This window comes from Bradyrhizobium sp. 930_D9_N1_4 (genome assembly GCF_052076015.1).
Lineage (GTDB): Bacteria > Pseudomonadota > Alphaproteobacteria > Rhizobiales > Xanthobacteraceae > Bradyrhizobium.
Genome location: NZ_CP197236.1, coordinates 1,166,997 through 1,278,991 on the forward strand (window position 1 = coordinate 1,166,997; position 111,995 = coordinate 1,278,991).

Genomic DNA, 111,995 nt, shown 5'->3' on the forward strand with positions numbered 1-111,995 from the left:
TGGCGGTCTCCGCGATCTGGCGGCCCTGGTAGCGCGCGCCTTCGAGCTCGTTGGCGCTGGGCTGGCGGCTGCCGTCGCCGCCGGTGATGGTGGTGGCGCCGTAAGGCGAACCGCCGGTGACCTCGTCGAGCTTCATCTGGCCGGCGAAGCCGTAGTTCAAGCCGACGATGGTCATGCCGAAATGCAGGAGGTTGGTGATGATCGAGAACAGCGTCGTCTCCTGGCCGCCATGCTGGGTCGCGGTCGCGGTGAAGGCGCCGCCGACCTTGCCGTGCAGCGCGCCCTTGGCCCAGAGCCCGCCAGCCTGGTCGAGGAAGTTCGCCATCTGCGAGGCCATGCGGCCGAAGCGCGTCCCGGTGCCGACGATGATCGCGTCGTAATTGGCGAGCTCCTCGATTTTGGCGATCGGAGCAGCCTGATCGACCTTGTAATAGGACGCCTTGGCGACCTCGGCCGGCACCAGCTCGGGCACGCGCCTAATGTCGACGGTGGCGCCGGCTTCGCGCGCACCTTCAGCGACGGCATTGGCCATCGCTTCGATGTGGCCATAGGCGGAATAATACAGCACGAGAACTTTGGTCATGGTGGTCTCCGTTGAATGATGAGTTGAGTTGTTTGCCGTGAGCGGCGCTTACGCCGCGTCGACGAGCACGAGCTCGGTGTCTTCCAGGGCCGTGATTGTCAGCCGCTCCTCGTCGCGGATCGCGGCGCCGTCGCGGGCGTTGACGCGGACGCCGTTGATCTCGACTGAACCGGCTGCGGGCACGAGATAGAGATGCCGCAACCTCTCGGGCGCATACTCCGCGCGCTCGCCGGCCTTGAGCGTGGTGGCGAGCACCCGCGCGTCGGCGCGGATCGGCAGCGCATCCGTGTCGCCTGCGATCCCGCTGGCGATCGTCACCAGCTTGCCGGAACGGTCAGCCTTGGGGAACGGCTTCGAGCCCCAGGTCGGCTGTCCGCCGCGTGTCGTCGGCTCGATCCAGATCTGGAAGATCCGGGTCTGCGTCGGCTCGAGATTGTACTCGGAGTGACGGATGCCGCTGCCGGCGCTCATCACCTGCACGTCGCCCGCCTCGGTGCGGCCTTCGTTGCCGAGGCTGTCCTGATGGGTGATCGCGCCTTCGCGCACATAGGTGATGATCTCCATGTTGGCGTGGGGATGGGCTGGAAAGCCGGTGTTCGGCGCGATCTCGTCGTCGTTCCACACCCGCAAGCTTCCGTGACCCATGTTGTTCGGGTCATAATGGCTCGCGAAGGAGAAATGATGCCTGGCCTTGAGCCAGCCGTGATCGGCGCCGCCGAGCTTGTCGAAGGGTCTGAGTTCGATCATCTGCGTAGTCCTTGTTGGAGTGGTCGGCGTCTTGATCAGGCGCCGAACCCGCCGTCGACATTGAGCACGGTGCCGGTGACGAAGGAGGCTTCGGGGCTTGCGAGGAAGACCACGCCGGCGGCGACTTCCTCGGGCCGGCCGAAACGCTGCAGCGCGTGCTGCTTGCGCTGGGTCTCCGCGAACTCGCCGCCGTCCTTCGGATTCATGTCGGTATCGATCGAGCCGGGCTGCACCACGTTCACGGTGATGCCGCGCGGGCCGAGGTCGCGTGCCGCGCCCTTGGTGTAACCGACCACGGCCGCCTTGGTGGCGACGTAGTCGGCAAGACCCGGGAACGAAGCGCGGTCGGCCAACATCGAGCCGACAGTGACGATGCGGCCGCCTTCACCCATCAATTGCGAGGCGGCACGGATCGCCGCGATCACGCCATGCACGTTGACGGCATCCTGCCGCGCGAGCGCTTCGGTGTCCGCATTGGCATCGTCGATGGCACCGCCATTGGCGACGCCGGCATTGTTGACGAGGATGTCGAGATGGCCGAATTCCTTCGCAACGTCATTGACGAGCTGCGTCACGTCTTTCGCGGAAGCCTGATCCGCCCTGAAGGCGCGGGCCTTGACGCCGCGAGCCTTCAGCTCGGTGACGACTGCTTCCGCCTTTTCGGGCGAGGCGACGTAACTGATGGCGACATCTGCGCCTTGATCGGCGAGCGCGCGGGCCGAGGCCGCACCAATGCCGCGCGAACCGCCGGTGACGAGGGCAACCTTGCCTGAGAGCTTCTTGGTCATTGGATTTCTCCGGTCCTGAATTTCTGATGACCCTTGGATAAGCCTCTGCCTGTGGTATAGAAATAGAAACTGTTGAAACGCATTGTTTCCTTAATTACTCTGATTGGACTGGCGCCATGGCAAAGCTCCCCGATTTCGAGGCCCTCGCGATTTTCGCAAAAGTCGTGGAATTACGGTCGTTTGCGGGGGCCGCGAGCGAGCTTGCGATGTCGAAGGCGACGGTCTCCAAGGCCGTCACGCGGCTGGAGGAGCGGCTCGGCGCCCGGCTGTTCAACCGCACCTCGCGGCGGCTGGCGCTGACCGATGCCGGGCACAAGCTGTCCGAACGCGCGACGCGTCTGCTCGCGGACGGCGAGGCGGCGGAGAACGAGGCGCTGGCGCAATCGGTGGCGCCGCGCGGCCTGGTGCGGCTTGCCGTGCCCATGACATTCGGGATCAAGGCGGTGGCGCCGCTGCTGCCGGAGTTTTTCGAGACCTATCCGGAAGTCTCGGTCGATCTCCATCTGAGCGACGCGACCGTCGATCTGATCGGCGAGGGTTTTGACATGGCGGTGCGGATCGCACGGCTGCCGGATTCGTCGCTGATCGCGCGGCGGCTCTTCACCATGCCGCGCTTCACGGTCGCGGCGCCGTCCTATCTCAAGCGCGAGGGACGACCGACGCATCCGATGCATCTCGCCGAGCACAAATGCTTCAGCTACGCCTATCTCTCCACGCCGAACGTCTGGCACTACACCAACTCGGCCGGCGAGCAGGCCAGCGTGCGTCCGGGCGGCCAGCTCCGCGTCAACAATGGTGAAGCCGTCATGCCCGCGCTGATCGCGGGGCTCGGCATTGCCGAGCTGCCCGAGTTCATCGTCGGTGATGCGATTTCATCCGGCGAAGTCGAAGTCATCCTGAAAGACTGGAAGCAGGCCGAAGGCGCGGTGCATCTGGTAACGCCGCCCGGCGGCCCGCGCCCCGCCCGCGTCGAAGCCCTCGGCGATTTTCTCGCCGCAAAGCTGCCCGGCACCTGCAAGCGGCGGCCGAAGAAGGGAAGCAAAACCGCATAACTGCTTTTGGTGGGCACCGCGCTTCGCGCCTTTGCCCACCCTACGGCAGCTCGCTAGTCTATCGTTCGAGGCACTACCGTAGGGTGGGCAAAGCGAAGCGTGCCCACGTCTTTGCCTGAAGGGATCAAAAGTGTCTCGATATCGGCGAGCACAAGGCATCACGTTCTTCTTCACCGTTGTGCTCGAAGATCGGTCGAGCACGCTGCTCGTCGATCAAGCTGATCGCTTGCGCCGCATTTACCAAACCGTTCAGCAGCGCCGCCCGTTCGAGACCGTCGCTATTTGTATCCTGCCTGACCATCTCCATGCCATTTGGTCGCTTCCAGACCACGATGTCGACTTTTCATCGCGTTGGAATCTGATCAAGGGCGGATTTTCGCGAGGCTTGGAAGCGCGGGAGCGCTCGGCAAGCAAGTTACTCAAGCGCGAGAAAGGTATTTGGCAACGCCGCTACTGGGAGCACGCAATCCGAGACGACTCCGATCTGGAGCGTCACGTTGATTACATTCACTTCAATCCCGTCAAGCATGGTCTGGTGAATCGCGTACGCGATTGGTCGCTCAGCAGCTTCCATCGCTATGTGGAGCAGGGCGCCCTTCCCTTGGATTGGGGAGGGGATATGAGGGACATCGCGGGGCAATTCGGCGAGTGATGGTGGGCACGCTTCGCTTTGCCCACCCTACGGCATCTCGCTAGGACACCTTCACGCCATTGCGCACGACGATGCGCAAATTCGGCTTCAACGTCTCGTCGAGCTGCGACTTCAATTCATGAACGCGCGGATCGTTCGAGCGCGCAGCGCAGACGCCGTATTGATGGACGGATTGCGCCAGCGCGTGACGCGCTTCCGGGGTTCGCGTCATTTCGGGCTTTGACAGCCGCAGGACGATCGCGGCGAGATTCACCAGCATCTCGTCGAGGGCGACGTCGATGGTCGCGAGTTTTCCCATAACGCATTCCCTCCACTCACGCCCCGGGAGGCTAACGGGAGGTGCAGGGCGGCGTTCCGGACCGGGCTGAACATGGATAACGCTTCGTAAACGTCTTGTTCTTGCCGATTGCCGCGGTAGGCTGGTGCCGAAACAAGAAAAAACCGGGGAGGACCTGCCATGGATCGTCGCGATCTCCTGCGCGCCGTTGCCGCACTGCCGTTGTTGCCCACATTGTGGCCAAACACGGCCTTCGCCCAAGCCTATCCCGCGCGCAATATTACCCTGATCGTGCCGTTTCCGGCCGGCGGACAGGCCGACCTTGCTGCGCGCCCCGTGGCGATGGCGCTGGAGCGGATCCTCGGCAAGCCCGTCATCGTCGACAACCGCGCCGGCGGCGGCGGCGGATCGGTCGGCAATGCCGCCGCCGCGCGCGCCGAGCCCGATGGCTACACGCTGCTGATGACGCTGTCCTCGCTTGCGGTGCTCCCCGAAGCCGACCGGCTGTTCGAGCGGCCCGCCGCCTACGAGGTCTCGCAGTTCATGCCGATCGCGCGCGTGCTGGCCGATCCCACGCTGCTCGCTGTGCCGGCTTCGGCGCCATGGAAGACGGCGCAGGATTTCGTCGAGGATGCGAAGGCGCGCCCGGGCCAGATCACCTACGGCTCGTCCGGTCCCTATGGCACCCTGCACGTGGCGATGGAGATGTTCGCAAACAGCGCCGGCATCAAGCTGCTGCACGTTCCGTTCCGCGGCGCGGGTCCCGCATTGACCGCGCTGCTCAGCGGCACCGTGCAGGCCATCGCGGCTGCGCCCGGCACGCTGAAGCCGCAGGTCGACGACGGCAAGCTCCGCGTGCTCGGCAATTGCGGCGCGCAGCGCATCGCGAGCTTTCCCGACGTGCCGACCTTCCAGGAGCTCGGCTACAAGGATGTCGAGATGTACATCTGGGCCGGGCTGTTTGCGCAGCGCTCCCTTCCCGCACCGGTCGCGACCCGGCTGCGCGAAGCGATGGGACAGGTGATGGCGAGCCCCGATGTGCTCAGGGCTTTCGAGACCTCGGGCAGTCTCGTCGCCTATCAGGACGCGCCGGCCTTCTCGCAATTCGTCGCTGATGACAGCACGCGGCTGATCGCGGCGGTGAAGAAGATCGGCAAGGTGGAGTAGGGGCTTAGAACTCGCTGCGGACCAGGCCCCGCACGGTGTGCCGGTCATATCCCGGCGCGAATGCGCCCTCGTAAGATGCCTTGAACGACGTCGTGGCCGTGAAATCCCAGCGGATCTCCGCGCCGGTGAGCGCCACTGTGCGCGCCCGTTCGACGCCGGTGATCGCAAACGGAATGCCGGGCGCGCCTTCGAGCGCCGCAAGGGTGGTTGCCGCACCGCCGGTGAACTCATGGCGCACGGCAACGGTCGCGCCAATCTGCGCCGCGTGGCCGTTCGGCATGGTCATGCGGTGATGGGCGCGCAGGCCTGCCGTACCATACGCAACGTCGAAGCTGCCGCCGCGCACCAGCTGGTTGACGCCGGGCGCGCCGGTTTCGGACAGGCTGCCCTGGCGCGTCGCATACCAGTCGGCCTTCGCGAACGGCTCGGCGGTCAGGCCCCACACCATCGCGATGGGGCGCGCGATGCCGACCGAAGCGGCAAAGGTGTTCGCCCGCGAGGACGCGGTTGCCGTTTCGCCAAGGAACGAGATCGTGCGCGAGGATTCCAGCGCTGCGAAGGAATAGCTGATCGCGGAGGCGAGATTGAAGCCGCCCGCTTCGCCGCGTGCGTAGGCGCCGGCATGGCCTGTATTGGCGTCGATGCGGTCGGCGCGTCCCGCCATGCGCAGCTGGCCGGTCGATGCGCCGATCGCAACGCCCGCCGTGAATCCGGGCGTGCGCCAGAGATCGGCGCCGAGCGCCGCGCCGCCGACGGCGGTGCTCGTTCCGAACGCAATATTGCTCGCCGCCACCTTGTCCCAATTGCCGTAGCCGCCGAACCAGACGCTCTGCACCGGCGCAGCGCGGCGTCCTCGCAGCGCCTTGCCGATCGGATCCGCCGGCTCCTCGGCATAGGCCGATGCCGACATCCGGACGCTCTCGCCGCGCGACTGCGTGCCGGCGTTCCACATGAAGTTCTGGAACATGTCGGCCTGATCCGCCGTGAAGCGGCGGCCGTCGGCGTGGATTTGCCCGGCGAGATCGTCGAGACCGGCCTTGATGCCTGACGTGCCGAGCGCGGCGAGCGTGTTGATCGCGGTGCCCAGCGCTCCCGATGCGCCGCCGGACTGCGCCTGATCCAGCGCGCCGGCCACCGCAGCCTGGTTCGGCGTCAGGCCCGACAGCGTGCCGAATCCGCCGATCTGCTGCAGCAGGAAATAGACATTGTTGGTGTCGTAGCTGAGTTGCCCCGTAACCAGCGGGCTGCCCGAGGTCGTGAGCGTTGCGAACGTTCCGCTGACCCCGCCGGCCGCCGTGAGGATCGTATATTGGGTATTGGCGAGGAAGCCCGCGCCGAGCGGCACGATCTGCACGGTGCCGCCATTGAGCGTCGCCGTCCCGGTCGCTGCGATCTTGTCGGATTGACCGCCCGGGTTGATCTCGACCTGAAAGGTCGCGCCGGCGTTGAAGGTGACGTTGCCGTTGACGTTGAGGGTGCCGATCGAATTGCCGGGCGCGACCATGCCGCCATTGTTGACGACGATGCCGCCGACCGTGCCGGTGCCGCCGAGAGTGCCGCCATTGACGGTGACCACCGATGGCAGCGTGCCGTTCACGATCAGGCCGCCGGCATCCACCGTCGTCGGGCCGTTGAAAGCGGTGGCGCCGGTCAGCGTCCAGATCGAAGCGCCTGTCTTGGCCAGCTGCTCGAACTCGTCATATTGCAGGAAGGCCCCGAGCGTGCCGAGATCGAACGACGCGCTGCCGCTGCCGCCGAATTTCAGCGTGTCGGTGCCCGTCCCGCCGCGGACATACCCGGTGATCGTCGATCCCGGCGCGACGGTGAGGACGTCATCGCCGCCCAACAGATCAATCGCTCCACTGCCTCCGGTCGTGATGGTCCCGGAATTGACGATGGTGTCGCTGCCGGAGGACCCCTGGATTGCCAGGACGAAGCCGCCGAAAATCGTGCCGGCGTTGACCAGGGTGTTGCCGCCGGCAAGGATTTGTACGGCCGTATGGCCGCCGTCGATCACTCCGCCCTGATCGACAGTGACGATATTCCCGGCCGACGTGCCGCTGATCCGGAGCCCGTGCGTGTTTCCTCCGGTGCCGACGGCCGTCCCGCGAATATTGACGATATTGCCATTCGAATTGTCGATGACGATCGCTGCTTCCGCGATGCCGGTGGCCTCCGTGATCGCGCCGGCCGCGACCGTTACGGTGTTGTTGTTCGAGCCGTTCGACAGAAAGACGGCTCCGCTGTAGGTGGAGACGGTAGCCTGATTGTTGATCGTCACATTCGAATTCGACGTGCCGTCGTAGACGATCGCGGGAATCCCGGCGCCGGGCAGCAGCGACGTCACCGTACCGTCGCCGACGTTCACCGTGACGTTGGCGCCGCCCGTGGCGTTGATGTGGTTGGTGTTGCCGGGGCCGGTGCAGGTCGCCACATCGCCGGAATTGAGCGCGCCGATCGTGCCTGTGCCGGCCACGGTGCAGGCCGCGAGGGCCGCGCCGGGCATCAGCACGGGCAGGGCCGCGAGCACAAGCGGCGCCAGCGCCGTGGTGACGAGCAGCCTGTTACGCAGGATGGCAGCCAGTGAAACGTTGTGCGCACAGACTGGTATTGCGGTCAGCATCGACGGATTCCTCATTCCAGCACAATTGCTAGCGGGGAGGCCGCTGCGCTTCTTGGAGGGATGCGAAATGCCCTATGGCTAAAGGCGCAAGACGCCGGTTTGCTCGGGCGCTGTTGCGGCGGTGCCACGGACTGTTGCGCCAGCGTCGCGGCGTGTTGCCGCAGCGAATGGACTAATGCGCAAATTGATCGGGCCTGGCGCGCAATCGCGTCCGCGGCGCGTTGCGCACTGCAACCAACGCGCTATCAATGTCTCTGGAATGAGCGTGGAGATGCGCGTTGCGGGCGACCGACGGCCAATCGATCCCCGGCGTGCCGCGCATCGGCTATGCCGGCGACCCGCATGGGCCGGCCTATGAGATGTGGCGGGAGGAATTTTGCCGCCGCGTGATGGCCGCCGATCTCGCGCCGCTGTCCGACGGCTCTTTTCACTGCGACGTCAAGGCGTTGGTGCTGCCGCAGGCAACGATATCCTCTTGCAACGGCACGCCGATCAGATTCATGACGCTCGGTGCCAGCGACAATCTGGCTTTGCTGATCGCGCCGGATTCACCGTTGCACGCCGTCATGGGCCGTCGCGCGCTCGAAGTCGCGCCGCGGGGCATCAGCCTCATCGACGCCTCCATCAAGGGCGCTTACGTCTCGCAGCTCGGCGAGGGCGGCAACAAGGCCGCCTTGTTCGACCGCAAGACGCTGCTGTCTTATTGCCCCGATGCCGAAGACAGCGTTGCGCGGCCGCTCGATCATGACCCCGCGCTCACTGCGCTGCTACATCGATATTACGACTTCGCGGTTCTGCACGCCCAGGGGCTCGATGCGCTGGCGCAGCACGCCGTTTCGCAGCACCTGATGGATTTGATGGTGCTGGTGCTTGGCGGCAGGCGCGACGCCACCGAACAGGCGAAGGAGCGGGGCCTCGCAGCGGCGCGACTGGAAGTCATCAAGGCGGACATTCTGGCGCGGCTCGGTGACGGCAGCCTCACGCTCACCGATCTGGCGCGGCGCCATCGCGCCAGCCCGCGCACGGTTCAATTGCTGTTCGAGCGCAGTGGCGTTACCTATTCCGAATTCCTGCTGGAGCAGCGGCTGCTGCGGGCGGCACGGCTGCTGGGCGATCCGCTGCATCGGCTGAGCAAGATCAGCGATCTTGCCTATCTCGCTGGTTTCAACGACGTCTCGTATTTTCACCGGGCGTTTCGCCGGCGCTTCGGTATGACGCCGTCGGATGCCAAGGCGCGGCAGGCTGAAAGCTGAGCCAGGTTCCAGCTGCGCTTTCACATTTTTTTGTTGGGTGAGAACCTGACCGCGTCTCATTGATTGACGACAAATCAGGAGACTCGGGAAGGAAGCGAGAGATGCGAACAAAGCGAATTGCGCTGGGATTGGCGGTTGCGGTCGGCGGCATGGTTGCGCAAGGCGCGGCCTTTGCTCAGGAGCATCGCGGCACGTTGGAACAACAGATGGCCTGCACGCCCGATGTGTGGCGCCTGTGCAGCGACCAGATTCCCGACGAGAACCGCATTGTGGCCTGCCTGCAGCAGAACACGCCGCAGCTCTCGAGCGGGTGCCGTGCCGTATTCCAGTCCAATAACCAGATGCCGCCGCAGCAACAGGTTCCGCGCGGCAGGCCGGCGCCGTCACCGCGTTATAATGCTGCGCCGCCGCCTCCCGCGGCCCAGCCGCAGCCTTATGATGACGATGATTAGATGATGACGATGACTAGACTTGCCTAGGGCCTGATTTCGCAGACGTCGACCCATTCGGCCGCGACGAGTTCGGCCATCCGCTCAGGTGCGATGCGCACCGCGCTGTGGGTCGAGCCCGCGGCGGGAACGACGATGTCGAACGCCTTCAGCGAGACATCGCAATAGATCGGCAGCGGCGATTTCAGCCCGAACGGGCAGACGCCGCCGACCTCGTGGCCGGTGATGTCGGCGACCTCTTCCAGCCCCAGCATCTTCGGCTTGCCGCCGAACTGCGTCTTCACCTTCTTGTTGTCCATGCGCGACGTGCCGGCAGCGACGATCAGGATGACGCGCTCGCCGATCCGCAATGATAGCGTCTTGGCGATCATGCCGGGCTCGACGCCATAGGCTTCGGCGGCCAGCGGCACGGTGGCCGAGCTGATCGAGGATTCGATGACGGTGATGTCGGGGGCTTTCTCGGCGAAGAAGGCGCGAACGGATTCCAGGCTCATTCATGTCTCACGGGCGGGCGGCAATGCTTATGCGATCCCGGGAAGCTCGGAGAGCGAACGGACGCGGTGGTCCGGCGCAAAGCCAAGCTCGTCCATCTGGGTGCGGATCGCCTTGAACATCGTCAGCGGTGCCACGAGTTCGTTCTCGACGCAAGCCAGCGCCATCGCCTCCGGCGTCACCCGCTCGATCCATGCGACGTTCAAGCCGAACGACTTCGCGCCTGCGACGTCCCAGGGATTGGAGGAGACGAACAGCACCTCGTCCGGCCTGGTGCCGAGCACCTCGCCGATCAGCTCATAAGCCTGCGGGCTCGGCTTGAAGATCTTCCTGGCATCGACACTGATGGTGGCATCGAGCAGGCGGTCGAGACCGGAGTTGCGCACCAGCGCGTTCAGCATGTCCGGGCTGCCATTGGAGAGGATGGCAAGTTTTCGCGGCTTCAACGCCGCAAGCGCGTCGGTCGCATCCGGATAGAGATCGAGATGCAGATACTTTTCGATGACGCGCTCGAACGCGTCGTTTTCATAGGCAAGACCGAGCACACGCAGCGTATAGGCGAGCGAGTCGCGCGTGACGACGGCAAAATCCTGGTAGCGCCGCATCAGCGAGCGCAGCCAGGTGTATTCGAGCTGCTTGATCCGCCAGACCTGCGTGATGATCTCGCCATAGCCCGGAAACGCATCCTCGGTGATCTCCGCCACCGACTGGATGTCGTAGAGCGTTCCGTAGGCGTCGAAGACGACGGCTTTGATGGGCATTGGGTTTCCTTCCGGGCCGGCGAGGTCGCGTGCACTCCGATCGGGGAATGCACACCTTCGTCAGCTTATCAAAAGCACAGCGGAAGTCTGCTACTACAAGCGTGATCGGCGGCCTGTGATCCGTAGCTGACTCCATTCCTTGTAAGCGGCAGATGGAATGAACGCCGCCTTCTCAGCGTGCTACAGGCGTCTCGCGGACAATGCTGCCCTTGCGGTTGGTATAAACCAGTCTGTCGTCAACGAGGCGAATGGAGGATATCGGGGCAAAGGCCGACCCAGGGTCGCGCTGCGCCACGAAATCATCAGCCAGACGGAACGTCCCGCCCGCGAGCTTTTCGAGAACGAAATAGCGTTCCTTCGCGACTTGCGGGATTTCGATGGATCGGACGGAAAACTCTCGTCCGGCGGCGACAACGTCGTCGCCGCTTGCCATGCCGTAGCCCGGAAACTTGATATCGCTGACTTGATGCGCGGTGTCGCGCCAGTCCGCGAAATCCGGGCCAACCCGCGCATCTGTCATCAGCCTCTCAATGCGCGGAATCTCCGATGCTGCGAGGTTGGCCGGATCATTTTTGTAGTCGTCGTAATCGACGTATTTCTTTGACAGTCGGATCTTCTCGCCGCGGTAATCGATCTCATCGCTGCCAAACGCCTCAACATAGGCCCTGTGTCCGAGCACCACGGCGCCCGCCGACACCAGTAGGACAGCTAAAACGGCGATCAACTTTCTAAACCGCATCAAAGTGCAATTCTCCCGGCGGCCCTTGAAGCGAGGACCATATAACAACAATCCTGCCATCGCGCGGCGTCAATTCCTGTACCGCCGCTACGATCATGCGAAGGCCAATGGCGCGAGGCTAATCTACAATGTTGCCTCTTGGCCCGAGACAGATTCAGGGCGAATTCGGCCAACGTGCTGTCATCAGGGGCGGAGCAGAGCTGGACGAGAGTGGCGCAATCTAACCGGTCGGCTGACGTCCTCCCCGTGTCCAGGTCGCGCGCTCGGCGAAGACCTGGCTGACCTCCGCCATGTGCTCCGTGCCCCACGAGCACAGCGGCACCAGCGCTTGCGCCAGGCTGTGGCCCAGGGGCGTGAGCGCGTAGTCCACGCGCGGCGGCACCTCCTTATAGTCGGTCCGCTTCACGAGGCCGTCGGCCTCCAACTCCTTGAGCTGTTGGATCAGCACCTTGTCGCTGACATCGCGCACGGATCGTCGAAGCTCGCCGTAGCGGGTCGGCCCGCCTTGGGCGATGAAGTGGAGGATCAACGGCTTCCACTTGCCGGAGATGACACGCAAGGTCGCATCCAGGCCGCAGGTGAAGCCGGGTAGAGTCGGCGTGCAGCTCTGGACCGGTGTTGACGTCTGCGCAGGCGGAGAAATCGTGTCCGACATTTTTGGGCACTTACCAAAAGGTGCATACTTGTCGATAGGTGGGTACGCCGCCAGCTCAGTGCAACCTCAGTGAAGGAGCACATCATGAGCAGACTACAAGGCAAGACCGCAGTCGTGACCGGCGGCGGAACCGGCATCGGATTTGGCGCCGCGAAACGGTTCATCGACGAAGGCGCGTTCGTCTACCTCTTCGGGCGGCGGCAGGAGCCGCTCGACGCGGCCGTTGCGAAGCTGGGGTCTTCAGCGCGCGCCGTCAGGGGCTCGGTGACGGATCTGTCCGATCTCGACCGGCTGTACACGACGGTGAAAGCCGAACGCGGCGGGCTCGACATTCTGTTCGCCAATGCCGGCACCGGATTGTTCGCGCCGCTTGGCGAGATCACGGTCGAGCATTACGATCAGATCTTCGACGTCAATGTGAAGGGGCTGGTGTTCACGGTGCAGAAGGCGCTGCCGCTGATGAAGCAGGGGTCGTCGATCATCCTGACCGGTTCGAGCACAGGCGTAATGGGCACGCCGTAGTTCAGCATCTACAGCGCGACCAAGGCGGCGATCCGCAATCTCGCGCGCAGCTGGGCGCTGGACCTGCGCGGCACCGGCATTCGCGTCAACGTGCTGTCGCCGGGGCCGACCAAGACCGAGCTGGCGCTGGAGATCGTCGGCGAGGAAGCCTTCGATGCGCTCGGAAGCATGACGCCGATCGGGCGCGTGGGCGATCCGAGCGAGACGGGGGCTGTGGCCGCATTCCTGGCGTCATCAGACAGCAGCTTCATGACCGGCGGCGAGGTCTTCGTCGACGGAGGCCTGGCGCAAGTCTGACGTCGTGCGCTACGCGCCACGAGGACGGGGCACCCCCTCTCCCGCTTGCGGGGGAGGGTTGGGGTGGGGGTGTCTCCGCATCGGGAAAGCGATCGCGTGGAGAAAGCCCCGCCCGCTGCTTTAGGTCTTCGAATGGCTGATCAACCGGTGATAGAGTAGAAAGCGATCCGAGAAGCGGGTTTGAGACCGACCGATGCAGGATGATGTCATCAAGCAACCATTGCTGGTCGAGGTCGCCATCGAGACGGCGTCTCGGGTGGCGCATGAAAAGCTCCTGACGGTGCTCGCCGGGCTTGCCGCCGAGGATCACACGTTCATGGCGTCGCACGATCCCGAGTCTTGCCAGACCCTTCTGAAGGGGGTGAGCGAAAGTCATCTCGCAAGCAAGATCGATACACTCAAACGGACGTATGGAATCGCCGTCAATGTCGGCGCGTTGCAGCTCGCATTTCTGGAGCGTCCAACCACGCGGGCAGAGGCGACTTACACGCACAAGGAAATTTACGGTCCCAAAGGCGACTTTGCCGCCGTCAAGCTCGGCGTTGGACCTATCGCTTCCGGTAAGGGCTTTCACTTCGAGTCGAAGGTCGACGAGAGCGTACTACCGAGGGAGTATCTCCCCGGTGTCGAGAAAGGTCTGAAGGACGTGCTGGCTTGCGGCGTCGTTGCGGGCTTTCCGGTGATCGAAGTCGGGGTCGAACTGATCGACGCCAGATATCACGATGTCGATTCGTCGGTGCATGCCTTCGAGATCGCGACGCGTGCAGCCTTCCGTGAAGCCCTGAAAGCGGCGCAGTCGGTCCTGCTCGAACCGATCATGAAGGTCGAGGTGGTGACACCGCGAGCATTCGCAGTCTCGATCGCCGCCGATTTGAGATTGCGACGTGGGCAGGTTCGCGTCAGGAGCATCGAAGACGACACTGTCGCGATCGATGCGGTCGTACCGCTCATGACCATGCTCGGCTATGCGAACAGCCTAGACCCGATGAGCCAGGGGCAGGCGACCTCCACGATGCGCTTCGATCACTACGCTGCAATTCCATCGCCTAGCGGCGATCCGCCGTTTCGCCCGGCAATCGGGATGCGCGCTTGAGGCTCGCAGCGATCGCGGCGGAGTCGATGCAAGCGGCTCCGCCGATTTGTGAGGACGCCTAGATCCCCAGAATCTTCCTTGCGTTCGCCTTCAGCACCTTCGGCCGGATCTCGTCGCGGATCTCGATCTTGGCGAAGTCAGACAGCCAGCGGTCCGGCGTGATCACCGGCCAGTCCGAGCCGAACAGCATCTTGTCCTGGAGAATCGAGTTGATGTAGCGCACCAGGATCGGCGGAAAGTACTTCGGCGACCAGCCGGAGAGGTCGATATAGACGTTGGGCTTGTGGGTCGCGACCGACAGCGCTTCTTCCTGCCAGGGGAAGGAGGGATGCGCGAGGATGATCTTGAGGTCGGGGAAGTCGGCCGCGACGTCGTCCATGTACATCGGGTTGGAATATTTCAGCCGCATGCCCATGCCGCCGGGCATGCCCGAGCCGACGCCGGTCTGGCCGGTGTGGAACAGCGCGATGGCGCCGCCATTGTTGATCTCTTCGTAGAGCGGATACGCCATGCGGTCGTTGGCGTAGAAGCCCTGCATGGTCGGATGGAATTTGAAGCCGCGCACGCCGTATTCCTCGATCAGCTTGCGCGCCTCGCGCACGCCGAGCTTGCCCTTGTGCGGGTCGATCGAGACGAAGGGGATGAGGACGTCGAGATGGTCGGAGGCGATCTCCAGCATCTCCTCGTTCTTGTAGCGGCGGAAGCCGGTCTCGCGCTCGGCGTCGACCGGGAAGATCACGGCTGCGATGTTCTTGGAGCGGTAGTAGGCCGCGGTCTCCGGCACGGTCGGCGGATGCTTGTGCGGCGACTTGAAGTAGTCGGCCATCTGCGCCTGGAAATCGTCATAGCCGTCGTCGGGATGGGTGCCGCAGGGCTCCTCGGCATGGGTGTGGATGTCGATCGCGACGACTTTGTCGATATCAGGCAGCTTCATCTTCGGCATGGGTTTCCTCCCGACGGGTTGCCAAATTGATTATATGATATAACGAATTTGGCAAGCGCCGGTGGAGGCGAAAGCGCAGTCTGCAAAAGTCTTTGCGGCGCGTGGCCGCGAACGAACAGATCGGGCCGATCCGGCCGCTTCTACTGTGCATGGGGTTGTTTTCACGAATTTGCTCGCTGGGAACCGGGCAGTTAACATTGACATGACCTCCCGCCATGCCTTAAGAACCGCGCCATCCCGGGCGGTCGGTCCGCCAGCGGGAAAGATCTTATTTTGCCACATTCGCGCGTGCCGAAACGGTAGTGCCGAACACGGCCTTTCGAACGTTCAGGATTCTGCCATGAAGGTCCGTAACTCGTTGAAGTCGCTGCGCGGTCGCCATCGCGCCAACCGCCTGGTCCGCCGCAAGGGCCGGGTCTATGTGATCAACAAGGTGCAGCGCCGCTTCAAGGCTCGCCAGGGCTGATCTCTGCCCTGCCGGTCGCCGTCGCGCGCGCCCCGCAAGACCACGGTCTCACACGAGTTTGACGCCGCCTTTGCTTTGCAAGGGCGGCTTTGCGCGTTTAGACTTTGCGCATGGCAGTGAGATTCCCGGCAGTGAGATTCCCGTTCGCCCGCACCCTGTGTCTGGCCCTTGTGCTCGGAGGCGTCGGCTTGGCGCCAGCCTCGGCTCAGAAAGTTCTGCCGGCCCCTCCCGGCAAGGAGCAGAAGAAGCTCCCGGAAGCGCCGGCCAAGCTTCCCAAGGTCGATCGCGGCAAGAACCTCGATTTCCTGTTCGGCGCGCTGAAGGCCGCGCCCGACGAGGCCAGTGCAAAACATGTCGAGGCGCGGATCTGGGCGATCTGGATCCAGACCCCCAGTGACACGGCGTCCTTGCTGATGACGCGCGCCAAGACCGCGGTCGACGCCAAGAAGATCGACGTCGCGATCAAGCTGCTGGATGCGGTCATCAAGCTCCGGCCCGACTACATCGAGGCCTGGAACCGGCGCGCCACGCTCTACTACATGCAGAATGACTACGGCCGCTCGCTTGCCGACATCCGCGAGGTGCTGATCCGGGAGCCCCGCCATTTCGGCGCGCTCGCGGGCCTCGGGATGATCATGCAGGAGGTCGGCGACGAGAAGCGTGCGCTGGAGGCCTACCGCAAGGCGCTCGCCGTCAATCCGCATCTCGACAAGATCCCCGACCAGGTCAAGGCGCTGACCGAGAAGGTCGAGGGCCGCGATATTTAGCCTCGAACTCGATCATGTCTTGAATGAATGCGGCCGCTTCGGATTAACCAAGATCGGAAGCGCGGCATCTTGAGGACTATTGCGGACGCCGCCACAGGCCTACCTGCAGTGCAGGAGCGATAGCCATGAAGCGTTTGATCCTCGCAAGTGTACTGTTGTTGGCGTCCGGGACGATGAGCCTCGCCGACGGATTGTTCTGGGTGGTCGGCAACCGAGCCAGCGGCAAATGCAACATCGTGACCAGCAATCCCGTGATCATCGGCGATATCTGGTTCGGTGACGGCCCCTACAAATCCAGGGCGGACGCCAAGCTTGCCCGCTCGACCATCCGCGCCTGCCCCGCGCCGACCCCCGACGAGGAAAAGGCCGAGGACGGCACGAACTAGACCGGCGACCGCAGGTTAATGCAGGGCGTTGCCGCCGCGCTCGGCGAGGCCATGATCGGCGGCTGCGGCGTAAGCTCTTGCAAGCTCCGTCTCGAGGTGCTCGTTGATCAGGAGCAGCGCGCGCACGGCACCGCGCAGGTCGCCGTTGCAGCTCGCTACGATCTCGTCGATCGCAGTGTCCTTGGATGTGATGCTCATCGAAAGTCTCCGGTTCAAATCAGGACAAATCCTGCCGGTCTTTCCTCACGTCCCCTGAGGTTGCGAGGAGGATCGGCGCCCACCCGCCTCTAAGAGACGGAACCGACCGTGGCGATTATAAGGAAGCCGCGATGACGACTGCATGAAGCTGGTCCGAGGCTGATGCATCGCCATTCATCGCCATTGATTTCATTGAATATTTGGTTCAGCAATTATGCACATATCCACAGCCCCACCGTTTCCGGTGGAAATGCTAGAGCCGGCGGAGCGAAACTGTGCACCTGCCAAACCCGTAGCTGCGATGTGCCCTGGATTTCCCGGACTTTCTCCATGATCGTGATGTCAGTCGTGACGGCGCTGGTTCTGCTGGCGCTGGTCACGCAGGCCGGCGTCGTCGCCGTGCAACGCGCCTATCCGCCCCAGGGCAAGTTGATCGAGGTCGAAGGCGCGACGCTTCACGTCGTCGATATCGGCCCGCGCAATGCGGGGCTGCCGATCGTGATGTTGCATGGCGCGAGCTCCAATCTCGAAGCGATGCGGCGCCCGCTCGGCGATCTCCTCGCCAAAGACCATCGCGTCATCCTGATCGACCGCCCCGGCCATGGCTGGAGCACCCGCGCGCGACGGGAGGATTCGACGCCGCAGATCCAGGCGCGGATGATCGATGAGGCGCTTCAAAAGCTTGGGGTCGATCGCGCCGTCTTCGTCGTGCATTCCTGGAGCGGTGCGCTCGGCGCGCGGATTGCGCTCGATCACGCGAGCCGCGTCGCCGGCCTCGTCATGCTGGCGCCCGTCACCCATCCCTGGCGCGGCGGCGTCGGCCGCTACAACGAGATCATCGCAACGCCCGTGATCGGGCCGCTGCTCGCCTACACGGTCACGCTGCCGCTGGGGTATTTCGTTGCGGAGGCCGGTGCGCGCAGCGTCTTCCTGCCGCAAATCATGCCGGATGGTTTCGTGCGGGACTCCGCGACGCCGCTGCTGCTGCGCCCGCGCGAGTTCATCGCCAATGCCTATGATCTGGTGACGCTGAAGCAAGCAGTGACGGAGCAGGTCGCGCGCTATGGCGAGATCAAGGCACCGGTCACGATCATCGCCGGCGAACCCGACAAGACGGTGAAGACCGACATTCATGCACGCCCGTTCGCCGCGACCGTGCTGAATGCCAAGCTGATCGTGCTGCCCGATCTCGGCCATATGGTGCAGAACGCCGTGCCGGACCTGGTGAAGACGGAGATCGAGGCGATGATCAGGAAGATCGCCCCGGCGCAGGCGGCCGCAGACTAAAGCGTTTTCACGCGAAGTGGATACCGGTTCGCGTGAAGAAAACGCGTCAAAACGAAACACTGGAGCTTCGGTTCTGATTCAATCAGAACCGAAGCTTCAGCGGCCGCCGTTCATCCGCCTACTGCTTGATTTTCCCGTCCTTGTCGAACTGCGAGACGAAGGCCCAGAGATTGTTGATCTCGTTCTCGTTCTTGATGCCGGCGAACGCCATCTTGGTGCCGGGGATCTTGGCCTTGGGGTCCTTGATGTATTCCTTGAACACCGCCTCGTCCCAGGTGATGCCGGAATTCTTGTTCGCGTCCGAGTAATTGTAGTCCGGCGCGCTGCCGGATTTGCGGCCGTTGAGGCCGTTGAGCTCGGGGCCGACCTTGTTCTTGGCGCCTTCGCCGATGGCGTGGCAGGCCAGGCATTTGTTGAACGACGATTTGCCGGCCGCGACATCCTGGGCCATCGCGCTGGAGGCTGTGGCAGTGACGGTGAGGATCATCAGCGCGCCAAAAGTCAGTTTTTTCATAGGGTGCTCTTCGTCTCTTTCCCGGTGGGGGTCTTGTTCTGGTCGGCGATCGTCGAACCTGCCATCTTTGGCATGGCCCGCTCGGCTTGGACAAGCCGCCAAACCATGACAGGTTTCATGGCTGCCTACTTGTCCCAGAGCGAACTCGCCCGAGATCGCCGATCCGACTTTCGGACGGCCTACCCAAACCAGCGCGGACGTGGTTGATTTGGCGCGATAAATTTGATCGTAGACGACGAGTCGGAAGGATATGTGATGGCCATCATGATGCCCGCGAGCGACCAGGCGGTACTTGCGCGCCGCGCGGAGATCATTGCTGCGTTGCGCGCAATCGTGCCCGGCGAAGGCGTCATCGACAGCGCGGCCGAGATGCGGGCCTACGAATCCGACGGGCTGACGGCCTATCGGCAGCCACCGATGGTCGTGGTGCTGCCCGACACCACCGAGCAGGTCGCGCTCGTCCTGAAATATTGTGCCGCGCAAGGCATCAAGGTGGTGCCGCGCGGCTCCGGCACCTCGTTGTCGGGCGGTGCGCTGCCGCTGGAGGACGGCGTGCTGCTCGGTCTCGGCAAGTTCAAGCGGATTCGCGAGATCGATTTCGACAATCGCGTCGTCGTCACCGAGCCGGGCGTCACCAATCTCGCCATCAGCCAGGCGGTCGCCCATGCCGGCTTCTATTATGCGCCCGATCCGTCCTCGCAGATCGCCTGCTCGATCGGCGGCAATGTCGCGGAAAATTCCGGCGGCGTGCATTGCCTCAAATACGGCATGACCACCAACAATGTGCTCGGTTGCGAGATTGTCCTGATGAGCGGCGAGATCCTGCGCATCGGCGGCAAATCGGCGGAGAACTCCGGTTACGATTTGATGGGCGTCATCACCGGCTCTGAAGGGCTGCTCGGCGTCATCACCGAGGTCACGGTGCGCATCCTGCAAAAGCCTGAAACGGCGCGCGCGCTGATGGTCGGCTTCGCGCAAGTCGAGGCGGCGGGCGAATGCGTCGCGCGCATCATCGGCGCCGGCATCATTCCCGGCGGCATGGAGATGATGGACAAGCCCGCGATCCACGCCGCGGAAGCCTTCGTCCATGCCGGCTATCCGCTCGACGTGGAGGCACTCCTCATCATCGAGCTCGACGGTCCCAAGATCGAGGTCGACGAGCTGATCACGCGGGTCGAGACGATTGCGAATGCTTGCGGTTCGACCACCTGCCAGATCTCGACCTCGGAGGCCGAGCGCAATCTGTTCTGGGCGGGCCGCAAGGCCGCGTTCCCCGCGGTGGGACGCATCTCGCCCGACTATCTCTGCATGGACGGCACGATTCCCCGCGGCGCGCTGCCGAAGGCGCTGGCCCGGATTCGCGAGCTCTCGGAAAAATACCAGCTCGGCTGCGCCAACGTGTTCCACGCCGGCGACGGCAATCTGCACCCGCTGATCCTCTACGATGCCAACAAGCCCGGCGAGATCGAGCGCGCCGAGGCCTTCGGCGCCGACATTCTGCGCGCCTGCGTCGAGTTCGGCGGCGTGCTCACCGGCGAGCACGGCGTCGGCATCGAGAAGCGCGACCTGATGCCCGACATGTTCAGCGAGATCGACCTCAACCAGCAGCAGCGGCTGAAATGCGCCTTCGATTCGCAGGGATTGCTCAATCCCGGAAAAGTGTTTCCGACCCTGCACCGCTGCGCCGAACTCGGCCGCATGCATGTCCATGCCGGTAAGGTGGCGTTTCCGGACATTCCGCGGTTCTAGGCGATTGTGCGGAGGGAAGCGGCTTGCAACGCAAGCTCTTCCCTCCGCGAGCCCTTACAGCAGCCCGTATTGCGCCCGCTCCCGTTTCGCCAGCAGAGGCAGCGCCTGCCCGGCAATGTAAGTCTTGAAGTGTGCGCTCTCCTGATGCGCCTTGAAGGCCGCCTCGTCGCGGAACAGCTCGTAGAACAGGAACTGGGCCGGATTGTCCTTGGCGCGGCTGATCAGGAACAGCTTGACGCCGTCCTCGCGCTGCGCCTCGGGCAGGAAGCGATCGAGGATTCCCGCGACCTTGTCGGCCTCGCCCGGCTTCGCCTCCCATTGCGCGACGACGAGCAGGCCGCCGCCATCGACCGCGTCGCTGATCGATTTCTGCGTTGCGTAGTGGTTCATTGTCTTTCCTCCTTGCTGCTGGGCTTGAGATGACGAATTCGTCCATGGCGAGAGATAGATCGCCAGGACTGCTCCGCCGGCTCGGATCACCGACCTGCGGCTGTATGTTTCGCGGACAGGTGGCCGCGCCTCTGTCGATCGCTTCATGTTTGCCTCCATCGCCTGGTTTCGATCGCGATCGGCGCAAACTTGTAGCGACGGCCCGGCGGGTTCGGTTCGCCGGTGATCGAAGTGTCGATGTCGTGAACGCTTCGGTTGAGATCGAAGCGTTGCGGTCGTTTCTGGTGCGGCGGGCTGCCCGGCGCCAGCGCGCTGGCCGGTCGCCGGCGTCACGCCGCATTTGATTTTGGTGCCGAATTTCGCTACCGCCTTTTCCCGTGGACACGCTTAGGGTCAGAGACGCCAAAGACGTCGAAGAGGTGGTGCGCGCGGCGATTGCCAACGAGCAGCCGCTCGAGATCATCGGTCATGGCAGCAAGCGCGGCATCGGCCATGCGATGGCGACCAATGCCGTGCTCGACGTCTCCGCGCTGAATGCCGTCATCTCCTACGAGCCGAACGAGCTGATCGTCACGCTCCAGGCCGGTGCGCCGCTGGCGGATGTGTTGTCGCTGATCGATGCCAAGAACCAGCAATTCGCTTTTGAGCCTGTCAACACCGCGCCGCTGCTCGGCACGCCTGCCCTCGGAACCATCGGCGGCATGATCGCGGCCGGGCTGGCCGGCCCGCGGCGGATCAAGGCGGGCGGGGCGCGCGATCATCTGCTTGGGGCGCATGCCGTCTCCGGGTTCGGCGACAGCTTCAAGACCGGCGGCAAGGTGGTGAAGAATGTCACCGGCTATGATCTCTGCAAGCTGCTGGCGGGCTCCTGGGGCACGCTGTCGGTCATGACCGAGGTCACGCTCAAGGTGATGCCCAAGCCCGAGGCCGAGCGGACGCTGCTGCTGCGCGGGCTCGACGATGCCGTCGCCAACAAGGCGATGACCGCGGCGCTCGGCTCGCCCTTTGATGTGTCCGCAGCCGCGCATCTGCCGAAATCGGCGTTCCGGGCCAGGACGGAAGGGCTCGGCGACATCGCCGGTCAGGGCGAGGCGCTGACCGTGCTGCGGCTCGAAGGCATCACCGCCTCCGCCGCGCACCGCGCCGGCTCGTTGCGCGAATTGCTGGCGCCGTTCGGAACGGCGACGCTGATCGAGGACGCGGCATCTGCCGCGCTGTGGGCCACGATCCGCGACGTGCTGCCGTTCGCGGCAAGCGGTGCGCTCGGCGCCTGGACGGTGTGGCGGATCGTCTGTCCGCCGGCCTCGGGCGCGGCGCTTGGCACCCAACTGGCGCGCGAGACCGGTGGCGACGTGATCTATGATTGGGGCGGCGGCTTGATCTGGGCGGCGCTGCCGCCGAAGCCGGACGCGCATGCGCCGGCCGTGCGCCAACGCGCCGGTGCCGTCGGGGGACACGCCACGCTGATCCGGGCGGACGAGGACGTCAGGCGCGGGGTCGACGTGTTCCATCCGCAGGCGCCGGGCATTGCCGCATTGAGCGAGCGTGTGCGCGCCAGTTTCGATCCGAAGACCATTCTCAACCGGGGGCGGTTGATGCGGGGCCCTGCGGCATGAAGACCGAATTCTCACTGGCGCAGCTCGCGGACCCAGACATCGCGCAGGCCGACAAGATCCTGCGCGCCTGCGTCCATTGCGGCTTCTGCACCGCAACCTGTCCGACCTATGTGCTGCTCGGCGACGAGCTCGATAGCCCGCGCGGCCGCATCTATTTGATCAAGGAGATGCTGGAGAAGGACCAGACCCCGACGGCGGAGGTGGTCAAGCATGTCGACCGCTGCCTGTCGTGCCTGTCCTGCATGACGACCTGCCCGTCCGGGGTGAACTATATGCACCTCGTCGACCAGGCCCGGGTCAGGATCGAGCAGCGCTATCAGCGGCCGTTGACCGAGCGCCTGCTGCGCCGGGTACTGGCCTTCGTGCTGCCGGACCCGCAGCGCTTCCGCATCAGCATGTGGCTGGCGCGGCTCGCCCGTCCGCTTGCCGTGCTGCTGCCGACGCCGAGGCCCTCAGCCACGCCCGGCCTGATCCAGCGCCTCAAGGCAATGCTGGCGCTGGCTCCGAACCGGCTGCCGGCGCCGGGCGCCCTGCCGGGCAGTGTGTTCGCAGCGCTCGGCAAGAAGCGCGGCCGGGTCGCGCTGTTGCAAGGCTGCGCCCAGCAGGTGCTGGCACCGCGCATCAACCAGGCCGCCATCAGTCTCCTCACCCGCCACGGCATCGAGGTTGTCCTGGTCCGGGACGAGCAATGCTGCGGCGCGCTGACTCATCATCTCGGCAATGACCAGGATGCGCTGGCGCGGGCCCGTGCCAACGTCACGGCCTGGCAGAAGGAAGCTGCAGGCGAGGGGCTCGACGCCATCCTGGTGACGGCGTCCGGCTGCGGCACCGTGATCAAGGACTACGGCTATCTGCTGCGCGAGGATGCCGCGTTCGCAGACGATGCCGCAAAGGTCTCCGTGCTCACCAAGGACATCACCGAATACATCGCCGGCCTCGGACTCGAACCCACCAATCGGCAGGACAACATCGTCGTCGCCTATCACTCCGCGTGTTCGTTGCAGCACGGGCAGAAAATCACGGGCCTTCCGAAAGAATTACTTTCCAAGAATGGATTCGTGGTGAAAGATGTGCCGGAGAGCCATTTGTGTTGCGGTTCGGCGGGGACCTACAACATTCTCCAGCCCGAGCTTGCGGGCCGGTTGCGCGATCGCAAGGTCGCCAACATCGCGAGCGTCAAGCCGGACATGATTGCCGCGGGCAATATCGGCTGCATGGTGCAGATTGCCAGTGGCACGTCAGTTCCGGTCGTACACACGATTGAGCTTCTCGATTGGGCTACGGGCGGGTCGCGGCCGGCATTGAACGCGCAGGTTTAAGCTTTCAAAGCCTGAACTTTCCTCCCGAGGTGACGGCTGAAAGACGCCCGATCGACCATTGTTCGGCGGCAACAGGAGGACCACGATGGCGAAAGCGAAGAAGAAAAAAAGCAAGAAGGCCAAAAAGGCCAAGAAGGCTGTAGCGGCGAAGAAGACCGCGAAGAAGGCGGCCAAGAAATCCGCCAAGAAATCGAAGAAGGCCGCCCCCAAAAAGGCCGCCAGGAAGGCCGGTAAGAAAGCCGGCAAGAAGGCCGCGAAGACATCGGCCAAGAAGGCTGTGAAGAAGGCTGCCAAGCCGGCTGCACCGAAGGCCGCCAAGAAAGCGGCACCGAAGAAGGCGAAGGCAGCTCCCGCGCCGAAGCCGTCGGCGCCGGTGGCTGCTCCGGCTCCCGAGCCCGCCGTCGAGACAAGCTGGGCGATGCCTTCGTCTTCTGCAGAACCGACGCCCGCCGAGGGGCAAGGTTAGGTCAAGGGTTGGGCCAAGGTCGGGCTCACCCAGACGGCAACGATGGACAACAGAAAAGGCCGCGGCGGTGACGCTGCGGCCTTTTTGCATCGTCACAGCGCTCTCGGCCGATGGCCGTTGCTCGCGTCAGTCTGATTCGTGGCGCGGGCACCACTGCTTCGCGGACTCCCGTATTAGTCCGGGCGGCTCTGTGCACTTTGGAATGCAAATAATGTGTTCGGGAAGCAACACCGGCTGACAACCTTTCGTGGAATCGTCAGAACGCCCAAAAAGGCGGCAAATGCCCGTGATTTTTGCTTCACGGTTGAGGGCCTCCAATCCAGATTGTCGCAGTAACGAAATTTTGCAGACAGGTCGTGCGCCCGGGGGGCTTCCGGGGACCGGCTGGGTACAAACTGGTGATGGGGATTGAAATGAAAAAAGTGACTTTGTTGGCAACGGCGCTGGCAATGGTGACGGGCTCGGCTTTCGCGGCAGACATGCCGGTCAAGGCCAAGAAGGCCCCTCCCATAGTTGCCTTTGATCCCTGGGATGTCGCCTTCGGCGGCGCGATCATGAGCGACTACGTCTTCCGTGGTATCACCCAGTCGAACCACAAGCCGTCGGTCTCGGCCTATTTCGAGCCGCGCTACAACGTCACCAAGGACCTCCAGCTCTATGTCGGCGTCGCCGGTGAGAGCATCTCCTTCCCGAACCGCGCGGCGGCCGAAATCGACATCTATGGCGGTATCCGCCCGACCTTCGGCGCTTTCGCGTTCGACATCGGCGTCTGGGGCTACCTGTATCCGGGCGGCACCTGCTATTTCGGCGGCACTGGCATCGACAACGCCGGCGTCTTCCAGGGCGCCGACTGCGCCGAGAAGGCTCTGCTGAACACCAACGTGATCAAGAAGGACCTGAGCTTCTTCGAAGTCTATGGCAAGTTCACGTACACGGTGAACGACAGCTGGTCGTTCGGTGTCACCGAGTACTACACCCCGAGCTATTTGAACTCGGGCGCCTGGGGCAACTACGCTTCGGTCACCGGCAAGTACATCGCGCCTGCCACGACCTTCGGCGCCAGCGGCGTCGGCATGTACGTGTCGGGTGAGTTCGGCCGTCAGTGGCTCGGCACCTCCGACAGCTTCTACGGCACGGTCGCCTTCCCGAACGGCATCAAATACGCCGACTACAACACCTGGAACATTGGAATCGGCTTCACCTACAAGGTGGCGACGCTGGACCTGCGTTACTCCGACACCAACCTGTCCAAGGGTGATTGCAACGCCTTCACCAGCGACTACGCAGCTCGCGGCAACCTCACCGCCTCGACCGGTACCTATCTGACCCCGATCAATCCGTCGGGCGTGGGCTCCAACTGGTGCGGCGCCACCGGCATCGCGAAGCTCTCGTTCGACCTGACGGCGATGAGCAACCTGAAGTAAGTTTCTTCCTGAGACGACTTCGAGGGCGGCAGGGCAACCTGCCGCCCTTTTGCTTTTGGGGGGGAAGCCAAGCTGTCCGCGACCCGAACTATGAGCCGGGAGAACGGCGCCGCGACCTCACACTCCGTCATTGCGAGCCACCGGGTCCGCGCGAAGCGCGGCCCGATGACAGGCTCCGCGAAGCAATCCAGACATGTTTTCGCGGATGGAGTCTGGATTGCTTCGTCGCTTCGCTCCTCGCAATGACGAGGCCGGAGTTGGACTCCGGCCTCAGCGCGCCGCGCTCGGCTCTTTCTCGGCCGACTCGCCGCCTTTGCCGAGAACATGGATATCGCCGTCCTTCACCAGCGCCACCTTGCGGGTGTGGAAGGCGTCGAGTGTCGAGCGATGACCAATCGAAACGATGGTGGCTTGAGGCAGCTTCTCCGCCAGCAACTGATAGAGCCGGGCTTCGGACGGCTCGTCGAGCGAGGCGGTCGCCTCGTCCAGGAACAGATAGTCCGGCGCATGCAGCAGCGCGCGGGCGAGCCCCAGGCGCTGCTGCTCACCGAGCGACAGCGTCCGGTTCCAGTGACCCTGCTCGTCGAGCTGCTCGGCTAGCTTTGGCAGCCCGACCGCCAGCAGCGCGTCCCTGATATTTGCAGGCGCGAACGCACCGCGCTCGGCAGGATAGACGACGGCATCGCCGAGCGTGCCGACCGGGAAATAGGGACGCTGCGGCAGCATCATCAGCTTCGCCTTTTCGGGGATGGCGATAGTGCCGGACCCGAACGGCCAGATGCCGGCGATGGCCCGGAACAGTGTCGACTTGCCGGAGCCCGACGGTCCGGTCACCAGCACACGCTCCGGTGCCTGGATGACGAAGGTGTCGGTGGCCACCAGCGGCGCGCCGTTGGGCAGGTTCACGCAGAGCTGTTCGAGGGCGATATTGCGGCTGCCGCCGGTGGACTTCAGCGCAATGGCGGGCTCGTGCGTCGGCGGGTGTGCGGCTGAGGCGACCGCCATCTCGAAGCCGTCGAGGCGCGCGACGATCGAGCGCCATTCCGCCAGCGACCGGTAGGCCACCACGAAGAACGACAGCGCACCCTGGACGCTCGAGAAGGCCGATGCCGTCTGCATCATGTCGCCGAGCTGGATCTTCTTGGCGAAGAAGGCCGGTGCCACCAGCACGTAGGGGAAGATCACCGCGGCCTGCTGATAGCTCGCCGTGAACGCGGTGAGGCGCTTGGTCCGGCTCATGATGGCGTACCAATTGCCGATCACGAAGGCGAAGCGATCGAAGAGGCGGCCGCGTTCGGCGCCTTCGCCCTTGAGCAATGCGATCTGCTCGGAATTCTCGCGGACGCGGACGAGGTTGAAGCGGAAATCGGCCTCATAGCGCTGCTGCTCGAAATTGAGATTGACCAGCGGAGCGCCGATCCAGTGCGTCAGTGCGGTGCCGAAGATCGCGTAGATCAGCGCACCCCAGCACAGATAGCCGGGGATCATGAGATCGGTGCCGAACAGGTGCAGCGGTGCCGCGTTGGAGAGGCCCCAGAGGATGATCACGAAGGAGAACAGCGTCACGATCGACGACAGCAGGCCGAGCCCGATGACCAGGGTCTGCTCGACGAAGTTCTTGACGTCTTCGGTGATGCGCTGGTCCGGGTTGTCGGCCGCATCGCCCTTGAGCTGCATGCGGTAGTGCGTGGAGCGGTCGAGCCATTCGCCGAGATAGTGCCGGGTCAGCCACTGCCGCCAGCGGATCTGGAGCCACTGGTTGAGGTACAGTTTGTAGACGGCCAGCCCGATCGCCGTGAAGGCGAGGGCGATGAAGATCCAGATCTGCGTGACGAAGGCGTCCCAGTCGCTGTTCTGGAGCGCGCTGTAGAACCGGTTCTGCCACTGGTTCACCAGCACGTCGATCGCGACCAGAGCCAGCTCGATCGCGATGACTGCGGCGAGCAGGCCGCGGCCGGCCCATTTATCCTCGGACCGGAAATAAGGCATGGCGATTCGCCAGACGATCGCGAGCGTGGCGCTGAGGTTCTTCACAGAGCTCTGTCTCCTGAGGGGATGTGCATAAATGCCTGGAGCCAAGGGCTTGCGGCAACGGCGGAAATGGGCGCGCTTAGACTAAAGTCGCAAGTTCAGCAATTTGCGTTGTCTTGTCGCAGCTCGCAACCCTAGCATGGGGTTTAACGGCGCGGGGTGGGGGCCTCCTGGACTTCGCGGGCTTGTGAGCGGACGGGAACCGCCGCACTCGCGAGGAATTCGCGTCCAGTTCGTGGGTTATCGCTTCCAACGCCAAGCAGGCTCGGCTTTCCACGCGGGCCGCCTGCCGCAACATGCGTGGGGGAGGAAGACCATGTGGAATCAAGTCTATGACCCGCTGCACAGCCCGGTGCTGTCGACGATCGCCGCGGCGATCCCTGTCGTCACGCTGCTGGTCCTGATCGCGAGCGGCCGCGTCCAGGCTCATATTGCGGCAATCATCGCCGTGATCGTGGCCAATCTGATCACGATCTTCGTCTTCACGATGCCGGCCAACATGTCGATCCGCGCCTCGGTGCTGGGCATCGTGACCGGCTTCTTCCCCATCGGCTGGATCGTTCTCAACGTCATCTTCCTCTACCAGGTGACGGTGAGCACCGGACGCTTCGAGCTGCTCAAGCGCGCCATCGGCGGCGTCACTGAGGATCGGCGGCTGCAATTGCTGCTGATCGCATTCTCGTTCGGCGCGTTCTTCGAGGGCGCTTCGGGCTTCGGCACGCCGGTCGCGATCACGGGCGCCGTGCTGATCGGCCTCGGCTTCTCGCCGCTTGCCGCTTCCGGCCTGTCGCTGATCGCCAACACCGCTCCGGTCGCCTATGGCGCGCTGGGCACGCCGATCCAGGGCCTCGCCTCGGTCACCGGGCTCGATCCCTACATCCTCGGCGCGATGGTCGGACGGCAATTGCCCGTCTTCTCGCTGATCGTGCCGTTCTGGGTGGTGTGGGCGTTTGCGGGCTGGAAGGGCATGAAGGACGTCTGGCCAGCGATCCTCGTCACCGGCGTGTCGTTCGCGGTCCCGCAATTCGTGATCTCGAACTTCATCAATCCCTGGATCGTCGACATCGGCGCGTCGCTGATCTCGATGGGCGCGCTGATCCTGTTCCTCAAGGTCTGGCAGCCGAGGCAGCTTTGGCTCTCGCCGGCGTTGCGCGGCAACGATGAATCGGCGTCCACCATGACGGCGGCAAAACCACTCGACAAGACGCCGCTCACGCAGAGCGAGATGTTCAACGCGCTGCTGCCGTGGATCATCGTCTGCATCGTCATGCTGGTCTGGGGTAATGGCGGCTTCAAGACCTGGGCGAACTCGATCTTCGTCTGGAACTATCCGGTGCCCGAGCTGCACCAGATGATCAACAAGATGCCGCCGGTCGCGCCAGGGCCGACGAAAGAGAGCGCGGTGTTCGGCTTCACCTACCTGTCCTTCACCGGTACGGGCATGCTGATTGCCGCGATCATCTCCGGTATCCTGATGGGCGTCGGTCCCGGCCGGCTCTTGACGGAATACGGCCGCACCATCCGGCTGTGCGCGATCTCGCTGATCACGATCTCGGCGATGCTCGCGATCGGCACACTGACGCGGCTGTCCGGCGTCGACGCGACGCTCGGTCTCGCCTTCGCCGCAACCGGCGTGCTCTATCCCTTCTTCGGCACGCTGCTCGGCTGGTTGGGCGTGGCGCTGACGGGATCGGACACCGCCTCCAACGTGCTGTTCGGAAACCTGCAGAAGATCACCTCCGAGCAGCTCGGCCTGTCGCCGATCCTGATGGCGGCGGCGAACTCGTCCGGCGGCGTGATGGGCAAGATGATCGACGCGCAATCGATCGTGGTCGCCTCGACCGCGACCAATTGGTACGGCCACGAGGGCACCATCCTGCGCTTCGTGTTCTGGCACTCGATCGTGCTGGCCTGCCTCGTCGGCCTGTTCGTGACGTTGCAGGCCTATGTCTGGCCGTTCACGGCAATGGTCCTGAAGTAGCGGCCAACGCGCCGCTTCGACGCAAATCCCCGCGGGATTCGGCCCCCGCGGGGATTTTTGCATCTATGCTGCGCGAACCTTCTCAACGGCGCCGCCGTCTTATAGAAGGTGCCGCAAATCAGGTCGGTCGAGAGGTCTCATGGTGTCGCTCAAGCAGATGGTGTGTCTGGCGGTTGCAGTGCTCGCGACGTCCACGCTCGCACGGGCCCAGGAGGGCTTCCCGTTCGGCACCGAGATGACGCTGGAGGCGTTGCCGCAAGCAGGCTCGAAGCGGATTCCGAATATCGAGATCGGCGACAATGGCGAGGTGGTGCTGGAGCTCTGGTGCAAGGGCGGCAAGGGCCAGTTCTCGGTCGCCGGCAACACCGTGATCTTCGTTCCCGGCCAGATCCAGGACCGTTCCTGCCCGCCGGCAAGGGCGCAGGCCGATGACGACCTCGTCGCAGCGCTCGGTGCCGTCGAGACCTGGAAGCGCCAGGGGGACGTGCTGACGCTGATCGGTCCGAAGTCGCTGCGCTTTCGCTCGACGGGGAATTAGACTCTCGTGCCCCGGACGCAGCGCAGCGCGTAGCGGTGCGCTGCAGAGCCGGGGCCCATCTTTCCGTGCGGTCGCGTGCGTGTGGCTTTCTGGGTCCCGGCTCTGCGGAGCAGCGCAAGAGCGCTGCACCGCGTCCGGGACACGAAAGCTACGTCACTTCCACACCGACTTGTCGGCGTCCCAGCGCTGGCCCTTCAGCTCCTTCGTGAGCGCCTCGACCGAACCGTTGTCGTCGGGCTGATCGCCTTCCTCGTCGGCCGTCGCGTCGTCGGACAGCCGCAGCTTGGCGCCGCTGCTCTCGTCGGCGGTCGTGGTCGCGGGGCTGCCGATCCACAGCATCAGTTTGTCGGTCGTGCCGGGCTTGTCGGGCGAGATCAGCCCTCCAACCTCGATCGTGTCGGTGAGATCGAGGGCCGGAAAATCCTTGTTTGGCCGCTTGAACACGAGCTTGAGCTTGCCGGTGGCGGGGTTGAAGCTTTGCGAGACCGGTTTGGCCGCAAGCGTCCTGCTCAGCACGCCGGCGACGGCGGCGGCGAGCTTGTCGCGATTGAGCTTGTCGCCGTCGCGCCAGTCGGCGGCGGCAAAGCGGAGGGTGCGGTCCATCTCGGTCATGCCCGCGGTCCAGCCCGCGGCGGTGACGCCCGGCATCGTCTTGAATTTTGCGAGCAGCGTGCCCGCGCGCTCCGGATCGACCGACATGTTGATGGTCTGCTCGCCGGCGCGCAGCGCATCGCAGCCGACCGACAGGCTCGCCAGCGTCACCTCGACGTCCTGCCCCTTCAGGCTCTTCAGGAATTCGGTCGCCGCATCCAGCTTGACCTTGACCGCGATCGCTTCCGGCGAGACGTCGGTGAAATCCTTCGGCTGCGGCGTGATGCCGTCGTCGGAGGTCTGGTTGTCCTGGAATTCCTTCTCGCTGAGATCGGTATTGTCGGGCGAGGTGACCTCGGTCACCGTCTGGCCAATGCTGATCTGGCCGCGGAATTCGAAACTGTCCCCGGACTGTTTGCGCAGCAGCTTGACGCTGACGGGCGACTTCTCACCGATGCTCTGCGTAGTGCCGGTCAGGTTCTGGCCCGCGACCTGGAGATTGACGACGAAGCGGTCCTTGCGGTCGGAATTCTTCGCGACGGGGTAGCAGACGTCGAGCACCGCCGCCGTCACGGTCTTGCCCTGCCGCGTCTCCTTCAGGATCACGTCGGCATTGCCGTCCATCAGTCCGTCGATCGACGTGAAATAGCGGATCTCCGGCCCGCCCGGCGCCGTGGCCTTCGGCGACAGCTTCATCTGGGCGGAGGCGGGATGCGGCGAGGCGGCAAGCAGAACCGCGACAAGGGCTGTCGAACAAACCAGGAGCGCGCGCATCGACGAAATCCTCGATTAATGAGGCATGCTCCGGAAAAGTGTGAAGCGGCTTTCCGAGCGGATCATGCCCAAACAACTAGAATCGGCGCCACCGTAGTGGGTTTTGGCCGGCGGTTGAATCGGAAAGCGGCGGGGCAGGGTCGGCAAAAAAGAAGGCCGCCCGGAGGCGGCCTTCGCAATGCTGTTATGGAAGGATGGGCTTAGAAGCCGCCCATGCCGCCGCCGGCCGGCATGCCGGGCGCTGCGTCTTTCTTCGGGGTCTCGGCGACCATCGCCTCGGTGGTGACCAGCAGGCCGGCCACGGACGAAGCGTCCTGGAGCGCGGTGCGGACCACCTTGGCGGGATCGATGATGCCCTTCTCGACCATGTCGACATAGTCCTCGTTCTGGGCGTCGAAGCCGAACGTCTCGGACTTGTTCTCCAGGATCTTGCCGACGACGATCGAGCCTTCCACGCCGGCATTCTCGGCGATCTGGCGGATCGGGGCTTCCAGCGCCTTCAGCACGATGTTGATGCCGGCCTGGACGTCGGCATTGGCGTTGGTGAGACGACCCACCGCCTTCTTGGCGCGGAGCAGCGCGACGCCGCCGCCGGGGACGATGCCTTCCTGCACCGCGGCACGGGTGGCGTTGAGCGCGTCCTCGACGCGGTCCTTCTTCTCCTTGACCTCGATCTCGGTGGCGCCACCGACGCGGATCACCGCGACGCCGCCCGCGAGCTTGGCGAGACGCTCCTGGAGCTTCTCACGGTCGTAGTCCGAGGTGGTTTCCTCGATCTGGGCCTTGATCTGGCCGACGCGGGACTCGATCTCCGGCTTCTTGCCGGCGCCCTTGACGATCGTGGTGTTCTCCTTGTCGATCACGACCTTACCAGCGCGACCGAGCATCTTCACCGTGACGTTCTCGAGCTTCATGCCGAGATCTTCGGAAATGAGCTGGCCGCCGGTGAGGATCGCGAGGTCCTCGAGCATGGCCTTGCGGCGATCGCCGAAGCCCGGCGCCTTGACGGCGGCGACCTTCAGGCCGCCACGCAGGCGGTTGACGACCAGGGTGGCCAGCGCCTCGCCCTCGACGTCCTCGGCGATGATGACGAGCGGCTTGCCCGACTGCACCACAGCTTCGAGCACCGGCAGCATGGCCTGGAGACCGGACAGCTTCTTCTCGTGCAGGAGGATGTAGGCGTCCTCGAGCTCCGCGGTCATCTTGTCGGGGTTGGTGACGAAGTAGGGCGACAGATAGCCGCGGTCGAACTTCATGCCCTCGACGATTTCGACCTCGGTCTCCATCGACTTGTTTTCCTCGACGGTGATGACGCCCTCGTTGCCGACCTTCTGCATCGCCTGGGCGATCATCTTGCCGATGGCGGCGTCGCCGTTGGACGAGATGGTGCCGACCTGGGCGACCTCGGAGGAGGCGGCGACCGGCTTGGCGCGCTTCTCGATGTCCTTGATCACCGCCGCAACCGCGATGTCGATGCCGCGCTTGAGGTCCATCGGGTTCATGCCGGCGGCAACGGCCTTGGCGCCTTCGCGCACGATGGCCTGGGCCAGCACGGTCGCGGTCGTGGTGCCGTCGCCGGCGAGGTCGTTGGTCTTGGAGGCGACCTCACGCAGCATCTGGGCGCCCATGTTCTCGAACTTGTCTTCGAGCTCGATCTCCTTGGCGACGGTGACGCCGTCCTTGGTGATGCGGGGGGCGCCGAAAGACTTTTCGATGAGGACGTTGCGGCCCTTCGGGCCGAGCGTCACCTTGACGGCGTTGGCGAGAATATCGACGCCGCGCAGCATGCGGTCACGCGCGTCTCCGGAAAACTTGACGTCTTTGGCAGCCATTTCAGCAATCCCTCGTGTTTCTTGATGTGTGTCGTGATGTGTCTTGCCGCTCGTTCGCCGCATCAGATCCGGAATCCGGAAAGATGGATGCCCGGATCGCGCGACCCGGGCATGACATTCAGCGGCCGTTCAGACGGATGGCCTTAGGCCATCACACCCATGATGTCCGACTCCTTCATGATCAGGAGGTCTTCGTTGTCGATCTTGACCTCGGTGCCCGACCACTTGCCGAACAGCACGACGTCGCCGACCTTGAGGTCGATCGGGATCAGCTTGCCGGCCTCGTCGCGGCCACCGGGGCCGACGGCAACGATTTCGCCCTGGGACGGCTTTTCCTTGGCGCTGTCCGGAATGATGATGCCGCCCTTGGTCTTTTCCTCGGCGTCGATACGTTTGACCACGACACGGTCATGCAGCGGACGAAATTTGGATTTAGCCATGACGTTTCCCTTTGGAGGCTCGCTTCGGATGGTGTGGAAGTGGGTGGGGCGGCGCTCCCGTCCGCGCTCTTGCCAAGGATTCTTGCCGAGAATTCTTGCCAAGGATCGGACGGCGCGCTTAGCAATCGGGCTTTCCGAGTGCTAATAGTGCGCCCGGAAATATGGCTTGGCCGCGATCCTGTCAAGCAAAGGTGGTTAAGCGATTGGTGAGGCGGATATAGGATGGTGGCATTGGAAACTCGTTCGGGGCCCCGACGTATACTAGGACGTCATTGCTCCGGCAGCGGTTTTGCGCTTGGCTGCGGGAGGGGTGCGGCCGTGGTTCGGTTCGGGGGAATGCCATGATCAGTTCAGCTCACACGCGCACGGTTGCCAATCTGGCGGCAGCCTCTTGCCTGGCGCTGCTGCTGGGCGCTTGCGGCGGCGGCTTCAGCCTGCCGTCCCTCACGTCGTCGTCACCGCCGCCCGAGGCGGAGCCCGGGACCGGTCCGGAAATGCCGGCGACCATCCGTGCCGACGAGATCGTCGGCCGCTGGGGTCTGGCCTCGTTCCAGAACCCGGCCGACCGCGCCCGCACCGAGGCCGCGGCGAGGGCTCAGTGCAAGAACCCCTACGTCATCACTGCCGGTTCCTCCGGCGGCGTGATCATGCATCTCGCCGATCAGGCGACGCCGCAGGAGCTGCGGCTGAAGGGCTCGCCCAGCGGCAAGAACTATATCGGGCCGGCCGGTCCCACCCCCGGCGACCAGGACCGCGAAATCGTCTCCTTCGACGGCCGCGTCCTGATCACCCGCTTCATCGACAAGGACGCCGCCACCCGCTACGGCAACATGGTCTACGTCCGCTGCGCGCCGAGGGCGTAATCCGGCTTCCGGCCTAACCCCTCGTCATTGCGAGCGAAGCGAAGCAATCCAGACTGTCTCCGCGGAGGCAACCTGGATTGCTTCGTCGCTTCGCTCCTCGCAATGACGAGAAAACAAAAAAACGCCGGCTTTCGCCGGCGTTTTGTTTTTCTCCAAGTCGCGTCCGATCAGTCGAACAGCGCGTCGATGTCGTCCTGCGAGGCATGGCCGACGTCGCCGGCGAGTTTCGGGCCGTTGAGGAGCTTGTCGTCCTCGCTGCGGTTGTCGACCTGCGGCTGGACGTGGGACTTGATCGCGTCGACGCCGCCCCAGATCTCCATCATCGCATTGATGTGCTGCTCGATGAACTTCATCGTGGTCATGACCTTGCTGATGCGCTGGCCGGTCAGGTCCTGGAAGTTGCAGGCTTCGAAGATCGAGATGACGCGTTCCTGGATGTCGTCGGCGAGCCGCTTCTGCTGGTCGGCCGATTGCACCTTGGACATCGCGCTGGCCGCCTGGTCGATCGATTCGGCGGCTTCGAGGATCTGCTGGGTCGCCTGCTCGGTGCCGCCGACGACCGCGCCGAGCTCGCCATTGACCTTGGCCATCTCCGCGCCATCAAAGCTCTTGCCGTGCAGCGTCGCGATTTCGCGCTTGGTGCGGTCGATGGCGTCGTGGATCAGATCGAGCTCGATCTTCAGCTTCTCGCACTGCTCGATCTGCGCCCGGTAGGTCTCGAGCATCGTACGAGCTTCGGAGAGCTCGTGGGCCGTGGAGGCGTCGATCGCCGCCATCGCTGCGCTGCCGGACAGGGGCGCAGGTATACCGCCCTTCGCCATCTGGGCGCGGATCGCACGCAGCTCGGCCATGATTTCGCTATGCATGGGCGCAGCCTCCTCAATCATTTCGGGGCTAGGCATCTCGCCGACAATAGCCTCTTCGACACGAAAACGTTTGCGGTGAATAGCCATCAGAAACTCCCCCCACCTCACTCACGCGTCTTTTTAGGCAGAAGCGATTTAACACGAAGTTCACAGCAGGAACTGTTGTGCGGTAGCGCGCGACGGCGTGAAAAGAAGCGATTAACCATGGGTGCGCAGCGTTCATCGAAAATAAACGCTGATCGCCAAATTGCCCCCTCGCTCGCGACGTGGTGAATCCAAACGCCGCTTCCGTTTACCAAACAAAACGGCTTTTGCTCTTTATTGACCACGTCGCGGACGCCGATCAGTCATCGGCTCTGCATGACGCATGTGATCTAGACGAAACAGTACAGAGTACGTCGATGTTCAAGAAAATGTCTGTCGCGCTGCTCGGCAGCGCTTGCACCTTCATTGTCGGCGCGAACAACGCCAGCGCCTTCGACAATAGTGTGCCGAACGATCCGCCTGCGGTGCTCTACCAGCCGCAGGTGCCGCCGGCGCCGATCCGCGTCGCCTCCAATGCGCAGATGGGCGGCGGCTTCATCGAGTTTCTGTTCGGCGACGGCCCCGGTCGCGGTCCGGCCTACGCGCCGCAGCAGCCGGTCTATCAGCAGCAGCCGGGCTATTACGATCCGCGCCGCCTGCCGCCGATGGGCGAGCCGCAAATGCAGGGCGGATACCAGCAAGGCGCGGTTCAGCAGGAGCCGGTCGACCCGCGGCAGCGCCAGTTCGATCCGAGATTCGAGAAACAATCTGTTGACTATGGCGGCAAGGAAAGTGCCGGCACCATCGTGGTCGATACGCCGAACAAGTTTCTCTATCTCGTCGAGGGCAACGGCCGCGCGATGCGTTACGGCATCGGTGTCGGCCGTCCCGGCTTCACCTGGTCCGGTGTGAAGTCGATCACGGCCAAGCGCGAATGGCCCGACTGGACGCCGCCGGCGGAGATGATCGCGCGCCGCCCCGATCTGCCCAGGCACATGGAGGGCGGCCCGGAAAACCCGCTCGGCGCGCGCGCGATGTATCTCGGCTCGACGCTCTACCGCATCCACGGCTCCAACGAGCCATGGACCATCGGCACCAACGTGTCCTCCGGCTGCATCCGCATGCGTAACGAGGACGTCATCGACCTCTATGGCCGCGTCAATGTCGGCACCAGGGTCGTGGTGATGTGATCCGCCGTATCCCCTCTCTCTCCCAAGGGAGAGGGGAAATACCGTGCCGGACCGAATTGAAACCGAGTGTTGCCCGCGCGCTATGGACGCGATTCCGGGCGGCTGCCATAAGCCCGTCCAGCATGGTCACCCGCGAAGCAGTTTGCGGAACCATCGAGTTGCTAACCAATTATGAACCTGTCGCTGTCTATTTGAAACGAATTGGGCAGAGTACAGGGGAACGAGGACCATGGCAGACCGCGGCGCACTCAAGCTGGTCGGATTTATCTTTGCTACCGCGACGCTGGCCGTGATGCTGGTCGCCGGCATGGTGGTGAAGGGCTACGCCGACGGCGCCTACACCCTGGAAGCCTCAGCGGTCGACGCGAGCCGTTAACGGCTCGTTAACTTCGCGGGGCCGCAACGCGGCGCAGGTCTTCAGCGGTCCAGGTTTTCAGCGGTCTTTGCCTTCAGCGGCTATAGACGAACGCCAGCACCGCGATCGCAACCGCCAGCAACCCCACAAAACGCAGCATGATCGTGCCGAACTGGTTCGGCGCAGGCCGTAGCGGTATCGGGTCCGTGTTATCGGGCCGAATGCTTTCCATCTGAAATGTCCCCAGGCCCGGCCTTAGGCGGCCCGAGCGCTTGGCATTGGTCGCCGGGACGGGGTTGTGGGTTCAAAAGTGAACCGTGCTGGCAGCGTTGGCGGTGTGAACGCATATCCACTGCCACAATCTTTCGCAGCCACACCCTCCGCTGTCATGCCCCGGCTTGACCGGGGCATCCAGTACGCCGAGGCGTCTCGGTTCTAGCTTTGATGTCTCGGAATACTGGATCGCCCGATCAAGTCGGGCGATGACACCTGTTGTGGGGGCACGTGCGCACCAACTCCCCCGCGAATCAAAACCGCCGCGCTCCTTTCGGAACGCGGCGGGCGGTGATGCTTGGCGTCAGTGATCAGCTGTTGCGCAAACCGTCGGCGGCGCGCTTCCACTGTGAGACGTTGTCGGCGATCATGCGGGTCGACTTCATCGCGGCCTGGCTGAGCTGGGCGTAGCCGGAGATCTCGCGCTGGACGCGCTGGCCTTCGGCATGGAGCAGGTCGCGCAGGCTTTCGAGTTCCGAGATCAGGTTCTCGATCTCGGCGAGCGAGGTGCCGGCGACGCGCTGGATCAGCGAGTTGACGTTGGTGACCGTGGCTTCCGCGCTTGGGTCGAGCGGCGGCGCGTCGGTGGTGGTCGCGGCCGGCCGGCGCAGATAGGCGATGTCGTTGCGGACGAAGTCACGGATGCCGGCTTCGACTTCCGTCACGGCGGCGAGGTTGGTGTCGACCGTTTCGGTCTCGGTGGTCTCGGTCTTTTCCGGACGCATGGCGTTCATCGTTATTCCCCTGTTCGCGTTGAGCGCTGCGCGAGTGTCCCTCGCACGACGACGTCAGTGATCCGACTAGGGCGCCGGATTTTGACCGCAACTGGGCAGAGCTGCGGCAAGGGCGGACCAATTGGGGGCTTTGCAGTGGCGTATGGTTAGGGAAGTCTAAACACTGCTATGGCGCGGCGTGATCGGTGCTGGACTCCCTCGCCCCGCTTGCGGGGAGAGGGTGGGGTGAGGGGGAGTCTCCGCGAAGACGGAGTGAGTTGGACTCGCGGAGACTCCCCCTCACCCGACGCGCTTCGCGCGTCGACCTCTCCTCGCAAGCGGGGCGAGGTAGGAACGCTCACCAGCTCTTCTTGAAACCCGCGCTGAGGCTCTTGTTGATCGCGCCTTGCGAGGTCTCGCCGACCGAGCCGGACACGGTGACGTTGTCGAACAGCTTCTGCTCGGCGCCGAACTTGCGCAGCCATTTGTCGTCGGTGGTCGACAGCGACTGGCCGGCGGTGATGCTGGTGCCGGTGTCGGTGACGGTGACCTTGGCGGTCTGGTCGGTCTCGTAATTGCGGGTGATGTGGCCGCCGACGCCTGGAAGGGCGGTGGTGCCCTGCTGGTTGACGCTGTAGCCGTTCTGGAGCGTCAGCGACGTGTCGCCCGACAGCGGCACCGACTTGGTCAGCGACGCCCCGATCTTGCTCTGCTCGGCGCCGGGATCGACGCGGGCTTCCACCGCGGTCTTGTCCCAGATTGAGCCCGCGCCCGGCGCGGTCGCCGCCGCCCAGGCGCTGCCGGAGGATTGCGGCACGTTGCCGCCATTGGTGGCTTTCTGCGCCAGCAGCTCGGACATGGTCCGCGGCTCGCTCGTCACCGTCATGTCGGCGCCGATGCGGGCGTCCCAGAACGAGGAGACCGACTGCTTCACGGCCACGGCGGAGGAGCCGTTGGCATTGGTGTTGGTCGACCAGTTCATGCCGTCCTTGGCGGCGGCCTGGGCGCGCTTCCTGGCGGTGGCGAGGTCATTGCCGGTGCCGGCATCGACCGCGAGCTGGCTCCAGTCGAGCTTGTCGACGTCGATGCCTTTGAGCACGTCGGGATCGTTGACGTCGGGGGTGACTTCGGCGGTCTCCGCGGCCTCGGCCTCGTCGTCGGGCACTGCCGCGGGTAGGGAGAAGGGCGGAATGATCTGCGCCGAAACCGTCAGCACCGAGCCCAAAATGAATACGGCCGCCAGCATCGGCAGCCTGGTCCAGCCAAAACCCGTCGAGAATTCCATCGTCCTGCCCGCAAACCCCGGCACATGCCTGCCGCCAATATAAAGCGGCCTTCGGTGATGACCATGCGCCATTCGGTCCGCTCAAACCATGGTGATCTATCGTTGCGAAATTGTGGCGGCTCGCCAGAGCATGATCCGGACCCGAAGGGCCGCGCAGCGCAAAGTGTGCAGCGGTTTTCCGATAGGAGCATGCTCCAACAACGCGAATAACGAACCAACGGGCCGCGCGAAAGGCGCGCGCCCGGCGACGAGCATCTCCACGACGGCATCCGGCGGGGCTGGAGGCCAGGACGTGTCGCGGAGAGCATCAGTCGCCGGTCCCGAAAGCGGGGCCCGTTGGTGTCCCCCTCAGCCGACGCCGGTCATCTTCGGCAGATGAATGGCGCGGCCGAGTGCCTGCTCGACCAGATCGAAGGTGTCGACCAGCACGCGCATGCTGATCAGCTTGCCCGCCCTGAACTGGGCGAACTGCGCGACCCGCAAGGAGATCGGCTTGTCGGAATCCAGTGCCGTCAGCGAATAGCGCAGCATCGAGGCGGCGGAATCGACGCCCAGCATGATGCTCTCGCGGTCGAAGCGGCGGACGCGGAAATTGTCGGCGAGCTGGTGGATGACGTCGAGCACGGCCTCCTTGCCCTGGCGCGCACCAAGGAAGGGAAACATGTCGATCGGGCCGTAGATCGCCCATTCGACGTCCTCGTCGATCAGGGCCTCGATATCCTCGAAATGCCGGTCGTTCACCGCGCGGTGCAACGCGCGCGAGAAACGCCAGAGGCTGTGCTCTGTCATTTGGGGGCGTCCTGAAACTGGCTTGCAAAACGGAAAACAGCCCACGCACCGCAATGTGCCGAGGGCCGCTCAATTCATTTGTGTACGAACAAATACGGGATTTTCAGCAAAACTCAAATCACGTTTTTGCAATGCACAATTGAGAGCGCTTTGTGAGATTTGCAATAGAACCCCGTATTTTCCCGGAATCGATTGTTGCCGGCCTCTTTTTGGGGGGCGGCGCGCCTAACCCCCGTCCACCCGCGCGCCCACGATCAGCGGCCCGATCTCGCGCTCCAGCACCTGCTGCACCAGATCGTAGGAATCGATGATCTCGCGGATCTGCGCCACCAGCCCGCCGCGGAAGCTGTAGAACACCGCCATGTCGAACTGCACGATGCGTTCGTTGCTACGCTTCCTGAAATAGGTATGCATGTAGGTCGCGACCTCGTCGCCATCGGCGAGGATGTGCGGTGCCTTGTAGCGGACTTCCGAATAGCGCGACCAGATCGTCTGCCAGAGCTCGCGCAGCTCGGCCTTGCCGTGGCGCGGCACCATGTGCGGCAGCACGTCGATCGGCGCGTGGGTGAGGAAGTCGACGTCGTCGGTGCAGCAGGATAGCGCCGCCTCGATATCGCCGCGCGCAAAACTGTCGAGCAGATGCAGCACGCGTTGCCTGTTCAGCTTTTCAACAATCATGCTGCTCCCGCCCTCGTGGGCCGCGGATGGCCAACGCTAATGCGCACGCCGAGGGTCCATCAATCCGCAAAAACACAGGTTGTCCTTGGAATATGACGCGCCGATGCGACGCCGGGTTCATGGGGCTGCAATTGCGGGTTGCGCGCAAGTCCATACCCAAGAATTTCGAACGGGCTCAGGCTCCGCGCGCTGACGCCGTGCGCATATCGGCGGTCGCGCCCTGACAGGCGCTGCGTGCGGGAACCCGGACCCGGTTGCGCTCGTTGATACCAAGACATCGCATCCGGAGACACCGATCCATGAAATCCCCGCTTCTCACCGTCGCCGCCACGCTTCTCATGCTCGGCGCAAGCTCCGCCGCCAACGCCAAGGGCTGCATCAAGGGTGCCGTCGTCGGCGGCGTCGCCGGCCATTATGCCGGCCATCACGGCGTGCTCGGCGCCGCGGCCGGCTGCCTCTACGGCCGGCATCAGGCCAAGGAACAGGAAAAGCAGCGGCAGCAGCAGAGCCAGGTGAACGGGCAAGGGAAGCTGTAAGGCTGCGGAAAACCTCGCTCCCGTCCTCTTTTATCCCGTGCGCACCGATGGTAAATTCCAGTTGCAAACGCTGGGGTTGAATCGGACGATGGACGCTGGGAAGTCCTTGTGGGGCGTCGTCCTCGCAATCCTGTTCCTGTATTGCCTCGTGGCTTTCGTGGGAAACGCGTCCCGTTCGCAGGGCGTCAAATACAATTGGTTTGGCGTCGTGATGTCGTTCTCGACGATCGGCCTTGCCATCTATCTCGTATTCTTCCGCCAGCTCTAGGCCGCTCCGACCTGTCCTAACGCTTGGCCGGGCGTGAGCCACCTCACATCGCGCCTCTCCCCCTGTGGCTACCTTCATCCGCATGTCATCAGGGAGACGTGCCATGGCCTCCATCGCCGCCGCAAGAAAGTCCCGCCTGCACAACGCGCTCGAAGGCCTCGCGCTGACCGCGATCCTGCAGAGCTTCCCGACCTTCGCCGCCGCCGCCTTCCTGCTCAAACTGGCCGGCAACCACGACCTCTCCGGCGACCCCGGCGTCGCCATCTTCGTCGCCATCGCCTCGCTCGCCCACGCGCTGCTCGCGGTGACCTTCGGCCCGAGCTTCCCCGGCTTCTTCAAGACCGTCTACGAACCGAAATTCTTCGAAGCCCACCTCTCGCTGTCCGACAAGATCACAGCATGGCGCACCCAGCCGGTGGCCTCGCTCCAGCTCATGACCATCGTGCTGCTGCTGTCGGTGATGGCCGTGGTGACGGCGAGTGTGGGGTGAGGGCGCGGACGATCCCGCTCGCCTACCTCTTCTTCCACCCACCCCGTCGCCCCGGCTGCCCACCCGTCGACTTCGGCGCCGGCCCGAACTCCGGCCCCGACTGCCTTGAATCCGTCGGCTGGATGATCCGGCTCGTACTTCCGAACGGCTTTGACGGCAGCGCCTGGTTCTCGCGATAGGGCAGGGATTCCGGCCCGTGCATTTCGTCGAGATGTGGCTTGTGGACTTTCGAGCCGCTGCCGCCGCCGCTGGCTTTCAGTGCGGAGCTCACGGTCTTTTTCTTCATGGCGCTGACCGGCAAATTGGCGGCGTCGCCGTACTTCTTCGCGCCCGCATAGGCGCCGGCCTTGCCCTGCACGACGCGCTGTTTTGCCGTGGGATCGTCCACCACCGCCAGTTCGGTGGCGCGCAGGCGCTTGACCTCGTCGCGAAGGCGGGCGGCTTCCTCGAAGTTCAGGTCGGCGGCGGCCTCGCGCATGCGGGTTTCGAGATCGGCGAGCACGGCTTCGAAATTGTGGCCGATCGAGATGATGTCGTCGGTCATGTCGTGGCCGCCGACCTCGACCAGCACGTGGTCGCGCTCGTAGACCGAGTTGAGGATATCGCCGATGTGCTTCTTCACGCTCTCCGGCGTGATGCCGTGTTCGGCGTTGTACTCGACCTGCTTTTCGCGGCGCCGGTTGGTCTCGGCGATGGCGCGCTCCATCGAGCCGGTCATCTGGTCGGCATAGAGGATCACCTTGCCGTCGACGTTGCGCGCGGCGCGGCCGATGGTCTGGATCAGCGAAGTCTCGCTGCGCAGAAAACCTTCCTTGTCGGCGTCGAGAATGGCGACCAGCGCGCATTCGGGAATGTCGAGGCCCTCGCGCAAGAGATTGATGCCGACCAGCGCGTCGAACGCGCCGAGGCGCAAATCGCGGATGATCTCGATGCGCTCGATGGTGTCGATGTCGGAGTGCATGTAGCGGACGCGAATGCCTTGCTCGTGCAGATATTCCGTGAGGTCCTCCGCCATGCGTTTGGTCAGCACCGTGATCAGCGAGCGATAGCCGGCCTGGGCTGTGGCACGCACCTCGCCGACGAGATCGTCGACCTGGGTGCGGGCGGGGCGGATGTTGACGGGCGGATCGATCAAGCCGGTGGGACGGATCACCTGCTCGACGAACACGCCGCCGCTCTCGTTCAGCTCCCAGGCGCTCGGCGTCGCCGACACCGCGACGGTCTGCGGCCGCATCATGTCCCATTCCTCGAAGCGGAGCGGGCGGTTGTCCATGCACGACGGAAGCCGGAAGCCATATTCGGCCAGCGTCGCCTTGCGGCGGAAGTCGCCGCGGAACATGCCGCCGATCTGCGGCACGGTGACGTGGCTTTCGTCGGCGAACACCAGCGCGTTGTCCGGGACATATTCGAACAGCGTCGGCGGCGGCTCGCCGGGCAGGCGCCCGGTGAGATAGCGCGAATAGTTCTCGATGCCGGCGCAACTGCCCGTCGCCTCCATCATCTCGAGGTCGAAGGTCGTGCGCTGCTCCAGCCGCTGCGCCTCCAGCAGGCGGCCCTGGTCGTGCAACTGGTCGAGCCGCATCTTCAATTCGGACTTGATCGACTTGATCGCCTGCACCAGCGTCGGGCGCGGCGTCACATAGTGCGAGTTGGCGTACATCTTGATGAATTCGAGCTCGTCCTGCTTGTGGCCGGTGAGCGGATCGAATTCCTCGATGGTCTCGATGGTGTCGCCGAACAAATTCACGCGCCAGGCCCGGTCCTCATAGTGCGCCGGGAAGATGTCGATGACGTCGCCGCGCACGCGAAACGTGCCGCGGGTGAAATCGGCCTGGGTGCGCTTGTACTGGAGCGCGACGAGGTCGGCGATGAGCTGGCGCTGGTCGATGCGCTCGCCCTTCTTCAGCGCGAACGTCATCGCGGTATAGGTCTCGACCGAGCCGATACCGTAGATGCAGGACACCGATGCGACGATGATGACGTCGTCGCGTTCGAGCAGCGCGCGCGTCGCCGAATGGCGCATGCGGTCGATCTGCTCGTTGATCGAGGAGTCCTTCTCGATATAGGTGTCGGTGCGGGGAACGTAGGCTTCTGGCTGGTAATAGTCGTAATACGAGACGAAATACTCGACCGCGTTGTCCGGGAAGAAGCTCTTGAACTCGCCATAGAGCTGGGCGGCGAGCGTCTTGTTCGGCGCCAGGATGATGGCAGGGCGCTGCGTCTTCTCGATCACCTGCGCCATGGTGTAGGTCTTGCCCGAGCCGGTGACGCCGAGCAGCACCTGCGAGCGGTCGTTGCGCTCGATGCCCTCGACCAGCTCCTTGATCGCGGTCGGCTGATCGCCCCGCGGCTCATAGTGGGATTTGAGTTCGAAGCGGACGCCGCCTTCGGACTTTTCCGGGCGCGGCGGCCGGTGCGGGGTCCACACCTTGGTGGAGCCGTCATCCCTGCGGAACTCCGGCCGGCCCTCGCGGATCAGCGATTCCAGCGCATCCGCGGTCGCCTTGACGCCGAGCGCCTCCATCTTGTTCCGCGGCGGCCGCGCCAGCGCCTCGGCGTCGTCCTCCTCAGTCGGCATCCCGAGCTGCCGCGCCAGTTCCGGATCCAGCGTCGGGATCGTGGCCGCGGTGCCGTAATTGGCCTGCGGCGCCTCGTCGAAGCCGCCGCTCTCGGACGCGCGGGCCCCCGGCGGCTGCGGATTGGGCCGCAGCGGCATCGGCCGCGTCGAATCCTGCGGAAACTCCCTCGGCGTCGAGGCCCGTGCGCGATGCGCGGCGGCCTCGCCGCCAGCGCGGCGGTCGCGCGAATTGTCCGGCGGCGGCTGCAGCCCGGTGCCCGATCCAAGCCCGGCATCGCCGCGATTGATCGCTGGATTGAGAAGTTCGGCCAGCGCCGGCCCGATCGGCTGCACATCAGGCCGATGTGCCTTCGAGTTCGGGGTCTTGGTTTTCGGGGATTTCGGGGGAGCAGGTTTCTTCGCCATGAGGCGAATATGGGACGAGTCCGTCCCTCAGAAAAGGGCGAAGGTCCATCCGTGCGCACACTGCTGACAGCAGGTTGGCAGCAGGGCCGGATTATTACGCCGCCGGCGGCGGAGCCCCGTCATCCTCGCTCGCCAGATGCGGTTTGAGGATGTCGAGATGAATGCCGCCGCAATCGGTGCAGCGCATGGTCCAGTACTCGCATCCGGCGCGGCCGCCGATCACGCGGAGTACCGTGAGATCGCCGTCGCATTCGGGGCATATCGCCAGCACCTTGCGGGCGTAGATGCGGGGCCGCGATGCGTTCTCGAATTCGATAACTGACATGAACCGGTGTCCCCCTGTTACGCCACGCTGTCGCTCAGTCCTGTTGCCGTCTCGCCAAGCCTATTCGCCAAGCCTATTCGTCAGGCCTATTCGTCGTCGCTGTCGTCGGCCCGACGGCGGAAGCGGTCGATATGGTGCTTGGCATCGGCGATCGCCGCGGTCTGGTCGGGCCAGGCGAAACCGACCTCCATGGCCGGAAACAGCACGCCGTCGATGGCAACCGGGCTGAAATCGGCACGGCGGATGCGGGCGTGCCAGAGGCCTTTGCCGGCCTCGAAGGATTCAATGTCAAAGCCGTCGTAGAGGGTCGTCATGGCAGTCCCCAAAATGTCGGTGTCGTGTTGGAGGGTCAGGGGACCACGTTTGCCGGGTTCAGTATGTGAAGCCGTTCACAAGCGGCCGGCTTTTTTGCCGCGGGAGGAACTGACGAGGCATCAGTTCCGGGCTGAGGTGCGACCGGTCCGCTTCACCGGCCGGGCGGCGGGCTCGGACGCCGCGCGCATGATCCAGCGGCGGAACGCGGCGAAGTCGCGCTGCTCCGTCTGGAAACTGCGATAGAGCAGGTACCAGCGCATGCCCTTGGGCACCGAGAGGTCGAACGGGGCGACCAGGCGGCCGGCGGCGAGGTCGTCGTCGATATAGGGCCGGATGCCCATGGCGATGCCGAGCCCGTCGGCGGCGGCCTGGAGCGCTTGGCCGTAGAACTGGAACTCGGGCCCGCGTGGATTGATGCGAGGCAGGGTGGCGGCCTTGAGCCAGATCGGCCAGTCCTCGGGCGAATGCTCGACGCGGATCAGGCTTGGCCCCTTGAGATCGGCCGGACGCTTCAGCGAGGCGGCGAGGCGGGGCACGCAGACCGGCGTGAGATCGCCGGCGAACAGCGGCTCGGCAACGAGGCCTGGCCAGTCGCCGGTGCCGAGTTTGATGCCGCAGCTCCAGTCCTCGCCGAACGGCACCGACGCGCCACCGGTGGTGAAGCGCACCTCGATGTCGGGCTCCTCACTGCGAAACTCCGACAGGCGCGGGATCAGCCAGCGCATCGCAAACGTATGCCCGACGCCGATGGTGAGCACGCGCACGCTGGACGGCGCCGTCACCTGCGCAGTGAGGCTTGCCAGCGCGTCGAAGATCGGCGTCAGCCCGCTCTGATAGGCGCGGCCGGCCTGCGTCAGCAAGAGCTTGTTGGCCTTGCGCTCGAACAGCGCGACGCCGAGACGTTCCTCCAGCAGATGCACCATGCGGCTGACGGCGGCCGCGGACACGCTGAGCTCAAGCCCGGCCGCAGCAAAGCTGCCGGTCCGCGCCGCCGCCTCGTACGCCTTGATGCCGTTGAGAAACAGCAGCCGTCGCAAATGCAAGACCCCTATGCAATACCCTCAGGAAAGCTGATGCCAGGGCAAGATAACTCAGTTTGCAGGGGAGGAGCAAGGGAGGCACAAGAATGAGAGTAATTCCAAGCTGATTTGTTGAGGCAGAGGCGGTGCTCCTCGCCTCTCCCCGCACGCGGGGAGAGGCCGACACGCGAAGCGTGGCGGGTGAGGGGGACTCTCCGCGAGTCCGACTGCCAGCGTGATTGCGAATGCAGCCCCTCACCCCACCCTCTCCCCGCAAGGGCGGGGCGAGGGAGTGATGCAGCGTTCGTCCCTACTTGCCAACGCCGGAGATAATCGTGACGCCCATCATGATCGCTGCCCTTGGATTGCTGATGGTCGCCACCGCGTTCCTGTCGGGGCTGTTCGGCATGGCCGGCGGGCTGATCCTGATCGGCGTGCTCCTGGCGCTGATGCCGCTGCCCACCGCGATGGTGCTGCATGCGATCACGCAGATGGCCTCGAACGGCTGGCGCGCGTTGCTGTGGCGGGCGCATATCCGCTGGCGGCCGGTCGCGAACTACATGGTCGGCGCTGCCATCGCGCTCGCGGCCTGGTCGATCACCCGCTACGTGCCGGACAAGCCGACGGCGCTGCTGCTGCTCGGCATCACGCCGTTCATGGCGCGGCTCATGCCCGCGAACGTCAAGCCGGATCCGGACCGTCTCTGGCAAGGCACGGTCTATGGCACGATCTGCATGGGCCTGATGCTGATGACCGGCGTATCCGGCCCGCTGCTCGACACCTTCTTCCTCGGCGGCGATTTCGGCCGCCGCGAGAAGGTCGCGACGAAGGCGATGTGCCAGCTCGTCAGCCATTTCACCAAGCTGATCTATTTCGGCGGCCTGATCGACCAGGCCGCGAGCCTCGACCCCGTGCTCGCCGGTGTCGCGATCGCAGCGTCGATGCTCGGCACCACGCTGGCGCGGCGCATTCTCGAAGCCATGACCGACCAGCAATTCGTGGCGTGGTCAAACAAGCTGATCACCACCATTGCCTGCTACTACATCGCCTATGGCGGCTGGCTCATGCTCCGCACACCGGTGCTGGCCGCCTTCGACAGAGGAGGTTTGCATGAGCGAGACAACCGATCCGCTGGTGCTGGACTTCGTCGAATGGATCGCGCGCGAGCCGCGCGCCTATGCCGAGGTGATTTCGACCTGGAAGACCTCGTGCCCGCGCCTCACCATCTGGGAAGACGCCGCTGAGTGCGGCTACGTCGCGCGGGAGACGCTGCCCGGCATCGGGCTGGTGATCGCGGTGACGGAAGGTGGCGAGCGGTTGCTGCGAACGAACGGGCGGTGATTGTCCTTCGCCTCTCCCCGCTTGCGGGGAGAGGCCGGAATTTGCAAAGCAAATTCCGGGTGAGGGGGAGCCTCCGCGAGTCCGTCTCTCACCGTGATTGCGGAGACCGCCCCTCACCCCAACCCTCTCCCCGTAAGAACGGGGAGAGGGAGAAGACTCAGCGCGCCCCTCTCGCCACATCGTCATTGCGAGCGCCAGCGAAGCAATCCAGAATGTCTCTGCGGCGGCAGTCTGGATTGCTTCGTCGCGAGAGCTCCTCGCAATGACGGAGCATGTGGAGGCGCCTTTGTCACTCAAGCTCTTCGAACTCGTCGGCAGCGACGCATCGCGCCCGTTCAGCCCGTATTGCTGGCGCACGCGGATGGCGCTCGCGCACAAGGGGCTGTCGGCGGAATCGCTGCCCTGGCGCTTTACCGAGAAGAGCGCGATCTCGCCGCACGGCTCGGAGAGGGTCCCTGTGCTGCTGCATCATGACAAGCCCGTCGCGGATTCCTGGGCGATCGCGAACTATCTCGAAGACAGCTTTCCGGATCGCCCGTCGCTGTTCGGCGGCGAGGGCGGCCGCGCCGTGGCGCGCATGATCAATTCGTGGGGGGATATCGCGATCGTCGGCGGCCTTTCTCCGCTGATCATCGCCGACATCCCCAAAAACCTCGCCGAGGTCGATGCCGAATATTTCCGCAAGTCGCGCGAGGCGCGGTTCGGCGGCAAGCCGCTGGAAGAGGTCCAGGCAAGCCGTGAGACCGGCGTCGTCGCCTTCCGCAAGTCGCTGGAGGTGTTGCGGCAGACGTTGAAGAAGCAGCCTTATGTCGGCGGCAGTGCGCCGAACTATGCCGACTACATCGTGTTCGGCGGCTTCCAATGGGCGCGCGTGGTGAGCCCGTTCAAGCTGCTGGAAAGCGATGATCCGGTCTATGCGTGGCGCGAAAAGCTGCTCGATGCATTCGATGGCATGGCGCGGAAATCGCCGGGGTTCGCGGTGTAGGCTCGCTTGCTTCGTAGGGTGGGCAAAGGCGCAAAGCGCCGTGCCCACCATCCCTCCGGTCGCAAAAAATGCGTGCGCACGCTTTCGCTTTGCCCACCCTACGACACTGCCTCAGCGGCCGCCTTGCGCAAACAGTCCCGGCACAGACAATCCTCGCCCTTGACCGGCATCGGCAGCTTCGCGGTTTCCTCCGCGCACCAGCACTCGCCTGACAGATCGCAGCCGAATTCGGTGCCGCAGCGGGCGCAGCTCAGGCGGCGCGGTTCCGGCAAGGCGATTTGTTTCGGATTTGTCATGATTTGCGCAAAGGCTTTGCCGTCGTTTTCATGTCGGGTTCATCTCCCGCTGCGGTATATTACGCGCTGCGCATGGTTCAGGAAAGCGGTTGGCAACGCGCGAAGGACAAATCGATGGCCCGCGATTCGCAAGCCGCCCTCGTTGCGCTCAACCGTTTCGGCTTCGGCGCCCGCGGCGGGGCGTCCGGCGATCTGATCAATGCCGCATCCGATCCGCGCGGCTTCGTGAAGGCGGAACTCGCGCGTCCCAATGGCGTGCTGCTGGAAGCGCCCGGCCTGCAATCGACGCCGCAGTTGGGGCAGGCGGTGTTCGCCTATCAGGACCAGGTCAAGCAGGCGCGTGAAGCCGCCAAGGAAACGGCAAAGGAAACAGCAAAGGCTGCTGCGCCCGCCGAGGCGCAGCCGCAGGCACCGGCCGATCAGAAGCCTGCCTTGCGCCGTCATCTCTCGCTGAACGCGGCTGCGACCGAGATCGGTGGCCAGATGGCGGATGCGAAGCAGATGGACGGCACGCCGAAGCCGGACATGATGCAACCCGGTGCTGCTGCGCCGCCTGCCGCAAAGCCCGCGCCGCAGCCGCTCAACGTCATTCAAAAAACCTTTCGCGCCGAGGCGCTGGCGCGGTTGCAGCGTGCCACCCTGGTCGAGTGCGGCTTCACCGAGCGGCTGGTCGTGTTCTGGTCCAACCATTTCTGCATCTCCGCCGGCAAGGGCGAGCTGGCACGGATCTGGGCCGGTGCGTTCGAGCGCGAGGCGATCCGGCCGCATGTGCTCGGGCGCTTCGCCGACATGTTGAAGGCGGTCGAGCAGCATCCGGCGATGCTGTTCTTCCTCGACAATCAGCAATCGCTCGGGCCGGACTCGCGCGCGGGGCAAAACCGCAAACGTGGGCTGAACGAAAATCTCGCGCGCGAGATCATGGAGCTGCATACGCTCGGCGTTGGCGGCGGTTACACGCAGGAGGACGTCACCTCGCTTGCGCGTATCATCACCGGCTGGACCTTCGCCGGAAGGCAGGGGCAGCTGGGCACCCCGGGTTCCTTCGTGTTCAACGCCAATGCGCACCAGCCCGGACCGCAAATGCTGGTCGGCAAGAGCTATGAGCCGACCGGCCTTGCGCAGGGCGAAGCGGCGCTCGCCGACATCGCGCGGCATCCCTCGACCGCGAATTTCATCGCCACCAAATTTGTCCGTCACTTCGTCGCCGACGATCCGCCGCCGGCGCTCGTGGCGCGGTTGCGCGATGTCTTCGTCAAGACCGACGGCGACCTCAAGGCGCTTGCCACGGCGCTGGTCGATTCCGACGAGGCCTGGAAAGCGCCGCTGACCAAAATGCGCTCGCCCTATGATTTCGTGGTCGCCAGCGGACGGCTGCTCGCGCGTGTGCCGGAGGATCCCGGCGGCATTCTCAACAATCTCAATCTGCTCGGCCAGCCGTTGTGGTCTCCGGCCGGCCCGAACGGCTTTCCGGACACCAGCGCCGCGTGGGCCGCGCCTGAGGGCATCAAGCTCAGGCTCGACATCGCCGCGCAGATGGGCGCGCGGCTCGGGCCCAACATCGATCCGCTCGACTTGCTCGAATTCGCCGCTGCGGACGCGGCCTCGATCGAAACGCGCAAAGCCATCGAGCGTGCGGAGTCGCGCCAGCAGGCGCTAGCGCTGTTGCTGATGTCGCCGGAAATGCAGAGGAGATGACGATGATCGACTGCGTCGAGAACCGGCTCCTCACCTCGCGCCGCGGCTTGCTGCTCGGCGGCGCGTCCTTTGCGGCCTGGGCCTATCTTCCCAAATTCGCGCGCGCGGCCGATGGTCGCGATCCCCGCCTGGTCGTCGTGATCCTGCGCGGCGCGCTCGACGGGCTCTCGACCGTCGCGCCGGTCGGCGACCCCGACTACGCCGGCCTGCACGGCTCGATCGCGCTCGCCGCTGACGGCGCGCATGCCGCGATCATGCTCGACAGCTTCTTCGCGCTGCATCCGGCGATGCCGGAATTTGCGCGCATGTATCGCGACAAGCACGCCGCGGTGATCCACGCGGTCGCGACGCCCTATCGCGACCGCTCGCATTTCGACGGCCAGGACGTGCTCGAAAGCGGCTATGCCGGTCCGGGCCGCGTGCAGTCCGGCTGGCTCAACCGCGCACTCGAAGCGCTGCCGCGCGGCGAGCGCGTGTCGAGCGCTCTTGCGGTCGGCCCCACCACACCGCTGGTGTTGCGCGGCAATGCGCCGACTGTCGGCTGGGCGCCGGTCGCGCTGCCGCCGGCCGACGACGACACCGCGATGCGTCTGGTCGATCTCTACCGTCACCGTGATCCCGCGCTGGCCGCGGCTTTGTCGCAAGGCCTTCAGTTGGACAAGGCCGCAAGTGGCGACGACATGAAGCGGAAGCCGGGCAATCAGGTCGCGCAGATGCGCCAGGTGGCGCGCGGCGCCGCAAAACTGATGGCGGGCGACGACGGCCCGCGCATCGCTGCGCTCGCCTTCGACGGCTGGGATACGCATGCCAATGAAGGCGGTCCGGTCGGGCGTCTTGCCTTCCTGCTCGGCGGCCTCGACGGCGCGCTCGCCGAATTCGAAACCGGCCTCGGCGATCGCTGGCGCGACACCGTCGTCGTCGTCGCCACCGAATTCGGCCGCACCGCGCGCATCAACGGCACCGACGGCACCGACCACGGCACCGGCACCATCGCGCTCCTCGCCGGCGGCGCCGTGAAAGGCGGCCGCGTCATCTCCGACTGGCCCGGCCTCAAGCTCGCCAACCTCTATGAAGGGCGCGACCTCAAGCCGACCACGGATCTGCGTTCAGTGATCAAGGGCGTGCTACAGGGGCAGTTCGGTTTGTCGGATCGCGTGCTGGCGGAGACAGTGTTCCCGGACAGCGCGGGAGCGCGACCGATGAAGGGGCTCGTTGCCTAACCCACGAAGGCCGTCATTCCGGGCCCGCGCCTTGCGGCGCGTCCCGGAATGACGACATGATGAGCCGATCATCAGGAGACCGCCCCATGTACATCGCCATGAACCGCTTCCGCGTCACCAAGGGTTCTGAATCTGCCTTCGAACAGGTCTGGCTGACGCGCGACACGTTTCTCGACGGGGTGCCAGGTTTCGTCGAATTCCATCTGCTGCGCGGCCCCGAGCTCGAGGACCACACGCTGTATGCCTCGCACACGATCTGGGCCAACCATGCGGCGTTCGAGGCATGGACCAAATCGGAGGCGTTTCGCGCGGCGCATCAGCGCGCCGGCGACAACAAGCCGCTTTATCTCGGCCATCCCCAGTTCGAAGGCTTTGAGGTGATGCAGACGGTGGGGCGCGGCGCCAAGTAGCGCCGCATCCTTTATTGTTTGAGCATGATCTTTCCGGAAAACCGCTGCACACTTTGCGCTAACGCGGCCCTCCGGGTCCGGATCATGCTCTAGCCCTGCGTGATCTTGTCGATCTCCGCCGTCTCCTCGGCGCTGAGCTTCCACGCGATCGCCTTGACGTTCTGCTCGATCTGCTCGGCGCGGGTCGCACCCGCAATGACGCTGGAGACCTGCGGGCGGCCGGCGAGCCAGGAGAAGGCGAGCTCGAGCATGCTGTGGCCGCGCGATGCCGCGAAGGCCTGCAGTTTCTCGACGATGACCTCATTGCGCGGCGTGACGTAACGGTCGCGCAGCCGCGGCGTCTGGCCGAAGCGGGTGTCGCCGGGCGCGGTCTCGCCTTTTTTGTACTTGCCGGTCAGAAGTCCGCTTGCGAGCGGGAAGAACGGCAGCAGGCCGAGCTTGTATTCCGTTGCTGCCGGCAGCAGGTCCTTCTCGATGTCGCGCACGACGAGAGAGTATTCGTCCTGGCAGGAGACGAAGCGGCTGACATTCATCGCGCGCGCGACGTACTCGGCTTCGGCAATGCGCCACGCCGGAAAGTTCGAGTTGCCGATGTAGCGGACCTTGCCCTGGCGGACGAGATCGTCGAGCGCGCGCAGGCTCTCCTCGATCGGGGTCAGCGGGTCGTAATCGTGCTGCTGGTAGAGATCGATGTAGTCGGTCTTGAGCCGCTTCAGGCTCGCTTCCACCGCATTGAAGATGTAGCGGCGCGAGGCGCCCTGTTTGGTGCCGTCTTCCGCCATCGGCTTGGAATATTTCGTCGCCAGCACGATGTCCTTGCGGCGATCGCCGAGCACCGCGCCGAGCACGTTTTCCGACCCGCCCATGTTGGAATAGATGTCGGCGGTGTCGAACAGCGTGATGCCGCTGTCGAGCGCCTTGTGAATCACCTTGCGCGAGGCCTCGAGGTCGATGCGCTGGCCGAAATTGTTGCAGCCGAGCCCGACCGCAGACACGCGAAGGCCGGAGGCGCCGAGATTACGAATTTCCATGGGAAGTCCCGTCAGCAGGAGAGCAGTGGGACATTGTGACTGCCGGGCGCCGCAGCGGCAAGCTGCTCACCGCGTTGCTGCCATGCTGAAAAAGCGCAGACAAAAAAATGCGGCCCCTGTCAGACGCGGCGACTGACGGGGACCGCTTGGGGCGCTTGATCGGTGACGGGGGGCCTGATCAGACGCAACTGCAACTTAATCCCGGTGTGTAACGCGCCGGTGACAGCCGGAGTTATCCACAGCCAGCATGATCCGGACCCGGAGGGCCGCGTGAGCGCAAAGTGCGCAGCGGTTTTCCGAAAAGATCATGCTCAAAAACAAGCTGCCGCCACGGGCCTAGATGACCTTGCGATAGATGATGAAGCCGGGGCGCTCGGCAACCTTGTCGTAGAGGCCCCGCGCCGTGACGTTGGTCTCGTGCGTCTGCCAGTAGACCCGCGACGATCCCGCAAGTTTCGCGCGCTCGTACACGCCGTGGATCAGCGCCGAGCCGACACCCTTGCCGCGTGCGGCTTCTGTCGTGAACAAATCCTGCAGATAGCACAACGGCTCGATCGCGGTGGTGCTGCGATGAAACAAATAGTTCGTCATCCCGAGCAGCTTGCCGTCGCTCTCGGCGACCAACCCGTGCACCGGTTCATAGTGATCGAAGAAGCGCTGCCACGTGACGCGCGTGATGTCCGGCGCGAGCGCGGTCGGGCCCGAGCGGCCATAGAAGGCGTTGTAGCCGTCCCATAGCGGCAGCCATTGATCGTAGTCCTGCGGTGCGATGGAGCGAATGGTGAGCGACATGTGAAATTCCCGGGATCGATGAAGCGTCCTTCATACGTGATGATGGACGTGCCGATCAATCGCGCATCACTCCGCGACGCGCAGATACCGGATCAGCTTGCTGCCGGTGGGATCGCGCAGCGAGCGGTAGTAGTCGGCGCGCGCCGGCGCATCGGTGTGGCGGACGAGGTCGGTCACCGGCGTGTAGCTCAGCATGCGGCCGCCGTCGGGCAGCGCGGCGCAGACGAAGCGCAGCACCTCGCCGTTGCGCAGGGCGATGTTGATCGGCGTGGCATCGCCGATCCGCACCATCTCCATGCGCTGGGCGATGAAGGTGCCCAGCTCGTCCTCGGGCAGCTCGAACGCGCCGGTGTCGCGGCCGTGATACATCAGTGCGACGAAAGGCGGCTTGCCGTCGGCGATCTCGTCCGGCAGCGCAAAATAATCCCGGAACGCGCGGTTGATGAACTCGGCGCGGGTCTCGGCATCGAGCAGCACGATGCCGATGTCGACCTGGTCGAGTGCCGCCGACAGCCGTGCGGCCGTGGCATGGCTCTGGCGCTCGGTGGCAAGGGCGCCGAGCAGCCGCTCGCGCATCAGCCCGGTGATGGCAGCGGTGCCGAAGGCCGTCAGTGCGAGCAGGCCGAGCCGGATTAGGTCTGCCGGCACATCGAGGGAAGCGCCGCGGTGATTGAGAAAGAACAGCGCCGCGCCGATCACCGCGAGTGACGCGCTGGTGATGGCGGAGGCAAAACCCGACAATGCGCCGGCAAGCGCGACGATGCAGACCAACAGCGGCGCAGGCGAGGGGAGGGGGACATAATGATCAAGCGACATCGTCAGCAGCGCTGTCGCTGCCGTCAGCACGGGACCGGAGATCGCACGCCATCCGAACCGCATGGGCCTCGCTCGTTCCTCCCTGAACGAGATAAGTCCGTCAGACTGACCTGAGGTTGCACGATGGCAATGCGGATTCGTGGAGTGCGCTTAAGGAGCGCTTGCGACGGTGCGCAAAGCTTGTCGATGATTTTAGACCAAATGCGCGTGCCTGAGGCGCTGCTGGAGCGCGGGCGCATTCAGCGTCGACGTCCCCGAGCTCTTGCGCATGCCGGTGAAAATCAGCAGCGATGCCGCGACCAGGATGGCCGCAGTCAGGGTGATGGCAACGATGACCACAGGCGATTTCATCAATGTCCCGTCGCGACGCCGGTTGGCGCGGGCCGCGCGGCACCTTGAAGGCAGGTCCAGAATGAAACGGGGATCAGACCGGCAGGCCCATCGCCATGGTCGCCTTGGTCGACAGCACTGTCAGGGTGACGATCAGGCACAGCGAGAGTGCGGCGACGGCGAGCGAGGCCGCGACCGCGTTGGTCAGCCGGGAAGACGAAACGGTATCGGTCTGGCCTTGAAAGCCTGCCGTGCCGGACGCCCGAATCATGCTCTAAATCCTTCAACGTGCGAGCGAATCACCCGCGACACCGAACAATTTCGCTGTTGCAACAGGCAACATTGGGGCGGCGATCCCGGCGAAAACGGCGGGATTGGGGCAAAGGTTAACGATATGCCCGCTATTCGTTAACATTTTTGGGTTGGTTGGGATCGGTCGAGCCGCGAACTCGGTGCAACCTCTCCCGCTTGCGGGGAGGTCGGCGCGAAGCGCCGGGTGGGGCTTTCCCCTCTGGGCGATTGTCCCAACGAGGAAACGCCCTCTCCCGCAGGCGGGAGAGGGAGCGCAGCTTCTCAGGCCCCCGCCGCGATGCTGGCGGGGTCGTCGATGTCGGCCGGCCGCCAGTCCATCGCCACGAAGCCGGGCGCGGCTTCCACCCGCTTCAGCCAGTCCCGGATCGCCGGAAAGGGCGAAAGATCGAAATCGCAGCGGTCGGCGAGATGGGTGTAGCCATACAGCGCGATGTCGGCGACCGTGAGTTGGCGGGCGGCGAAATAGGCGTTGGTCTTGAGGTGGTTCTCCATCACCTGGAGCGCGCCATAGCCGCGCTCCATCCAGTCCTCCAGGGAGTGGGTCTGGAGATCGCGTCCGCCCTTGACCAGCGAGAGCCAGAAATAGGCCGCGCCGATGTTCGGCTCGAGCGCGTGCTGCTCGAAGAACATCCATTGCAGCGCGTCGGCGCGGTCGATCCGGTTCTCCGGCGCGAGCGGCGTGCCCACGGCGACGTACCAGAGGATGGCGTTGGACTCGGCGAGAAAGCGGTCGGCGCCGACCTCGAGCAGCGGCACCTGGCCGGACGGGTTCTTGGACAGGAAGTCCGGCGTCTTGCTTTCACCGCGCAGAATGTCCACCTCGACCGCTTCGTAAGGCAAGTTCAACAGCGCCAGCGCAAGGCGGACCTTGTAGCTGTTGCCCGAGCGTTGCATCGAATAGAGCTTGTACATTCTGGGAGTTCTAAACCTGGGACGGGGAAGCGCGACGCACCCTGCGCACGCGCCGCGGCTAAACAATGATGCCGATGCGAATCCGCCGCAAGGGCCAGCCAATAGAAAAACTCGAAAACCCTACCGCATTGCAATGAAGCGGAAGATCATTTCCGTGCGGCCATGCAACTCAGTTCACGCTTGCGTCAACGCGCGGAGGCATGGCGCCGTGCATTGGTGTAAAGGCGTTAATGTCTCCGTCGTGCCCGGGCTTGTCCCGGGCATCCACGTTCTTCGTGCCGCGTGGCAAGGCGTGGATGGCCGGGACAAGCCCGGCCATGACGGCGCAAAACCTTCGCTCCACGTGCAAAATTGCTCCGAGGACAAGCCTTGCCGGATATGAGGGTTTTGCGCGGCAAAGTTGCGGAAAATTGCGAGGAATCCAGCCTTGAACCGCTCCAGATCCCGTAAACTTTTGCGAGATCGGGCCGAAGTTTCTTGCGATGCAGCGGCACACGTTTTAGGGTGTCGTCATTCCCACAATTGGAGTCGTGAGGCCAAAGGGTTCACGACGCTTGTCAGGAGATGACGATGCCCTTCCTTGCCGCTGCGCTCGACCGTGTGAAGCCGTCCGCAACCATCGCGGTCACGGATAAAGCACGCGCGCTGAAAGCGGCGGGCCGCAACGTCATCGGCCTCGGCGCCGGCGAGCCTGACTTCGACACGCCCGCCAACATCAAGCTGGCCGCGATCCACGCCATCGAAGCCGGCAAGACCAAGTACACCGCGGTCGACGGCATCCCCGAGTTGAAGGAAGCCATCATCGCGAAGTTTCAGCGCGAGAACGGCGTCGTCTACAAGCCGAACCAGATCATCGTCGGCACCGGCGGCAAGCAGGTGCTCTACAACGCGCTGATGGCGACCATCAATCCGGGCGACGAGGTGATCATCCCCGCGCCGTACTGGGTCAGCTATCCCGAGATGGTGGCGCTCGCCGGCGGCGAGCCGGTGTCGGTGGTCTGCACCGCCGCGACCGGCTTCAAGCTCCAGGCCGATGCGCTCGAGCGCGCGATCACGCCGAAGACCAAATGGGTGATCCTGTGCTCGCCGTCGAACCCGACGGGCGCCGCCTACACCAGGACCGAACTGAAGGCGCTCACCGACGTGCTGGTCAGGCATCCGAATGTCTGGGTGATGACCGACGACATGTACGAGCATCTCGTCTATGACGACTTCCAGTTCACCACCGTCGCGCAGGTCGAGCCGAAACTCTACGACCGCACGCTCACCGTGAACGGTGTGTCGAAGGCCTATTGCATGACCGGCTGGCGCATCGGTTATGCCGGTGGTCCCGCGCAGCTGATCAAGGCGATGTCGACGATCCAGTCGCAGTCGACCTCGAACCCGTCGTCGATCGCGCAGTGGGCTGCGGTCGAAGCGCTGAACGGTCCGCAGGATTTCATTCCCGCCAACAACAAGGTGTTCAAGGAGCGCCGCGACCTCGTCGTCTCCATGCTCAACCAGGCCAAGGGTATCGAGTGCCCGCGTCCCGAAGGCGCGTTCTACGTTTACCCGTCCTGCGCCGGCACGATCGGCAAGACCGCGCCGTCGGGCAAGGTGATCGACAACGACGAGACCTTCGTGACCGAGCTCCTGGAAACCGAAGGCGTCGCCGTGGTGCAGGGTTCGGCCTTCGGCCTCGGCCCGGCATTCCGCATCTCCTACGCGACCAAGACCTCCGACCTCGAAGACGCCTGCAAGCGCATCCAGCGCTTCTGCGGTAATCTGCGGTAAGCCTGTCGCGACAGTGCGAATTGGAAAGGCCCGCTTCGGCGGGCCTTTTTTGTTCTGGCAGGTGAAGATTTGCTCAGGGCAAGAGGCGCACCGCTCTATCCCCGTCATTGCGAGCGGAGCGAAGCAATCCAGAATCCCTCCGCGGAAAGACTCTGGATTGCTTCGCTCCGCTCGCAATGACGGAGGAGCTGGCACCCCCATCGCTCTTGTGGCATAGACCATCGCGCGGCGTGTGCCGCGCCCGCTCTGCTCGCATCACATTATCGCCGGAGACATTCATGCGCCGTTCGTTCATCTTCGCCGGGCTCACTGCGGTCAGCCTCGTTGCCTCCGTCGCCAACAGCGACGCTCAGCAGCAGCGGATGGTGCGGGTTGGCGTGCTCGAATGCCGCGGCGGCGCCAGCGTCGGCTTCATCGTGGGCTCGGTGACCAATCTCGGCTGCGTCCTGCGCGCCGACGGCCTGCCGGAAGATCGCTACGTCGCGACCATCCGCAAGGTGGGCCTCGATATCGGCATCACCCAGGAGACCTCGCTGGCCTGGGGCGTGTTCGCGCCGGTCGACCGGCTCGGCCCCGGCGATCTCTCGGGCAATTATGCGGGCGCGCAGGGCAGCGCCTCGCTCGGCGTCGGTGTCGGCGGCAACGTGCTGGTCGGTGGCTCCAATAATTCGATCTCGCTCCAGCCGCTCAGCGTGCAGGGCCAGGTCGGCCTCAACGTCGCCGCGGGTCTGGAGAGCCTGGAACTTCGCCCCGGTCGATAAGAACTGGCCGTTAACGATTGCGTATGTGTATCGCGCCGTTCCGCCGGCGCGATCACAAGGACGCAGCGCAGCGATTTTTGACGCTTGCCAAACTCTTGGGACGGGCAGAGCATCTGCACCTGCCGACCCAATCATGGGCCGAGCTCCATACCAAGGAGGCGGCGAAATGGGACAAGACGTCAGAAGTCCCCGAGGTCCACGGTGCATTGCGCTGGTGGGCCCTTTCCAGAGCGGTAAAACCACACTTCTCGAAGCAATATTGGCGCGAACGGGCGCAATCCCGCGCGCTGGCAGCGTGGACGCCGGAACATCGGTCGGCGACGCCACGCCCGAGGCCCGTCATCACAAAATGAGCGTCGGCCTCACTGCCGCCACCACGAGTTTCATGGGCGACAGCTACACCTTCCTGGATTGTCCCGGTTCCGTCGAGTTCGCCCACGACATGCGCGCCGCGCTGCCTGCGGTCGACGCCGCGATCGTGGTCTGCGAGGCCGACGAGAAGAAGCTGCCGCAGCTTCAGATCATCCTGCGCGAGCTGGAGGAGCTGAAGATCCCGCGTTTCCTGTTCCTCAACAAGATCGACCGCGCCAACAAGCGCATCCGCGAGACGCTCGCCATGCTGCAGCCCGCCTCGCGCGTGCCGCTGGTGCTGCGCCAGATTCCGATCTGGAAGGGCGAGCTGATCGAGGGCTTTGTCGATCTCGCGCTGGAACGTGCGTTCGTCTATCGCGAGCACAAGGCCTCCGAGGTGGTCGCGCTCGAAGGCGGTAATCTCGATCGCGAGAAGGAGGCGCGCTTCTCGATGCTGGAGAAGCTTGCCGACCACGACGACGCCCTGATGGAGCAGTTGCTCGAGGACATCCAGCCGCCGCGCGATGCCGTGTTCGACGACCTCGCCCGTGAATTGCGTGAAGGGCTGATCTGCCCTGTGCTGCTGGGCGCTGCCGCGCGCGAGAACGGCGTGCTGCGCCTGATGAAGGCGTTGCGCCACGAGGCGCCGGGAATAGCGGAGACCGCGAAACGTCTCGGCGTCCCCGAGAGCAAGGACGCGCTCGGCTTCGTGTTCAAGACGCTGCACTCGCAGCATGGCGGCAAGCTGTCGTTGACGCGGCTGCTCGCCGGCCATCTCGACGACGGCGCCACGCTGCAATCCGCCTCCGGCGGCGCGGGCCGCATCTCCGGCATCCTCGCCGTCAGCGGAGCCTACGAGACCAAGCGTGCCGCGGCGGAAGCCGGCGACACGGTGGCGCTCGCCAAGCTCGATCCCGTCAAGACCGGCGATACCGTCTCCAGCGGCAAGGCCCCGCCGGCGGCGCTCGCAGCCGGCGAGCCGACGCCGCCGGTGCTCGCGATCTCGGTCGCGTCCACCGATCGCAAGGACGACGTTAAGCTCGGTCAGGCGCTGATGCGGCTGCACGAGGAGGATCCCTCGCTCGTCTTCGTGATGAACGCCCAGACCCACGACACCGTGTTATGGGGGCAGGGCGAGATGCATCTGCGTGTGGCGAGCGAGCGGCTGCGCGACCGCTTCGGCGTCAAGATCGCCTCGCATCCGCCCGCGATCGGCTACCAGGAGACCATCCGCAAGCCGATCGTCCAGCGCGGCCGCCACAAGAAGCAGTCCGGCGGCCACGGCCAGTTCGGCGACGTCGTGCTCGACATCAAGCCGCTGCCGCGCGGCGAGGGCTTCAAGTTCGCCGAGAAGGTGGTCGGCGGCGCCGTGCCGCGCAACTACATCGGCGCAGTGGAAGAAGGTGTCGTCGACGGATTGACGCGCGGTCCGCTCGGTTTCCCCGTGACCGATTTGCAGGTGACGCTGACCGACGGCTCCTATCACAGCGTCGATTCCTCCGACCTCGCCTTCCGCACGGCGGCGCGGGTCGGGCTCAACGAGGGCCTGCCGCAATGCCAGTCGGTGTTGCTGGAGCCGATCCACGTGGTCGAGATCGTCTGTCCGACCGACGCCACCGCCAAGATCAACGCGATCCTGTCGGCGCGGCGCGGCCAGATCCTCGGCTTCGACACCCGCGACGGCTGGAGCGGCTGGGACTGCGTCCGCGCCATGATGCCGGAAGCGGAGATCGGGGAGCTGATCGTCGAGCTGCGTTCAGCCACCGCCGGTGCGGGCAGTTTTACGCGAACGTTCGACCACATGGCCGAAGTCACGGGCCGCGCAGCCGACCAGATCATCGCAGCGCACCAGCACGCGGCGTGATCGGTTTCGCGCAGTAAGGGACGCACCATTCTCTCACACCCTCTCCCCGTTCTTCACGGGGAGAGGGTGTGGTGAGGGGCTGCGTCCGCGAGTACCGCGCTTCATTTGGCGCGTCACACTCTCTCCACGCGTCATTGCGAGCGCAGCGAAGCAATCCAGAGTCTTTCCGCGGCGGGATTCTGGATTGCTTCGTCGCTGCGCTCCTCAATGACGGAGGAGGGTTGTTGCGCTCTGTCTCAGATGATGTATTTTACATCATTGTATATGTATCAGATATCACTCATAATCGCTGACACGTGAGGCCAAGGTGATCACCTCGTTCCAGATGCGGGCAGCCCGCGCGCTGCTTGGCATCGACCAGAAAACCCTGGCCGAGCTTGCCGGCGTATCGTTGCCGACCATCCAGCGGATGGAGGCCTCGACCGGCAATGTGCGCGGCGTGGTCGAGACCTTGATCAAGGTGGTCGAGGCGTTCGATCGGGCCGGCGTCGAGCTGATCGGCGAGCAGGTTCGCAGCGATAGCGGCGGACGGGGCGTTCGCCTGAAGGAGCCGGGGCCGCCGCGCCGCGTCGGGGCATGATCGCGTCGGTCGTGCTCGGGATCAGGATGAGCTAGCGCATCGTCGCACGCGCCGCACGATGCACCGGAGCATTGTGGGGCAATGAGTATCACAGGCGATCACCAAAGCGGGCTGCATCGGCTGCGTCAGCCGACCTTTGCCGAACTGTATCTGCCAAAACTCATCACCGTCTGGCGTGAAGGCTACGGCGTTGCGGACTTTCGCGCCGACGTCTTTGCGGGTCTCACGGTTGCGATCGTCGCGCTGCCGTTGTCGATGGCGATCGCGATCGCCTCGGGCGTGACGCCGGATCGCGGGCTCTACACCGCCGTCGTCGGCGGGTTCATCGTGTCGCTGCTCGGCGGCAGCCGTTTCCAGGTCGGCGGTCCCGCGGGCGCCTTCATCGTGCTGGTCGCGGTGACTGCGGAGCGGCATGGCGTCGACGGCGTAATCCTCGCCACCATGATGGCGGGCATGATCCTGATCGCTGCGGGCCTCCTGCGCATCGGCACCTACATCAAGTTCATTCCCTATCCCGTCACGGTCGGATTCACCGCCGGCATCGCCGTGATCATCTTTTCCAGCCAGCTCCGCGATCTCTCGGGCATTACGCTCGCCGGTAAAGAGCCGAGCGAATTCGTGCCAAAGCTGGTCGCACTGGCGGGAGGCCTGCACACCGTCAATCCGTCGGCGGTTGCCGTCGCACTCGTCAGCATCGCCATCATCGCTGGCTTGCGGATCTGGCGGCCATCCTGGCCCGGCATCCTGATCGCGGTCGTATTCGCGGCCGTCGTGTGTGCAGTGTTCGCGCTGCCGGTCGAAACCATCGGCTCGCGCTTCGGCGGCATCCCGCGCGAATTGCCGTCCCCGGCGTTGCCCGCGTTTTCGCTCGATAAGGCGAAAGCAGTGCTGCCGGATGCGATCTCGTTCGCCCTGCTGGCCGCGATCGAATCGCTGCTGTCGGCGGTGGTGGCCGACGGCATGACCGGCCGCCGTCATCGCTCCAATTGCGAGCTGGTGGCGCAGGGCGCGGCCAATATCGGCTCGGCGCTGTTCGGCGGCATCTGCGTCACCGGCCTGATCGCGCGCACCGCCACCAACATCCGGGCCGGCGCGCGCGGCCCGCTGGCGGGCATGCTGCATGCGGTGTTCCTGTTGCTGTTCATGCTGGTCGCGGCGCCGCTCGCAAGCTACATCCCGCTCGCCGCGCTCGCCGCCGTGCTCGTCGTGGTGTCCTGGACCATGGCGGAGAAGCACGAATTCGCGACGCTGCTGCGCTCGTCCTGGGGCGATGCAATCGTGCTGCTCGCAACCTTCCTGCTGACGATCTTCCGAGATCTCACCGAAGGCATCCTGGTCGGCTTCGCGCTGGGGGCGGTGCTGTTCATCCATCGCATGGCGGAGATGACCGGCATCGAGGAGCGCCCACCACTGGTGGCGGACGACCGTCCCGATGACGGCAATGGCGAGCGCGTGCCTTACGATCCCGCGCTCGCGGTCGATCGCGACGTGCTGGTCTATCGCATCACCGGCGCGTTCTTCTTCGGTGCGGCGTCCGCGATCGGCAACGTGCTCGATGGCATCGCCGACAAGCGTAAAGGCTTCGTGGTCGATTTCGCCGCGGTGCCGTTCCTGGATTCGACCGCCGCCAACGTGCTCGGCCGCGTCGCCGCCAAGGCGCACCGCCAGGGCATTCCGCTGTTCATCACCGGCGCCTCGCCCTCGGTCCGCGAGGCGTTGCTGACCCATGGCGTCACGGAGCCGCATGCGCATTATCGCGAGACCATCGCGCGCGCGGTCGCTGACATCAAGGGCGGCGGGCTCGCCGCTGTCGCAAGCTAGCCGCGCACTTCTCAAGCGTTCCGATTTGAACGACACTGCCGCGTCACGGCGGTGGTGCATCAAATGCTCAATTCGGGTCGCAATATCGCGCTGGCCTGCGCGCTCAGCATGCTCGCGGGCTATGTCGACGGCATCGGCTTTCTGCATCTCGGCGGTCTGTTCGTCTCCTTCATGAGCGGCAACTCCACGCGCCTCGGCGTCAGTCTTGCGGAGGCCCAATGGTGGCAGGCCGCCGGCGCCCTCGGCCTGATCGCGCTGTTCGTCGCGGGCGCAGCCGTCGGCAGCCTCGTCGTGCTCGGCGGCGGCACCGAGCGGCAGCCATGGCTGCTCCTCATCGAAGCGGTGCTGCTGGCGGGCGCGGGGCTTTGCCATGCCTATGGCCTGCCCAATATCGCGATCGCCGCCATCGTGCTGGCAATGGGTCTGGAGAATGCCGTGTTCCAGATCGACGGCGGCGCCGGCCTCGGGCTCACTTATGTCACGGGCGCGCTGGTCAAGGTCGGCCAACTGCTTGCGGTGAGCCTCACCGGGGGGCCACGCTGGAGCTGGGCGCCGAATCTCCTGCTGTGGGCGGCGCTGGTCGTGGGCTCGGCGTCCGGCGCGCTCGTCTATATCAGGATCAGCCTTGCCGCGATCTGGTTCGCCGCGGGTGCGGCGCTGGTGCTGGCCGCGATCGTGGCCGTGGCGACGCGGCGCCCGCGCGCTTGACAGAGCCGGCGGGACGCGAAATGGATCGCCTCCAACGTTACGCTCCGGGGGAAAGATGACCGCGCCCAAGACGCCCGCTGCCTGCTTGATCGGATGGCCGGCCGCGCATTCGCGCTCGCCGCTGATCCATCATTACTGGCTGCGCACGCTCGGGATCGAGGGCGGCTATGTCATCGAGGCGGTTCCGCCGGATGATTTGCGCGACTTCGTGCTGCGGCTGCCGCTGCGCGGCTTCGTCGGCGCGAACGTCACCATTCCGCACAAGGAAGCCGTGCTGGCACTGTCGACGCCGGATGCGCGCGCGCAGGCGGTCGGCGCCGCCAATACGCTGTGGTTCGCAGACGGCGAGTTGCGCTCGACCAACACCGACGTCGAGGGCTTTCTCGGCAATCTCGATGCCAGCGCGCCCGGTTGGGATGCCGCCGACGAGGCGCTGGTGCTCGGTGCCGGCGGCTCCTCGCGCGCGGTGGTGTTCGGCCTGCGCGAGCGCGGGGTCAAGCGCATCCATCTCGCCAATCGCACCATCGCGCGGGCCGAGACACTCGCAGGACAGTTCGGACCGAACGTGCTTCCTGTTACGTGGGACGGGATCAACGACGTGCTGCCGCGCGCAAAACTTCTCGTGAACACGACCTCGCTCGGTATGCACGGCCAGCCCACACTCGATGTCGATGTCGCGCGCCTGCCGGACGCTGCCGTCGTCGCCGATCTCGTCTACGTCCCGCTGGTGACGCCGCTGCTGGCGGCTGCACAGGCGCGCGGGCTGAAGACCGCAGACGGGCTCGGCATGCTGTTGCATCAGGCGGTGCGCGGCTTCGAGCTGTGGTTCGGTCAGCGGCCGCAGGTGACGGCCGAGCTGCGCGCGCTGGTCGAGGCCGATCTCACAAAGACTTGAGAGAATAGTGCGCGGTCTGCGGCGTTCTCTCTTCGGTGGGGACAACCGGAGACTTTCATGACCATTCAACGAGCAACTTTCACACGCCCGCTCATCGCCGTCGCGATGGTGGCTGCGTCCACCATCTGCGCCGTCGCGCAAAGGGCGCCGGTGCCGACGCGCGTGCGCGGCACGATCGAGAGCGTCAACGGCGACACCATGCAGGTCAAGTCGCGCACCGGCGAGGACGTCAAGCTGCACATCGCCTCTGACGTGAACGTGTCGGGCATTACCAAAATTTCACTCGCTGACATCAAAGTCGGCTCCTTCGTCGGTGCCACCACCGTGCCGGGACCGGACGGCGGCCAGAACGCGGTCGAGGTTCACGTGTTTCCGGAAAACATGCGCGGCACCGGCGAAGGCTCGCGGCCCTACGACCTCAAGCCGAACTCCAGCATGACCAATGCCACGGTGTCGGAGAGTGTCGTCGGCAATGACGGCCATACGCTACTGGTCAAGTACAAGGACGGCGAGAAGAAGGTGTTCGTCGCCGACAACACGCCGGTGGTGACCTTCGTGCCCGGCGACAAATCCGACCTGAAGGCCGGCGCCAAGGTGATCGCCTTCATGAAGCAGTTGCCGGACGGCTCGTTCGAGACCAACCGCGTCAGCGTCGGCCGCGACGGCCTGACCCCGCCGATGTGATTGTTACAGCCGGGAATAGCGGTGGTCTCACGGGGTTGCCGTGTTTGACCACCGCAACACCCTGGAGGGACAGTCATGCCGAAGCTGAACAATCTGGTGCCACATCTCGTCGTGGCCGCATTTGCCGCCTGCATCGTGACATCATCGGTCTCGGCGCAGCAGGCGCCGACGGTCCGCATCCGCGGCACGATCGAGAGCGTCGACGGCAACACGCTGGCCATCAAGACCCGTGAAGGCAGCGACGTGAAGGTGAAGATGACCGACAACGTCGCGGTCTTCGCCGTGGTGAAGACGTCTTTGTCGGAGATCAAGGACGGTTCCTATATCGGCGTCACCGGCATGCCCGAGCCCGACGGCACGCAGAAAGCCATTGCCGTGCATATCTTTCCGGAGAACCAGCGCGGCGCCGCTGAAGGTTTCCGCCCCTGGGACGCGCGCACCAACTCCACCATGACCAACGCCACCGTCGCGCAGACGGTGAAGGGCACCGACGGCCAGAACATCGCGGTGAAGTACAAGGACGGCGAGAAGAAAGTCGTGGTGCCGCCGGACACGCCGATCGTGACCTTCATCGCCAGCGACAAGTCGGAGATCAAGCCCGGCGCGAAGCTGATCATCTTCGGCGCGGCAAAGAAGGACGACGGCTCGCTGGAAGCGAACCGGGTGAACGTGGGGCGCGACGGGATTACGCCGCCGATGTGAGGGCGTGCGGGCGCTGAACTCGTAGGGTGGGTTAGGCGAAGCCGTATCCACCATGCTTCCGCAAATGCGGACCGAAGTTGGTGGGTTACGCTCAACGGACTGCGCTTCGCGCATCCGCTGAGCTAACCCACCCTGCGGCACTGCCGTTGCGGTTAGACCGCAATGATATGATCGTCGATCTCGTCGACCGTGTTGACGCCGCACAGGCCCATCGTGGTCAGCAGCTCCTTCTGGATGATCTCGATCGCCTTGGCGACGCCGGCCTGGCCGCCGGCACCGAGGCCGTACGCATAGGCGCGGCCGATCATGCAGGATTTGGCGCCGAGCGCGAGCGCGCGCGTCACGTCCTGGCCGGAACGGATGCCGCCGTCGAACATGATCTCCATCTTGTCGCCGATCGCATCGACGATCTCGGGCAGCACCTCGATCGAGGACGGCGCGCCGTCGAGCTGGCGGCCGCCATGGTTGGAGACCACGATCGCCTGTGCGCCGGTCTTCGCGGCGAGCTCGGCGTCCTCGACGTCGAGAATGCCTTTCAGCACCAGCTTGCCCGGCCAGATCGAGCGGATCCACTCGATGTCGCTCCAGTTCAGCGAGGTGTCGAACTGCGAGTTGATCCAGGTCGACAGCGAGGTGATGTCGTCGCTGACCTTGAGATGACCGGCGAGATTGCCGAAGGTGCGGCGCTTGCCCTGCAGCACGCCCGACACCCAGGCCGGCTTGGTGGCGAAATCGATCAGCTTTGACAGCGACCATTCCGGCGGCACGGTCATGCCGTTCTTGATGTCCTGGTGGCGCTGTCCGATCACCTGGAGATCGACGGTCAGCACCAGCGCCGAGCACTTCGCCGCGATCGCGCGCTCGATCAGCGCCTTGATGAAGCCGCGGTCCTTCATGACGTAGAGCTGGAACCAGAACGGCTTCTCGACATTGGCGGCGATGTCCTCGATCGAGCAGATCGACATCGTCGATTGCGTGAACGGGATGCCGGCGGCCTGCGCGGCGCGGCAGGCGTGGATTTCGCCGTCGCCATGCTGCATGCCGAGCAGGCCGACGGGCGCGAGGATCAGCGGCATGGTCGAGGGCTCGCCGAGGATCGTGGTCGAGGTGTCGCGCCTGGAAACGTCGACCAGGATGCGCTGGCGGAACTTGATGTTCTGCATGTCGTCGCGGTTGGCGCGCAGCGTTTCCTCGGCATAGGAGCCGCGGTCGCAATAGTCGAAGAACGCCTTCGGCACACGGCGCTGATGCAGTGTGCGTAGGTCGTCGATACAGGTGATGTGCTTCATGAACGTTCCCCCGGCCCGTCTTTCTCAGAAGGCTTGCATCAGAAGATTGAAGGGTCATCTAGCATGGTTGGATGCACAGCCAAATCGTTTGCGAAGAGGGCGCCATGAGCAAACCGCACAGCCAGCCGACGCCGGAAGAGATCAAGGAGAAGCAGGATCTCGAGAATGCTCTGGAAGAGGGCCTGGAGGAGACCTTTCCGGGCTCCGATCCCGTCAACGTCACCCAGCCCGCGCCGAGCCGCGGCGACGGCCATGTGAAGCGCTCCGGCTAGGGCGGGTTCCGCTCCACGTCCGCACATGGACCGGAAATATAATATTAACAACAGGTTACCCGGGCGGACTGTCCCCGGTTCCGTAATGATTCATCATATTTTTTGAAGCCAAGTTAGCCGCGAAGGCTTTATAAGACCTCAGCAAATCAGGGATGCGGGGCCCGCTCGGGCACCCGGAGGTTGTCGTGGGGATTCCTGGTTGTTGCTCGGGGGACGATATGAGTCGCAAATATTTCGGGACGGACGGGATTCGGGGCCGCGCCAACGGACTGATCACGCCGGAGCTCGCGCTCAAGGTCGGCCAGGCCGCCGGCCTCGCGTTTCAGCGCGGCGACCACCGCCACCGGGTCGTGATCGGCAAGGACACCCGCCTGTCCGGCTACATGATCGAATACGCGATGGTCGCGGGCTTCACCTCGGTCGGCATGGACGTGCTGCTGGTCGGCCCGATGCCGACGCCGGCGGTCGCGATGCTGACCAAGTCGATGCGCGCCGACCTCGGCGTCATGATTTCGGCCTCGCACAATCTGTTCGAGGACAACGGCATCAAGCTGTTCGGACCGCAGGGCTTCAAGCTGTCCGATGACGTCGAGAAGCAGATCGAGCTGCTGCTCGACGAGCCCATTGACAAGCGCCTCGCACAAAGTGCGAGCCTCGGTCGCGCCCGCCGTATCGACGGCGTGCATGACCGCTACATCGAATTCGCTAAGCGCACGCTGCCGCGCGATCTTTCGCTCGACGGCCTGCGCGTCGTGATCGATTGCGCCAACGGCGCCGCCTACAAGGTAGTGCCGGAGGCGCTGTGGGAACTGGGCGCCGACGTCGTGCCGATCGGCGTCGAGCCCGACGGCTTCAACATCAACAAGGATTGCGGCTCCACCTCGCCGGAAGCGCTGTCGCGCAAGGTACGCGAGATGCGCGCCGACATCGGCATTGCGCTCGACGGTGACGCCGATCGCGTCATCCTGGTTGACGAGCGCGGCCATGTCGTCGACGGCGACCAGCTGCTGGCGGTGATCGCGCAGAGCTGGAAGGAAGACGGACGCCTTTCGCGTCCCGGCATCGTCGCCACCGTGATGTCCAATCTCGGCCTCGAGCGCTTCCTGAAGGGGCAGGGGCTCGATCTCGTGCGCACGCCGGTCGGCGATCGCTACGTGCTCGAGCAGATGCTGAGCGGCGGCTACAATCTCGGCGGCGAGCAGTCCGGCCACATCATCCTGTCCGACTATGCCACCACCGGCGACGGCTTCGTGGCCGCATTGCAGGTGCTGGCCGTGGTGCAGAAATCGCGCCGGCCGGTGTCGGAAGTCTGCCACCGCTTCGATCCGCTGCCGCAGATCCTTAAGAACGTCCGCCACAAGGGTGGCAAGCCGCTCGACGATTCCGACGTCAAGTCCGCCATCTCCGACGGCGAGAAGCGCCTCAACGGCCACGGCCGCCTGCTGATCCGCTCCTCCGGCACCGAGCCCGTGATCCGCGTCATGGGCGAAGGCGAAGACCGCATGCTGGTCGAGGACGTCGTCGACACCATTGTCTCGGCGCTCGGGCAGGCGGCGGCCTAGGGCACGATCGTAGCCCGGATGGAGCGCAGCGAAATCCGGGATTCGTGCAGCAGGCGATCAAGGCCCCGGATTACGCTCCATCCGGGCTACGAGCTTCCTAGGGTGGGCAAAGCGGAGCGTGCCCACGCGTCGGTCGTTGTATCGGAGAGATCGTGGGCACGGCGCAAGTGCGCCTTTGCCCACCCTACGATTCCGGGCTCGCGGAGAGGGTAGGACCCGCGCATTCCAGCCATTTGCGATTGACGGTGGTTCCACCGCCGCATGCATCGTATTCAGCGAGTGCGGCGGTTCGCCGCGCCGGGGTCGCTGCATTGAACAAGCCTGTCATTGTCTCCCAGGAAACGCTGACCGAGCCGGTCATCGTCGCTGACGTCGCGCCTGCCGCGGCGGCAAAGGCTGCGGGGCCGGCCTATATCGTGCTCGCCGGCATCAGCTTCTCGCACTTCCTCAACGACACCATGCAGTCGCTGATCGCCTCGGTGTATCCGATCCTGAAGGACACCTACGCGCTCGACTTCGCGCAGATCGGCATGATCACGCTGGCCTTCCAGTTCACGGCGTCGCTGCTGCAACCGGTGGTCGGGCATTACACCGACAAGAAGGCGCAGCCTTATTCGCTGTCGATCGGCATGGCCTCGACCTTCTTCGGCCTGCTGCTGCTCAGCGTCGCGCACCAATATCTCATCATCCTCGTCGCGGCGGCCTTCGTCGGCCTCGGCTCGGCGGTGTTTCATCCGGAATCGGCGCGCATCGCGCGGCTCGCCTCCGGCGGCCGCTACGGTTTTGCGCAATCGGTGTTTCAGCTCGGCGGCAGTTTCGGCACCTCGATGGGGCCGGTGCTCGCCGCGCTGATCGTCGTGCCGTTCGGGCAGGGCAGCATCGCCTGGTTTTCCTCGATCGCGTTCCTCGCGATCGTCATCCTCTGGCGCATCGGCCGTTGGTACGAACCGCAGATCAAGGCGAAGACAACGGTGGCAGCTCCCGCCCATCCGGACGCGCCGAGCTCGCGCCATGTCAAGATCGCGCTCCTCGTGCTCGTGGCGCTGCTGTTTTCGAAGCAGCTCTACGTCTCCAGCCTGTCGAGCTACTACATCTTCTATCTGATCGACCGCTTCGGCGTGTCGACGCAGGCCGCCCAGATGTATCTCTTCATCTTCCTTGCGGCGAACGCGGTCGGCGCGTTTCTCGGGGGCCCCTTAGGCGATCGCTTCGGCCGCAAGATCGTGATCTGGATCTCGATCCTCGGCGCGCTGCCGTTCACGCTGGCGCTGCCCTATGCCGGGCTCACCGTGAGCGCGGTGTTGTCGGTGATCATCGGCCTGATCATCTCCTCGACGACGTCGTCGATCATCGTGTTCGCACAGGAGCTGGTGCCGCATCGCTTCGGCATGATCTCCGGCGTGTTCTTCGGCGTTGCCTTCGGCATCGGCGGCCTGGGTGCCGCCGTGCTCGGCAAGCTCGCCGATCACACCTCGATCGCGTTCGTCTACCAGGTCTGCGCCTATTTGCCGGCGATCGGGCTTCTTGCCGTGTTCCTGCCCAAGCTGCCGCAGCACGCGCGTTAACAAATCTGTCTTCGCTGCGTTGCGGCTTCATCAATCGTTAGCAATTGCGGCGTGCACCTGCCGCATTTTTGCAACGCTCGCGCGGCATCCGCGTGTGCGGTCAGAAAAAATCAACCTTAAAAATTAGGGTTAAGTGGCGCTTAAACATTTGGTGCGATCGTCCCGCCTGTGAGTTTCCAGAACGTGAGGCACTCGTATTGAGCCTCACCGGCCATAAGGACGAAGCCAATGCGTAGCGTTAAGTCTCTCCTTGCCGCGGGTGCGGCATCCCTGATCTCGTCGATGGCGTTCGCCGCCGATATGCCGATCGCGGCGCCCCCTCCCATGTACGCGCCGCCGGCTCCGCCCGCCGATTTCGGCGGCTGGTATCTCCGCGGCGACGTCGGCATGACCAACCAGCGCGCCAAGAGCATCGATGGCGCCTTGCCGGCGGGTTATTCGAAGACGACGGAAGGCCTCGGCTTCGACTCGGCGGGACTGTTCGATCTCGGCGCCGGCTATCGCTTCAACAACTGGTTCCGCGCGGACGTGATCGGCCAGTACCGTGGCAGATCCAATCTGCACGGCAGCGACAACGTCGTCGGCCCCGGCTTCGTCGGCGTCAACAACTACTCCGGCAGCAAGTCCGAGTGGGTCGTGATGGCCAACGCCTATGTCGACCTCGGCACCTGGTGGTGCATCACCCCGTTCATCGGCGCCGGTGTCGGCGGCTCCTACAACAAGGTCAGCGGCTTCCGCGACGACGGTGTGTCGTATAGCGGTGGCGTGCTGTCCAACAGCGTCGCCTACTTCGCCGACAACGGAAAGTGGAACTTGGCCTGGGCCGCTCACGCCGGCCTCGCCTACAAGGTCAACCCCGGCTTCACGGTTGAACTGGCCTACAGCTACATGAACCTCGGCGACGGCGCGCCCGGCAACTACCGCCTGTTCGACAACAGCGCTTCGGGCCCGACCTCGATCAAGATCAGGGACATCACCTCGCACGACATCAAGCTCGGCGTGCGCTGGGATCTCAACAGCCCGGCGCCGGCCTACATGCCGCCGCTCGTCACCAAGGGCTGATCGCAAGCCTTATTGCTCAACAAGCCTTGCCGCTTAACAAGCCTCATCGCTTAAGACGTCTTAACGGCGCGGGATCATCCCGCGCCGTTTTGCTTTGCGGATTTTTCATGGCTCGACCGCGACGAAATCGCCGGACGCAACCATTGGTTAAGGTTAACGAGCCATGATCAGCATCGAAAGTTCGAGTTCGATTTGGAGCGTTGCGATGCGTAGGCTTTTGTTGGCAGCAGCGATGTTGGGGACGGTATCTGTCGCGCATGCGGCCGACATGCCGGACCTGCCCATCCTGCGCGGCAGCTACACCGACGGTCTGTCGAAGACGAGCCACAACTGGGACGGCTTCTATGTCGGCGGCCATGCCGGCTATACGGCCGATGCGACCGATTTCGGCCAGAGCGTGGTCGGCCTGACCAATTACATCTTCCGCGACAGCGTGCTCCAGGGGCCGACGTCGACGTGGTCGCTCCTGCAAAAAGCGAACACGCAAGGCACGCATTTCGGTGGTTTCGTCGGCCGCAACTGGCAGTGGTACGATGCCGTTCTCAGTCTTGAAGGCACCTACAGCTATTTCGGCAATCTCTCGACGGGGTCGACCGGCTCCAACGCGCTCGTGATCGTCAATCCGCCCGGCGAGACGCGGGCCGCCGGCATTACCAATAACTATGCCGTGGCGCTCACGGGTACCGCGACGGCGCAAGTCAAGGACATGATCACGCTGCGCGGCCGCGTCGGTTGGGACGGCGGCGATTTCATGCCTTACGCATTCATGGGTGCTGCCGTCGGTCGGATGGACGTCAACCGTACGGTGACGAGCAATGTGCAGTTGCGCACGGACGTGACCACGACGGATCTCTTCGGCAACACGACGACCACGCTGGGAGCGTGGGGGCCCGTTCCCGCGCAGTCGGGGACGCAGGGTCAGCACAGGACCAACACGTTCGCGGTGGGTTGGACCGCCGGCCTCGGTCTCGAATATTGCATCTGGAACGGATTGTTCGCGCGCGTCGAATACGAATACGTCCGCTTCTCTCCCGTCATGAATACCTCGGTGACGCTGAACAACGCGCGCCTCGGGCTCGGCTACAAGTTCTGAGCCATCCGCCACCGGTTGACAGATTCCTTCCGTCCTGATGCTCTGTCGCTCCAAAATGGGGCGGCGGCCATGAAGGTCTACGGCGATACCAATTCCGGCAATTGTCTGAAGGTGAAGTGGGTCTGCGACAAGCTCGCGCTGCCTTACCAGTGGGTCGAGATCGACACCCGCAAAAGCGAGACGCGCACGCCGGAATTCCTGAAGATGAACGGCGCCGGCCAGGTGCCGACCGTTGCCTTCGACGACGGCCGCACGCTGGCGCAATCCAATGCCATCATCCGCTATCTCGCGCGCGACAGCGCGTTGATCCCGCGCGATGCCTTTGCCGCTGCCAAGATGGATGAATGGCTGTTCTGGGAACAATACAGCCACGAGCCCTATGTCGCGGTGTGCCGTTTCCAGCTCGTCTATCTCGGCAAGGACGCCTCCGAGCTCGATCCTGACAAGGTCAAGCGCGGCTATGCGGCGCTCGACCGCATGGAGCAGCATCTCTCCGGCAGCCGCTTCTTCGCGGGCGAGGAGGTTTCGCTCGCCGACGTCTCGCTGCTCGCCTATACGCGCGTGGCGCACGAAGGCGGCTTCGATCTCGGCCGTCATGCGGCCATCCGCCGCTGGATCGGTGAGGCTGAAGCCTTTCTCTGCCTGCCGCCGGCGCGTTGAGTCCGGAGTTCTTGATATGAACGACAAGTCCGTCTCCATCCGCCCCGCACGCCGCGAGGACGTCCCCGCGATGATCGCGATGCTCGCCGACGATCATCTCGGGCGCGCGCGCGAACGGGTGGAGGATCCGCTGCCTGCCGTCTATTACGAAGCGTTCGAACGGGTCGAGCGCGACCCAAATCTCACGCTCGTCGTCGCCGAGAGCGAGGGCAGGGTGGTCGGCTGTCTGCAACTCGCCGTGCTCGCAGGCATCAGCTCGCAAGGCGGCATCCGCGGTCTGCTCGAGGACGTTCGCGTTGCCAGCGATTGCCGCAGTCGCGGCATCGGCGAGCAATTGGTGCAATGGGCGGTGAGCGAAGCGAAGGCACGCGGTTGCAATCTGGTCGAATTACTGACGCATGCGAGCAGAGTTGATGCGCAGCGCTTCTACAAGCGATTGGGATTCACATCGAGCCATGTCGGCATGACTGTCCGCTTTTGAGGCGGCGCGTTTTGAGGCAGCTCATCGCGAACGTTGTGTGTTCAGCGAAATCGGATCGCGCATTCGTTCATCTTAAGAGCTGATAAACTACCCGTTCGTCGTTCCCGTTGATTGCGGAACGAACGGTGCTACGCAGCGTCAGGACACCGGGCTCGGTCGGTTCGGGGATTGCGATGACAAATTATTCGATGATCAAGGTCGGCAACGACTACGTTGTGCAGGCCAATGACAAATGCATTTTGAAGGTCGGCAGCCGCCGTCGTGCGGCGCAATTGATCAGCGATGCCACGGGCTTGCTGAACGCGCTCGCCGTGGTCGAATCCCCCGACATCGCACCCGAGGCGCCATCAATCCAGCGTGAGAAGCCGGAAGTTTCTTGACGACTCTATCCGTTTCCCGTATCAGCCGCGGCGGGACACCTCCCCCCAACGGGAGGCTTACTATCTGGAAGGGTAGACGATGACTGTAGCGAAGCCCGCTTCGCGGCCCAACGTGCCGCATTTTTCCTCCGGCCCCTGCGCCAAGCGCCCCGGATGGAACGCCCAAAATCTCAAGGACGCAGCGCTCGGCCGTTCGCATCGCGCGAAGGTCGGCAAAACCAAGCTCAAGCTCGCGATCGATCTGACGCGCGAAGTGCTTGAAGTGCCCGCCGATTATCGCATCGGCATCGTGCCGGCGTCCGATACCGGCGCGGTCGAGATGGCGCTGTGGTCGCTGCTCGGTGCACGTCCCGTGACTACGCTCGCCTGGGAATCCTTCGGCGAGGGCTGGGTCAGCGACATCGTCAAGGAATTGAAGCTCAAGGACGTCACCAAGCTCAACGCGGCTTATGGTGAGATTCCCGACCTCTCGAAGGTCGATCCCAAGAGCGATGTCATCTTCACCTGGAACGGCACGACTTCGGGCGTGCGCGTGCCGAACGCCGACTGGATCAGCGCGACCCGCGAAGGTCTGACCATTTGCGACGCGACCTCGGCCGCGTTCGCGCAGCCGCTCGACTGGGCCAAGCTCGATGTCGTCACCTTCTCCTGGCAGAAGGCGCTCGGCGGCGAAGCCGCGCACGGCATGCTGATCCTGTCGCCCCGCGCGGTGGAGCGGCTCGAGACCTACAAGCCGGCCTGGCCGCTGCCGAAGATCTTCCGCATGACCAAGGGCGGCAAGATCAACGAAGGCATCTTCGTCGGCGAGACCATCAACACGCCGTCGATGCTGTGCGTCGAGGACTATCTCGATGCGCTGAACTGGGCCAAGTCGATCGGCGGCCTCAAGGCGCTGATCGGACGCGCCGATGCCAACACCAAGGTGCTCGCCGACTGGAAGGCGAAGACGCCCTGGATCGACTTCCTGGCCAAGGACGCCGCGATCCGCTCCAACACCTCGGTGTGCCTGAAGTTCACCGATCCCGCGCTCACCTCGCTCTCCGAAGATGCGCAGGCGGAGTTCAGCAAGAAGCTTGTCGCGCTGATCGAGAAGGAAGGCGCCGGTTACGACTTCGCCTACTACCGTGATGCGCCGGCCGGCCTGCGCATCTGGTGCGGCGCCACCGTCGAGGCCAAGGATGTCGAGATCCTGACGCAGTGGATCGACTGGGCCTTTGCCGAGACCAAGGCAACGCTGGCCAAGGCGGCCTGAGTTCTTACTCTCCCCTGGAGGGGAGGGTCGACGCACCGACGAGCATGATCCGGAAAAGTGGTCTCCGGTTTTCCGACAAGATCATGCTCAAACAAGACGGTGCGGCGGGGTGGGGTGATCTCTCCACACGGCGCACCGGCGATTTTCTTTTTGCAGCTTCACCCCACACCGGCGCTTCGCGCCGACCCTCCCCCTCCAGGGGAGGGTGTGAAGGACACATCCCCATGACCAAACCCAAAGTTCTCATCTCCGACGCGCTCTCTCCCGCCGCCGTTCAGATCTTCAAGGACCGCGGCGTCGAGGTCGACTTCCAGCCCAATCTCGGCAAGGACAAGGACAAGCTCGCCGAGATCATCGGCAATTACGACGGTCTCGCGATCCGCTCGGCGACCAAGGCGACCGCCAAGATTCTGGAGAAGGCGACCAACCTCAAGGTGATCGGCCGCGCCGGCATCGGCGTCGACAACGTCGAGATTCCCGCGGCGACCGCCAAGGGCATCATCGTGATGAATACGCCGTTCGGCAATTCGATCACGACCGCCGAGCATGCCATCACCCTGATGCTGGCGCTCGCCCGCGAGATCCCGCAGGCCGACGCCTCGACCCAGGCCGGCAAGTGGGAGAAGAACCGTTTCATGGGCGTCGAGATCACCGGCAAGGTGCTCGGTGTCGTCGGTTGCGGCAACATCGGCTCGATCGTCGCCGATCGCGCGCTCGGCCTGCGCATGAAAGTGGTCGCGTTCGATCCGTTCCTGTCGCCGGAGCGCGCCAAGGACATCGGCGTCGAGAAGGTCGAGCTCGATGAGCTTCTGAAGCGCGCCGATTTCATCACGCTGCACACGCCGCTCACCGAGAAGACGAAGAACATCATCGATGCGGCGGCCGTCGCCAAGATGAAAAAGGGCGTGCGCCTGATCAACTGTGCCCGCGGCGGCCTCGTCGACGAGCAGGCGGTGGTCGACGCGCTCAATTCCAAGCACATCGCCGGCGCCGCCTTCGACGTCTTCGTCGAGGAGCCCGCCACGACGAACGTGCTGTTCGGTCATCCCAACGTGATCTGCACGCCGCATCTCGGTGCCGCCACCACGGAAGCGCAGGAGAACGTCGCGCTCCAGGTCGCAGAGCAAATGTCGGATTACCTCCTCACCGGTGCGATCTCGAACGCGGTCAACTTCCCCTCGATCACGGCCGAGGAAGCGCCCAAGCTGAAGCCCTTCATCTCGCTTGCCGAGAAGCTCGGCTCGTTCGCCGGCCAGCTCACCGAATCCGGCATCCTCAAGGTCGAGATCACCTATGAGGGTCACGTTGCCGAGATGAAGATCAAGGCGATCACCTCGGCCGTGCTGTCGGGCCTGCTGCGGCCGATGCTGGGCGACGTCAACGTGGTGTCCGCGCCCGTCGTCGCCAAGGAGCGCGGCATGGTGGTGGACGAGATCGTGCGCGCCGCGCAGAGCGACTATGAGAGCCTGATCACCGTCACCGTCACCACCGAGCGTCAGGAGCGGTCGGTCTCGGGCACCGTCTATGCCGACGGCAAGCCGCGCCTCGTCGACATCAAGGGCATCCGCGTCGATGCCGAGTTCGGCAAGTCGATGATCTACGTGACCAACGAGGACAAGCCGGGCTTCATCGGCAAGTTCGCAAGCCTGCTCGGCGATGCCAAGATCAACATTGCGACCTTCCATCTCGGCCGCGTCGCGCCGGGCTCCGATGCCATCGCGCTGATCGAGGTCGACGGTGCGGTCCCGGCGGATTTGCTCGCCAAGGTGCAGGCCCTGCCGCAGGTCAAGCAGGTCAAGGCGCTGACGTTCTGAGGTACGCTCTCACCGTCTCGTCATGGCCGGGCTTGACCCGGCCATCCACGTCTTGCTCGCGATCCGCCTCTGGCGGCGGCATCCGAGGGCTCGCCAGTTTGGCAGCGCCAAGCAGGCGCACAGGCCGGCGAGGCTGTTCGAGAAGTGGCGGCGAGCATGCGATCGGCAGGACGTCGCGGTTATGGCGTCGACCAAGCGAGCAATTGAAGCGATCGGATTGGTGCGGCACTGCCGCAATGCGGTAAAGAAACCAACTAATCGGGGATAACAGGCCTATACACGTTAGCGTGCTTGGGTAGCGAGAAGTCCCGACGCATACTTTGGCGTTAGCAAAGCCATGGCTCACGCAACCGTTCCATCTGCTGAACAAATAATCGACCTCTACGGCACGGGGGAATTAGCCGCGGAGCTTGCCCGCTATCACGAGGACAGCGAAGAACCATTTGTTCAGCGGTGCATCGAACTGCACAACGAGAAGAAAATCAATCTCGTTGAAATTCCCACGCAACCTGGTTTCAAAGAAATCACCGGCCACGACTTTTTCACTGCTCAGCACTTTTACTGCGAAGCCATTCCAAAGCTCGATGCTGACGTCGCCGCACTCATGGAATGCTGCCAAGCGCTGGTCGAACAAGCTGGCATGGACGGTGCTGCTGGCCAGCCAAATGAGGCATTTCGGTTATGGTGCCAAAATAATCCCGCCGGAGGCGCGCGAGTGATTAGCAAAGCCCGCGAAGGCGATAGTCTAGCGAAACGATTTGTCACATTTGCCCTTCAAGCCTCGGAAAGTATGGAGACTGCGGCGGATTTCGTGCAGTCGTATGACGATGAGCGTCGACTGTTCGGGATGGCGGCATTGGGACGCATGCCCATGGCCGACGAATCAAAAGCACGTCAGGCAACACAAGTACTTGAGCCTTTTCTGGCTGCGGGTGACGACGACAATGTCCGTGCTAACGCACTGTCCGCCGCGTTTGACGTGCTCAAAAAGTATAATGACGTAGACGAGGCGAGCGACTTTATCGGCGCCGCAACTGATAAGCCGGGTCCTGCAACGTTGCACGCCTTAGCTCAGATCATTTGGCTTCACTACAACCTGATGTCCTCACAGACGATCGAGAAGGCGTTGGTCGCATTGCAGGCGATCCAATCTGATCACAAAGGCACGCTTCGCTCACTTGATTTTGGGTTGCATCAATTGCTCGCCGGCGACAATCGCGGCGCAATTATAGATTTTTTGACGACAAAGCTTCGCGACGACAAAATAACCCTTGAAGATTTTCCGACGACGGCAGGCGAGCTAAAGCGGGGCAATCGTCGTCACCTCTACGAGATCATTGTGCGATGGCTTCTCTCTGGCAGCCAAACACTCAGTGATAACGTCGGCAATCTCATAGCATTTGAAGACAAGAATCCCTTTGATGCCAGCATCGTCGTCCCCTCTGATTTGACGGCAGTGCACCGAGTTTTCTTGTGCCGCAAAGCGATTGGCATTCTATTCACGCGCCCCGTAACATGCTGCTCGATCCTTGTTTCCGTGCTTCGAGGCGGCGATAAAGAAGTCATAGAAGAGGTTGTCGATCTGCTATTCGAGCCAATGCTCGTGAACTACAGCGGCAAGGCACTCGACTACCTCAGGACGATAGCCGTCGAGGATCCAGCTCACGCCAGCGTTCAGATGGCTTTGGAACGTCATCAGGCGTACTTCGCCGGCCTTGAAAAACCGGGACCAATTAAGGAGCTGCATCCGTCCGATTATCAGCGCGACGTCGTGCGCCAGCGTACATACGACGAAATGCGTGCCGCGCAGAAGTCTGCCGAGCAGCAGTCCGTGCTATTTAGTGTCGTACATCGATCTACCTTACTCTATGGCAAGCGATCACTCACCTATGTCTTTGACGACGATGGCGGCCGTCGACCGGTATCGCTAGATCTACATTCTGTCGGCGTATCATTCGAAATGCCCCGCCAGGACGTCCTCGATCCGGTAGGACTGGATTTCATGCTCCGCGTCTTTCGCGTGGAGAAGATGCAATGAAACTGTTGTTTCGCAGCTACTTGGCTTCTTTGAGGGAGCGCGGTGAGCTAGACGCTATCCTGCCAGATCTGCTCAGTGAACTCGGGTATCACGTCTATTCTAGACCTCAGCGCGGGACCGCGCAGGCAGGTGTAGACATTGCTGCCGTGGGGTTGGATGATGACGGTAAGAAAAAGGTATTTCTCTTCTCTGTAAAGCAGGGCGATTTAACTCGGCAATCGTGGAATGATGGCAGTGCGCAGGCGCTCCGTCCATCTCTCGATGAGATACTGGATAATTACATTCCAAATAGAATTCCCAAGAGGTACCAGAAACTCAAAATTGTCATCTGCTTGGTCTTCGGCGGCGACATGCAGGAGCAGGTCCGGGGTACCGTCAACGGATACACAAGACGAAACTCGACTAAGAAGGTGTCGTTCGATGAATGGAACGGAGACAAGCTAGCCGGCCTCCTTCTTCAAGGAGTGTTGCGCGAAGAGATAATGCCCAAAGCCCTCCGATCACACTTTCAGAAGTCGGTCTCCCTTGTAGACGAGCCAGACATTGCCTACCGTCATTTCTCGCGGTTGGTGCGCGAGCTGATTGGTCTGGCTAATAACGACAAAGCAAAAATAAGGACCGCTCGACAGCTGTACATTGCTACTTGGGTCTTGTTCGTTTGGGCGCGCGACATCGGGAACGTCGAAGCCGCATATCAGGCCAGTGAGCTTCTTCTATTGAACCTTTGGGATTTGGTCCGGCCCTTGATAGGAAAGAAGCGCAGCGCGGCTGGCAAAGCTATTACGTTGGTTCTGCACTACGCGATACGGATGCATCTTGCGATAGCGTCGGAATTGGTTGAGCGAAAAATACTGCCCCATGTTGGAATAAAAGATGGGATCGCAATGGCGATCCAAGGTCGTTCGTCCGCCGACATAAACCTCAAGCTGTTTGATACTCTAGGCCGTATCGCGTTGACAGGACTGTGGGTTCATTGGCTCGTCGAACGATACACGGACGAGAGCGCGCGTGTAGAGGCGAGACTGAAGATAGCTCAATTTACTGAATTGGGCTTCAAACTAATCAACAACAACAGGGCGCTCTTTCTTCCACTGCAGGATCAGCATGGGATTGAAGTGGCGATGTTTCTGCTATTCGTCACAGCAGTCAACGGTAATCGTCATGATGCTCACGCTTGGTTGCGGGAAATGGTCAACCGGCTTTCGTACAGCATTCGAACGCACGGCAAGTACCCATGTGTTTTTCTTGAGTACCGCGCTCTAGTCGCTCACCCGCGGGAGCGAACCGAGGAATATCGTAAGGAAGCCACGGCGGGATCAATTTTGATCCCTATCTTGGAGGTCTTCCTGTCTGCATTGGAAAGCAAAGAGTCTCTGGAAAAGCTAGTTGATTTGAAGACGAAAGAGCTGGCGCACTGCACACTGCAAGTTTGGCTACCCGATATTTCCAGCGAAGATAATTTGTACAAAGGTGTGCACGATCACGGTGTTTCATTAACTGACGTGCCACTGTCCTTAACAGGCAACGAATTGGTCAGCTTGGTAAAGAACGCGTGCGATGAGACTGAGGGATATGCCTCCCTGTCTGCAATAGTGACGGGGTATTGGCCTATAATCATGACGGCATGTCGCCACCACAGAATGCCGATACCGCCGCAAATGTGGATTGACATCGTCTACGATCCGTCGATCGAGGCTGCACATAAAGGATAATCCCGTTTTCATCTGCGCAGCGGTACCACGTTGCTTTCAGTTTCTGCTGTAAGGATACCCCGCAGCTGCGCATTCGACAGCCCGAAACCCTGCCGCTTCTCGTCGGCGTAGTCGTAGACTGCTCGCATGCCGCCGTAATGCGCGATCATGACCTCATGCGCTCGGTCGGATATCTGCGGTATGGCGCTCAGGTTCGTCCGCATTGCGCGACGCAGGTTATGGGAGACCAAGTGCGCCCCTACAAGGAGGTAACTGTGTCAAGCTCGGCCATGACGAGTGGAGAGAATGGTGCATGCGCGCCACGGAATGACGCTCATCATAAATTCCGACCTGCGGAACAACGCCGCCCTTCTCGCGAGGGGCGGCGTTTTTGTTGATGCAGCGCGGCGCTTAATTTCTCCCAAGGCCGTCAAACTTTGTGTACCAATGGCGCCCAGAACGCTCAGTACCAACGCCTCCAATGTTCGAAAGGGAGAAAACAATGCGTGAAGCCGTCATCGTTTCCTATGCACGCACCGGCCTGGCCAAGTCCGGCCGCGGCGGGTTCAACATCACCCCGCCGATGTCGCTGGCCGCACACGCCATCAAGCACGCGGTCGATCGCGCCGGCGTCGACAAGGATTATGTCGAGGACTGCTATCTCGGCAATTGCGCGCACGGCGCGCCGAACATCGGCCGTCAGGCCGCGCTGCTCGCGGGCTTGCCGAACACCACGGCCGGCGTCTCGGTGAACCGCTTCTGCTCCTCGGGACTCCAGACCATTGCGATGGCCGCCAACTCGATCCGCTCCGACGGCGCCGATTGCATCGTCGCCGGCGGCGTCGAGAGCATCTCGATGCCGGGCGGCGGCACGCCGAAGGAATCGATCGACCCTGAGTTGCTCAAGGTCGCGCCCGACATCTTCATGGCGATGATCGACACCGCCGACATCGTCGCCGAGCGCTACAAGCTCAGCCGCGAATACCAGGACGAGTTCTCGCTGGAATCGCAGCGCCGCATGGCGGCCGCGCAGCAGGCCAACAAGTTCAAGGACGAAATCGTCCCGATGAAGACCAAGATGAAAGTCGTCGACAAGGCGACCAAGGCCGAGAGCATCGTCGATTACACGGTCGACCGCGACGAGTGCAATCGTCCCGAGACCACGATGGAAGGCCTCGCCAAACTCGAGCCGGTGAGGGGACCGGGCAAATACGTCACCGCCGGCAACGCCAGCCAGCTCTCGGACGGCGCCGCCGCCGTGGTGCTGATGGAAGCCAAGGACGCCGAGAAGCGCGGCCTCAAGCCGCTCGGTCGCTTCGTCGCCTGGGCGGCGGCGGGTTGCGAGCCGGACGAGATGGGCATCGGCCCGGTGTTTGCGATTCCGAAGCTGTTGAAGCGTCATGGCCTCAAGATCGACGACATCGATCTCTGGGAGCTCAACGAAGCCTTCGCCAGCCAGTGCCTCTATTCGCGCGACAAGCTCGGCATCGATCCCGCCAAGTACAACGTCAACGGCGGCTCGATCGCGATCGGCCATCCCTTCGGCATGACCGGCGCGCGTCTCACCGGCCATCTCCTCCAGGAAGGTGCGCGCCGCAAGGCCAAGTGGGGCGTCGTGACCATGTGCATCGGCGGCGGCCAGGGCGGCGCCGGCCTGTTCGAGATCTATAGCTGATAAGGCCCACGGGAATGTGAGGCACGGCGCCGCAAGCGCCGTGCCCTTTATTTTGGCGCCGTCTCGGGGACAGGCCTGAAGATCCATTCTCGCCAGACCACCAACAAGGCGGCCATGATCACCGGGCCCAGGAACAAGCCAAGCAGACCAAAGGCGGCAAGGCCTCCAAAGATTCCGACGAACGCGAAGAGAAACGGCAGCCGCGCCGAGTCGCCCACCAGGGTGGGCCATACGAAATGGTCGCCGGCGAACATGACAATCGCGCCCCAGAGGAAGACACCGGCGGCCGCGAGTCCGCTGCCTCCGCCCGAGACCAGGACCAGCGCCGCAACGGTGAAGGCCAGCCAGGCGCCAAACGGAAGCATCGCGAAGGCGGTCGTGAGAATTGTGAAGACGATGGCATTTGGCACCCCCGCGACGAGATAGCCAACGCCGATCAACAGTCCTTCGCCCGCTGCGACCAGGACCGTGCCGTTCACCGTGCCGCGGGTCGCGTCGACCATCTTCTCGGCGAGGCCTTCTCCGGCTTCTCCAAAAAGCCGATCACACGTCTCCAGGATGTGATCCGCGATCGACCGGCCGTTGCGCAGCAGGACGAACAGGGCCAGCAGCGAAAACAGCAGCAGAAAAAGCCTGTGAAGCAGCTGCCCGCCGAAGGTGCGAAACAGATCCGATGCGTTGTCCGCATTGACGGATTTCAGCCATTCGGTCGCGGCCTTGGGATCGGAAAGATTGCTGCGCCACCATTGCTGCACGCTCTCTGCCGCCACCGGCAGGCGGGCAAGCCACTCAGGCACTTCAATCCCGCTCTCGCCGGCCTTCTTCAACCAGCCGACGAGCAGGTCGCCCTGTTGCGCGATCTGATAGATCGCAAGCGCCATGGGCGTGAACAGGATGAGGGTCACGATGAGCGTGAAGACGAACGCGGACAGGCTGGACGGGCTGGTGCTCACGCGATGCGCAAACTTGACGTAGAGCGGCCACAACGAGGTTGCGAGAATTGCGGCCCAGATCAACGCCGGCAGAAAGCCCGCGGCGGTCCACAGCGCAAGGGCGACGAGGATGAGGGCGAGCACGACCCGTGCGTTCATGCGCGCAGCCGCGCCCGTTGGCAGCGGCTTTCGTTCGTTGGCAGTCGGGACCCCGTCAGTCCGCTTGAGCGGAGTCTTTTTCGATGCCGCAGATTTCAGGCGTTCGGACATGCGAGATCACACGAGGTGCGAGTGCGGCGGCAATGAAATTGGCGAGCAGGAATAACAAGGTACGCCCAGCTCAAGCCGCAAGGACGCCTTCGGTTCCAAGTTGGCATGAGCTGTAATCTGCTGCCGTGCACGGAAACGGTCCCCGCCGCCGGCTGTCGGCGCCAGCCTGCGCGCGTCGACCTCGCGCCGCTCTAAGCCCCCGCCACGACAGGCGCGAACACCACTTCGATCAGCGTGCCCGAATTCGCGCCGCTCTTGATGTTGAACCGGGCGCGGTTGGCTTCGACCAGCGCTTTCGTCAGCGACAGGCTGAGCGCCGAATTGTCCGCGGCATCGCCGGGCGGCGGCGTGCGGAACGGCTCCATCGCGGCGGCGACCTCGCGCTCGCTCAGGCCATGGCCGGTGTCGCGGATGCGCAAGCACACTTCGCCGCGGTCGGTGATCGCGGTCGAGACGATGACCTGGCCGCCGGCACTGGCCAGCCGGATCGAGTTCGAGATCAAATTCATGGTGATCTGCCGCATCGCGCGCGCGTCGGCCGCCACCTGCGGCAGCGCGTGTGCGAGCGAGGTGCGGATGATGATGCGCTCGCGGTTGGCCTGCGGCTGCATCACCACGACGCAGGCCTCGACCAGGTCGTTGAGGTTGAGGTTGGCGAAGTTGAGGTCGAGCTTGCCGGTCTCGATCCGCGACAGCTCCAGCAGATCGTCGATGATGGCGATGACGCGCTCGCCGGAGGCGCGGATGTCCTTCATGTATTCGCCGTAGCGCTCGTTGCCGAGCGTGCCGAAGCGCTCCGAGATCATCACCTCTGAAAACCCGATGATGGCGTTGAGCGGCGTGCGGATCTCGTGGCTGATCCGCGCCAGCATGTCGGCCTTGGCGTTGGCCGCGCCGCCGGCGAGCAGCCGCGCCTGCTTCAGCTCGCTTTCGCCCTTCTTGCTCTGCGAGAGGTCGCGGAACACGGCGAAGAAGTTCGGGCCGTCGGGCCGGGTGCGGCCCATGATCATGGCGAGCGGCAGCACGCCGCCCTTCTTCTCGCGGCCCAGCACCTCGCGGCCGTGGTCGAGCAGGCTCGCGATGTCCTGGCTCTTCAGGTTTTCCAGATAGTCGGCGACGATCTGCTGGCTCTCGGGCGCGAACAGCGTCACCAGATTCTGCTGCATCAGCGTTTCGCCGTCATAGCCGAACAGCGCCTCGGCGCTGCGGTTGCAGGCGTGGATGTTGCCTTCGGCATCGAACATCACGATGCCCTCGGCCGTGGTGTCGAGGATCGCGGCGAGATCTTCCGCATCGGCATCGCCGGCCTCGGACTCGAGTTCGGGCGCGAAGGGAAAGATTTCGGCGACGACGGGCTCGACGGGCTCGACGGCGACGGGCGGCGCGACGACAGGCGCAGCCACCATCGTCGCTTGCGGCAGCGCGCAGATCAGCGCATGCGCGCTCGCGCCGTCCCAGTCGATCGTATGCAGATGCGCTTCCGTGGTCGGCAGCGGCGCCTCGCCATTGGCAACGGTCGCGCTGATCGTCACGGGCGTGCCGGCTTGCGACGTGCTGCTGGCCGCGGACACACCCGGCTCGACATAGAGCGCATCGAGCCCGCCGGCCTCTTCCAGCGCGTTCAGGCTGGCATAGCCCATGCGCGCGAGGAACGCCGGATTGGCGTAGAGCAGCCGGTCGAGCCGGTAGATCAGCATGCCCGTCGGCACGAGGTCGAGCAGCGCACGGTCGCGCAGGCTATGGCCCTGTGCGGGCGGCGCGGGTTCGGTCAGCCATTCCGCGGGCGCGTGCGGCGGCTGCGCGGCTTGCGGCGCCTCAGGCTCGGGCAGCGGCGCCTCGGGCGTGAACTCAATGGCCGGCGGTTCGGCCGCACTGGCCGAGATCGTCTCGCGCTCACGTTCGAGGCGCTCGGACAATTGCCGCGCGAGCTCGTTGAACGCGCTGTTCTCGACAGGCGTCAGCGTCGGCGCTCTCGGATCACCGAGTGATCTGACATCACCGCCGGGGCGGAACGGCACGACATTCGGAGGCGTTTCCACGGGCGTGTCCACTGACGTTTCGGGCTCGGTTGGATGTGAATTCGCGTCGGATGTGGCTTCGGGCAGTTCGGCAATGGGCTCAGGTATTGGCTCAGGCTCAGGCGGCGCGATCGGCGGAGGCGGCGCCTCTGCCTTGGCTTCGGGCTCCGGCTCAGGATCCGGCGCGACGATGTCGGCGGACAGGCCGTGCTGTGCCGGCGGCGCGACGAACAGCTCGTATCGCCTGAGCGCATCGAGCCGGTTGAGGCCGTCGAGATCGCGGCAGACACCGAAGCCCCGGAAGCCCGCAAAATTGCGCGCGTGGTCGTAGACCGGCAGGCCCGCCAACTCGACCGGCAGATGCTCGCCGCCATCGGCCGGCCAGTTCACGGTGATCCCGGCCCAGGTGTCGTGGCTCGCGAGCGCCTGCGCGACGCGCCCCTCGGGGTCGAGCGAAAATTCGTTGTCGATCTCGCGCCAAGGCCGGCCGAATCCGGCCGCGGTGTGCGCGCCCATCAGGCGGATGAATTCGCTGGACGCCAGCACGAAGCGGCCCTCCGCATCCATCTGCCACAGGAAGCGCAGCGGATGCTGGCGCGGTGCGGGCGGCTCTGCTGAGTGCGGCTCGACCATGGCGAATGTGATCGGCGCGGCCTGCGGCGACACGATGGCTTGGCCAAGGTTTTCAACCGGAGTTTCAGGCGCGGGCGCTTCGGGGATGGTGTCGCGAACGGGCTGTTCGGCCGCGTCCTTCACGGCGTCCGGGATCGTGACGATCTCCGCCGCCGGCGCACTCACGCTCGGCTCGGCCGGTTCGGCGAAAGCGTCGAAAAAAGTAATTCCGGAGGGCGCCGCGTGCGACGGTGCAGGCTGCGCATCGTCCGGCACGGCGGCCGCAGCAGGCTCGGTTGGCGCAGCTTCGGGCGCGGCGGCAATCTCCTCGCGCGCAACGGGCTCGGCAATGTCCGGCGCGGTGTCCGTCACTGCGTCTGCCGGCTGTTGCACAGCCGGCTCGATCAGTGCGACCAGGCCGACATCGTCGCCGCTGCCGACCCGTTGCAGCACCATTTGGCCGATGCCGACAGGCGTCTCGGCGCGGCCGTCGCGAAGCGCATCGCTGCGCGCCTGTTCGAGCCCGGCCTCGCCGAGATCGCGAAAGCCGAGCAGCGCGCGGGCGGCTTCACTTGCGCCGGCAAACATGCCGTCGGGCGCGAATGCCGCCATCGGCACCGTCGCGCCGTCGACGAGACGATGCAGCCGTTCGATCAGCGGCATGGTGCGCAATGCCGGATCCATCGCGCTGACCAGCACGCCGTGACTGCCGTCGGCAAAATCCAGCCGCGCGCAGGCGCAGGTCATCAGCATGCCGAGCTTCGCGCCGAAGCCGCGCAGTCGTTCGAGCCTGACCGCGCCGTTCGCCGGCAGCTGGCGGGCGAGCCGGACGATCTGGCGGCGATGGCCGTCGGCGGGACTGAAAATCTTCTCGGTGAGCACGGTGGCATTGGCCGCGCCGAACAGTTTCGCGCCGACCGGATTGGCCCAGAGCACGCGCGTGCCGTCGATCGACCAGAGCCAGACGGGCAGGGACGAGGTCGCGTGCACAGCCAGCCGCGGATCGCCGACGCCTCGCAACTGGAAATCCGAATGAGTCATCCGACCGGCTTTAAATCCCGCTGTCACGCGTCTGGCTGCAAGGCTGCCGGGAATGGCAACCTTAAGAAAGGGTTAGTATCGCCCGCGGGCGCGGGCAGGTCCACGGCCGCAGCCTATGAGGGGCGTCCTAAAGCCGCGATAACCTTAATCCGGCCGAACCCGCAAGCGGCCCTGCGGCGGCATCCGCAGGATTCGCGCAAGGGCAGGCGAGATGATCCTTGTCTGGCACAGGTTGGGCAGCGGACTCGGTCAACCTCGCCCGCTTGCGGGAGAGGTCGCGCCGAAGGCGCGGGTGAGGGCTCTCTCCTCTTGGGGGGCCTCGATTGGAGATACCCCCACCCCGACCCTCCCCCGCAAGCGGGAGAGGGAGCGCACCGCCTTCGGGACGCACACTTAAAGCCCTCAACCCTCGGTTCCCCAACCCCGGAACCTCACCCTCTCCGAGATTAAATTTCGCATCGCACCCCCTCGATCACATTGCGGTGCACAATGTTGACATGTTAGGCAGCCATAAGTCTGGGCACTGGAAGAGCCGCGCCGTCAGCTACGCGTTCCAGTCACCGTTCCCGCTGAATGTAGGCCTGCGATCGGGGCCCGGCGGGCAGCGCCAGAAGGCTCGCTCCATTTTTTTCTTTTAGCGTGAGGGACCAACCATGACAGGTGCGACTGATCCGTTTTCTGCCTCGATCATCCCGTTCGAGGTTCCCGAGCAGATGCGTGCGTTCGCCGAGAAGGGCGTGTCGCAGGCCCGCGAGAGCTACGCCAAGTTCAAGGACGCCGCCGAGACCCACAACGGCACCGTCGAGGCCGTGTTCACCTCCGCCCACAAGGGCGCGAGCGAGTACACCGCCAAGCTGGTCGAGTTCATCAAGGCCAATTCGTCGGCCCAGCTGGACTTCACCCAGGAGCTGTTGAGCGCCAAGTCGCCGTCGGATGCGTTCGCGCTCTGGACGGGCCATGCCAAGACCCAGCTCGAGACCTTCCAGTCCCAGGCCAAGGAGCTGGTCGAGCTCACCCAGCGCGTCGCCAATGAGACCGCAGAGCCGATCAAGGCCTCTGCCTCGAAGCTGTACAAGCCCGCCGTCTGATAGGGCCGAGGTTGATCTGATTAAGAAGCCCGGGCCGAACGGCCCGGGTTTTTCTTTCTTCACCTCTCCCGCTTGCGGGAGAGGTCGGGAGAGGGTTCTCTCCTCTCGGGGAGTATCGCCGGAAGTGGCGAGGGCGCGTAGCACCCGATGGTCACCATCCGGCCCGATTTTTGCGGATCGGGTGTGATTTCCGCAGGTTTTTCGTCTGTTTGCGGCCTTGCCAAAAGCAGCCGTTGCACCTAGTTTCCGCCCCGTCCAGCCCCCTTTGGAAACGGCCCTATCAAGGGCGCCCCCGGGCGGCTCGCAAGGATGCAGTTGTAGCTCAGTTGGTTAGAGCGCCTGTCTGTGGAACAGGAGGTCGGTGGTTCGAGCCCACCCAACTGTACCAGCGCTTTCATTCCAATTGCCGGACCTCGATAGGACGATTCGGCGTCTCCTGAGCTCGGCCTCAGCCGCCGTCCGCACTCGTCGGGATCACCGCCCTGTTTTGGCGCGAATGAAGCTGAACGATCACCGCTAGATAGCAAGGACTTGTCGTGACAGTGCACGAAACTCTGTCCCCGACAGTTGGCCCCGTGCAGCACGGACTTTGCTGCTACCGCGAACTTGAAGCTCGTCGGCTTACATTGTCAACTCCTGGTTGATATCTTAGCATCGTCTATATTTTGGGCATCATGAAGATATTGCATGGCGAAGCTTATTAATCCGAAGATCTTCAGTCAGGAATTTGGAATCACTTCGGCCTCTCTTGACAACGAGGGCCTATTAGATCCGGTACTAAACGCGGACACCAAGCTCTTTGTGGACCCGCTTCTCCTCAAAATGAGTACGCATCCCGTGCTCGCTAGCTCGGGCGTTCAGGCATTCGAGAAGCGGATGTCGGATATAATAGAGTTGCTGGCTGAGTCTAACGGACCTGGTGACGCCCCATGGAAGGCAGCCATGAAGTGGCTTGCGCTGCACGAGCGCAGTGAGACCTGCTTAGGTTATGGGGGGACTGGAACGTCTGGCAGGGATCGCCCGGATAGTCTCAAGGAGAAGATACTCACAACGGCCAAACAAATCGTCGATGTGGGAGTGAGAAACCCCGAGTTGATCATTTTGATGGGAATGTTCGAGGCGGGAGTTGGTCCGGATAGCATCAGCGACCTGACCACAAACTCCATCTTGAGGGTGCTGGAGAAAATCACGACAGATTTCTGCAGCCGCCACTCCATTCCGCTTTCAAAGTTCTTCTTGGAGTTCGAAGAGTACGAACTACCGGCGAACCCGACGCGAGCCGGAAGCGGCATCTTCCTAGTGCCCAAAGATATACTGCGGGAGCTTCCGGTCGCCACTGATTGGGCAGATATCGACCGAGTGGTCAGCTTCAATTCGCAGCTGCGCCACATGGTCAATCAAATGATTGGCAACATAACAAAGGCGACAGTCTTACAGAAGAAGTCGGCGCTCAAGCGCATCGCCCTAAGTGACCCGCAGCACTTTCAGACCCTCATCCGCGATCTTTTGGCGGGCAATCCAACTGGCTATGACTTTGAGAAGGACAAGAAGGGGTTTGAGGCCCTTCGACAGGCCCTGCTTACGGCCGCTCAACAATACCCGCTGACTATTGCGAAGCCAGCAGCGTCGACATTGTCTGAGTTGGTGCGCGTGGTCGGTGAGATAACCATGCAATTCAAGCAGCTGATCGAGAACAACAACCTTTCCCATCTTCTGTGGGAGGGCAGTACACCAAGGTCCGAGAAGTCGGCTCAACTAGTCTATTTCGGAGTCGCTGACTCATACTGCAAAGCAAACAACCTCGACATCTCGCCAGAGGTCCACTCTGGCGGCGGTCCAGTCGATTTCAAGTTTTCGTCCGGATATGCGTTCCGCGTCCTTGTCGAGATCAAGCTGTCTACTGGATCGGTCGCGCATGGTTATGAGACTCAGATAGAGATCTACAAAGCCGCGTCGCAGACTGAGGAGGGGCTGTTTTTGATCATCAACGTTGGGGGTATGGGCAGCAAGCTTTCTCGTATTCAGACCATTCAGCAAAATCAGGTGAAGGCCGGCAAGAAGGCGAGCGAAATTGTAGTCGTTGACGCGACAAAAAAGGCGTCTGCCAGCAAGAGATAGGGGCGCTGTCGAAACGATAAGGCCCTTGTTGGGAATCTCCTCTTCGACATTGGTTTTCGCATTCGAGCGATTAGTGATGCCTGCTAACGAGCATCGCGTTGGCGACGCTGTCGGACCACCAAGATAGGTGTGTGCTACACCGGGTGAACTCTCAGCGAGAGTGGGGGCTCAGGCCATGTCTTACATTAAGACGACGCGGGGATGGCGTTTGTTGCACAAACGACATTATGAGATTGCAAAGTATTGGCGGCAAGAGGGTTGGGAGGTCGAGGAAAAGGTCGAAAAGTTAGATGCTTCGGATTTCTGGGTCAGCGAACGCACCTATAACTATTGGGACGTAGTGACCCGACTCGTCTATAGCGCAAGACAACGAGCAAGAAAGTCCTCGATAGAGTTCAGCATTAGCTTGGTTGATTTTGAGATTCCAAAAGTCTGCCCGCTCCGTGGCGTTCCTTTTAAGGTCGGCATAGGCCAACATACTGACGATTCTCCGACGCTCGACCGTAAGGACCCTCGCCTCGGCTATATTAAGGGAAATGTCTGGGTCATTTCGCACAAGGCAAATCGGCTGAAGGGGGACTTCACTCCTAATGAGTTGAGGACGTTCTGCGAAAACGCGCTGGAGTTGGATTGGGTCACTTGGACGAGCGACGACTCGGACGAGTTGCGGAGGCGGGAGGCGGAATGGAAGCGTAAAATGAATGGGAAACACAAACCGAGATGGTGGGCTCTCTGGGGAAGCTCAAAATCCGAGATGAAATAACTGGAATTACAGTGACGGTGCACTAAATTCCGATCCATCCATACATCAATCCGCAGTCATTGTGACGCCTAGTAACACGCATAGCCGTGGCTATGGAGCCCGCAGCGGGTATTTGTCCCGGACGCCGGGTAAGATTTTCCGTCAATTGGACTAACGAAGACGTTTGATCTTGAACAACTGGCTCCGGCGGCTCTGCATTCACGACTCTGTCCGGAGGGGTGTTATTCCGAGACAATGATTGAGCATCGCGGCAAAGCTTGCTGAAAATGCAGGCGAGCCAAACGCCAGCGCCGCAATGAACACGTCCATTGTAAGAAGTTGCTACCGGAAACGTGTGCTGGAATTCTCTATGTTGCCCTAACACCACTTCGAGATACACGGTGCCCGGAAGCGGAAGTTATTGTCCGTTACGGTGCTGCACAGAATGCCACGATATCGGGCGATATCAATTTGGTGCGCTGTCATCGCGATCTACCGTGATCCCGAGTTCCTTGGCGGCGGTGAGGTTGATCGAAAAATCGAACTTCGAGATCTGGTAAAACGGGATCTAGATTACAGTGACAGTGCACAAAACTCCACTCTTGATCTGTCGGGTCGCACTTCCGCAACACCAAGTTAGTGCACTGGACTGCAAGCATTCTGCAAATGGATAAGGACAGCAACTACGGACACGCCAAGAAGCAGTCCATTTTGTTCAGGGCCGAGCTGTCTCGAAACGTACAGTACTCCTCGGAACGCGGCGGGGTCGTGATCTTCCCTCCGCGAGCGCTTAGCGCGCAGCCGCTGCCAACCTCTTTCGTGATAAGCGTGCCGCCCTCATACTTGCAAAATAGCGTCGTACCTGAGACGAACATTTCGAGCTCTCCCTGCGGAAGGTGAAGTTTCCACGAACTCCCCCCATCAACTGGCTCGGTGGCTATCAGGGCGGAAGACGTCGATCCCGTAGTGGGGCACGTGTGGAGGCTCGATGCCATTGCACCAGTATTGCAGAACGCTAGGCTAAGCAGCGCAACGAGTAGTCCTCTAACTAGCTGCTGGGACATCGCGGCCTCTCTCAAGAATACGATAACAGTGCACAAAACTCTTGAAGCAGAGAGTGCCCTATCCGCAACGTCGCTCAAAGCCGATTTTGCCGGCAGTCACCGTAGCTCCTCGGCACGCAATACGTTATCGATAACGACCCAAAGACGTCCATGGCCAACCAACCCAGGCAAAAAAACATTGTGAGTTTCTTCGAGCGTCTCAAGACAGCAGCATCCGTTGAGTGGCGGGCCTACACCGAGCATCCCTTCACGAACGGATTGGCGGACGGCTCGCTCCCTGAAGCTGCGTTTCGCCACTATCTCGTTCAGGACTATTTGTTCCTTATCGAGTTTGCGCGCGCCTATGCGCTCGCGGTCTACAAGTCGCCGAGGCTTGCCGACATGCGTGAAGCAGCTAGCGGCCTGTCGGCCATCCTCGATGTCGAGATGAACCTGCATGTAAAACTCTGTGCCGAATGGGGGCTGTCCCCGGCCGACCTTGAACAGGCCCCTCCGGCGGCCGAGATGCTGGCCTATACGCGCTACGTGCTGGATGCGGGCATGCGCGGCGATCTGCTGGCCCTCAAGGTGGCGCTTGCGCCCTGCGTGATCGGGTACGCGGAGATCGCAACGCGGCTCGCGGGGCGACCCGATGCGGATGCTGCGACGAACGCCTACCGCGTCTGGATCGCCGAGTATGCCGGCGCGCCGTACCAGGAGGTCGCTGCCAAAGCGCAAGCGCATCTGGATCATCTCGCCGATCTCTACGCCACGCCGGCCCGCGAGGCCGAGTTGATGGCGATCTTCAAGGAAGCCACCCGGCTCGAGGCGGACTTCTGGGAGATGGCCTGGCGCGTAGGCCGGCGTGTTCAATGACCCTGTCGGCAGTCACCAGAATTACGGTGACGGCGCACAAGACTTCCTGATTTTATCGCTCTTCAGAGATCATTGCGCGGACCAACGAACCTCATCAAAGGACCAATGTCATCCTGGTCCGCAGCCCTCAGTGCCGTGATGTAAGCGGTCCGCCGCTCATTCATCCTTTGAAGGTCATATCCGCCGGCCCAATCGATTGGCTGTGCCTTGTAGACACGATCCAGCACAGCATCCGCCATGATGCGGGCGTGCCTGCCGTTGCCATTCGGAAACAGATGAATCTTGACGAGGCGATGGTGCAGGCGAATGGCAGCTTCGGAAGGCGAGTAGGTCTTGTTGTCGGCCCAATACTGAGCGTCATCGATAAGAGTTCGAAGTTCGACAGGGATGTGGACGGGATCGATGCCGATGTTTTTTCCAGTCGTTCGGAACGTTCCCGCCCAGTCCCACACGTCGCCGAACAAGCGCTTGTGCAAGGTGACGGCAAAGGCGTCGGTCAGAACGTGAGCCCTTTGTCGGCCTAGCCAACGCAAGCCGGACTCAATGTTGGCCTGCTCCAATTGATCGAGTTCGCCTTGCGTCGTGACGTGTTTGTGCTTCAACCCGCCAAGCTCGTTCGGATCGAGCGGCGTCGCTCCCTCCGGATACTGGAGATCCCCGATCATTGGTCGCGCCAGAAATTCGAAGGCATCTCCAGCGCGAGTTCGCGGGTGAGACGTTCGACTTGCTCCGCAATTTTGTCGTCCGGCAGTGTCTGATCTTCGAGGGCCATATGCTTGCTGGCTGTGCCGACGATTGCCATGGCTTTTGTTCGGGCTTGGGCTGTGATGAGATCCTCGACATGCCCTGATGCCGGAATGATCGCATAGACAAAGCGACAACCCATTGCCTCGGCTGTGACCTGCATCGATTTCAAGGTGATGCCGCCGGTGAGCTCGGCGTGCTCTGCCTTGGTGATACGCGCGCGGGTGACACCCATTTTGTTCGCGACGTCAGTGCCCGACATGCCGAGCGCGCTACGGGCCGTGCGGAGCCAGCCTTCCGGCGGAGTTGTCAGGCCGGCAACCCTTGCGGCGGCGCTGTCGACGATGTTGCGGTACTGCTGTTGAACGATTGTTTTGACGCTCATCTGTCAACTCATCTGTCTACGGAAATGCCAATTCCGCATACTTATATGTACCCGATAAAATCTAAATGGAATATCTATAAGTATCCAAATATATCATTTTGGATATATTAATGTATCCAATATTGAAGGGTAACCTACCTCGGTCGGCAAAGCCGTCAAATTTCACGCATTCCAGCAACGAGTTGCGGGGGGCGGCCATCGCGCCCTACCTCACCCCCGCCACCACCATCACCACCACCGGCAACGTCACCGCCGCCGGCAGCGTGCCCAGCGCCACTGCGCCCGACACCGGGTTCACCAGCCGCTTGTACTGCGCCGCGAAGATGTAGGCGTTGGCGCCGGTCGGCATCGCCGCGAACAGCACGATCACGCCGGCCGCGATCGGCGGCAGGGCCAGCAGCTTGGCGAGCACGAAGGCTACGGCCGGCATCGCTGCGAGCTTGAGCGCGCACATCACGAGGATGCTGAGCTTTTCGCCCTTCACCTCGAACCGGAACAGATTGATGCCGAGCGCGATCAGCGCGGCCGGCGATCCCGCTTGCGCCAGCAGCTCGATCGTGCGGTCGACGACCGGGTTGAGGCCGAGGCCGGTGAATCGCCAGACCACGCCAAGACCTATTCCCAGCATCAGCGGGTTGCGCGCGAGATCCGCGAGCACCGGCCGGATCACCGACAGCGGCGAGCCGGTGCGCTTCTGGCTGACCAGCTCCATCTGCAGGATGCCGCAGAGCCAGAGCAGCGGCGTGTTCACCGACAGGATCAGCGCCATCGGCCCCGCGGCCTCGTTGCCCAGCGCCGAGAGCGTCATGGGAATGCCGAGCATCACGATGTTGCCGTAGACCGAGCCGATCGCGAACACGACGCCGTCCTCGCGGTCTTCGCGCCGCGCGCGCATCAGGGCCGACAGGATCAGCGCCGCGATCCAGATGATCGCCAGCGCGCCGTAATAGCTGCCCCACATCCGCCAGGGGCTCACGTCGGGGAATTCCGACACGACGATGGTGCGGAACAGCAGCGCGGGGATCGCGATGCTGAAGGCGAATTCGGAGATGCCCTTGTGCGCGCCCTCGCTGACGAAGCGAAACAGCACCGCCGCATAGCCGGCCGCGATCAGGGCGAACACCGGCGCGACAATCAACACGGTGGCCATGCGACCCTCACCTCAGGGGAAGCTGACGACCCCGCGCAATTTTCGAGAATGGCAGTATGCCCCTGTTTTGCCCGACGAGTCAAAGCGATTTCGTAAAATCCGCAAGCGTCGCCCGGAAATCCACAGCGTTGGCATGGACATGGCTACTGTGCATGGGGTTGTTTTCGCAGTTTTTGGTTTGGGGCGGGGATCGGCCCCGGTCTATCCCGCCCACAACTGTCATCCCCCGCGGAGGCGGGGGATCCAGTACGCCGCGGCGTCCCGGGGGACGTTCGGCGCTGGTGGAATACTGGGTCGCCCGGTCCAGTGCGCAATTGCGCACAAGGCCGGGCGACGACAGCGGAGAGCAGGTGCTGGGCCGGTCGACCTGTCATTGCCACCTCACCCTGTTGCCGAGACCGCACAGCGCGCCGTATTCGCCTCAGCCCTCGTTGCCAATGAACCTGCGTTCACCCACTATTCCCCGGACTCGTCACCCTGGGGGAATCGATGCCGGCGTTCCGCTTTCAAAAATCCTTGGCCGCTGCAACCTTCGGGATTGCGCTCGCCGTCCTGGTCCAGCCGGGCACAGGCTTTGCCTATACGCCGGAGGAGCAGCAGGCCTGCACGCCCGACGCGATGCGGCTGTGCGGCGAGTTCGTGCCGAACGTCGACGCCATCACCGCCTGCATGATCAAGAAGAAGGCGCAGCTCTCGCCGCAGTGCAAGGCCTTCTTCCGCCCCGGTCCGGAGCCGGGCGAGGCCGCCGCGCCGCGGGCCGGCAAGCCGACCAGCATTGCGCCCCATACCGCGAAGAAGAGCACCAAGCCGGCGCCGAAGGCGGCCAAGAAGAAAAAGACCGAGCCGAGCTGAGCGCGCATCAGCGCGTTCCCGTTCTGAAACTCTGGGGTGCCCGGGTCTCTCCTCCCGGGCATTTGCGTTTTCGGGTGCGACGCGTGTGAACGGGCGTCAATGCGGTGGCGATGGGCTTTGCGCGTGCGCGGCGTTGCAGCGTTGGACAGCCCTCGGGTCGGAAAGCCGCAGCATCAGCCACGCGACAGCCACCGGACTCCTTTTGTTCGCGCTCGCGTGCGGACGCCTGCGACAATTACGAGCGCGTTCGTTGCGCGAGGATATGCGCGGCGAGGTTGCATTCCGATTTTTCCCGCGCGGCTGCCTCGAAAACGCACGAATGCCCGCGTGAAAGGCGTTTCATTGCAGATCGTGTCGTCGTCGCACCGAGCAGTGTGACTCAAAAGCCAACACGCTTTGTTATTTCGTGGCGGCGAGGCAACTGCTGATAAATTTTTCTTTCACGAATCAGCGCGGTGATTCATTTTCGCGACCTGGGGTCAATCTGGAGGCCAGAGGTATGAACGTTATTGTTTTCGCATCGCGTAAAGGCGGCTCGGGCAAAAGTACCCTGGCCGCACATCTTGCCGCGCAGATCAAGGCGAGCAAGCAGGTCATGCTGGTCGACGCGGATCCGCAGGGCTCGCTGACGCTGTGGCACAAGCTGCGCGGCACCAACGAGCCGCCGATCAAGTCGGCCGTGAACTCCGTCAGCGGCATCGTCTCCGCTGCCAAGCGCGACGGTTATGAATGGGTGTTGATCGACACGCCGCCGAACCTGTCGGCCGTCGTCGACGACGCGATCAAGAACGCCACCATGGTGGTCATTCCGGCGCGTCCCGGTGTGTTCGACGTCAACGCGGTGCAGGAAACCATCCAGATGTGCCGCGCGGCGCGCAAGCCCTACGCGGTCGTGCTCAATGGTGCCCCGGCCAAGCGCGACGAAGCCGAAAGCCCGATCGTCACCATCGCTCGCGAGGCGCTTGCCAAATTCCGTGCACCGGTGTGGGGCGGCCAGATCACCAACCGTTCGGATCTGCTGATGGCGCTGAGCCACGGCGAAGGCGCGCGGGAATATCAGGCCGAGAGCCGTGCAGCCCAGGAAATTGCGAGGCTGTGGGCGGCGATCGAGCGTTCGGTCAAGGCCATTCGCGGCACGGCGTCGGCGTCCGGCGCAATGCACAAGCAGGCGGCATAATTTTCATTCAATCATTCCCCGGACGACAAACGCGCGGAGCTCCGCGCGTTTTGCGTTTTGGGGGATGGCACGATCCGAAAAAGCGTGAAGCGGTTTTCCGAATGGATAGTGCTCCACAAAAGCCGATGAAAGCTACGCCACCATCAGCATGTAGAACACGATCACCGGCGACAGCGTCAGGATCACCGACCAGATGCCGGCGGCCCAGAGGATGTCCTCGGTGGTGAAGTTCTGCTCGGTGGACAAGCTCTCTCGTGCCGCGTCGTAATGCGACGCCACTTCGTTCCGACTATTCACAAACGCCCCCGCGATTTCTTCGCTTTATGGGCATCACGCTAGACGGGATGTTTTAAGATTCCGGCTCGCAATGCGCCGGGCATTTTGATTGCATTTGTGACGTCCGTTTAACCATCCGCGCAGGCAATTGCCTCAGGCGAGCCAGACCCGAAACAGCAACACCGGCATCAGGCCGAGCATCACTGCCCAGAACCCGAACGACGACACGACGAGAATTCCCTGCAAGAGATCGGCGGGCGCGAACTGGTGCGCGGCCGTAGGCCGGGTGCGATGCCCCATGGTATTCCCCATCCTGAAGACTTCGAATGCAAACGATAGGCGCGTTTGCGTAAACGAGGCGTGGATGCGCCATGCCGCGGATGCGAAGGGAGTTCGGGCGGGGTTAACCATCGGGCGCGCTTCTTCCCCTCTCCCACAATAAGGGGAGAAGGGGCAGGGCGTGAGTGGAGAGCGAGCGGTTACGCCGCGACTTGCATCCGACGCTCGATCTCGCGGTCGATCGTCGCTGCGAGCTCGCTGCTCACTTCCACCATCGGCAGGCGCACCTCGGGACTGTCGATCAGGCCTGAGCGCCACAGCCAGTACTTCGCCGGCGCCGGGCTCGGCTCGGTGAACAGCAGCCGCGTCAGCTCGGCGACCTCGTGCCAGCGCGCCTGCGCCGCATCGTGGTTGCCGCGCTTGTGCTCGGCATAGATGGCCGCAAACGTCGCGGTCTCGACATGGGCCGACAGCACGATGCCGCCGTCGGCGCCGTCGGTGAGCGCCTCGAGATAGTTCGCGTCCTCGCCGGTCAACACGCGAAATCCCTCCGGCCGGTCGCGCAGCAGCGCGATGGATTGCTCGCGGCTCGCCCCGCAATCCTTCAGGCCGACGATGTTCCTGTGCTCGGCGAGCCGCAGCATGGTCTGGTTGGTGATGTTGACCGAGGTGCGGTACGGAATGTTGTAGAGCGCCAGCGGCCAGGCGGCGTGGTCGGCGAGCGCCTCGAAATGCGCGAGAAGCCCGCGTTGCGACGGCCGCACGTAGTAGGGGCTCGCGATCAGGTAACCTTCGATCGGCCAGTCCGCGGTCCCGTCGAGACGGTCCTTCAGCCGCGACGTATCCGCGCCCGACAGCCCGAGGCAGACCGGGATGCTGCGACGTCCCGCCGCCATCTCGTCGCGCACGACGGCAACCAGCCGTTCAAGTTCGGCATCGCGCAGCGTCATGCCTTCGCCCGAGGTCGCCCCGAGGACAAAACCGTCGATGGCCTGTGCGCAATAGTGCCGCGTCAGCCGCCGCAGCGACGTCTCGTCGAGACGGCCGTCGCGAAACGGGGTCACCAGCGGCAGCCACAGCCCGTGCAAATGATCTTCAAGACCGGTCATGTTGGGTATCTCCTTCTCGTGAAAACCTGAGACGGAGGGCACATGAAAAAACCCCGTCCAGGCGGCGGGGTTTTCGGGATTGTCTGCGATGACGAAGTTTAGCTAGTGCGCGCAAAAATCCGATGCCCCGGGATGGGGGCCTTTTTTCGAGGCGGATGCCCTGAATGAAATTGCGCACGACTTCGTGATCATTCGTAAATGATGCGGGGTATGCGTGGAACTGTCAATACACGCGGAAGGCGAAGGTCAAATTGGACAGAAAAAAAGCCGGACCCAGAGGGCCCGGCTTAAGGTATTGGCCACGTGAGGCCGACACAATCACCTTCCAAGAGGGATTACTGAACTCCCGCGCCACTGGAGGAGGGGGACAAATGCGCAACGCGAAGGCTCAGCGTGCAAGCAGTATGGGCTTGACGAGCGGCATGCAGCAAGCGTCGAGGCCGCATGTCTGACATGCGGAAATCAGGACGGCCAGCGCTGCGCCTTGCTCACCACGAAGTCGCGGAACACCTGCACGCGCGCGACCGTCTTCAGCTCTTCCGGGTAGACGAAGTAAGTGTCGAGCTGGATCGAATCCGATTCGCCGAACAGCTGCACCAGCTTGCTCTGTTCCTCGACGAGGTAGTCGGGCAGTGCCGCGATGCCGAGGCCTTGCTGACAGGCGCGCACGAGGCCGAGGATGTTGTTGACCTTGAAATAGGCTTCGCGCGGACCCGAACCGTTGCGGCCCGCTTCGATCAGCCAGTTGCGGTTCTGCAGATGCGGCGCGAAGTTGCCGTCGGAGAGCGTGATGATGCGGTGGGAGTCGAGCTCTTCCAGCGTGCGCGGCGTGCCGAAGCGCTTGATGTATTCCGGCGAGCAATAGGCGTGGAAGCCCATCGCGAACAACTTGCGCTGGATGAGATCCGGCTGCGTCGGCTTGCGCGTGCGGATCGCGACGTCGGCCTCGCGCATCGAGAGGTCCAGCTCCTCGTCGGTGACGATCAGCGAGATCCGGATCTCCGGATAGAGCGCGGTGAATTCGCCGAGCCGCGGGATCAGCCAGTTGATGCCGACGCCGGGCGTGGTGGTGATCTTGAGGTCGCCGCTCGGCCGCTCGCGGCTGTCGGTGAGTTTCGCGCGCGCCGCCTGGAGCTGCATGAAGACGTCATGCGCGGTGCGGAACAGCAGATCACCTTGCTCGGTGAGGATCAGGCCGCGGGCGTGGCGGTGGAACAGCGAGACCGACAGCTCCTGCTCCAGCGCCGAGACCTGGCGTGACACTGCCGATTGCGACAGGCCGAGCTGCTCGCCCGCATGCGTGAAGCTGCCAGCTTCCGCCGCCGCGTGAAACACCTTCAGCTTGTCCCAGTCCATATCCGTAAATCCGTCGCGTGTTCGAGGCATGATCTTTATTCCGCTGCGGCGCGTTCGCTGGCGCGCAAGGCCAGGAAACGTTCGGCTTCGAGTGCTGCCATGCAGCCGAGGCCGGCGGCCGTGACGGCCTGGCGATAGGTTTCATCCGCGACGTCGCCGGCGGCGAACAGGCCGGGCACCGAAGTGGCGGTCGAATTCGGAGCGACCTCGACATAGCCCGAGGGTTTCAGCTTGATCTGGTCCTTCACGAGCTCGGTCGCCGGCGCGTGGCCGATGGCGACGAACACGCCGTCCGTCTTCACATCCGTGAGCGCGCCGGTCTTGACGTTCTTCAGGCGCACATGGGTGACTTTGTTCGGGTTCTCGGTGCCGCAGATTTCGTCGACGGCGGAGTCCCAGATCACCTTGATCTTCGGGTGCTTGAACAGCCGCTCCTGGAGGATCCGTTCGGCACGGAAGTGATCGCGACGATGCACGATCGTGACCTGCGAGGCATGGTTGGTGAGGTACAGGGCTTCCTCGACCGCGGTATTGCCGCCGCCGACCACCACGACTTCCTTGCTGCGGTAGAAGAAGCCGTCGCAGGTGGCGCAGGCCGACACGCCGCCGCCCTGGAATTTCGCCTCGGAGGGCAGTCCGAGCCAGCGCGCCTGGGCGCCGGTGGCGAGGATCACGGTTTCGGCGAGATAGACGTCGCCCGAATCGCAGGTGAGGCGGAACGGCCGATGCGAAGTGTCGAGCTTGATCACGAGGTCGGAGATGATCTTGGTGCCGACATGGACCGCCTGCTTCTCCATCTGCTCCATCAGCCAGGGGCCTTGGATGACGTCGGCGAATCCCGGATAGTTCTCGACGTCGGTGGTGATGGTGAGCTGGCCGCCGGCCTGCATGCCCTGGATCAGGATCGGCTCGAGCATCGCGCGTGCGGCGTAGATCGCGGCGGTGTAGCCGGCGGGGCCGGAGCCAATAATCACGACCTTTGCATGAACAGGAGCGGACATTTCGATGGACGCCTTTCACGGGGGATTTGCAGCGCGGGCGCGGAAGGAGCCAGGAGGCCTCGCGGAGGCGCTGAAATATCAGAGCTAATCTAAGCCTTCTGGTGAGCTATGCAAGAATTGCATTGCCTGTCGGCGGATTTTTCCAACAGGGAACAAAAGTCGATTGCGCTGCACGCGCAATAAAATTGCGCTATCCGCGCCGATTGGGCTATGAGGATTGCGAAAGACCACCCGATATCGCTGCAAAAGCCAGGAGTTCCATTCACGTGTCGCGGAACCTAGACGAGATCGACCTGAAAATTCTCACGGAAATCCAGGCCGACGGTCGAATCACCAATGTCGAGCTGGCCAAGCGCGTTGGTATTTCACCCCCGCCCTGCCTGCGCCGCGTGCGGGCGCTGGAGGAGGAGGGGTATATCCACGGCTATCGGGGGCTGCTGGATGCCCGCAAGCTCGGTTTCGACGTCACGGTGTTTGCCGCCGTGCACCTCTCCAGCCAGGCCGAGGCCGATCTGCGCGCCTTCGAGGAGTTTGTCCGCGCCGAGCCGCTGGTGCGGGAATGCTGGATGCTGTCGGGTGAAGTCGATTTCATCCTGAAATGCGTCGCGCCAGACATGGCGACCTTCCAGGATTTCGTGACGCACCTGACCGCCGCGCCCCATGTGCGCAACGTGCGGACTTCGCTGGTGCTGCACAATTCGAAATACGAGGCGGCGGTGCCGCTGGACGTGAAGGGGCGGAGGTAGGGCCTCCTCCGTCATTGCGAGCGTAGCGAAGCAATCCAGAGCCTTTCCGCAGAGGCAGTCTGGATTGCTTCGTCGCTTCGCTCCTCGCAACGACGAGCAGTGAGAGTGCGAGCCTCTCACATCCTCAGCAACACGTTGAAACAAAAAGGCCGCGCAGATCGCGCGGCCTTTTCAAAAACGTCACAGGCAGCGGCAAATATTTACCGCCACTCCACCTTGGTGATCTCGTACGCCTTGGCGCCGCCGGGGGCGACGACCTCGACGGTCGAGCCCTTCTTCTTGCCGATCAGCGCGCGCGCGAGCGGCGAGGTGATGGAGATGCGGCCCTTCTTGGCGTCGGCCTCGACTTCGCCGACGAGCTGCCACACCGTCTTCTTCTCGGTGTCCTCGTCGACCAGCGTCACGGTGGCGCCGAACTTGATGGTGTCGCCGGAGAGCTTCGAGATGTCGATGATGTCGGCGCGCGCGAGCTTGTCCTCGAGCTCGGCGATGCGGCCTTCATTATGGGACTGCTCTTCCTTGGCGGCGTGATATTCCGCGTTCTCCGACAGGTCGCCGTGCGAGCGCGCTTCCGCAATATGCTCGATGATGCGCGGACGGTCCTCGGACTGGCGCTTCTTCAATTCTTCCCCGAGCGCGGCAAAGCCGCTCGCTGTCATCGGAACCTTTTCCATCTCTTCTCTCGTCCTTCGATCGCGCGCCCCGCGAAAACAGAGGGCGCGGCAACCTTGATTCGTCAGTGCTCCGGGGCTGAACACGCCGCTCCCGGAACGTTATGTGGGCTTGGCGCCGGAACAGAACAACCACAATGGCCGGACAGTTCCTCCGGGCATTGTGGCTTCATCGCCAATCACTTAGCGGAAGGCTCGGCCTTCCGCTCGCGATCAGGTTTCCGAAAAGTAGCTCTGCAGGGTCCGAACCTCAAGGTCCCCGCCCAGATAGGCGCGGATGCCCTGCGCGGCCGCCACGGCCCCGGAAAGAGTGGTGTAATACGGTACTTTATGCAAGAGGGCCGCGCGCCGCAGCGAACGGCTGTCGGCGAGGGCCTGCGGGCCCTCGGTGGTGTTGAAGACGAGCTGGACGTCGCCATTGGTGATGGCGTCGACGATGTGCGGCCGCCCCTCCAGCACCTTGTTCACCTTCTCGGTCGGGATGCCCTCATCGGTCAGGAAGCGCGCCGTGCCCGATGTCGCCAAGACCTTGAACCCGAGCGAATGCAATTCGCGAACGGCTTCCGCAATGCGCGTCTTGTCGCTCTCGCGCACCGAGACGAACACCGTACCCTTGCGCGGGACCCGCGTGCCGCCGCCGAGCTGGCTCTTGGCGAACGCCACCGCGAAGGAACGGTCGATGCCCATGACCTCGCCGGTCGAGCGCATCTCGGGGCCGAGCACGGTGTCGACGCCGGGGAAGCGGGCGAACGGGAAGACCGATTCCTTCACGCCGACATGTTTGAAGTCCGCCTTCTTCAGCTTGAAGTCGGCAAGCTTCTCGCCGGCCATGACGCGCGCCGCGATCTTCGCGACCGGCGTGCCGACCACCTTGGCGACGAAAGGGACCGTGCGCGAGGCGCGCGGGTTGACTTCGAGCACGTAGATCTCGCCGTCCTTGATCGCGTATTGCACGTTCATCAGGCCGACGACGTCGAGGCCGAGCGCGAGCTCGCGGGTCTGCCGCTCCAGCTCCCCGATCATCGTCGCGTCGAGCGAGTGCGGCGGCAGCGAGCAGGCGCTATCGCCGGAATGGATGCCGGCTTCCTCGATGTGCTCCATGATGCCGACGATGAAAGTGTCCTTGCCGTCGCAGAGGCAGTCGACGTCGATTTCGGTGGCATCGGACAGATAGCGGTCGAACAGCAGAGGGTTCTTGCCGAGGACGGTGTTGATCTGCCCGGTCTTGTCGTTCGGATAGCGCGCCTTGACGTCGGCCGGCACCAACTCCGGCAGCGTGCCGAGCAGATAGTCGCTGAGCTGGTTCTCCTCCCGGATGATCTGCATCGCGCGGCCGCCGAGCACGTAGGACGGGCGCACCACTAGCGGCAGGCCGAGATCGGTCGCAACCAGGCGGGCCTGCTCGACCGAATAGGCGATGCCGTTCTTCGGCTGCTTCAGACGGAGCTTGTCGAGCACGCGCTTGAAGCGGTCGCGGTCTTCGGCAAGGTCGATCGCGTCGGGCGAGGTGCCGAGGATCGGCACTTCGGCGGCTTCCAGCGCGCGTGCGAGCTTCAGCGGTGTCTGGCCGCCAAACTGAACGATCACGCCGTGCAGCGTCCCGTTGGTGCGCTCCTTCGCGATGATCTCCAGCACGTCCTCGGCGGTGAGCGGCTCGAAATAGAGCCTGTCGGCGGTGTCGTAGTCGGTCGACACGGTCTCCGGGTTGCAGTTGACCATGATGGATTCGTAACCGGCGTCATGCAGCGCGAAGCAGGCGTGACAGCAGCAATAGTCGAACTCGATGCCCTGGCCGATGCGGTTCGGCCCGCCACCGAGGATGATGACCTTCTTCTTGTCCGACGGCGCGCTCTCGTCCGCAGGCGCACCCGCGAACAGGGCCTCATAGGTCGAGTACATGTAGGCGGTGGGGGAGGCGAATTCGGCCGCGCAGGTGTCGATGCGCTTGTAGACGGGACGAACGTCGAGCGCGTGGCGCTTCGCCGTCACCTCGGCTTCCGTCGTCTGCGCGATCACGGCGAGCCGTGCGTCGGAGAAGCCCATGGCCTTGAGCGTGCGCATGCCGAAGGCGTTGCCCGGCAGGCCGTTCTTGCGGACCTTCTCTTCCATGTCGACGATGCCGCGCATCTCGCTGAGGAACCACGGGTCGATCTTGCAGGAGTTGAAGATCTCTTCGTTCGACCAGCCGAGCCGCATGGCCTGGGCGACCTGGAGCAGCCGGTTCGGCGTCGGCGTTCCGAGCGCGGCGCGGATCGCGTTCTTGTCGTCGTCGCGGCCAAGCCCTTCGATCTCGATCTCGTCGAGGCCGGTCAAGCCGGTCTCAAGCCCGCGCAAGGCCTTTTGAAGGCTTTCCTGGAAGGTGCGGCCGATCGCCATGACTTCGCCGACCGACTTCATCGACGTGGTCAGCGTGGTGGAGGCGCCGGGGAATTTCTCGAAGGCGAAACGCGGCACCTTGGTGACGACGTAGTCGATGGTCGGCTCGAACGAGGCCGGCGTGGCGCCGCCGGTGATGTCGTTGGCGATCTCGTCGAGCGTGTAGCCGACCGCGAGCTTGGCCGCGACCTTCGCGATCGGGAAGCCTGTGGCCTTGGAAGCCAGCGCGGACGAACGCGACACGCGCGGGTTCATCTCGATCACGACCATGCGGCCGTCTTCGGGATTGACGCCGAACTGCACGTTGGAGCCGCCGGTCTCGACGCCGATCTCGCGCAGCACCGCCAGCGAGGCGTCGCGCATGATCTGGTATTCCTTGTCGGTCAGCGTCAGCGCCGGCGCGACCGTGATGGAGTCGCCGGTGTGCACGCCCATCGGATCGAGGTTCTCGATCGAGCAGACGATGATGCAATTGTCTTTCTTGTCGCGCACCACCTCCATCTCGTACTCTTTCCAGCCGAGTACGGACTCTTCGATCAGCACTTCGTTGGTCGGAGACGCGTCGAGGCCGCGCTCGATGATGTCGAGGAATTCTTCCTTGTTGTAGGCGATGCCGCCGCCGGTGCCGCCCATCGTGAAGGAGGGACGGATGATCGCGGGCAGGCCAATCTCGGACAGCGCCATCAGCGCCTGTCCCAGCGCATATTCCTGATAGCGCTTGCGGCGGTCGCCCTCGCCGAGCGTCCACTGCCGATCGTGCTCTTCGAGGGCTGCGCCCGAGAGCTTTTCGCGTTCAGCCTGACGCTTGTCGCGGAAGGATTTCTTCAGGGCGGAGGCGTTGGCGAGCCGCGACTTCGGCGTTTCTAGCCCGATCTTGGTCATCGCCTCGCGGAACAGCTGGCGGTCTTCCGCCTTGTCGATGGCATCCGCGGTGGCGCCGATCATCTCGACGTCGAACTTGTCGAGCGTGCCTTGCTGGCGCAGCGACAGCGCGCAATTCAGCGCGGTCTGTCCGCCCATGGTCGGCAGCAGTGCGAAGCCGCCGGGAATGACGTGACGTTCCTTCTCGATGATCTTGGCGACGATCTCGGGCGTGATCGGCTCGATATAGGTCGCATCGGCCAATTCCGGGTCGGTCATGATGGTCGCCGGATTGGAATTGACGAGGACGATGCGATAGCCCTCTTCCTTCAGCGTCTTCACCGCCTGCGTGCCCGAATAGTCGAACTCGCAGGCCTGGCCGATCACGATGGGACCGGCGCCGATGATCAGGATGGTGGTGATGTCTGTACGTTTGGGCATCAACTCTCGCCGAAGTGGAATTTGGGCACAAAAAAAGGGCGCGCTTGCCGCGCGTCCCCTTGAGCCGACAGCGCGGTGGTCTCCCTCTCGCGCGCGGGTGGGTCATAGACCAGATACCGGGGCGGCGAAACCCCGAAAAACGCCCATCAACCGGCAATTTTGACGGGTTTTGGCCGCGCCTGCCAGCCACGCGCGAGATGCACCAGAAGCGAGGCGGCAACGCTCGTTCCGCCGATCCAGCCAAGGTCGTTCGGCGACATCGTGGCCAGCACCGCGCCCCCTAAGGCCCCGCCGATGGCGAAGCCGAGATACATGGCAGAGGCGTTGAGCGAGAGCGCGATCATCGAGGCCTGCGGCTCGATCCGGATGATGCTGGCGATCTGGGCCGGATAGAACGCCCAGCCCGAGATACCCCAGAGGAAGATGGTGCCCAGCACAGCGTAATGGGCTTGTCCGGGCATCAGCTTCAGGACCAGCGAATGCAGAATCAGGGCGCTGGCCATCCCCGCGAGCCCGAGGGCCGCGGTCGCGAGCGTGCCGAGCCGGTCGGCCAGGACTCCGCCCAGCATGTTCCCGATCGCAGCCGCGGCGCCAAACACCAGCAGCGCAAGGCTGATTTGCGATGCGTCGAAGCCGAGGCCGCGCAGCGGGACCGCGAAATAGGTGAACACGGTGAAGCCGCCGAGCGCCCATAGAATCGTGATCAGAAGCGCGATCAGGACATTGCTATGGCGCGCCACCGCCAGCCGGTCGCTGAGCGACGCCGTGTTGCGCGGCAGGCCACGGGGCAGGCCGAGGAGCAGGCCGGCGAGCGCAACGGCGCCGATCAGGGCGACCATCCCAAAGGTCGCGCGCCAGCCCAACAGGCTGCCGACGAGATTACCCAGGGGGACGCCGATCACGGTCGCAACCGTGAGGCCAGAGGTCACCAGCGCCACCGCGCGGCCGCGCCGTTCGGGCGAGGCGACGGCGATCGATACGGCGAGTGCGGTCGGCATGCACAGCCCGGAGCCCAGCGCCATCAGCATGCGTGAGGCCAGCAGCAGGGCGTAGTTGGAGGCCACCATCGCCGCGAGATTTCCGGCGATGAAGGTCGCCAGCGCCAAAGCCAGCACGGTGCGGCGGTCGATGTTGTTCAGCGTCACCGCCAGGATCGGCGAACCCACGGCGTAAGTGAGGGCGTAGGCCGTGACCAATTGGCCGGCGGCCGAGACCGAAATCGACAGGTCAGAGGCGATCGACGGCAAAAGCCCCGCAATCACAAAGCCTTCGGTGCCGATCGCGAAGGCTGCGAGAGCCAGCCAGAATACGCTCATTGGACAATATCCCTATGTTCAACGTTTATTGAACTATTGAATGCTGCGGTTGAGGAGTCAATTGGTTCAAGAACTATTGAACATTGCGGCCGCTTTGCTATGATTTCCGGGTCATGAGCCGCACGCCTCTCCATCCCACCCGCGAGCAGATCGAGCTGCCGATGGTTCTGGATTGCCTGAGCGATCCGATCCGGTTGGCGATCGTGTACCAGCTGGCCCAGCAGGAACGTGTCAGCAGCGAACTCTGCTGCGGCGACTTCACTGCACTCGCCGGCAAATCCAACCTCGCCTATCACTTCGCCAAGTTGCGCGAATGCGGCGTCATGCAAACGCGCGTGGCCGGCACTAACCGCTTCATGCGGCTCCGCCGCGAGGATCTGGATGCGCGTTTCCCAGGCTTGCTCGATGCTGTGCTCGGTTCCGCGGCCAAGGATGCGGAACGGCTGCAACTGCTGTCGGAGTGTGAAGTGGTTGAGGCGGATTGATGGTTGAGGCGGGCAGTCCGTCTACGCTTGCGCTTCGCTCCAGCTACGCCGGACACGCTTCGCCCCTGCGGGTCTTGCGTGGCTGCGCCACGCGTAGCCCCGAAGGGGCGAAGCGTGGAGACCCGGCCTGGATTTGAACCAGGATGTAGAGCGATGCACTGCTCTCGCGTAGACGCTTCCGCCACCGGGCCGCGCCGATCATTGCCGATCGAGCTGCGACAAGCCACCTCAGGCGGCCGTTATGCTTAACGCACCAGCGGTGGCCGCGCGATGAACGTCATGCGCCAGCGATTATGGCCGATATTGGTGTGTGCGCGCTGCGCGGCGAATCCGGCCGCGGTGAGTTTGGCGACGATCTCGTCCTCGCTGTAGCGCTGCAGTCCGATGCGCGTGCGCAGATGACGGTAATCTGACAGCGCGGTGCTGATCAGCCCGACCAGCGCGTCCTTCAGGAAGCCGTGACGCAGGCCGAAGCTGAGCAGGGCCATCACGTCGCGACCCATGCCGACGTCAGGCTGCAAGATATCTCCGAGCACCAGCTTGCCGGATGGCGTCAGCAAGCGCCGGATGTTGACGAACGCGGTATCGAGTTCGTCCGGTGTCATGTATTGCGCGACCGAGTTCATCACCACCAGATCGATGGACTGATCCTGCATCTTGCGGACGTCATCGAGCGAGCGGACGCGGATTTTCATGTTCGGGGCAAACCGCGCGATCAGCCGGCCACGCACGCCCGGAGCGGGCTCGGCGAGGATCAGCTTGCCGCAGGCCGATGCCACCTGGCTCGCCGACAGCGCTTCGCCGCAGGCGTAGTCGAGCACGGTCGCCTCGGGCGAGGTGATGTAGCCGATGATGTCCCGCGCAATGATCCGGAAGTGCACATCGCGATGCAGCTTGCTGACATAGATCGTATGCGTGGAGTCGTAGTAATCGATCCAATCGTCCATGGTATCCCGCCCCAACGGTTCCTATCTAGGAACCGGCGCCGCCCTCCTTGCGTTAGGGGGGCGACGGCGCGCCGTCAATGTCCGCGTCCTAACAGGAAGGTTTATCGTGAGCAAAGCCCCCAGCAAGGTCTCGCCCGACCTCGACACCCCTACCGATCTGTCCGCGGCGGCGGTCAAGAAGGTCTCGGAAGCGCTCAACGTGCTTCTGGCCGACGCCTTCGCGCTATACCTCAAGACCAAGAATTTCCACTGGCACGTCAGCGGCCGGCACTTCCGCGACTACCATCTGCTGCTCGACGAGCAGTCCGACCAGATCTTCGCCACCACCGACCAGCTCGCCGAGCGCGTCCGCAAGATCGGCGGCGCCACGCTGAAGTCGATCGGCCAGGTCGCAAAGCTCCAGACCATCAAGGACAATGACGAGGATTACGTCCCGCCGCGCGAGATGCTGCGCGAGCTGATGCAGGACAACAAGCACGTCGCCGCGGCGATGCGCAAAGCGCACGAAGTCTGCGACGATGCGGGCGACGTCGCCAGCGCAAGCCTCCTGGAAAACTTCATCGACGAGACTGAGCGCAGGACGTGGTTCCTGTTCGAGGCGACAAGACAGGAAGGCGGCAACGAGGCGTAAGGCCCGGTGCGTAGGGTGGATTAGCCGAAGGCGTAATCCACCAATTCTGTCTCCGCGGAAACGGAAGAGGTGGATTACGCTTCGCTAATCCACCCTACGGCACCGCGCTTTTTGGCTACCGCCACAACCGCATCAACGCCCCGTCCTTGCCTGTCACAGGATCGGCCGGAGGCAGCGCGACTTTCGGAATCGTCTTCAACGCCTTGGCGCGGTTCTCCGCCGTCGCCCTTGTGATCTCCATCTTCGATCCCGGCGGATAAGCGCCGATCACGCAGAAATCGCTGCTCGCCTGGATGCACCGATGTCCGGTGCCCGCTGGCAAAATCGCGACATCCCCGGCCTTGATCTCCAACTCCTGGCCATGATCGCCGCCGAAGCGGACGCGGGCACTGCCACGCGCAACGCCGAGCACCTCATGCACCGTCGCATGATAATGCAGAAAATCGTAGACGCCGTTGCGCCACGTGCCGCCCCAGTGGTTCGCTTCGAACAGGTTTTCGATTGT

Annotated in this window: 109 protein-coding genes, 1 tRNA gene and 2 pseudogenes (2 of these 112 cut by a window edge); 62 read left to right on the forward strand and 50 right to left on the reverse strand. The window is 63.6% G+C overall.

The features are described 5' to 3' along the window. The 3 genes in view from wrbA to AB7532_RS05395 are tightly spaced (at most 48 nt apart) and all read right to left on the reverse strand, a layout consistent with a single transcriptional unit that may run on beyond the window. Positions 1–583 carry the 5' portion of an NAD(P)H:quinone oxidoreductase gene (wrbA, locus tag AB7532_RS05385; protein ID WP_441233787.1) on the reverse strand. The gene continues 17 nt to the left of window position 1, outside the view, so the window shows 583 of its 600 coding nt (coding positions 1–583); its start codon is at positions 581–583; its stop codon lies beyond the left edge, outside the window. Positions 584–631: 48 nt separating this feature from the next. Beyond that, on the reverse strand, positions 632–1,330 hold the full coding sequence (locus AB7532_RS05390) for a pirin family protein (protein ID WP_441233788.1): 699 nt from the start codon (positions 1,328–1,330) through the stop codon (positions 632–634). A 35-nt stretch (positions 1,331–1,365) separates the two neighbouring features. Beyond that, on the reverse strand, positions 1,366–2,118 hold the full coding sequence (locus tag AB7532_RS05395; protein ID WP_441233789.1) for an SDR family NAD(P)-dependent oxidoreductase: 753 nt from the start codon (positions 2,116–2,118) through the stop codon (positions 1,366–1,368). 116 nt (positions 2,119–2,234) lie between these two features. On the opposite strand from AB7532_RS05395, the gene AB7532_RS05400 reads away from it, so the two are divergent. Then, a complete protein-coding gene (locus AB7532_RS05400; RefSeq protein WP_441233790.1) occupies positions 2,235–3,170 on the forward strand; it encodes a LysR family transcriptional regulator in 936 nt (311 codons plus the stop codon). A gap of 130 nt (positions 3,171–3,300) precedes the next feature. Then, complete coding sequence (locus AB7532_RS05405; protein WP_441233791.1) at positions 3,301–3,822, forward strand: REP-associated tyrosine transposase; 522 nt, start codon at positions 3,301–3,303, stop codon at positions 3,820–3,822. A gap of 40 nt (positions 3,823–3,862) precedes the next feature. Here AB7532_RS05405 and AB7532_RS05410 read toward each other — a convergent pair whose 3' ends face one another. Then, the gene (locus tag AB7532_RS05410; protein ID WP_441233792.1) at positions 3,863–4,120 is read right to left on the reverse strand and encodes a hypothetical protein; all 258 of its coding nucleotides are present in this window, start codon (positions 4,118–4,120) and stop codon (positions 3,863–3,865) included. Between the two features lie 159 nt (positions 4,121–4,279). On the opposite strand from AB7532_RS05410, the gene AB7532_RS05415 reads away from it, so the two are divergent. Continuing rightward, a complete protein-coding gene (locus AB7532_RS05415; RefSeq protein ID WP_441233793.1) occupies positions 4,280–5,266 on the forward strand; it encodes a tripartite tricarboxylate transporter substrate binding protein in 987 nt (328 codons plus the stop codon). A gap of 4 nt (positions 5,267–5,270) precedes the next feature. Here the strand turns inward: AB7532_RS05415 and AB7532_RS05420 are convergent, their stop codons facing one another. After that, the gene (locus AB7532_RS05420) at positions 5,271–7,889 is read right to left on the reverse strand and encodes an autotransporter outer membrane beta-barrel domain-containing protein (protein ID WP_441233794.1); all 2,619 of its coding nucleotides are present in this window, start codon (positions 7,887–7,889) and stop codon (positions 5,271–5,273) included. A 278-nt stretch (positions 7,890–8,167) separates the two neighbouring features. On the opposite strand from AB7532_RS05420, the gene AB7532_RS05425 reads away from it, so the two are divergent. Beyond that, positions 8,168–9,142 (forward strand): AraC family transcriptional regulator, encoded by a 975-nt coding sequence (locus AB7532_RS05425; RefSeq protein ID WP_441233795.1) that lies wholly within the window; start codon positions 8,168–8,170, stop codon positions 9,140–9,142. Positions 9,143–9,243: 101 nt separating this feature from the next. After that, complete coding sequence (locus AB7532_RS05430; protein ID WP_441239191.1) at positions 9,244–9,594, forward strand: hypothetical protein; 351 nt, start codon at positions 9,244–9,246, stop codon at positions 9,592–9,594. Between the two features lie 23 nt (positions 9,595–9,617). On the opposite strand, the gene AB7532_RS05435 is transcribed toward AB7532_RS05430, so the two are convergent. The 4 genes from AB7532_RS05435 to AB7532_RS05450 form a co-directional block, all read right to left on the reverse strand. Beyond that, complete coding sequence (locus AB7532_RS05435) at positions 9,618–10,085, reverse strand: YbaK/EbsC family protein (RefSeq protein WP_441233796.1); 468 nt, start codon at positions 10,083–10,085, stop codon at positions 9,618–9,620. 27 nt (positions 10,086–10,112) lie between these two features. Continuing rightward, complete coding sequence (locus AB7532_RS05440; protein WP_441233797.1) at positions 10,113–10,844, reverse strand: haloacid dehalogenase type II; 732 nt, start codon at positions 10,842–10,844, stop codon at positions 10,113–10,115. Between the two features lie 172 nt (positions 10,845–11,016). Then, the gene (locus AB7532_RS05445) at positions 11,017–11,643 is read right to left on the reverse strand and encodes a hypothetical protein (RefSeq protein WP_441233798.1); all 627 of its coding nucleotides are present in this window, start codon (positions 11,641–11,643) and stop codon (positions 11,017–11,019) included. A 160-nt stretch (positions 11,644–11,803) separates the two neighbouring features. Further along, positions 11,804–12,238, reverse strand: coding sequence for a winged helix-turn-helix transcriptional regulator (locus tag AB7532_RS05450; protein WP_441233799.1), 435 nt, complete (start codon positions 12,236–12,238; stop codon positions 11,804–11,806). A gap of 84 nt (positions 12,239–12,322) precedes the next feature. On the opposite strand from AB7532_RS05450, the pseudogene AB7532_RS05455 reads away from it, so the two are divergent. After that, positions 12,323–13,057 (forward strand): annotated as a pseudogene (locus AB7532_RS05455) (SDR family NAD(P)-dependent oxidoreductase). 193 nt (positions 13,058–13,250) lie between these two features. After that, a complete protein-coding gene (locus AB7532_RS05460) occupies positions 13,251–14,150 on the forward strand; it encodes a hypothetical protein (RefSeq protein WP_441233800.1) in 900 nt (299 codons plus the stop codon). A gap of 58 nt (positions 14,151–14,208) precedes the next feature. On the opposite strand, the gene AB7532_RS05465 is transcribed toward AB7532_RS05460, so the two are convergent. Continuing rightward, the gene (locus AB7532_RS05465) at positions 14,209–15,093 is read right to left on the reverse strand and encodes an amidohydrolase family protein (RefSeq protein WP_441233801.1); all 885 of its coding nucleotides are present in this window, start codon (positions 15,091–15,093) and stop codon (positions 14,209–14,211) included. A gap of 340 nt (positions 15,094–15,433) precedes the next feature. Between AB7532_RS05465 and ykgO the strand changes: the two genes are divergently transcribed. From ykgO to AB7532_RS05480, 3 genes are all read left to right on the forward strand, one after another. Beyond that, positions 15,434–15,559: a type B 50S ribosomal protein L36 gene (ykgO, locus tag AB7532_RS05470; protein WP_006611362.1), complete on the forward strand. Its 126-nt coding sequence runs from the start codon at positions 15,434–15,436 to the stop codon at positions 15,557–15,559. 110 nt (positions 15,560–15,669) lie between these two features. Next, the gene (locus AB7532_RS05475) at positions 15,670–16,326 is read left to right on the forward strand and encodes a tetratricopeptide repeat protein (RefSeq protein WP_441233802.1); all 657 of its coding nucleotides are present in this window, start codon (positions 15,670–15,672) and stop codon (positions 16,324–16,326) included. A gap of 125 nt (positions 16,327–16,451) precedes the next feature. Next, entirely contained in the window at positions 16,452–16,712 is a 261-nt protein-coding gene (locus AB7532_RS05480; RefSeq protein WP_441233803.1) for a hypothetical protein, read from the forward strand. Between the two features lie 15 nt (positions 16,713–16,727). Here the strand turns inward: AB7532_RS05480 and AB7532_RS05485 are convergent, their stop codons facing one another. Beyond that, positions 16,728–16,910, reverse strand: coding sequence for a hypothetical protein (locus tag AB7532_RS05485; RefSeq protein WP_441233804.1), 183 nt, complete (start codon positions 16,908–16,910; stop codon positions 16,728–16,730). 330 nt (positions 16,911–17,240) lie between these two features. Between AB7532_RS05485 and AB7532_RS05490 the strand changes: the two genes are divergently transcribed. Continuing rightward, positions 17,241–18,197: an alpha/beta fold hydrolase gene (locus AB7532_RS05490; protein ID WP_441233805.1), complete on the forward strand. Its 957-nt coding sequence runs from the start codon at positions 17,241–17,243 to the stop codon at positions 18,195–18,197. A 118-nt stretch (positions 18,198–18,315) separates the two neighbouring features. Here AB7532_RS05490 and cycA read toward each other — a convergent pair whose 3' ends face one another. After that, positions 18,316–18,711: a cytochrome c-550 CycA gene (cycA, locus tag AB7532_RS05495; protein ID WP_441233806.1), complete on the reverse strand. Its 396-nt coding sequence runs from the start codon at positions 18,709–18,711 to the stop codon at positions 18,316–18,318. A 255-nt stretch (positions 18,712–18,966) separates the two neighbouring features. On the opposite strand from cycA, the gene AB7532_RS05500 reads away from it, so the two are divergent. After that, positions 18,967–20,460, forward strand: coding sequence for an FAD-linked oxidase C-terminal domain-containing protein (locus AB7532_RS05500; protein WP_441233807.1), 1,494 nt, complete (start codon positions 18,967–18,969; stop codon positions 20,458–20,460). A 54-nt stretch (positions 20,461–20,514) separates the two neighbouring features. Here AB7532_RS05500 and AB7532_RS05505 read toward each other — a convergent pair whose 3' ends face one another. Then, entirely contained in the window at positions 20,515–20,850 is a 336-nt protein-coding gene (locus tag AB7532_RS05505; RefSeq protein WP_441233808.1) for a putative quinol monooxygenase, read from the reverse strand. A gap of 377 nt (positions 20,851–21,227) precedes the next feature. On the opposite strand from AB7532_RS05505, the gene AB7532_RS05510 reads away from it, so the two are divergent. The 4 genes from AB7532_RS05510 to AB7532_RS05525 all read left to right on the forward strand — a co-directional run bounded on the left by AB7532_RS05510 (position 21,228) and on the right by AB7532_RS05525 (position 25,675). Beyond that, on the forward strand, positions 21,228–22,466 hold the full coding sequence (locus AB7532_RS05510) for an FAD-binding protein (protein ID WP_441233809.1): 1,239 nt from the start codon (positions 21,228–21,230) through the stop codon (positions 22,464–22,466). Then, the gene (gene glcF / locus AB7532_RS05515) at positions 22,463–23,785 is read left to right on the forward strand and encodes a glycolate oxidase subunit GlcF (protein ID WP_441233810.1); all 1,323 of its coding nucleotides are present in this window, start codon (positions 22,463–22,465) and stop codon (positions 23,783–23,785) included. The genes AB7532_RS05510 and glcF overlap by 4 nt, the downstream gene beginning before the upstream one ends. A gap of 85 nt (positions 23,786–23,870) precedes the next feature. Then, positions 23,871–24,251, forward strand: coding sequence for a histone (locus tag AB7532_RS05520; protein WP_441233811.1), 381 nt, complete (start codon positions 23,871–23,873; stop codon positions 24,249–24,251). Between the two features lie 413 nt (positions 24,252–24,664). Then, entirely contained in the window at positions 24,665–25,675 is a 1,011-nt protein-coding gene (locus AB7532_RS05525) for a TorF family putative porin (RefSeq protein WP_441233812.1), read from the forward strand. 270 nt (positions 25,676–25,945) lie between these two features. Here the strand turns inward: AB7532_RS05525 and AB7532_RS05530 are convergent, their stop codons facing one another. Further along, a complete protein-coding gene (locus AB7532_RS05530; protein ID WP_441233813.1) occupies positions 25,946–27,709 on the reverse strand; it encodes an ABC transporter ATP-binding protein/permease in 1,764 nt (587 codons plus the stop codon). A gap of 313 nt (positions 27,710–28,022) precedes the next feature. On the opposite strand from AB7532_RS05530, the gene AB7532_RS05535 reads away from it, so the two are divergent. Both AB7532_RS05535 and AB7532_RS05540 read left to right on the forward strand, forming a co-directional pair. After that, entirely contained in the window at positions 28,023–29,687 is a 1,665-nt protein-coding gene (locus AB7532_RS05535; RefSeq protein ID WP_441233814.1) for an L-lactate permease, read from the forward strand. 139 nt (positions 29,688–29,826) lie between these two features. Beyond that, a complete protein-coding gene (locus AB7532_RS05540) occupies positions 29,827–30,225 on the forward strand; it encodes an META domain-containing protein (protein ID WP_441233815.1) in 399 nt (132 codons plus the stop codon). A 153-nt stretch (positions 30,226–30,378) separates the two neighbouring features. On the opposite strand, the gene AB7532_RS05545 is transcribed toward AB7532_RS05540, so the two are convergent. From AB7532_RS05545 to AB7532_RS05555, 3 genes are all read right to left on the reverse strand, one after another. Further along, positions 30,379–31,590, reverse strand: a complete 1,212-nt coding sequence (locus tag AB7532_RS05545) for a hypothetical protein (RefSeq protein ID WP_441233816.1) — start codon at positions 31,588–31,590, stop codon at positions 30,379–30,381. Positions 31,591–31,790: 200 nt separating this feature from the next. Further along, positions 31,791–33,422, reverse strand: a complete 1,632-nt coding sequence (groL, locus tag AB7532_RS05550) for a chaperonin GroEL (RefSeq protein ID WP_441233817.1) — start codon at positions 33,420–33,422, stop codon at positions 31,791–31,793. A gap of 143 nt (positions 33,423–33,565) precedes the next feature. Continuing rightward, positions 33,566–33,862 (reverse strand): co-chaperone GroES, encoded by a 297-nt coding sequence (locus AB7532_RS05555; RefSeq protein ID WP_441233818.1) that lies wholly within the window; start codon positions 33,860–33,862, stop codon positions 33,566–33,568. A gap of 341 nt (positions 33,863–34,203) precedes the next feature. On the opposite strand from AB7532_RS05555, the gene AB7532_RS05560 reads away from it, so the two are divergent. Next, the gene (locus tag AB7532_RS05560) at positions 34,204–34,725 is read left to right on the forward strand and encodes a hypothetical protein (RefSeq protein WP_441233819.1); all 522 of its coding nucleotides are present in this window, start codon (positions 34,204–34,206) and stop codon (positions 34,723–34,725) included. Between the two features lie 167 nt (positions 34,726–34,892). Here the strand turns inward: AB7532_RS05560 and AB7532_RS05565 are convergent, their stop codons facing one another. Then, on the reverse strand, positions 34,893–35,678 hold the full coding sequence (locus AB7532_RS05565; protein WP_441233820.1) for a protein phosphatase CheZ: 786 nt from the start codon (positions 35,676–35,678) through the stop codon (positions 34,893–34,895). A 314-nt stretch (positions 35,679–35,992) separates the two neighbouring features. Here AB7532_RS05565 and AB7532_RS05570 point away from each other — a divergent pair, with 314 nt between their 5' ends. Next, positions 35,993–36,805, forward strand: coding sequence for a L,D-transpeptidase (locus tag AB7532_RS05570; protein ID WP_441233821.1), 813 nt, complete (start codon positions 35,993–35,995; stop codon positions 36,803–36,805). Positions 36,806–37,034: 229 nt separating this feature from the next. Continuing rightward, the gene (locus AB7532_RS05575; RefSeq protein ID WP_164936510.1) at positions 37,035–37,181 is read left to right on the forward strand and encodes a hypothetical protein; all 147 of its coding nucleotides are present in this window, start codon (positions 37,035–37,037) and stop codon (positions 37,179–37,181) included. Between the two features lie 73 nt (positions 37,182–37,254). Here AB7532_RS05575 and AB7532_RS05580 read toward each other — a convergent pair whose 3' ends face one another. The 5 genes from AB7532_RS05580 to AB7532_RS05600 all read right to left on the reverse strand — a co-directional run bounded on the left by AB7532_RS05580 (position 37,255) and on the right by AB7532_RS05600 (position 40,898). Next, positions 37,255–37,392, reverse strand: a complete 138-nt coding sequence (locus AB7532_RS05580) for a hypothetical protein (RefSeq protein WP_014492018.1) — start codon at positions 37,390–37,392, stop codon at positions 37,255–37,257. A gap of 352 nt (positions 37,393–37,744) precedes the next feature. After that, positions 37,745–38,167, reverse strand: a complete 423-nt coding sequence (locus AB7532_RS05585; RefSeq protein WP_354033002.1) for a hypothetical protein — start codon at positions 38,165–38,167, stop codon at positions 37,745–37,747. 337 nt (positions 38,168–38,504) lie between these two features. After that, positions 38,505–39,431: a hypothetical protein gene (locus AB7532_RS05590; RefSeq protein WP_441233822.1), complete on the reverse strand. Its 927-nt coding sequence runs from the start codon at positions 39,429–39,431 to the stop codon at positions 38,505–38,507. 348 nt (positions 39,432–39,779) lie between these two features. Then, positions 39,780–40,220 carry a nuclear transport factor 2 family protein gene (locus AB7532_RS05595; protein ID WP_441233823.1) on the reverse strand — a complete coding sequence of 147 codons (441 nt, stop codon included), beginning with the start codon at positions 40,218–40,220 and terminating at the stop codon, positions 39,780–39,782. A 225-nt stretch (positions 40,221–40,445) separates the two neighbouring features. Further along, entirely contained in the window at positions 40,446–40,898 is a 453-nt protein-coding gene (locus AB7532_RS05600) for a nuclear transport factor 2 family protein (RefSeq protein ID WP_441233824.1), read from the reverse strand. Positions 40,899–41,197: 299 nt separating this feature from the next. Between AB7532_RS05600 and AB7532_RS05605 the strand changes: the two genes are divergently transcribed. The 3 genes from AB7532_RS05605 (at position 41,198) to AB7532_RS05615 (ending at position 42,192) form a co-directional block, all read left to right on the forward strand. Next, positions 41,198–41,434 carry a hypothetical protein gene (locus tag AB7532_RS05605; RefSeq protein WP_441233825.1) on the forward strand — a complete coding sequence of 79 codons (237 nt, stop codon included), beginning with the start codon at positions 41,198–41,200 and terminating at the stop codon, positions 41,432–41,434. 88 nt (positions 41,435–41,522) lie between these two features. Further along, a complete protein-coding gene (locus AB7532_RS05610; RefSeq protein WP_441233826.1) occupies positions 41,523–41,702 on the forward strand; it encodes a hypothetical protein in 180 nt (59 codons plus the stop codon). Between the two features lie 103 nt (positions 41,703–41,805). Then, positions 41,806–42,192 (forward strand): hypothetical protein, encoded by a 387-nt coding sequence (locus AB7532_RS05615; RefSeq protein ID WP_441233827.1) that lies wholly within the window; start codon positions 41,806–41,808, stop codon positions 42,190–42,192. 22 nt (positions 42,193–42,214) lie between these two features. On the opposite strand, the gene uvrB is transcribed toward AB7532_RS05615, so the two are convergent. The 4 genes from uvrB to AB7532_RS05635 all read right to left on the reverse strand — a co-directional run bounded on the left by uvrB (position 42,215) and on the right by AB7532_RS05635 (position 46,852). Further along, the gene (gene uvrB, locus AB7532_RS05620; RefSeq protein WP_441233828.1) at positions 42,215–45,175 is read right to left on the reverse strand and encodes an excinuclease ABC subunit UvrB; all 2,961 of its coding nucleotides are present in this window, start codon (positions 45,173–45,175) and stop codon (positions 42,215–42,217) included. Positions 45,176–45,269: 94 nt separating this feature from the next. Continuing rightward, positions 45,270–45,500: a hypothetical protein gene (locus tag AB7532_RS05625; RefSeq protein ID WP_441233829.1), complete on the reverse strand. Its 231-nt coding sequence runs from the start codon at positions 45,498–45,500 to the stop codon at positions 45,270–45,272. An 86-nt stretch (positions 45,501–45,586) separates the two neighbouring features. Then, a complete protein-coding gene (locus AB7532_RS05630; protein WP_441233830.1) occupies positions 45,587–45,814 on the reverse strand; it encodes a hypothetical protein in 228 nt (75 codons plus the stop codon). 120 nt (positions 45,815–45,934) lie between these two features. Then, the gene (locus AB7532_RS05635; protein WP_441239192.1) at positions 45,935–46,852 is read right to left on the reverse strand and encodes a LysR substrate-binding domain-containing protein; all 918 of its coding nucleotides are present in this window, start codon (positions 46,850–46,852) and stop codon (positions 45,935–45,937) included. A 317-nt stretch (positions 46,853–47,169) separates the two neighbouring features. Between AB7532_RS05635 and AB7532_RS05640 the strand changes: the two are divergent. From AB7532_RS05640 to AB7532_RS05650, 3 genes and pseudogenes are all read left to right on the forward strand, one after another. Continuing rightward, a pseudogene (locus AB7532_RS05640) lies at positions 47,170–47,943 on the forward strand (TSUP family transporter); the annotation flags it as partial. Position 47,944: 1 nt separating this feature from the next. After that, on the forward strand, positions 47,945–48,175 hold the full coding sequence (locus AB7532_RS05645) for a hypothetical protein (protein WP_441233831.1): 231 nt from the start codon (positions 47,945–47,947) through the stop codon (positions 48,173–48,175). Between the two features lie 286 nt (positions 48,176–48,461). Further along, entirely contained in the window at positions 48,462–49,160 is a 699-nt protein-coding gene (locus AB7532_RS05650) for a glutathione S-transferase family protein (RefSeq protein ID WP_441233832.1), read from the forward strand. Positions 49,161–49,258: 98 nt separating this feature from the next. Here AB7532_RS05650 and AB7532_RS05655 read toward each other — a convergent pair whose 3' ends face one another. Continuing rightward, a complete protein-coding gene (locus AB7532_RS05655) occupies positions 49,259–49,456 on the reverse strand; it encodes a cysteine-rich CWC family protein (RefSeq protein WP_441233833.1) in 198 nt (65 codons plus the stop codon). A 114-nt stretch (positions 49,457–49,570) separates the two neighbouring features. On the opposite strand from AB7532_RS05655, the gene AB7532_RS05660 reads away from it, so the two are divergent. The 3 genes from AB7532_RS05660 to AB7532_RS05670 all read left to right on the forward strand — a co-directional run bounded on the left by AB7532_RS05660 (position 49,571) and on the right by AB7532_RS05670 (position 52,781). Further along, positions 49,571–51,151 (forward strand): DUF1800 domain-containing protein, encoded by a 1,581-nt coding sequence (locus tag AB7532_RS05660; RefSeq protein WP_441233834.1) that lies wholly within the window; start codon positions 49,571–49,573, stop codon positions 51,149–51,151. A 2-nt stretch (positions 51,152–51,153) separates the two neighbouring features. After that, positions 51,154–52,371 carry a DUF1501 domain-containing protein gene (locus AB7532_RS05665; protein WP_441233835.1) on the forward strand — a complete coding sequence of 406 codons (1,218 nt, stop codon included), beginning with the start codon at positions 51,154–51,156 and terminating at the stop codon, positions 52,369–52,371. Positions 52,372–52,457: 86 nt separating this feature from the next. Beyond that, positions 52,458–52,781: an antibiotic biosynthesis monooxygenase family protein gene (locus AB7532_RS05670; protein ID WP_441233836.1), complete on the forward strand. Its 324-nt coding sequence runs from the start codon at positions 52,458–52,460 to the stop codon at positions 52,779–52,781. Positions 52,782–52,870: 89 nt separating this feature from the next. On the opposite strand, the gene AB7532_RS05675 is transcribed toward AB7532_RS05670, so the two are convergent. From AB7532_RS05675 to AB7532_RS05700, 6 genes are all read right to left on the reverse strand, one after another. Beyond that, the gene (locus AB7532_RS05675) at positions 52,871–53,812 is read right to left on the reverse strand and encodes an aldo/keto reductase (protein WP_441233837.1); all 942 of its coding nucleotides are present in this window, start codon (positions 53,810–53,812) and stop codon (positions 52,871–52,873) included. A gap of 336 nt (positions 53,813–54,148) precedes the next feature. Beyond that, entirely contained in the window at positions 54,149–54,604 is a 456-nt protein-coding gene (locus AB7532_RS05680; protein ID WP_441233838.1) for an N-acetyltransferase family protein, read from the reverse strand. A gap of 66 nt (positions 54,605–54,670) precedes the next feature. After that, complete coding sequence (locus tag AB7532_RS05685) at positions 54,671–55,483, reverse strand: PAS domain-containing protein (protein WP_441233839.1); 813 nt, start codon at positions 55,481–55,483, stop codon at positions 54,671–54,673. A 129-nt stretch (positions 55,484–55,612) separates the two neighbouring features. After that, complete coding sequence (locus AB7532_RS05690) at positions 55,613–55,771, reverse strand: hypothetical protein (RefSeq protein ID WP_441233840.1); 159 nt, start codon at positions 55,769–55,771, stop codon at positions 55,613–55,615. A 73-nt stretch (positions 55,772–55,844) separates the two neighbouring features. Continuing rightward, positions 55,845–56,021 (reverse strand): hypothetical protein, encoded by a 177-nt coding sequence (locus tag AB7532_RS05695; protein WP_441233841.1) that lies wholly within the window; start codon positions 56,019–56,021, stop codon positions 55,845–55,847. Positions 56,022–56,323: 302 nt separating this feature from the next. After that, positions 56,324–56,974 carry a glutathione S-transferase family protein gene (locus AB7532_RS05700; RefSeq protein WP_441233842.1) on the reverse strand — a complete coding sequence of 217 codons (651 nt, stop codon included), beginning with the start codon at positions 56,972–56,974 and terminating at the stop codon, positions 56,324–56,326. Between the two features lie 570 nt (positions 56,975–57,544). Here AB7532_RS05700 and AB7532_RS05705 point away from each other — a divergent pair. From AB7532_RS05705 to AB7532_RS05745, 9 genes are all read left to right on the forward strand, one after another. Beyond that, the gene (locus tag AB7532_RS05705) at positions 57,545–58,747 is read left to right on the forward strand and encodes a pyridoxal phosphate-dependent aminotransferase (RefSeq protein ID WP_441233843.1); all 1,203 of its coding nucleotides are present in this window, start codon (positions 57,545–57,547) and stop codon (positions 58,745–58,747) included. 278 nt (positions 58,748–59,025) lie between these two features. After that, positions 59,026–59,508 (forward strand): DUF992 domain-containing protein, encoded by a 483-nt coding sequence (locus AB7532_RS05710; protein ID WP_441233844.1) that lies wholly within the window; start codon positions 59,026–59,028, stop codon positions 59,506–59,508. A 166-nt stretch (positions 59,509–59,674) separates the two neighbouring features. Further along, entirely contained in the window at positions 59,675–61,723 is a 2,049-nt protein-coding gene (locus AB7532_RS05715; RefSeq protein ID WP_441233845.1) for an elongation factor G, read from the forward strand. A 307-nt stretch (positions 61,724–62,030) separates the two neighbouring features. Then, a complete protein-coding gene (locus tag AB7532_RS05720) occupies positions 62,031–62,303 on the forward strand; it encodes a helix-turn-helix domain-containing protein (RefSeq protein ID WP_026201995.1) in 273 nt (90 codons plus the stop codon). Between the two features lie 81 nt (positions 62,304–62,384). Continuing rightward, a complete protein-coding gene (locus AB7532_RS05725; RefSeq protein WP_441233846.1) occupies positions 62,385–64,124 on the forward strand; it encodes a SulP family inorganic anion transporter in 1,740 nt (579 codons plus the stop codon). 63 nt (positions 64,125–64,187) lie between these two features. Beyond that, positions 64,188–64,832, forward strand: coding sequence for a YoaK family protein (locus AB7532_RS05730; RefSeq protein WP_441233847.1), 645 nt, complete (start codon positions 64,188–64,190; stop codon positions 64,830–64,832). Positions 64,833–64,887: 55 nt separating this feature from the next. Next, positions 64,888–65,727, forward strand: a complete 840-nt coding sequence (locus AB7532_RS05735; RefSeq protein ID WP_441233848.1) for a shikimate dehydrogenase — start codon at positions 64,888–64,890, stop codon at positions 65,725–65,727. Positions 65,728–65,784: 57 nt separating this feature from the next. After that, positions 65,785–66,411, forward strand: a complete 627-nt coding sequence (locus AB7532_RS05740) for a hypothetical protein (protein ID WP_441233849.1) — start codon at positions 65,785–65,787, stop codon at positions 66,409–66,411. 75 nt (positions 66,412–66,486) lie between these two features. Then, the gene (locus tag AB7532_RS05745) at positions 66,487–67,113 is read left to right on the forward strand and encodes a hypothetical protein (protein WP_441233850.1); all 627 of its coding nucleotides are present in this window, start codon (positions 66,487–66,489) and stop codon (positions 67,111–67,113) included. Between the two features lie 152 nt (positions 67,114–67,265). Here the strand turns inward: AB7532_RS05745 and AB7532_RS05750 are convergent, their stop codons facing one another. Then, on the reverse strand, positions 67,266–68,402 hold the full coding sequence (locus tag AB7532_RS05750) for an alpha-hydroxy acid oxidase (RefSeq protein ID WP_441233851.1): 1,137 nt from the start codon (positions 68,400–68,402) through the stop codon (positions 67,266–67,268). Positions 68,403–68,506: 104 nt separating this feature from the next. On the opposite strand from AB7532_RS05750, the gene AB7532_RS05755 reads away from it, so the two are divergent. The 12 genes from AB7532_RS05755 to AB7532_RS05810 all read left to right on the forward strand — a co-directional run bounded on the left by AB7532_RS05755 (position 68,507) and on the right by AB7532_RS05810 (position 82,293). Next, complete coding sequence (locus tag AB7532_RS05755) at positions 68,507–68,674, forward strand: hypothetical protein (RefSeq protein ID WP_441233852.1); 168 nt, start codon at positions 68,507–68,509, stop codon at positions 68,672–68,674. Between the two features lie 218 nt (positions 68,675–68,892). Then, on the forward strand, positions 68,893–70,236 hold the full coding sequence (gene glmM / locus AB7532_RS05760) for a phosphoglucosamine mutase (protein ID WP_441233853.1): 1,344 nt from the start codon (positions 68,893–68,895) through the stop codon (positions 70,234–70,236). Positions 70,237–70,547: 311 nt separating this feature from the next. Then, positions 70,548–71,801, forward strand: a complete 1,254-nt coding sequence (locus tag AB7532_RS05765; RefSeq protein WP_441233854.1) for an MFS transporter — start codon at positions 70,548–70,550, stop codon at positions 71,799–71,801. A gap of 228 nt (positions 71,802–72,029) precedes the next feature. Continuing rightward, positions 72,030–72,863 carry an outer membrane protein gene (locus AB7532_RS05770; protein WP_441233855.1) on the forward strand — a complete coding sequence of 278 codons (834 nt, stop codon included), beginning with the start codon at positions 72,030–72,032 and terminating at the stop codon, positions 72,861–72,863. A gap of 232 nt (positions 72,864–73,095) precedes the next feature. Next, complete coding sequence (locus tag AB7532_RS05775; protein ID WP_441239193.1) at positions 73,096–73,956, forward strand: outer membrane protein; 861 nt, start codon at positions 73,096–73,098, stop codon at positions 73,954–73,956. 69 nt (positions 73,957–74,025) lie between these two features. Continuing rightward, on the forward strand, positions 74,026–74,616 hold the full coding sequence (locus AB7532_RS05780) for a glutathione S-transferase family protein (RefSeq protein ID WP_441233856.1): 591 nt from the start codon (positions 74,026–74,028) through the stop codon (positions 74,614–74,616). 16 nt (positions 74,617–74,632) lie between these two features. After that, entirely contained in the window at positions 74,633–75,097 is a 465-nt protein-coding gene (locus tag AB7532_RS05785) for an N-acetyltransferase family protein (protein WP_441233857.1), read from the forward strand. Positions 75,098–75,285: 188 nt separating this feature from the next. Then, complete coding sequence (locus AB7532_RS05790; RefSeq protein ID WP_441233858.1) at positions 75,286–75,477, forward strand: hypothetical protein; 192 nt, start codon at positions 75,286–75,288, stop codon at positions 75,475–75,477. Between the two features lie 79 nt (positions 75,478–75,556). Continuing rightward, positions 75,557–76,729 carry a phosphoserine transaminase gene (locus AB7532_RS05795; protein WP_441233859.1) on the forward strand — a complete coding sequence of 391 codons (1,173 nt, stop codon included), beginning with the start codon at positions 75,557–75,559 and terminating at the stop codon, positions 76,727–76,729. Between the two features lie 224 nt (positions 76,730–76,953). Further along, entirely contained in the window at positions 76,954–78,543 is a 1,590-nt protein-coding gene (gene serA / locus AB7532_RS05800) for a phosphoglycerate dehydrogenase (RefSeq protein ID WP_441233860.1), read from the forward strand. A gap of 337 nt (positions 78,544–78,880) precedes the next feature. Continuing rightward, a complete protein-coding gene (locus AB7532_RS05805; RefSeq protein ID WP_441233861.1) occupies positions 78,881–80,581 on the forward strand; it encodes a hypothetical protein in 1,701 nt (566 codons plus the stop codon). After that, positions 80,578–82,293 carry a hypothetical protein gene (locus AB7532_RS05810; protein WP_441233862.1) on the forward strand — a complete coding sequence of 572 codons (1,716 nt, stop codon included), beginning with the start codon at positions 80,578–80,580 and terminating at the stop codon, positions 82,291–82,293. The genes AB7532_RS05805 and AB7532_RS05810 overlap by 4 nt, the downstream gene beginning before the upstream one ends. 8 nt (positions 82,294–82,301) lie before the next feature. Here the strand turns inward: AB7532_RS05810 and AB7532_RS05815 are convergent, their stop codons facing one another. Continuing rightward, positions 82,302–82,442, reverse strand: coding sequence for a hypothetical protein (locus AB7532_RS05815; RefSeq protein WP_441233863.1), 141 nt, complete (start codon positions 82,440–82,442; stop codon positions 82,302–82,304). Between the two features lie 332 nt (positions 82,443–82,774). Here AB7532_RS05815 and AB7532_RS05820 point away from each other — a divergent pair, with 332 nt between their 5' ends. Further along, positions 82,775–83,947 (forward strand): thiolase family protein, encoded by a 1,173-nt coding sequence (locus AB7532_RS05820; RefSeq protein ID WP_441233864.1) that lies wholly within the window; start codon positions 82,775–82,777, stop codon positions 83,945–83,947. Positions 83,948–83,994: 47 nt separating this feature from the next. Here AB7532_RS05820 and AB7532_RS05825 read toward each other — a convergent pair whose 3' ends face one another. Both AB7532_RS05825 and AB7532_RS05830 read right to left on the reverse strand, forming a co-directional pair. Further along, positions 83,995–85,149: an AI-2E family transporter gene (locus tag AB7532_RS05825; RefSeq protein ID WP_441233865.1), complete on the reverse strand. Its 1,155-nt coding sequence runs from the start codon at positions 85,147–85,149 to the stop codon at positions 83,995–83,997. A gap of 191 nt (positions 85,150–85,340) precedes the next feature. Continuing rightward, entirely contained in the window at positions 85,341–88,820 is a 3,480-nt protein-coding gene (locus tag AB7532_RS05830) for a PAS domain-containing protein (RefSeq protein WP_441233866.1), read from the reverse strand. 653 nt (positions 88,821–89,473) lie between these two features. Here AB7532_RS05830 and AB7532_RS05835 point away from each other — a divergent pair. From AB7532_RS05835 to tenA, 5 genes are all read left to right on the forward strand, one after another. Continuing rightward, positions 89,474–89,908 (forward strand): phasin, encoded by a 435-nt coding sequence (locus AB7532_RS05835; protein WP_441233867.1) that lies wholly within the window; start codon positions 89,474–89,476, stop codon positions 89,906–89,908. A gap of 311 nt (positions 89,909–90,219) precedes the next feature. Continuing rightward, positions 90,220–90,296: transfer RNA gene (locus AB7532_RS05840), tRNA-His, on the forward strand. Between the two features lie 299 nt (positions 90,297–90,595). Further along, positions 90,596–92,026, forward strand: coding sequence for a chromosomal replication initiator DnaA (locus AB7532_RS05845; protein WP_441233868.1), 1,431 nt, complete (start codon positions 90,596–90,598; stop codon positions 92,024–92,026). A 175-nt stretch (positions 92,027–92,201) separates the two neighbouring features. Continuing rightward, a complete protein-coding gene (locus AB7532_RS05850) occupies positions 92,202–92,789 on the forward strand; it encodes a hypothetical protein (protein WP_441233869.1) in 588 nt (195 codons plus the stop codon). Between the two features lie 1,223 nt (positions 92,790–94,012). Beyond that, positions 94,013–94,687 carry a thiaminase II gene (gene tenA, locus AB7532_RS05855; RefSeq protein WP_441239194.1) on the forward strand — a complete coding sequence of 225 codons (675 nt, stop codon included), beginning with the start codon at positions 94,013–94,015 and terminating at the stop codon, positions 94,685–94,687. A 62-nt stretch (positions 94,688–94,749) separates the two neighbouring features. On the opposite strand, the gene AB7532_RS05860 is transcribed toward tenA, so the two are convergent. The 3 genes from AB7532_RS05860 to AB7532_RS05870 form a co-directional block, all read right to left on the reverse strand. Further along, complete coding sequence (locus tag AB7532_RS05860; protein WP_441233870.1) at positions 94,750–95,352, reverse strand: mobile mystery protein B; 603 nt, start codon at positions 95,350–95,352, stop codon at positions 94,750–94,752. Continuing rightward, complete coding sequence (locus tag AB7532_RS05865) at positions 95,349–95,816, reverse strand: mobile mystery protein A (RefSeq protein ID WP_441233871.1); 468 nt, start codon at positions 95,814–95,816, stop codon at positions 95,349–95,351. The genes AB7532_RS05860 and AB7532_RS05865 overlap by 4 nt, the downstream gene beginning before the upstream one ends. A 205-nt stretch (positions 95,817–96,021) precedes the next feature. Beyond that, positions 96,022–96,966: an AEC family transporter gene (locus tag AB7532_RS05870; RefSeq protein WP_441233872.1), complete on the reverse strand. Its 945-nt coding sequence runs from the start codon at positions 96,964–96,966 to the stop codon at positions 96,022–96,024. Between the two features lie 489 nt (positions 96,967–97,455). On the opposite strand from AB7532_RS05870, the gene AB7532_RS05875 reads away from it, so the two are divergent. Both AB7532_RS05875 and AB7532_RS05880 read left to right on the forward strand, forming a co-directional pair. Next, positions 97,456–97,818, forward strand: a complete 363-nt coding sequence (locus tag AB7532_RS05875) for a hypothetical protein (RefSeq protein WP_441233873.1) — start codon at positions 97,456–97,458, stop codon at positions 97,816–97,818. Between the two features lie 499 nt (positions 97,819–98,317). Then, on the forward strand, positions 98,318–98,995 hold the full coding sequence (locus AB7532_RS05880; RefSeq protein ID WP_027547672.1) for a ParA family protein: 678 nt from the start codon (positions 98,318–98,320) through the stop codon (positions 98,993–98,995). Between the two features lie 429 nt (positions 98,996–99,424). On the opposite strand, the gene AB7532_RS05885 is transcribed toward AB7532_RS05880, so the two are convergent. From AB7532_RS05885 to trxB, 4 genes are all read right to left on the reverse strand, one after another. Then, a complete protein-coding gene (locus tag AB7532_RS05885; protein WP_441233874.1) occupies positions 99,425–99,571 on the reverse strand; it encodes a hypothetical protein in 147 nt (48 codons plus the stop codon). 179 nt (positions 99,572–99,750) lie between these two features. After that, positions 99,751–100,659 (reverse strand): 4-hydroxy-tetrahydrodipicolinate synthase family protein, encoded by a 909-nt coding sequence (locus AB7532_RS05890; RefSeq protein WP_441233875.1) that lies wholly within the window; start codon positions 100,657–100,659, stop codon positions 99,751–99,753. A gap of 462 nt (positions 100,660–101,121) precedes the next feature. Then, a complete protein-coding gene (locus AB7532_RS05895; RefSeq protein ID WP_084809887.1) occupies positions 101,122–102,045 on the reverse strand; it encodes a LysR family transcriptional regulator in 924 nt (307 codons plus the stop codon). 5 nt (positions 102,046–102,050) lie between these two features. Beyond that, positions 102,051–103,016 carry a thioredoxin-disulfide reductase gene (trxB, locus tag AB7532_RS05900; RefSeq protein WP_441233876.1) on the reverse strand — a complete coding sequence of 322 codons (966 nt, stop codon included), beginning with the start codon at positions 103,014–103,016 and terminating at the stop codon, positions 102,051–102,053. 266 nt (positions 103,017–103,282) lie between these two features. Between trxB and AB7532_RS05905 the strand changes: the two genes are divergently transcribed. Then, complete coding sequence (locus AB7532_RS05905; protein WP_027547667.1) at positions 103,283–103,762, forward strand: Lrp/AsnC family transcriptional regulator; 480 nt, start codon at positions 103,283–103,285, stop codon at positions 103,760–103,762. Between the two features lie 200 nt (positions 103,763–103,962). Here AB7532_RS05905 and greA read toward each other — a convergent pair whose 3' ends face one another. The 3 genes from greA to AB7532_RS05920 all read right to left on the reverse strand — a co-directional run bounded on the left by greA (position 103,963) and on the right by AB7532_RS05920 (position 109,427). After that, positions 103,963–104,436 (reverse strand): transcription elongation factor GreA, encoded by a 474-nt coding sequence (gene greA / locus AB7532_RS05910; protein WP_092029605.1) that lies wholly within the window; start codon positions 104,434–104,436, stop codon positions 103,963–103,965. 210 nt (positions 104,437–104,646) lie between these two features. Further along, positions 104,647–108,111, reverse strand: a complete 3,465-nt coding sequence (carB, locus tag AB7532_RS05915; RefSeq protein WP_441233877.1) for a carbamoyl-phosphate synthase large subunit — start codon at positions 108,109–108,111, stop codon at positions 104,647–104,649. Between the two features lie 146 nt (positions 108,112–108,257). Then, entirely contained in the window at positions 108,258–109,427 is a 1,170-nt protein-coding gene (locus AB7532_RS05920) for an MFS transporter (RefSeq protein ID WP_441233878.1), read from the reverse strand. Positions 109,428–109,540: 113 nt separating this feature from the next. Between AB7532_RS05920 and AB7532_RS05925 the strand changes: the two genes are divergently transcribed. Then, positions 109,541–109,912, forward strand: coding sequence for an ArsR/SmtB family transcription factor (locus AB7532_RS05925; protein ID WP_441233879.1), 372 nt, complete (start codon positions 109,541–109,543; stop codon positions 109,910–109,912). A 245-nt stretch (positions 109,913–110,157) separates the two neighbouring features. On the opposite strand, the gene AB7532_RS05930 is transcribed toward AB7532_RS05925, so the two are convergent. Further along, entirely contained in the window at positions 110,158–110,859 is a 702-nt protein-coding gene (locus AB7532_RS05930; RefSeq protein WP_441233880.1) for a class I SAM-dependent methyltransferase, read from the reverse strand. A 106-nt stretch (positions 110,860–110,965) separates the two neighbouring features. On the opposite strand from AB7532_RS05930, the gene AB7532_RS05935 reads away from it, so the two are divergent. Next, positions 110,966–111,490 carry a Dps family protein gene (locus AB7532_RS05935; protein ID WP_441233881.1) on the forward strand — a complete coding sequence of 175 codons (525 nt, stop codon included), beginning with the start codon at positions 110,966–110,968 and terminating at the stop codon, positions 111,488–111,490. 115 nt (positions 111,491–111,605) lie between these two features. Here the strand turns inward: AB7532_RS05935 and AB7532_RS05940 are convergent, their stop codons facing one another. Then, on the reverse strand, positions 111,606–111,995 hold the 3' portion of the coding sequence (locus tag AB7532_RS05940) for a cupin domain-containing protein (RefSeq protein ID WP_441233882.1). The gene runs 132 nt beyond the window's last position; only the last 390 of its 522 coding nucleotides appear in the window; its start codon lies off the right edge, out of view; the stop codon is at positions 111,606–111,608.

Bases quoted from the DNA above. Each gene is read 5' to 3' on its own strand.
- greA (WP_092029605.1), bottom strand. From the start codon at position 104,436: ATGGAAAAGGTTCCGATGACAGCGAGCGGCTTTGCCGCGCTCGGGGAA.
- AB7532_RS05870 (WP_441233872.1), bottom strand. From the start codon at position 96,966: ATGGCCACCGTGTTGATTGTCGCGCCGGTGTTCGCCCTGATCGCGGCC.
- AB7532_RS05660 (WP_441233834.1), top strand. From the start codon at position 49,571: ATGGCCCGCGATTCGCAAGCCGCCCTCGTTGCGCTCAACCGTTTCGGC.
- AB7532_RS05505 (WP_441233808.1), bottom strand. From the start codon at position 20,850: ATGAACCACTACGCAACGCAGAAATCGATCAGCGACGCGGTCGATGGC.
- AB7532_RS05525 (WP_441233812.1), top strand. From the start codon at position 24,665: ATGAAAAAAGTGACTTTGTTGGCAACGGCGCTGGCAATGGTGACGGGC.
- AB7532_RS05930 (WP_441233880.1), bottom strand. From the start codon at position 110,859: ATGGACGATTGGATCGATTACTACGACTCCACGCATACGATCTATGTC.
- AB7532_RS05845 (WP_441233868.1), top strand. From the start codon at position 90,596: ATGGCGAAGCTTATTAATCCGAAGATCTTCAGTCAGGAATTTGGAATC.
- AB7532_RS05740 (WP_441233849.1), top strand. From the start codon at position 65,785: ATGACCATTCAACGAGCAACTTTCACACGCCCGCTCATCGCCGTCGCG.
- AB7532_RS05435 (WP_441233796.1), bottom strand. From the start codon at position 10,085: ATGAGCCTGGAATCCGTTCGCGCCTTCTTCGCCGAGAAAGCCCCCGAC.
- AB7532_RS05875 (WP_441233873.1), top strand. From the start codon at position 97,456: ATGCCGGCGTTCCGCTTTCAAAAATCCTTGGCCGCTGCAACCTTCGGG.
- AB7532_RS05695 (WP_441233841.1), bottom strand. From the start codon at position 56,021: ATGATTCGGGCGTCCGGCACGGCAGGCTTTCAAGGCCAGACCGATACC.
- AB7532_RS05585 (WP_354033002.1), bottom strand. From the start codon at position 38,167: ATGAACGCCATGCGTCCGGAAAAGACCGAGACCACCGAGACCGAAACG.
- AB7532_RS05880 (WP_027547672.1), top strand. From the start codon at position 98,318: ATGAACGTTATTGTTTTCGCATCGCGTAAAGGCGGCTCGGGCAAAAGT.
- AB7532_RS05420 (WP_441233794.1), bottom strand. From the start codon at position 7,889: ATGCTGACCGCAATACCAGTCTGTGCGCACAACGTTTCACTGGCTGCC.
- AB7532_RS05485 (WP_441233804.1), bottom strand. From the start codon at position 16,910: ATGAGCATCACATCCAAGGACACTGCGATCGACGAGATCGTAGCGAGC.
- AB7532_RS05545 (WP_441233816.1), bottom strand. From the start codon at position 31,590: ATGCGCGCGCTCCTGGTTTGTTCGACAGCCCTTGTCGCGGTTCTGCTT.
- AB7532_RS05535 (WP_441233814.1), top strand. From the start codon at position 28,023: ATGTGGAATCAAGTCTATGACCCGCTGCACAGCCCGGTGCTGTCGACG.
- AB7532_RS05810 (WP_441233862.1), top strand. From the start codon at position 80,578: ATGAAACTGTTGTTTCGCAGCTACTTGGCTTCTTTGAGGGAGCGCGGT.
- AB7532_RS05500 (WP_441233807.1), top strand. From the start codon at position 18,967: ATGGCCATCATGATGCCCGCGAGCGACCAGGCGGTACTTGCGCGCCGC.
- carB (WP_441233877.1), bottom strand. From the start codon at position 108,111: ATGCCCAAACGTACAGACATCACCACCATCCTGATCATCGGCGCCGGT.
- glcF (WP_441233810.1), top strand. From the start codon at position 22,463: ATGAAGACCGAATTCTCACTGGCGCAGCTCGCGGACCCAGACATCGCG.
- AB7532_RS05675 (WP_441233837.1), bottom strand. From the start codon at position 53,812: ATGGAAATTCGTAATCTCGGCGCCTCCGGCCTTCGCGTGTCTGCGGTC.
- AB7532_RS05690 (WP_441233840.1), bottom strand. From the start codon at position 55,771: ATGAAATCGCCTGTGGTCATCGTTGCCATCACCCTGACTGCGGCCATC.
- AB7532_RS05925 (WP_441233879.1), top strand. From the start codon at position 109,541: ATGAGCCGCACGCCTCTCCATCCCACCCGCGAGCAGATCGAGCTGCCG.
- groL (WP_441233817.1), bottom strand. From the start codon at position 33,422: ATGGCTGCCAAAGACGTCAAGTTTTCCGGAGACGCGCGTGACCGCATG.
- AB7532_RS05580 (WP_014492018.1), bottom strand. From the start codon at position 37,392: ATGGAAAGCATTCGGCCCGATAACACGGACCCGATACCGCTACGGCCT.
- AB7532_RS05430 (WP_441239191.1), top strand. From the start codon at position 9,244: ATGCGAACAAAGCGAATTGCGCTGGGATTGGCGGTTGCGGTCGGCGGC.
- AB7532_RS05730 (WP_441233847.1), top strand. From the start codon at position 64,188: ATGCTCAATTCGGGTCGCAATATCGCGCTGGCCTGCGCGCTCAGCATG.
- serA (WP_441233860.1), top strand. From the start codon at position 76,954: ATGACCAAACCCAAAGTTCTCATCTCCGACGCGCTCTCTCCCGCCGCC.
- AB7532_RS05600 (WP_441233824.1), bottom strand. From the start codon at position 40,898: ATGATTGTTGAAAAGCTGAACAGGCAACGCGTGCTGCATCTGCTCGAC.
- AB7532_RS05400 (WP_441233790.1), top strand. From the start codon at position 2,235: ATGGCAAAGCTCCCCGATTTCGAGGCCCTCGCGATTTTCGCAAAAGTC.
- AB7532_RS05725 (WP_441233846.1), top strand. From the start codon at position 62,385: ATGAGTATCACAGGCGATCACCAAAGCGGGCTGCATCGGCTGCGTCAG.
- AB7532_RS05645 (WP_441233831.1), top strand. From the start codon at position 47,945: ATGAGCGAGACAACCGATCCGCTGGTGCTGGACTTCGTCGAATGGATC.
- AB7532_RS05605 (WP_441233825.1), top strand. From the start codon at position 41,198: ATGAAATCCCCGCTTCTCACCGTCGCCGCCACGCTTCTCATGCTCGGC.
- AB7532_RS05795 (WP_441233859.1), top strand. From the start codon at position 75,557: ATGACTGTAGCGAAGCCCGCTTCGCGGCCCAACGTGCCGCATTTTTCC.
- AB7532_RS05750 (WP_441233851.1), bottom strand. From the start codon at position 68,402: ATGAAGCACATCACCTGTATCGACGACCTACGCACACTGCATCAGCGC.
- AB7532_RS05445 (WP_441233798.1), bottom strand. From the start codon at position 11,643: ATGGCAGGATTGTTGTTATATGGTCCTCGCTTCAAGGGCCGCCGGGAG.
- AB7532_RS05575 (WP_164936510.1), top strand. From the start codon at position 37,035: ATGGCAGACCGCGGCGCACTCAAGCTGGTCGGATTTATCTTTGCTACC.
- AB7532_RS05775 (WP_441239193.1), top strand. From the start codon at position 73,096: ATGTTGGGGACGGTATCTGTCGCGCATGCGGCCGACATGCCGGACCTG.
- AB7532_RS05755 (WP_441233852.1), top strand. From the start codon at position 68,507: ATGAGCAAACCGCACAGCCAGCCGACGCCGGAAGAGATCAAGGAGAAG.
- AB7532_RS05480 (WP_441233803.1), top strand. From the start codon at position 16,452: ATGAAGCGTTTGATCCTCGCAAGTGTACTGTTGTTGGCGTCCGGGACG.
- AB7532_RS05490 (WP_441233805.1), top strand. From the start codon at position 17,241: ATGATCGTGATGTCAGTCGTGACGGCGCTGGTTCTGCTGGCGCTGGTC.
- AB7532_RS05410 (WP_441233792.1), bottom strand. From the start codon at position 4,120: ATGGGAAAACTCGCGACCATCGACGTCGCCCTCGACGAGATGCTGGTG.
- AB7532_RS05670 (WP_441233836.1), top strand. From the start codon at position 52,458: ATGTACATCGCCATGAACCGCTTCCGCGTCACCAAGGGTTCTGAATCT.
- AB7532_RS05770 (WP_441233855.1), top strand. From the start codon at position 72,030: ATGCGTAGCGTTAAGTCTCTCCTTGCCGCGGGTGCGGCATCCCTGATC.
- AB7532_RS05665 (WP_441233835.1), top strand. From the start codon at position 51,154: ATGATCGACTGCGTCGAGAACCGGCTCCTCACCTCGCGCCGCGGCTTG.
- AB7532_RS05850 (WP_441233869.1), top strand. From the start codon at position 92,202: ATGTCTTACATTAAGACGACGCGGGGATGGCGTTTGTTGCACAAACGA.
- AB7532_RS05710 (WP_441233844.1), top strand. From the start codon at position 59,026: ATGCGCCGTTCGTTCATCTTCGCCGGGCTCACTGCGGTCAGCCTCGTT.
- AB7532_RS05920 (WP_441233878.1), bottom strand. From the start codon at position 109,427: ATGAGCGTATTCTGGCTGGCTCTCGCAGCCTTCGCGATCGGCACCGAA.
- AB7532_RS05655 (WP_441233833.1), bottom strand. From the start codon at position 49,456: ATGACAAATCCGAAACAAATCGCCTTGCCGGAACCGCGCCGCCTGAGC.
- AB7532_RS05820 (WP_441233864.1), top strand. From the start codon at position 82,775: ATGCGTGAAGCCGTCATCGTTTCCTATGCACGCACCGGCCTGGCCAAG.
- AB7532_RS05615 (WP_441233827.1), top strand. From the start codon at position 41,806: ATGGCCTCCATCGCCGCCGCAAGAAAGTCCCGCCTGCACAACGCGCTC.
- AB7532_RS05415 (WP_441233793.1), top strand. From the start codon at position 4,280: ATGGATCGTCGCGATCTCCTGCGCGCCGTTGCCGCACTGCCGTTGTTG.
- AB7532_RS05805 (WP_441233861.1), top strand. From the start codon at position 78,881: ATGGCTCACGCAACCGTTCCATCTGCTGAACAAATAATCGACCTCTAC.
- AB7532_RS05785 (WP_441233857.1), top strand. From the start codon at position 74,633: ATGAACGACAAGTCCGTCTCCATCCGCCCCGCACGCCGCGAGGACGTC.
- AB7532_RS05630 (WP_441233830.1), bottom strand. From the start codon at position 45,814: ATGACGACCCTCTACGACGGCTTTGACATTGAATCCTTCGAGGCCGGC.
- AB7532_RS05450 (WP_441233799.1), bottom strand. From the start codon at position 12,238: ATGTCGGACACGATTTCTCCGCCTGCGCAGACGTCAACACCGGTCCAG.
- AB7532_RS05715 (WP_441233845.1), top strand. From the start codon at position 59,675: ATGGGACAAGACGTCAGAAGTCCCCGAGGTCCACGGTGCATTGCGCTG.
- AB7532_RS05890 (WP_441233875.1), bottom strand. From the start codon at position 100,659: ATGACCGGTCTTGAAGATCATTTGCACGGGCTGTGGCTGCCGCTGGTG.
- AB7532_RS05835 (WP_441233867.1), top strand. From the start codon at position 89,474: ATGACAGGTGCGACTGATCCGTTTTCTGCCTCGATCATCCCGTTCGAG.
- uvrB (WP_441233828.1), bottom strand. From the start codon at position 45,175: ATGGCGAAGAAACCTGCTCCCCCGAAATCCCCGAAAACCAAGACCCCG.
- AB7532_RS05465 (WP_441233801.1), bottom strand. From the start codon at position 15,093: ATGCCGAAGATGAAGCTGCCTGATATCGACAAAGTCGTCGCGATCGAC.
- AB7532_RS05440 (WP_441233797.1), bottom strand. From the start codon at position 10,844: ATGCCCATCAAAGCCGTCGTCTTCGACGCCTACGGAACGCTCTACGAC.
- AB7532_RS05860 (WP_441233870.1), bottom strand. From the start codon at position 95,352: ATGATCGGGGATCTCCAGTATCCGGAGGGAGCGACGCCGCTCGATCCG.
- AB7532_RS05825 (WP_441233865.1), bottom strand. From the start codon at position 85,149: ATGTCCGAACGCCTGAAATCTGCGGCATCGAAAAAGACTCCGCTCAAG.
- AB7532_RS05555 (WP_441233818.1), bottom strand. From the start codon at position 33,862: ATGGCTAAATCCAAATTTCGTCCGCTGCATGACCGTGTCGTGGTCAAA.
- AB7532_RS05680 (WP_441233838.1), bottom strand. From the start codon at position 54,604: ATGTCGCTCACCATTCGCTCCATCGCACCGCAGGACTACGATCAATGG.
- ykgO (WP_006611362.1), top strand. From the start codon at position 15,434: ATGAAGGTCCGTAACTCGTTGAAGTCGCTGCGCGGTCGCCATCGCGCC.
- AB7532_RS05460 (WP_441233800.1), top strand. From the start codon at position 13,251: ATGCAGGATGATGTCATCAAGCAACCATTGCTGGTCGAGGTCGCCATC.
- cycA (WP_441233806.1), bottom strand. From the start codon at position 18,711: ATGAAAAAACTGACTTTTGGCGCGCTGATGATCCTCACCGTCACTGCC.
- AB7532_RS05685 (WP_441233839.1), bottom strand. From the start codon at position 55,483: ATGCGGTTCGGATGGCGTGCGATCTCCGGTCCCGTGCTGACGGCAGCG.
- AB7532_RS05735 (WP_441233848.1), top strand. From the start codon at position 64,888: ATGACCGCGCCCAAGACGCCCGCTGCCTGCTTGATCGGATGGCCGGCC.
- AB7532_RS05475 (WP_441233802.1), top strand. From the start codon at position 15,670: ATGGCAGTGAGATTCCCGGCAGTGAGATTCCCGTTCGCCCGCACCCTG.
- AB7532_RS05625 (WP_441233829.1), bottom strand. From the start codon at position 45,500: ATGTCAGTTATCGAATTCGAGAACGCATCGCGGCCCCGCATCTACGCC.
- trxB (WP_441233876.1), bottom strand. From the start codon at position 103,016: ATGTCCGCTCCTGTTCATGCAAAGGTCGTGATTATTGGCTCCGGCCCC.
- AB7532_RS05830 (WP_441233866.1), bottom strand. From the start codon at position 88,820: ATGACTCATTCGGATTTCCAGTTGCGAGGCGTCGGCGATCCGCGGCTG.
- AB7532_RS05865 (WP_441233871.1), bottom strand. From the start codon at position 95,816: ATGAGCGTCAAAACAATCGTTCAACAGCAGTACCGCAACATCGTCGAC.
- AB7532_RS05780 (WP_441233856.1), top strand. From the start codon at position 74,026: ATGAAGGTCTACGGCGATACCAATTCCGGCAATTGTCTGAAGGTGAAG.
- AB7532_RS05610 (WP_441233826.1), top strand. From the start codon at position 41,523: ATGGACGCTGGGAAGTCCTTGTGGGGCGTCGTCCTCGCAATCCTGTTC.
- AB7532_RS05590 (WP_441233822.1), bottom strand. From the start codon at position 39,431: ATGGAATTCTCGACGGGTTTTGGCTGGACCAGGCTGCCGATGCTGGCG.
- AB7532_RS05520 (WP_441233811.1), top strand. From the start codon at position 23,871: ATGGCGAAAGCGAAGAAGAAAAAAAGCAAGAAGGCCAAAAAGGCCAAG.
- AB7532_RS05570 (WP_441233821.1), top strand. From the start codon at position 35,993: ATGTTCAAGAAAATGTCTGTCGCGCTGCTCGGCAGCGCTTGCACCTTC.
- AB7532_RS05815 (WP_441233863.1), bottom strand. From the start codon at position 82,442: ATGATCGCGCATTACGGCGGCATGCGAGCAGTCTACGACTACGCCGAC.
- AB7532_RS05395 (WP_441233789.1), bottom strand. From the start codon at position 2,118: ATGACCAAGAAGCTCTCAGGCAAGGTTGCCCTCGTCACCGGCGGTTCG.
- AB7532_RS05895 (WP_084809887.1), bottom strand. From the start codon at position 102,045: ATGCCTCGAACACGCGACGGATTTACGGATATGGACTGGGACAAGCTG.
- AB7532_RS05705 (WP_441233843.1), top strand. From the start codon at position 57,545: ATGCCCTTCCTTGCCGCTGCGCTCGACCGTGTGAAGCCGTCCGCAACC.
- AB7532_RS05595 (WP_441233823.1), bottom strand. From the start codon at position 40,220: ATGACAGAGCACAGCCTCTGGCGTTTCTCGCGCGCGTTGCACCGCGCG.
- AB7532_RS05745 (WP_441233850.1), top strand. From the start codon at position 66,487: ATGCCGAAGCTGAACAATCTGGTGCCACATCTCGTCGTGGCCGCATTT.
- glmM (WP_441233853.1), top strand. From the start codon at position 68,893: ATGAGTCGCAAATATTTCGGGACGGACGGGATTCGGGGCCGCGCCAAC.
- AB7532_RS05560 (WP_441233819.1), top strand. From the start codon at position 34,204: ATGATCAGTTCAGCTCACACGCGCACGGTTGCCAATCTGGCGGCAGCC.
- AB7532_RS05700 (WP_441233842.1), bottom strand. From the start codon at position 56,974: ATGTACAAGCTCTATTCGATGCAACGCTCGGGCAACAGCTACAAGGTC.
- AB7532_RS05540 (WP_441233815.1), top strand. From the start codon at position 29,827: ATGGTGTCGCTCAAGCAGATGGTGTGTCTGGCGGTTGCAGTGCTCGCG.
- AB7532_RS05390 (WP_441233788.1), bottom strand. From the start codon at position 1,330: ATGATCGAACTCAGACCCTTCGACAAGCTCGGCGGCGCCGATCACGGC.
- AB7532_RS05885 (WP_441233874.1), bottom strand. From the start codon at position 99,571: ATGGGGCATCGCACCCGGCCTACGGCCGCGCACCAGTTCGCGCCCGCC.
- AB7532_RS05565 (WP_441233820.1), bottom strand. From the start codon at position 35,678: ATGGCTATTCACCGCAAACGTTTTCGTGTCGAAGAGGCTATTGTCGGC.
- AB7532_RS05790 (WP_441233858.1), top strand. From the start codon at position 75,286: ATGATCAAGGTCGGCAACGACTACGTTGTGCAGGCCAATGACAAATGC.